Here is a 109,548-nt window from a genome sequence, read left to right as displayed (position 1 = left end):
AGCTGGCCTGACCGGCCGCAGCGGGCACCCCCACGCGCTCCGGGGGGCGCCTGCCTCAATCCACCGAGGCGCCTGATTGCCGCACGGCCTGGCCCCACTGCGTGATCTCGGAGGCCACAAAGGCATCCATCTCGCGGGGCGTGGTGGGCGCAGCCTCCGAGCCACGGTCACTGATGAACTTGCGCATCTCAGGGCTGCGCAGGATGGCCACGGCCTCGCGGTTGAGCCGGTCGATCACTTCCTGCGGCGTGCCCTTGGGGGCCATCAGCCCCAGCCAGCCCACGGCCTCGAAGCCCCGGAACTCGGGCAGGCCCGATTCGGCAATGGCCGGCACCTCGGGCAGCTGGCTGGAGCGGGCGCTGGAGGTCACACCCAGCGGCACGGCCTTGCCCGCCTGGATATTGGGCAGGGCGGCCGTCACCGAATCCACCATCAGCGGCACCTGGCCGCCCACGAAGTCCGCCTGCGCGGGGCCGCTGCCCTTGTAGGGGATGTGCTCTATCTGTATCTTGGCGCGCGCCTTGACCATCTCGGCGCTCAGGTGCTGGGTGCCGCCGATGCCGGCGCTGGCGTAGTTCCAGCGGCCCGGCTCGGCACGCGCCTTGTCCACCAAATCTTTCATGGACTTGATGCCAGCCCCCGGGTGCGCCAGGAACACCAGCGGCACCTTGGCGATCAGCGTGATGCCCACCAGGTCGGTGCGCGGGTCGAAATTCACCTTCTTGTACAGCGTCTGGTTCACGGCCATGGCACTGCCGGCCACGAGCAGCGTATAGCCGTCGGCCGGGCTGCGCACCACCTGCTCGCTGCCGATGTTGCTGCCGGCCCCGGCCTTGTTCTCCACCACCAGCGGCTGGCCCAGCTTCTGGGCGAGCTTTTCGGCCAGCGCGCGCGCAAAGATGTCCGTGGCCTGCCCGGGCGGGAAGGGCACGACCAGGCGGATGGGCTTGTCGGGATAGGCGGCGCTGGCCGGCATGGCAAAGGCGGCGGCTGCGCAGGCTGCGGCGGCCAGAATGATCTGCTTCATGGTGTCGTTGTCTCCTGCGGGCCAGTTTAGCGGCGGCATGCCCGCTGCACCCGCACGCCGCTGTCCCGCAGCCAACAGCGCACCAGGCCATCTGCCGGAACAATCGACGCACACCACAGGAGACTCCATGACCGCCAGCACCGACCGCCTGCACATCCCCGGCCTGCCCTGGGCCGACTCCCCTGAAACCGTGGGCCTGGGCAGCGCGCGCCTGGCGCGCCTGTCGGCCCGGCTGCAGCGCGGCGTGGACACCAGCGAGATCCCGGGCGCCGTGGCCCTGGTGGCGCGGCGCGGCAAGCTGGCCTACCTGGAGAGCTTCGGCCTGCTGGACCCCGAGGCCGGCACGGCCATGCGGCCCGATGCCATCTTCCGCATCGCCTCCATGAGCAAGCCCATCACCTCGCTGGCCATCATGATGCTGGCCGAGCAGGGGCGGCTGTCCATCATCGAGCCTGTGGAGCAGTACCTGCCCGAGCTGGCCGCGCTGCGCGTGGGCCTGGAGCGCGCGCCGCTGGCGCGGCCCATCACGCTGCAGGACCTGCTGCGCCACACCTCCGGCATTCCCTATGGATTCGCCGGCACCGAGCACCCCGTCAAGAAGATGTACCTGGATGCGGGCCTGTTCAGCGGCAAGTTCACCAATGCGCAGTTCATCACCAAGCTCGCGCAGTTGCCGCTGGTGGCCCAGCCCGGCGAGACCTGGGAATACGGCATGTCCACCGACGTGCTGGGCCGCGTGGTCGAGGTGGTCAGCGGCCAGACGCTGGCCGCCTTCGTGCGCGAGCACATCACCGGGCCGCTGGGCATGGCCGACACGGGCTTTCATGCGCCCGACAGCGAGATCGCACGCGCCGCGCGGCCCCAGCCCGAAGGGCCGCAGAAACAGATGCCGCCCATCCCCCCGGTCACGCGCGCCATGATGTTCGAGTCGGGCGGCGGCGGCATGGTCTCGACCATGGCCGACTATGCGCGGCTGTGCCTGTTCTGGTGCAACGGCGGCACGCTGGACGGCGTGCGCCTGGTCTCTCGCAAGACCGTGGAGCTGATGACCACCAACCACCTGCCCGCCAGCGTGCGCATGGGGCCGGACATGGCCTACTTCGGCGCCCAGCTGCCCTCGCCCGAGGTGGGCCAGGGCTTCGGCCTGGGCTTTGCGGTGCGCACGGCGCCCGGCCTCAACCCGCTGCCGGGCAGCGTGGGCGACTTTTCGTGGAGCGGCATCTACGGCACCTTCTTCTGGGTGGATCCGAAGGAGGACCTGTTCGCCATCCTCATGATGCAGTCCATGGCCCAGCGCATTCCTTACCGCTGGGTGATGCGCGAGGGCGTGTACCAGTCCGTGGTGGACTGAGCCGGCAGGCGCGCCGCACCGAAAGGGTGCAAAGCCCATGCTACCAGCAAGAGCGGCGTCCCTTCCTAAAATGACGCGCTTTTGCAGCCCTCCCCCGGGGCCGCGCAGGCAAAGACAAAAAGACAACAAGGCCATGGGCTGGAACAGAAAAGCATGGGGGCCGGTGGTGCCACGCCCCGCGCCTGCGGACATGTGGCGCGTGGCCATGGGCTCCATCGTGGGCATGGGGCTGGCGACGGCCCTGGTCTGGCTGGCGCATGCGGGCACCTGGGATCTTCCCCTGCGCCTGTTCGCGCCACTGGGCGCCACGGCCGTCCTGTTGTTCGCCGTGCCCACCAGCCCGCTGGCCCAGCCCTGGTCCTGCGTGGTGGGCAATACGGTGTCGGCGCTCTGGGCCCTGTTCGTGCTGCAGTGGTGCCCGCCCCAGCTGGCCCCTGCACTGGCCGTGGGCGGCGCCATAGGCTGCATGCTGCTGACGCGCTCGCTGCACCCGCCAGGTGGCGCCATGGCCCTGCTGACGGTGCTCAACGCCAAGGCCTCGCTGGCCGCCGGCTGGATGCTGCCCTTCCTGCCCGTGGGTGCGCTGACTCTGGGGCTGGTCCTGGCGGCCACGGCGCTCCACCGCGCCACGGGCCGGCGCTACCCCCACCATGCCGACACGGCGCCCAAGGCCGCGCCCGCCGATGCGGCCCACCGCCATGCCTCGCGCCTGGGCCTGTCCCATGCCGATCTGGAGGGGCTGCTGCTGCGCTTCGGCCAGGAAAACAACCTGGAAGCCGACGACCTGGCTGAGCTGCTGGCCGCCGCCGAGGAAACCGCCATCGAGCACCGGCTGGGCGGTGTGCGCTGCGCCCAGCTGATGACGCGCGATCCCGTGAGCTGCTCCATGGACGACGACGTGCACGCCGTGGCCGCACGCTTTCGCGCGCACCCGGCCAAGAGCCTGCCGGTGCTGGACGCCGATGGCGGCCTGGCCGGCACGGTCTCCCGTGCCGAGCTGTACGAGTGGCTATGGATGAGCCCCGTGCGCCCGGCCGAATCGGCGGCAAAACCTTCTTTGTTGAACTGGCTGGGCCAGCGCCTGCCCGGCAAGACCCGGGCCGCGCCCCGCCTGTCGGAGCTGCCCCAGCTGGTTCATGCGCCTGAACTCAGCGTGGACGAAGACACGCCCGTGGGCCAGTTGCTGGACGCCCTGGCCCGGCACAGCGTGCCCTGCATTCCCGTGATGAGCGAAGGCCGGCTGACCGGCCTGATCACTCGCACGGATCTGATGCGGCTGCTGCTGCAGCCGGGCAGATAGGGCGACCCGGCAATGCGCCAGTTTCAGGAAGTGCGCCCAAGCGCAGCATCCTGAAACCTGGCCATCAGAACAGCACGCGGCAGCGGATGGTGCCCGGAACCTGGGTCAGCTTTTCCACGGCCAGACCCGAGGACTGGGCCGCCAGGTCGATCACCACATAGCCCACCTTCTCGTCGGTGCGCAGGTACTGGCCGGCGATGTTGATGCCGTTCTCGGCAAACACCTGGTTGATGGCCGACAGCACGCCGGGCTGGTTGTGGTGCACGTGCAGGATGCGGTTCTGGCCGGGGTGGGCGGGCAGCGCCACTTCGGGGAAGTTCACGGCCGAGGTGGTGGTGCCGTTGTCGCTGTACTTGACCAGCTTCTCGGCCACTTCCAGGCCGATGTTGGCCTGGGCTTCCATGGTGGAGCCGCCCACGTGCGGGGTCAGGATGACGTTGTCCAGGCCGCGCAGGGGCGAGACGAATTCATCCTTGTTGCTGCGCGGTTCGGTGGGGAACACGTCGATGGCGGCGCCCAGCAGCTTGCCGGCCTTCAGGGCCTCGGCCAGCGGCTCGATTTCCACCACGGTGCCGCGCGAGGCATTGATCAGGATGGCCCCGGGCTTCATGGCCGCGATTTCCTTGGCGCCGATCATCCACTGGGTGGAGGGCAGCTCGGGCACGTGCAGGGTGACGATGTCGCTGCCGGCCAGCAGATCGGCCAGCGATGCGGCCTGGCGCGCATTGCCCAGCGGCAACTTGGTGGACACGTCATGGAACAGCACCTGCATGCCCACCGACTCGGCCATCACCGACAGCTGGGTGCCGATGGAGCCGTAGCCCACGATGCCCAGCGTCTTGCCACGGATTTCGTAGGAATTCTCGGCGCTCTTGAGCCAGCCGCCGCGGTGGGCGGAGGCGTTCTTGGCGGGCACGCCGCGCAGCAGCAAGATGGCCTCGGCCAGCACCAGCTCGGCCACCGAGCGCGTGTTGGAGTAAGGCGCGTTGAAGACCACCACGCCACGCTCGCGCGCCGCGTCCAGGTCCACCTGGTTGGTGCCGATGCAAAAGCAGCCCACGGCCACGAGCTTTTGCGCGGCGGCGAACACGTCGGCCGTCAGCTGCGTGCGCGAACGGATGCCGACGAAGTGCACGTCGGCGATCTTGCGCTTGAGCTCCTCGCCTTCCAGCGCGCCCGTCACGGTCTCCACATTGGTGTAGCCCGCGTTGCGCAGCACTTCGAGTGCGGAAGGATGGATGCCTTCGAGCAGAAGGAACTTGATCTTCGATTTATCCAGCGACGTTTTGGTCATGGGCGAGCCCTCTCTAGTCAGTCAGAAATCAGAGCGAGCATTACAGCGGATTCAGGAAGCCGCTACAGCCGGTAGGCCCAAAGCCTGCGCGCCCGCAAGCGGGAGAACCATGCGCTCTGCGGCCATGAACGCCCCGCCATCCGGAAGGCACTCATTGCAGGACGGTGCATGCCACGGGAGCACATGCACACTTCGAGATTGGCGCGAAATGTAAAACATTGAGAACCGGTGCGCCCGTGCACGGCAGCCTTCCTAGAATTCGCCCGTCTGTGTCCGGCGCTTTCAAATCAATAGCAACAGAACTGGCCTGCAGGCGGGCCGGACGCGCCCTTGTTTTACGAACCAACCGAGGATTCCGATGATTACAAACATGCTGCGCAGGATCGAGGACCTGCTGGTGCAGGTGGTGCGCGTGGTGCTGCTGGTGTTCTCCCTGCTCGTGCTGGTGGGCATGGCACTGTGGACCTGGGAGAGCTTCAGGCCCGGCAAGGCCGAGGCGCCCCAGGCCGTGGCCCAGGAATTGAACTGGAAGGACGCCAGGCCCGACCTGCAGTTCGTCGTGGACGAAACCAGCCGCGACCTGGGCGCGGGCGGCGGCGAACCCGCCATGGAAAAGCGCCTGGCCGATCCGGCGCTGCGCCCTGCCTTCCAGAAGGCCGACGCCCTGGTGCGCGCCTACGTGAACAAGGATCCTGCGCGGCGCGAGCGCACCGAGCGGGACAACCAGGCCCGGGGCCTGGCGCCGCTGCACCCGCTGCTGCAAGGCGACGCCCTGCCGTCCGAGGCCGATGTGCAGCGCCGCATCCAGGAACGCGGGCAGCGCGAAGGCGATGCCGGGGCCGTGGATGCGGCTGCCGATGCAGCGGCTGCCGCAGCAGCCTCCACCGGCGAGGAAGACGGCTGGATGGTCGAGCCCGTGGATACCGCCGCCGCCATCCATGAGCGTGCCCAGGCCGCCGAGCTGGAACACGGCAAGGGCACCTATGCGGCCTATGTGCAGGGCCTGCCCGCCGCGCTGGAGCAGGTCTTCGGCAATGCCGCCCTGGAGCCGCGGCTGCAGGCGCAGACGGCCCAGCAGATCCTGTCCACGGTGCTGCTGAACTACACGCTGTCCCTGGACAATGCGGCGCGCGCGCTGCGCGGCGAGGACAGCCTCGGCAGCAGCTCCTGGAAGGAGCGCTTCGGCGCCGTGGAGACGGCCTTCTGGAGCATGCTGATGTCATTCCTCGTGCTGGTGGTGATGGTGCTGGTCTTCATCCGCATGGAGCGCCACCTGCGCGTGATCAGCCAGCAGCATGGCCAGGCACCGCGCCAGCCCTGAGGCCTTGCGCTATCGTTGCCGCTTTCCTTTCTGCTTGCCGCCTATCCGCATGACACGCAACACCACCACTCCCATCCATCCGCAATTCCTGGGCCGCATGTCGCCGCGCGCCTTCAAGCCGGAGGCACTGAGCCAGGCCCAGATCGAGCAACTGGCCGACGCCGCGCGCTGGGCGCCTTCGGCCAGCAACAAGCAGCCCTGGCACTTTGCCTATGCGCTACGCGGCGATGCGAACTGGCAGGCCTTCAGCACCATTCCCAACGAGTTCAACCGCCGCTGGTGCCTGGAGGCGGGCGCGCTGATCGTGCTGATGTCCGACCGCCAGGCCTCGCCCGGCAAGCACAGCTTCGACGCGGGCTGCGCCTGGGGCTACCTGGCGCTGGAAGCCCACGCCATGGGCCTGGCCACGCACGCCATGGGCGGCTTCTCGGCCGACGCCGCACGCGAGGTGCTGCGCCTGCCCGAGCACCTGGAGCCCGAGGTGGTGATCGCCGTGGGCTGGCGCGGCGATGCGGCCACACTGCCCGACGATCTGCGCGAGCGCGAGGTGCCCTCGCCCCGCAAGCCGCTGGCCGAAGTGCTGAGCGCAGGCCCCGTAGCCACGGGCGGCTGACGGCGGGTTCCAAGTCCTACGCCGCTTTGCGGGGATGCCCCGGATGGCCGCTCCAGGCCCCGGGGCTACACTGGTCCACAGGCCTGCGGCGCAGCAGGCGTCCATGACCCCAAGGAGTTGCCATGACCCCATCCACCAGCCCCAATCTCGACAAGCTGCGCAACATCGTCCAGAAGTTCGGCGCCAGCTCCTTCACCACGGACCAGGTGGCCAGCGAATACGACGACGCCCCGGCCACGGCGGAAAGCACCGAGCAATTCGACGCCCTGCTGCAGCGCCACGCGGCCGTGCTGGGCATCCATGCCGTGCCCGGAAGCGGCGGCCAGGGCCACGGCGCCACCGTCTGGCAGCCGGCCTGAGCGCGCAGGCGGCGCAAAGCACGGCGCCGCTACACTCGCTGCGGCCGGCACGGTGCCGGCGCGCAGTTTCCTTTTGATGTCCTCACTCTCCCCCCATACCTGGCTGCAGCTGTCCGTGGCAGCCAGTGCCCTGCTGGTGCTCGCCTCCATCGGCTGGGTCTGGCACGGCACGCGCGCCCTGCCCGCGGATTCGCGCGATGGCCGCAGCGCCCGGCGCATGGCGGCCTTGTTCGCCCTGGGGGCGCTGGCCTGGCTGGCCTACGGCCTGTACACGGGCTATGCCGCGCTGTGGAAGGCCGACGCGCTGATGCTGTTTGCCCAGCAAGGCGCGCTGCTGCGCCTGCCGTTTCTGATCGGCGGACTGGCCTGGGTGGCCGCTCTGCTGGTCACGCGCGTGCTGCGCATGCTGGGCCGGACCGGATCGGCATGAGCCGGCGCAGACCCCCACGGCGCTGAGCGCTCAGGGCGCCGCCACCTCCTTGGGCAGCACATAGGCGCGCACGCTGTCCCCGGCCTTGGTTCCGGTCGAACCATGCCCACCCGCCACCACCACCAGGTACTGGCGCTGATCCGTGCCCAGATAGGTCATGGGCGTGGCCTGGCCGCCAGCAGGCAGGCGGTCCTGCCAGAGCTGGCGGCCGCTGTCCACGTCATAGGCGCGCACATAGTTGTCCAGTGCCCCCGAGTAGAAGGCCACGCCGCCAGCGGTCATCACCGGGCCGCCAATGCCGGGCACGCCCATGCGAAAGCCCAGCGGCAGCGGGCTCAGGTCACGCGGCGTGCCGTTGCGGCGCTGCCAGACGATCTGGCCCGTGCGCAGGTCGGCACCCGCCACAAAGCCCCAGGGCGGCGCCTGGCAGGGAATGCCCAGCGGCGAGACAAAAGGCTTGAGCCGCACCGCAAACGGTGCGCCAAAGTTTTCGTTGAGCGCGGGCAGGCCGTCCTTGGGCGGGCCGCCATCCTGCACCAGCAGCGAGGTATCGTCCGCACGCGGCACCAGGGTGGAGACGAAGGCCAGCCGCGTGGGCGTGGCAAACACCACCTGCCGGCGCGGGTCCACGGCCACGCCGCCCCAGTTGAAGACGCCGAAATTGCCCGGATAGATCAGCGAGCCCTGCTCCGAGGGCGGCGTGAAGCGCCCCTCGTAGCGCAGGCGGCGAAAGGCCAGCCGGCACCACAGTTGCTCGAAGGGGCTGGCGCCCCACATGTCGCGCTCGGTCAGGGCCGGGGGGTTGAAGCTCAGCTGCGAATGCGGCTGCGTGGGCGCCGTGCGGTCGCCGCGTGCCGCGCCCTGCGGCGCAGCCACCTCGGTGACGGGCAGCAGCGGCTGGCCCGTGCGCCGGTCCAGCACGAACAGCTCGCCCTGCTTGGTGGGCTGCACCAGGGCGGGCACGCTGTGGCCGCCGATCTCCAGGTCGATCAGGCTGGGCTGCGAGGGCACGTCGTAGTCCCAGAGATCGTGGTGCACGGTCTGGAACACCCAGCGCACGGCGCCCGTGGCAATGTCCAGCGCCACCACCGAGGAAGAATACTGCTCGGCCTCGGCGCTGCGCCGCCCGCCCCATTGGTCGGGCGGCGCATTGCCCATGGGCACGAAGACGAGGCCCAGCGTCTCGTCCACGCTGGAGATGGACCAGCTGTTGGGCGAGCTGGGCACATAGGTCTGCCCCTGGGGCAGCGGCGTGCTGTTGCCTGGCCGCCCCGGGTCCCAGGCCCACAGCAGCGCACCCGAGCGGATGTCGAACGCACGGATCACGCCCGAAGGCTCGCGCGTGGAATGGTTGTCCAGCACCGTGCCGCCCACGATGATGCGGTCGCGCGCCACCACCACCGGCGAGGTCGAGTAGTACGAGCCCGGCTTGCGCTCGGGCATGCCCTGCCAGAGGTCGATCTGGCCCTGGCCGCCCGCCACATTGCTGCAGGTCTGGCCATCTGCGGGATTGAGCGCGACCACCTTGCCGTCGGCCGTGGCCATGAACAGCTTGGCGGTGCAGCGGCCGTCATCGCCAGGGGCTGCAGAAGCAGAAGCCGAAGCCGTGGATGCGGCGGTGGGTGCAGGCACGACCTGCGCGCCGGACTTCCTTGCAGCCGGCGCCACCGCCGAATGCGTCTGCCCTGCCGCCGCATCGAACTGCGCGGCCGCCTGCGCCGACTGGTAGGACAGGCCCCGGCAGGTCAGGTGCTGCAGCGCCAGCCCCTTGGGCATGGGCAGGTCGCGCCGCCACAGCTGCTTGCCCGTGGTGGCATCGAGCGCAATCACCGACTGGTGGGGCGTGCACAGGAACAGGCGCTCGCCGATCTTCAGCGGCGTGACCTCGAACGTGGTTTCTTCGGGATCGCCGGGTTTGCCGCGCACATCGCCCGTGCGGAACTCCCAGGCCAATTGCAGCAGCCGCACGTTGTGCGGGCCGATCTGGCGCAGCGGCGAATAGCGCTGGCCCGCTCCGGTGCGGCCATAGGCATGCCATTCGCCATCGGGCACGGCATCGGTGGCATCGCCCTGCAGCACCGGCGGGCTGCGCAGGCCACCGGCATCGGAGGCCACCATGGACATGTTCTGCACGGCCGTGACCTGGCCGTCGGCGGGCAGGTCCGACGCGGCGGCGGCCGCGCCCGCAAACTGGCCCTGGGTTTCATGGGCATCGCGCTGGCGCCCGAATGACAGGCCCGCAAGAATGGCCGTGCCCAGCACCACCAGCGCAAGCGCCGCATGGGCTGGTGCCAGGCCCCGGTTCTGGCCCATGTCGGGCTCATGGCGCAGCGCACGCACCGACCAGGGCAGCACCAGCAGCAGGCCCATCAACCAGGGCACACCCAGGCGCCCCGCCAGCGGCCACCAGTCCAGCCCTATCTCCCAGACCGCCCACAGCGCGGTGCCCAGCAGCCACAGCGCAAACAGCCACAGCGCAGCCGCCGAACGGCGCGCCACGCCCAGGCCCACGGCCAACAGCAGCGCACCTGCCACCACGTAGTAGCCGCTGCCCCCGGCCCACAGCAGCTGGGCGCCTCCCCAGGCCAGCCAGGCACCGGCGGCCCACAGCCACAGCACCGTCAACCATCGCCATGCCGTCATGCATGCTCCCTTCTCGCGGCGGCCCGGCACCTGTGGCTGCAGCGCACACCAGCAGCCAGGCCTTGAGGGCCCGGGAAAATCCGTGGCCGGGAATGTAGTGACAGCCTAGACCGCCGCAATGGCAGCGCTTGCAGGACGAATCCGATTCACGCGCACCGGGCGTGCGGCAGGCCGTTCGCGCCAGAGGGGAAAGACAGGGGGCAAGGGCCGTTCAGCGGCCCGTGGGAGCCGCAGCGGCGGCAGCCGCGCTCCACAGCGCACGCAGCGGCACGAGCTCGGCATCGAAGCGCTGGTTGATGCGGCTTTTTTCCTGCTCCTGCTGCTGGATGAAGCGCTGCTGCTCTTCCTGGCTGCTGCGGTTTTCATCGAGCTGGCGGCGCAGGGAGGCGGGGGCCTTGGACGGGTCCTTGCGGTAGAACTCCATCTCGCCATCGATCTTGACGCGCTGGGCCTGCAGCTCCTGTATGCGCTGGCGCGCCAGGTTGGCGACCTGGTCGGTCTGCGACAGGGCCTCGGCGCGTTCGGCGTCGTGCGCGGCCTGGTTGGGATAGCGCGCAATCAGGGCGCGCTCGCGCGAGCGCTCCTCGCGCACACGGCGCTGTTCGGCCTGCTCGCGGCGGCGCTGGGCATCGAGTTCGGCGCGCTCGTTGTCAGTCAGCGTGGGGCCAACGCGGCGCAGCTCCACACCGGAGCTGCCCAGCACACGCTGGTCGCGGTCCACGCATTCGGCAATCGGGCGGTCTGCCGTCAGGCGCCGACCCTTGGCGTCGGTGCATGCATAGATGCCGGCCGGCACGCCGGCATCCAAGGCGCAGGCAGGGCCAGCCGCGGCACCAGCCAGGGCGCACCACAGGAACCGTGCATGCAACGCCTTGTTCATCAAACCCTTATTCCTTGTCGTTGACTCCGTAACGCTGGCGGTAGGCCAGCACGCGCTCATGGTGGCCGCTGCCTTCGCTGCCACCTTGAATCTCAAGATAAAGCAATAAGTCTGCCAGTTTTGCAATGGTGCAGACCTGCATGCCCAGCTGATTGCGCACGTACTGCACGGCGCTGTGGGGCACGTCCTGGCCATTCTCGGTGGCCATTTCCTGGCGGTCCAGCGCGATCGCCACGGCATGCGGCGTGGCGCCTGCGGCGCGGATGATGGCGATGGACTCGCGCGCGGCCGTGCCGGCGCTCATCACGTCGTCCACGATCAGCACGCGGCCCTTGAGGGGCGCGCCGACCAGGGTGCCGCCCTCGCCGTGGTCCTTGGCTTCCTTGCGGTTGTATGCAAAGGGCTTGTTCAGGCCCATGCGGGCCAGCTCCACGGCCACGGTGGCGGCCAGCGGGATGCCCTTGTAGGCGGGGCCGAAGATCATGTCGAACTCGATGCCGCTGGCTGCGATGGCTTTTGCATAGAATTCGGCGAGACGGCCCATCTTGCCGCCGTCATCGAACAGGCCGGCATTGAAGAAGTACGGGCTCATGCGCCCGGCCTTGGTCTTGAACTCGCCGAAACGCAGCACCCCTGCGTCAACGGCGAATTGCACAAATTCCTGCGCCAGACGGCCTGTGTCATCGGCCTGCAGATTACTCACCACCATGGATTCATCCTTGTTCAAATTGACCAGCCTCAACCTCAACGGCATCCGCTCGGCCTCGACCAAGGGCGTCGAAGCCTGGATCGAGGCCACTGCGCCGGATTGTATTTGCGTGCAGGAAATCAAGGCCCAGGCCGCCGACATGACCGGACGCTTCGAGCTGCTGGCCGGCCTGCGCGGCCACTTCCACTACGCCGAGAAGAAAGGCTACTCGGGCGTGGGCGTCTACAGCCGCCACGAGCCCAGCGACGTCGTGGTCGGCTTCGGCTCGCACGAGTTCGACGCCGAGGGCCGCTACGTGGAGGCGCGCTTCGACACGCCCGCGCGCAAGCTATCCATCATCAGCGCCTACTTTCCCAGCGGCAGCTCGGGCGAACTGCGCCAGACGGCCAAGTTCCGCTTCCTCGCCGAAATGCACGATCACCTGATGCGCATGAAGGGCGAGCGCGAGTTCATCCTGTGCGGCGACATCAACATCGCCCACCAGCAGATCGACCTCAAGAACTGGCGCAGCAACCAGAAAAACAGCGGTTTCACGCCCGAAGAGCGCGAGTGGATGACAAAGTTGTTACACAAAACTGATCCCACGGGCGGTCTTGTGGACGTTTATCGCCTGCTCCAGCCCGACACCACGGACACCTGCTACACATGGTGGAGCAACCGCGGCCAGGCCTATGCCAACAACGTGGGATGGCGCCTGGACTACCACCTGGCCACCCCGGCCACCGCCGCACTGGCGCGCACCGAGCACATTTACAAGGATGTGAAGTTCTCGGACCATGCGCCGGTCACCATCGGCTATGACATGAAGGTGTGAGCGCAAGGAGCGGCTCGCGCCGCCCCTTGTCCCTTGTGCTCCACGCAGCACCTCACTCCAGCGCCTTGCCCATGTCCTCCACCACCTTCTTGGCGTCGCCGAAGACCATCATGGTCTTGTCCATGTAGAACAGCTCGTTGTCCAGGCCCGCATAGCCGGCCGCCATGGAGCGCTTGTTGACGATCACCGTCTTGGCCTTGTAGGCCTCCAGGATGGGCATGCCGTAGATGGGGCTGCCCTTGACGTGTGCGGCGGGGTTCACCACGTCGTTGGCGCCCAGGATGATGGCCACGTCGGCCTGGCCGAACTCGCTGTTGATGTCCTCCATCTCGAAGACCTGGTCGTAGGGGACCTCGGCCTCGGCCAGCAGCACGTTCATGTGGCCGGGCATGCGGCCGGCCACCGGGTGGATGGCGTACTTCACCGTCACGCCGCGCTCGGTGAGCTTGTCGGCCAGCTCCTTGACCGCGTGCTGGGCACGCGCCACGGCCAGGCCGTAGCCGGGCACGATGACCACGGTCTCGGCATTGCCCAGGACGAAGGCCGCATCGTCGGCGCTGCCGCTTTTCACGTTGCGCTGCTGCTGGGAGCCTGCCGCCGCGCTAGTGGCCTCGCCGCCGAAGCCGCCCAGGATCACGCTGAAGAACGAGCGGTTCATGGCCTTGCACATGATGTAGCTCAGGATGGCGCCCGAGCTGCCCACCAGCGAACCCGCAATGATCAGCATGCTGTTGTTCAGCGAGAAGCCGATGCCCGCCGCCGCCCAGCCCGAGTAGCTGTTGAGCATGGACACGACCACCGGCATGTCCGCGCCGCCGATGGGAATGATCAGCAGCACGCCCAGCAGCAGGCCCAGGGCGATGACCAGCACGATGTCCATCCAGCTTTGGCTGTGCCAGAAGCCGAAGACGAAGAAGGCTGCTGCCAGCCCCAGCACGGCGTTGAGCGCATGCTGGCCCTTGAACTGCACGGGCGCGCCCTGGAACAGGCGGAACTTGTACTTGCCGCTGAGCTTGCCGAAGGCGATCACCGAGCCCGTGAAGGTCACGGCGCCGATGAAGGCGCCCAGCGCCAACTCCACGCGGTTGCCGCCCGGGATGGCGCCACCCTTGGCCGTGATGGCAAAGGCCCAGGGCTCGGCCACGGCGGCCACGGCGATGAACACCGCCGCCAGGCCGATCATGCTGTGCATGAAGGCCACCAGCTCGGGCATCTTGGTCATCTCCACGCGCTGGGCCATGACCGCACCGGCCGTGCCGCCGACCAGCAGGCCCAGCAGCACCCAGCCCAGCCCCAATGCATTGCCGCCGGCCAGCTGCACGATGAGCGCCGCCGTGGTCAGCACGGCGATCACCATGCCGGCCATGCCGAACAGGTTGCCGCGTATGGAGGTGGTGGGATGCGACAGCCCCTTGAGCGCCTGGATGAAGCAGACGCTGGCCACCAGGTAGAGCAATGTGACGAGGTTCATGCTCATGACTGGCCCTCCGCCTTGGCGTCCTTGCTGTCCTTGGCCGGAGCGCTCTTGCGCTCTTTCTTGCGAAACATCTCCAGCATGCGCCGCGTGACCAGGAAGCCGCCGAACACGTTGACCGCAGCCAGCGCCACGGCCAGCACGCCCATGGTCTTGCCCAGGCCCGTTTCCGTGAGCGCCGCCGCCAGCATGGCGCCGACGATGACGATGGCCGAGATGGCATTGGTCACCGCCATCAGCGGCGTGTGCAGCGCGGGCGTGACGGTCCAGACCACGTGGTAGCCCACGTAGATGGCCAGCACGAAGATGATGAGATGGATGATGGTGGGGGATACGGCTTCCATGTCATTTCCTCCGCAGCTGGCCTTCATGGGCCATCAGGCACGCGGCCACGATGTCGTCCTCCATGTCCACATGCAGGGCGCCATCCTTGTTGATGATGAGCTTGAGAAAATCGAGCACATTGCGTGCATACAGGGCCGAGGCATCGGCCGCCACCATGGCGGGCAGGTTGGTCAGTCCCACGATGGTCACGCCATGCGTGACCACGGTCATGCCGGTCTGGGTCAGCGGGCAGTTGCCACCGCGTTCGGCCGCCAGGTCCACGATGACGGCGCCGGGCTTCATGGCCTGCACCATCTCGGCCGTGACCAGCACGGGAGCGGGCCGGCCCGGGATCAGCGCCGTGGTGATGACCACGTCGGCCTGGGCCACGCGCTTGGCCACCTCGGCCTTCTGGCGGTCCAGCCAGCTTTGCGGCATGGGGCGCGCGTAGCCGCCCACGCCTTCGGCGGCCTCCTTCTCCTCGGCGGTCTCGTAGGGCACGTCGATGAACTTGCCGCCCAGGGATTCGACCTGCTCACGCACGCTGGGCCGCACATCGCTGGCCTCGATCACGGCGCCCAGGCGCTTGGCCGTGGCAATGGCCTGCAGGCCGGCCACACCCACGCCCAGCACCACGACGCGCGCGGCCTTCACCGTGCCGGCCGCCGTCATCAGCATGGGAAAGAAGCGCTGGTACTGGTTGGCCGCGATCATCACGGCCTTGTAGCCGGCGATATTGGCCTGGCTGGACAGCACGTCCATGCTCTGCGCACGCGTGGTGCGCGGAGCCGCCTCCAGCGCATAGGCCGTGATGCCCGCATCGGCCAGGCGCTGCAGGCCTGCGGGCTGGAACGGGTCCAGCATGCCGACCAGCGTTGCACCCTTGCGGATGCCGGGCAACTCGTCCTCCGAAGGGATACGGACCTTGAGCACCAGGTCGGCGCCCAGGGCGCCTGCCACATCGACGATCTCCGCGCCCGCCGCCTCGTACAAGGCATCGGGCACGCTGGCCGCCACTCCCGCCCCCGCCTGCACGCGCAGCACATGGCCTTGCGCACGCAGCTTCTTGACGGTCTCGGGGGTCGCAGCCACCCGGGTTTCTCCTGCCATGGTCTCGGCAGGCACGCCAATCAACATACCGGTTCTCCCTCGCGTGATGCCGGTACCCGCCCTACATTGCGCAGGTGGCGGCCCGGCCCATCCTCGAAAAAATCCTTGCGTGCCTGCATCGGGGGCAGGCTGGCTCGGCGGCACGGCTAGCTTGTAACACGGCGGCGTTGCCGCAGCCACGGGGTCTGCCCGCGAGGCTGTCTCCTGTCCGTCACAGGACCTGGATTGCCACGAGATGACAGCCACATTAAATGATCGCCATCCACGGCCCGGCGGACCGCTGCCGTGTCCCAATGCGCCTTTGAACGACTGCAGCGGCGCATCCGCGCAGTGCGAAGGAATACACCATGGGACTCTTGCAAAGACTGTTCGGAAATCATTCGCGCGGCGGCCACCACAGCGGCAGCGCATACCGTGCCGCAGCCGTGGCGGCGGTCTGCCCCGGCTGCCATGCATCGATCGCCGCCAGCTCGCGCTTTTGCCCGCAGTGTGGCGGCGCGGTGCTGCCGCAGGCCTGCAGGAACTGCAACGCCAGCCATCCGGCCGGCGCGCGGTTCTGCGGGCAATGCGGCCAGCCGACCACCTGACGGCGCAAGCGGGGCGGCCCTGCGCTGCCATCAGGGGAAGGAGCGGGAATAATGGGCGCTTTCGCCAGAAGCACCCACGCCGCCCATGCTCCAGTACCACACCATCCCCGTCACCGCCTTCCAGCAGAACTGCTCGCTGGTCTGGTGCGACCAGACCATGGAAGCCGCCGTCATCGACCCGGGCGGCGACCTGGAGCAGATCGGCTGGGAGATTGAGCGCCTGGGCCTGGCGCTCAAGGCCATCTGGCTCACGCACGCCCACATAGACCACGCGGGCGGCACGCGCGAGCTGGCCGATGCACAGCAGCTGCCCATCATCGGCCCCCATCCCGGAGACCAGTTCTGGATCGATGCGCTGCCCCAGCAGGGCGCCATGTTCGGCTTCCCGCATTCGGACCCCTTCACGCCCACGCGCTGGCTGCACGATGGCGACACGGTGAGCATCGGCCAGGAGACGCTGCAGGTGCGCCACTGCCCCGGCCACACGCCCGGCCACGTGGTGTTCCATGCGCCGCAGATCGACCGCGCCTTCGTGGGCGACGTGCTGTTCGCGGGCAGCATCGGCCGCACCGACTTCCCCCAGGGCAACCACCAGCAGCTGATCGACAGCATCGTCCAGCGCCTGTGGCCCATGGGCGACCAGACCGTGTTCATCCCGGGCCACGGCCCCGAAAGCAGCTTCGGCCGCGAGCGCAAGAGCAACCCCTACGTGGGCGGGACCTGAGCCGTACAGGAGTCCCCTACAGGACTCCGCGCGCCTGCGCCCATCGTGCATCATGCCCGGCACAGCCGGCGGCGCCCCCGGACCGCCTCCCATTCCAACTAACGGAGACAGCTTCATGAGCACGCAAGAGCACCTGCAGTTCTATATCGACGGCCAATGGGTTCCCCCGGTCGTGCCGCGCACGCTGGATGTGATCAATCCGTCCACCGAGGAGGTGGCGGCCCGCATCAGCATGGGCTCGGCCGCCGATGTCGATGCAGCCGTGGCCGCCGCACGCCGCGCGTTCGACGGCTTCTCGCAGACCACGCGCGACGAGCGGCTGGCCCTGCTGGACAAGGTGCTGGCGGTCTACATGCGCCGCATCGACGAGGTGGCGCAGACCATCTCGCTGGAGATGGGCGCGCCGCTGTGGCTGTCGCGCGCGGCCCAGGCCACGGTGGGCGCGGGGCACCTGAAGCAGACCCTGCAGGTGCTCAAGGAATTCGAGTTCGAGAGCGTGCGCGGCACCACCGGCATCGTGCATGAGCCCGTGGGCGTGGTGGGCATGATCACGCCCTGGAACTGGCCCATCAACCAGATCATGTGCAAGGTGGCACCGGCCCTGGCGGCGGGCTGCACCATGGTGCTCAAGCCCTCGGAGATCGCGCCGCTCAATGCCATCCTGGTGGCCGAGATCCTGCACGAAGCGGGCGTGCCCGCCGGCGTGTTCAACCTGGTCAACGGCGACGGCCCCTCGGTGGGCGAGGCCATGTCCGTGCACCCCGGCATCGACATGATGACCTTCACGGGCTCCACGCGCGCGGGCATTGCCGTGGCCAAGGCCTCGGCCGATACCGTCAAGCGCGTGACGCAGGAGCTGGGCGGCAAGTCGGCCAACATCGTGCTGGACGACGCCGACATCGAAAAGGCCGTGACCCAGGGCGTGAACGCCTGCTTCACCAATTCGGGCCAGAGCTGCAACGCACCCACGCGCATGTTTGTGCCGCGCGCCCTGCATGCGCGCGCCGTGGCCGCGGCCAAGGCCGCTGCCGAGGGCATGAAGGTGGGCGATGCACTGGCCGACACGGGCGCCATGCACATGGGCCCCGTGGTCAGCGAGGCGCAGTTCCGCAAGATCCAGGGCCTGATCGAGGCCGGCATCGCCGAAGGCGCCACCCTGGTGGCCGGTGGCACGGGCCGCCCCGAGGGCCTTGCGCGCGGCTACTTCGTGCGGCCCACGGTATTCGCCGACGTGCGCAACGACATGACCATTGCGCGCGAGGAGATCTTCGGCCCCGTGCTGGTCATCCTGCCCTACGACACGGAGGAGGAGGCCATCGCCCAGGCCAACGACACGCCCTACGGACTGTCGGGCTATGTGCAGTCAGGCAGCCTGGAGCGCGCACGCCGTGTGGCATCGCGCCTGCGCACCGGCATGGTCCATCTCAACGGTGCAGGACCGGACTTCGGCGCGCCGTTCGGCGGCTACAAGCAGTCAGGAACGGGCCGGGAATGGGGCGAGCACGGCTTCAAGGAGTACCTTGAAGTCAAGGCCGTCATGGGCTACCAACCAAAGCAAAAAGCCGCCGCCTGAAGGCGGCTGCCTACCCGCGCCGTGCGGCCTCGTAGAGGCCTTCCACGCGCGGGATGTTGCGCTCCAGCTCGCGGATGCGCTCGGGGCCTGCGGGGTGGGTGGACAGGAATTCCAGACCACCACGGTCGCCCGTGGCCTGGCCCATCTTGCGCCACAGCGAGACCGAGGCCTGGGGGTTGTAGCCGGCGCGCGCGGCCAGCTCCAGGCCCACGAGGTCGGCCTCGCTCTCATCGCCCCGGCTGAATTTCAGCGACAGCAACTGGCCGCCCAGGCGGGCCGCCGCATTGCCCAGGTCGCCCAGACCCAGCAATTGGGCGCCCAGCGAGATGCCGATGCTGGTGGCCTGGTTCTTGGCCAACTGCTCGCGCGAGTGCTCGCGCAGCGCATGGGCCATTTCGTGGCCCATGATCATGGCGATCTCGTCGTCGGTGAGCTGCAGCTGGTCGATGATGCCGGTGTAGAAGGCGATCTTGCCGCCCGGCATGCAAAAGGCGTTGATCTCCTTGCTGCCGATCAGATTCACCTCCCAGCGCCAGGCATTGGCGCGCGGGTTCCATTGGGCGGTGTACGGAATCAGCCGCCGGGCAATGGCGCGCAGCCGCTGAAGCTGCGGGTTGCTGTCGCCAGCCAGTGCGCCCTGGGCGCGGGCCTTGGCCAGCAGTTGCTGGTACTGGTCGGTGGCGGCGCCTTCCAGCGTCTCGGCCGGCACCAGCTTGCGCAGGCCCGAGGCACCGCCCACCTGCACCTGTGCCGCCACCGGCGCCGTGGCCAGCCCCATGGCCGCCGCGCTGCCGGCCAGCAGAAAACCGCGACGCGCGCGCCAGGGCGCGCAGGCACAGCCCCAGGCGGACGGGGCACAGGATTCGGAGAAGAGATGGGATGGCTGCTGCATGCCGCCAAGTCTAGCGGCCACGCATGCCTGAAACATGCGGAGAACAGCGCATCGTGAAGAGCGGCGCCGGCCTACAAAGAGTTACGCCATCTGCGCGGCCATCACGGCCCGCTGCGCCCGCATCTCGGCGCCGATCACCAGCATCAGCCCCGCCAGCACGGCCAGCAGCCCCAGCCACGATTGCAGCGGCTGCCGCTCGCCCACGACCCACACCGCCAGCACGAAGGCCGCCACGGGCTCGATCAGGCTCAGCGTCACGCCCGTGGGGCCCGAGATGCTGCGCAGCCCGATGGAAAACAGCATGTGCGCCAGGCCCGACACCACCACGCCCAGGTAGACCACCACCAGCACGGCCGCCAGGCTCCACTGCGGCAGGCCGCTTTGCACCAGCGCAATCGGCACCGCCATGCAGGCCGCCCCGGTGAAGACATAGAAATTCACCACGCGCGGCGACATGTGGGTGACCAGGCGCTTGTTGATCAGCGCATAGCCCGCGTACGACAGCCCCGCCAGCAGGCACAGGGCCAGGCCGCTCCAGGACAGCGTGGCACCGCCCCGGGCCATCACCATGGCCGCACCTCCCGCCACGCTCACCAGCGTGCCGGCCCACCACAGGACAGACAGGGGCGCGCGCAGCACCAGCGCCTGCATCAGCCCGGCCCAGATGGGGCCGCTGCCAATGGCCACGGCCGTGCCCACGGCCACGCCCGTGAGCGTCACGCCCTCGTAGAAGAAGATGCTGTAGCCGCCGATTCCCATGGATGCCAGCACGAACCAGGCCGGGCGCAGTCCCAGGTGCATCGGGTTGGGCAGCAGCGGCTGGACGGGTGCCCCGCCCTGCCCGGCCCGCCCGCGCAGCCTCCAATGGGAAACCGCCAGCAGCGCCCCCAGAAACAGGCTGGAAACCGCCAGCTGCGCGGCGCCCACCCAGAACGGCGAGAGCCCGCCCGCGCCCAGGCTTTGCGCCGTGCCCGTCGTGCCCCAGAGCACGGCGGCCACCGAAACGAAGGCGATGCCGACGGCGGAGGAAGAAGCGGAAGAATTGCGAACCATGGCGCCATGTTGCGCCGGGCGCGGCCGGGCATTTGTCGAGAAACGCTCGTAGTCCGGAGACTGTGAACGGGCTAGCCGCGCAGCTGCCGCGCCGTCACGCCCCGGTCGCGCCGCAGCGCATAGGCCAGGGCGCTGGCCGAGGCATAGCCGCAGCGCAGCGCCGTGGCCTCCAGGGGCAGGCCCCGCGCCAGCCCGCGCTCGGCCGCATCCAGGCGCAGGCCACGCAGCCAGGCCTGGGGCGGCTGGCCCGCCAGCTCCACAAAGCGCGCGTGAAAGCGCTGGGCGCTCATGTGGCACAGGGCGGCCAGCCGGGCCGTGGGCCAGTCCTCGTGCAGCGCGGCCTGCACCTGCGCGGCCAGCCCTTGCAAGTCCAGCCCCCGGCGCGCCAGCAGGCCGGGCGCCTGCAGCACCTGGGCCAGCTGCTCTGTGGCCGGGCCTTCCGACTCCCGGCCGCGCAGGGCCGGTGGCACGGAAAAGCGCCGCATCCGGTCCAGCCCCGGGCCGCTGGGCGCATCGATGACGAACACGCGCGAGCGCGGCGCCGCAAGGTAGCCGTGGTCCACGCCGGCGGGGATGAGCATGCCGCTGACGGCGTCCACAAAGGCGCTGCGCCCGCCCACTTCCAGCTCCATGCGGCCCTGCAGGGCATAGAGGATCTGCGCATGGCCGTGGGCATGGGCCTGGTGCTCGCCGCTGTAGCTGCGCACCGAGCTGTGCGGCGCGAAGGCGGTATCGGTGGCATCGGCCGCGCCGTCTTGCGCGGCGGCATCGCTGTGGAGGGAAGAGAGGGTGTAGGCCATGGCGGCATCCTGTGCCCGCGATGGTAGCGCGCGCCAGTCCGCGCCACCATGGGCCCGATAATGGCCGCAGCCTGCCGCAGCACAACATGACCGAGCCGTCCACCACCCCCTCCTCCGCCCCCTCCACCGCCGCCGAAACGCCCCGCCGCAGTTGGGGCCAGACCCTGCGCGTCTATGCCGAGCCGGCCAGTCTGCGCATGCTGGCCCTGGGTTTTTCGGCAGGCCTGCCGCTGCTGCTGGTGCTGGGCACGCTGTCGTTCTGGCTGCGCGAGGCCGGCGTGGACCGCACCACCATCGGCTACCTGAGCTGGGTGGGCCTGGCCTATGCCTTCAAGTGGGTCTGGTCGCCGCTGGTGGACCGCATGCCGCTGCCGCTGCTCACGCGCTGGCTGGGGCGGCGGCGCGGCTGGCTGCTGTTCGCGCAGATGCTCATCGTCGCCGGGCTGTGCGGCATGGCGTTCAATGATCCGCGCGTCTCGCTCACGCCGCTGGTGTGGTGCGCGCTGGCCGTGGCCTTCGGCTCGGCCACGCAGGACATTGCGCTGGACGCCTACCGCATCGAATCGGCCGACACCGAGCGCCAGGCCGCGCTGGCCGCCACCTACCAGACCGGCTACCGGCTGGCCATGATCTGGGCCGGCGCCGGCGTGCTGTGGCTGGCCGCCCGCGCCGAGGTGGCGGGCACGGCGGGCTACCAGAGCGGTGCCTGGCAGGTGGCCTACCTGGCCATGGCCGCCTCCATGGCCGTGGGCATGCTGACCGTGCTGCTCTCGCCGGAACCGGTGCCACGCCCGCTGGCGCCTGCCCGCAACGCGGCCGAGTGGCTGCACAGCGCGCTGGTCGAGCCCTTCGCCGACTTCCTGGGCCGCTACCGCTGGCAGGCGCTGCTGGTGCTGGGCCTGATCGCCATCTACCGCATCAGCGACGTGGTCATGGGCATCATGGCCAACCCCTTCTACGTGGACATGGGCTTCACCAAGGACGAGGTGGCCGCCGTGACCAAGGTGTACGGCGTGATCATGACGCTGGCGGGCGCCTTCCTGGGCGGGGCGCTGGCCATGCGCTGGGGCGTGATGCGCGTGCTGATGCTGGGCGCCGCGCTGTCGGCCGCCACCAACCTGCTGTTCGCCTGGCTGGCCACGCGCGGCCATGACGTGAATGCGCTGGTCTGGGTGGTGAGCGCGGACAACCTGGCCGGCGGCATCGCCTCGGCGGCCTTCATCGCCTACCTGTCGGGGCTGACCAATGTGCAGTACTCGGCCACGCAGTACGCGCTGTTCAGCTCCATGATGCTGCTGGCGCCCAAGTGGCTGGCCGGCTTCTCGGGCGCCTTTGTCGATGCGCATGGCTACGTGAGCTTCTTCCAGGCCACGGCCCTGCTGGGCCTGCCCGTGCTGGTGCTGATCGCGCTGGCCTCGCGCGTGCATGCGGTGCGGCCCGCGCAACGCGGCAGTTGAGCGGCTGGCCGCAGGCTGCGCTGTTTTACCGAACTTTACGCAAGCGACAAGCACGGCTGACGGGGCGCTGCGAGCATCGTCGCAATACGACGCCAGGCCCCAGCATGAATACACTGCCCTCCATGAGTACGCACCATCTTCTGATGATCGAAGACGACACCCGCCTCGCGCAGATGGTGGGTGACTACCTGGGCAACAACGGCCTGCAGGTCACGCACATGGGCGATGCCCGCAGCGGCCTGGAGCAGCTGCAGCCCGCCGACGGCGTGGCCGGCGCCGACCTGCCCGACCTTGTCATCCTCGACCTCATGCTGCCCGACATGGACGGCCTGGAGGTCTGCCGGCGCATCCGCGCCCTGCCCGGCCCCGCAGCCCAGGTGCCGGTGCTGATGCTCACGGCCAAGGGCGACCCCATGGACCGCATCATCGGCCTGGAGATCGGCGCCGACGACTACCTGCCCAAGCCCTTCGAGCCGCGCGAGCTGCTGGCGCGCATCCGCGCCATCCTGCGCCGGCGCGGCGGCGGCGAGGGCACGGCCGCCGGCCAGCCGACCACGGCACTGCGCTTCGGCAGCCTGGAGATCGACCGCGACGCGCGCAGCGTCACCGTGGCGGGCCAGCCCTGCGAGCTGACCTCCTACCAGTTCGATCTGCTGGTCACGCTGGCCGAGCGCGCGGGCCGCGTGCTCACGCGCGACCAGATCATGGAGGCCGTGCGCGGCCGCGAGCTGGAGGCCTTCGACCGCTCCATCGACGTGCACATGGGCCGCATCCGCGCCGCTATCGAGGCCGACCCCAAGGCGCCCAAGCGCATCCTCACGGTGCGCGGCGTGGGCTACGTCTTCGCCAAACAACAAGACTAGCCAAGCGAATGAAGCTGCTGTCCCTCTTCTCCCAGCGCCTGTACCTGCGCATCTGGCTGGCCGTGGTGGGCGGCGTGGCCGTGCTCACGCTGACGGTGGCATGGGCCTGGCAGATCGCGGCCGAGCAGAACGCGCAGAACGTGCAAAGCGCCAGCTCGCCGCCCTCGCGCGACGTGGCCATGCGCGACGGCCAGGGCAACGTGATCGCCCAGGGCCGTGCGCGGCGCGTGCCCGGCCCGCCTGAGGAGGGGCTGCGCTTCGAGATCGAAGGCACGGACGGCCAGACCTACATGCTGCACATGGCGCCGCGCCCGCCGCGCGGTGACCGCCCGCCGCACGACGGCGCAGCCGCCTTCTGGCTGCGCCCGCCCTTCGGCTTTCTGTGGCTGCTGGGCCTGGTGGGCGTGGCCGTGGCCGTGGGCGTGTTCCCCATCATCCGCCGCCTGCTCAAGCGGCTGGAGAATCTGCAGCGCGGCGTCAAGCGCTTTGGCGAGGGCGACCTGTCGGTGCGCGTGCCCGAGCACGGCAGCGACGAGGTGGCCGACCTGGCCCACCAGTTCAACGCCGCCGCCGCGCGCATCGAGACCCTGGTGACCTCGCACAAATCGCTGCTGGCCAATGCCTCGCACGAGCTGCGCTCGCCGCTGACGCGCATCCGCATGGGCCTGGAATTCATGGGCGACGACCCCGCCAGCGCCCGCGCGCGCGCCGAGATCCAGCGCAACATCAGCGAGCTGGACCAACTGGTGGACGAGATCCTGCTGGCCAGCCGGCTGGAGACCTATGAAGGCGACGTGGGCACGATCGAGCCCGTGGACCTGATCGGCCTGGCCGCCGAGGAATGCGCGCGCGTGGATGCCGACCTGGACCTGCAGTCCACCGACGCGCTGGAAGTGCCCGGCATCTCCAAGCTGCTGCGCCGCGCCGTGCGCAACCTGCTGGAGAACGCGCGCCGCTACAGCCAGGGCGCCATCACGCTGGAGCTGGCGCGCCAGGACGCCATGGCCGAGATCCGCGTCTGCGACCATGGTCCCGGCGTGGCCCCGGCCCACCGCGAGCGCATCTTCGAGAAGTTCTTTCGCCTGCCCGGCGCCAGCGAGCGCTCGGGCGGCGTGGGCCTGGGCCTGGCCCTGGTGCGCTCCATCGCCCAGCGCCACGGCGGCAGCGTGCACTGCGAGGGCCGCGCCGACGGCCAGCCGGGCGCCTGCTTCGTGCTGCGGCTGCCGCTGGCCTAAATTCGGCTGGACCGGCAAAACGGCTGAACCTATCCGCCGGCCATCGGCTGCGTGGATTCCGTTCCAAGAAGCCCGCGAGGACTCACATGGTCTCCATGCCTGCCTTCCTCTTGCAGGGCCCGGGGCATGCCGCGTTCCAGCATTCCCCCATAGGGAAGAGAAGACATTGATGCCTACAGCTCCATTGACGTGCCTTGCAACAGGAACTCCAGCAGGCAACTCACTTCTGGCATTTCCCATGCATTGGATGTTTTCATATTTGCAGCAGAAATAGACCGGCAAAAGTCAGGAACCCCATTGCACCCTCAATACAAGAAATTGCGTTGCACCATGAAATACCCATGAAAATCCCGGGCATTCCTTATTGCATTCCCTTGGGTTGATCAAAATCCTCAACTTCAATGGCCATGCAATGAGGGAGAGAGATCAATATGACGACGCACAAGACCATGATGGTTGATGAAAAGACTGACTACGTATTGCTTCCAGTACGTGGCATGCATTCAGAAGCCATGTCCACACTGGGATTGGCAAGCACAAGCTTTGGCCGCACACTGCGCTCCCGCCTGAAAGCCAGCAAGAATGCCACTATGGAAATCACCCCGAAAGGGGTCGATATCGTTCATTCGGTTTCTCCTACCGGGGCCAAGCTCGTTGCGGTGACGCCCCAGGAACTTGCGGCCCTGCGTGTGGAAGCGCCCGGGGTTCGCGCGGTTCCCGTGGTTGTCTACGACCTCATGCGCAGCCCACGGCTGAAAGCGGTAAAGCGAGCGAAGAGTACGAAAACGGGCCCCGGCATCTCTTTGCGTCTCAAGGTCGAAGACGGGGCAGGCAATCCCCTCCAGGGCGCTCTCGTAGTGGCATTCACTGATTTCGCCGCCGGGGTGGGCGGTGACAGCACCAGCAATGCCAAGGGCGAGGCCACGTTGAAGCTGCAAGACGGCCCCATGGTCGAAGTGCTGGCCGTCTATGCGGATATCACTGGCCATTGGGGATTGGTGCAGCGCCATATCACCCTGGTTGATGGCTATACCGTCAAACTGGATGCAGTGGATCTGAGCCAGGACGACTTCGTCACGCGCCTCTATGGCAAGCCCAAGGCCACTGACGGCCGCAATGTGGTTGTCGGCGTGGTGGACACTGGCGTCGACGGCACGCACCCGGATTTGACAGTGCAGCAATCACGTGCCTTCGTCTATCAGGAAAAGGATGCCGGCGACGGTTCGCCACGCGCCCGTGATGGGGAGCATGGCACGCATGTGGCAGGCCTTGTTTCCGGCCGGGGCCAAGGCTCGGCCAGGCACCATGCCGGCCGGGCTCCTGCCGCGACGCTCAACTCCTACCGTGTGTTCCCGCAGGCAGGCGGAGGTGCGCTGAACTACGACATTCTGCGGGCCATCGAAGCCGCCGTGGAAGACGGTTGCGATCTGATCAACCTGAGCCTGGGCACCCCATCACCCGATGAAGCCGTCAGGGACGCCATCAAGGAGGCTTTCGACCGCGGCACAGTCTGCATTGCCGCAGCCGGCAACAACGGACGCAAGCCGCTGCTGTTTCCGGCACGGTGGTCGGAAGTGATCTCGATCACCGCCATCGGCGAAAAAGGCACCTACCCCGACCACTCCACGGAGACCCTGGACGAACTGGACCCGTACACGGCACTGACGGCGGACTCGCTGCACAAGCGACGTTACGCAGCGAAGTTCACCAACATCGGGCCGGAAGTCATTGCAACAGCGCCAGGGGTTGGCATCGTTTCGACACTTCCAGGAACAGGCTACGGCGCAATGAGTGGAACCTCCATGGCAGCGCCGGTGGCATGTGGCTTGCTGGCTGCCGAGCTATCCCGCAATCCACAGATCCTCACCATGGCCCGAACACGCCAGCGCGCCATAGAGATCCAGCGCCTGTTCTTCTCCATGTGTGTGGTGGCCGGCTTTGCCAGGGATTTTGAAGGCCAAGGCTTGCCCAAATGAACGCTTGCGCTAGAGTCCCGTTCATGAGCCATGTGATCCTTCGCAAGACCAAGGACGCCGCCGTGTCTGCGGCCGACGTGGTCACGCTCGTCACAGATGCCACCACACGGGGCCGCATCTTGAGCCACAGCGGCAACAATGTGCTTGCCGACGTACCCAGCGGTCAGATCGATATGCTGGCGGCACGGCTGTCGGGCTGGATCGTCTCCGAGCAAGGACCGGCAACTCCTGTGCCCGACTCCCGGATGCGGGCACGCAAGCGTTAGGGCCTGCCCTCGTGCGGTTGCTGCGGGCCATTGGCCAGCCGCAGCAGCCACTGAGTCGGCCCACGCTGCGCCAGTCAGCCACCGCGCCGGTGCTGCCACTCCACACGTTCCACCAGGTCCCTGAGCAGGTCGAAATGCCAGCGGGTGCGCTTGAGCAGGCGGCCGTAGCGCGAGCGGGGGAAGCGGTAGGCGCCATCGGCCAGTTCGATGGCGCAGGACGCCAGGTGCCACTGCTGCTCGAACGCCTGGTGGCTGTCCGGCGGGTCGGCGCGCATGCGGCGTATGTGCGCCAGCGCCAGCTCCACCGCGCATTCCACGTCGAACTGGCGGGCCTTGCGGTCGGGCTTTTTGCCACAGACCTCGGCCAGGGTGACCAATCTCCCCTCGATGACGACCAGACAGACATGCATGGCCTGCCAGGCGCTGGGCCAGTCGGAAGGCCTTGCGGCTTGCGGCCGCTTGGGCAACGGCTGCGCCTGCACTGCCGCGTCGGCAGTGTTTTTGCGGGATGTCATGGGGTCAGCCCTCCTGATAGAGAAGAGGGCTGGAAGGGGCAAGCGCAGCGCTGGGGCTGGCAAGGATGGGGAAGGTCATGGTCTGTTTTCCTACGAGATCACAGAAAACCACCGGTTGAGTTTCTACGCACAACAGGTGGGCGTGGTGGTTAGAAACACGTCCGTAGCCGTGCGGGCGTCCTTGCGGATAGCCCCCACCACGCCCGAAACCATGCGGACAGGCGCAAGCAAATGCGCCAATCCGACGAGATAAGGCATGACAAAGCCCCGCTTTAAGGTGGGGGCTGCAACCTAACGGAAGGTGTTTCTACGCACCGGGCCTTTCGGCTTGCGGGCAGTTTAACGGGACCAGAGCGGGCCGGCCAGCCGCGCGCTCAATCCCGGCCCAGGTGCTCGCACAGGAAGTCGATGAACACACGGGTCTTGCGCGGCAGGTGGCTGCTGTCGGGAAAGACCACGCTGATGGGCTGGGGCGGCAGGGCGTGGTCGGGCAGCACGCGCTGCAGCACGCCGTCGGCCAGGTCGTCCTCCACAAACCACGCAGGCAGCACGGCCACGCCCAGCGAGGACCGGGCCAGGGCGCGGATGGCGGTGGAGGAGTTGGATTGGTGGGCCGCCCGGCCCACCACGTCCACGCCCTGGCCACCGGCAGTGCGCAGCGTCCAGGCCGTGGGGTGGGTGAGGTTGCTGTTGGCAATCCAGGGCAGGTCTGCCAGGTCTTCGGGCCGGCGCACGGGATGGCTGCGCAGGAAGGCGGCCGAGGCCACCAGCACGATGTCGTAGCCGGCCAGCCTGCGGCTTTTGAAGCTGGAGTCCGCCAGATGGCCCAGGCGCACGACCAGGTCCAGCTTTTCGGCCACCAGGTCGCTCAGCGAAGAGTTGACGTCATAGGCCACCGAGATGCCCGGGTAGCGCTCCAGGAAGGCCGGGATCAGCGGAAGAATGTACTTCTCCCCGTATTCGCTGGTGGTGCTGATGCGCAGCCGGCCCGCGATGCGGTTGCCGCTGTGCATGGCGTTGTCGAAGGCGCTGCCCACGTCGCGGACGATGCCCTTGAACTCGTCGTAGAACTCCCGCCCGGTTTCCGTCAGGGCGATGCTGCGGGTGTTGCGCACCAGCAGGGCCACCGACAGCGCCTCTTCCAGCGCCTTGACGTGCAGGCTGGCCATGGCCTTGCTGATGCCCAGAAAGTCCGCCGCCCTGGTGTAGGAGCCGAAATCCACAACGGCCAGAAACGTCTGCGCGCGGTGGAGCAGCGTGTGCATGGCCGGGCTTGTGGGGGTCATTGTTCAATCCAGTCAAACAAAGAGTCCAGCATAGCCCCATCGACGTGGCCGCCCGCGCTCTTTAGTCTTGCCCCTCCTGAAAGCGCAAGATGACATACCGATACCGCCTGGCCACCGTTTTCCTGATGGGTTTCTTCGTCGACTGCATCAACATCTTCATGCCCGCCGTCGCGCTGCCCACGATTGCGGCCGAGTTCCATGTGGGCATCTCGACCGGGGCCTGGGTGGCCAATGCCTACATGCTGGGATTGACGCTGGCCATTCCCCTCGCCCCCTGGCTGGCCGACCGCTGGGGCGCGCGCGGGCTGATGGCGGGCTCCATGCTGGCCTTCGCCCTGGCCGCCTGGGCCTGCGGCGAGGCGGGCAGCTTCGGCCAGCTGGTGGGCTGGCGCTTCATCCAGGGCATGGCGGGCGGGCTGGTGATTCCCGTGGGCCAGGCCCTGGCCTTCAATCGGTTCCAGGGGCCGGAGCGCGCGCGTGTCTCCACGCTGGTCATGGCCGTGGCGCTGATCGCACCGGCCCTCTCGCCCTGGCTGGGCGGGCTGATCGTGGACCACGGCTCCTGGCGCTGGGTGTTCCATTCCAATATTGCGCTGGCCCTGGCCGCCGCAGGCCTGGCCTGGCTGTGGGTGCGCGATGCACCGGCCACGGCCCGGCAGCGGCCGGACCTCAAAGGCCTGGTGCTGGTCAGCGCCGCGCTGGCCGCCTGGCTGCTGGGCATGTCGCTCTATGGCGCAGGCCAAGGTTCGGGCCAGGGCCTGGCGCTGGCCTGGCTGGGCATGGCGGCGGGCCTGGCCTTCACGGTGCTGTATGCCATCCATGCCCGCAAGACGGCCCACCCCATTGTGGAACTGCAACTGCTCAAAAGCCCGCGCCTGCGCATGTCGGTGGCCGTCTACCACGCCATTCCCGGCGTGTTCACGGGCGTGAACCTGCTCAACATCTTCTACCTGCAGGACATGCTGCACCTGAGCGCGCAGGCCACAGGCCGATTCATGATGGTCTACGCAGGCGGCGCCCTGGTGTCCATGCTGGTGGGCGGCCGGCTGTACAACCGCGCGGGCGCACGGCCCCTGTTCATCGCCAGCATGGTGCTGCACAGCCTGGGCATTGCGGCGCTGGCCGCCGTGGCGGCCCCTGCCGACCCCTGGCTGCTGGCGGCCGCCTACGGCCTGATGGGCCTGGGCGGCGGCCTGGGGGCCAATACCGCGCAGACGACGGCGCTGCTGGACTTCGACGGCCGGCAGACGCAGCAGGCCAGCGTGATCTGGAACATCAACCGGCAGATGGCCTTCAGCGTGGGCGCCGCGTTTTTCCTGATGATTTTCAACACGCTCGCCACCCGCCTGGACGCAGGCCGGGCCTATCACATGACGTTTCTGATCGCATCGCTGGCAGGGCTTGTACCCCTGCTGCAACTGCGATCGCTGCACACCCTCAAGGACCACCATGCAAGACAACAAGCCCATCGACCGTGACATTGACATCGGCATCGCCGAACGCAGCATCCACCGGGTGCACGAGCTGATCCACACCGTCTTCACCCAACCAGCGGGCGCACAGGAAGCGCTGCAGGCGCTGATGCCCCAGTTCAGCCCGGAGTTCAGCATGGTGACCACCACGGGCAGGCTCGTCGGCCTGGACGATGTGGAACAGATGTTCCGGCGCGCGGCCGGCCAGCGGCCAGGGCTGGAGATATCCGTCTCCGACATGCAGCCCGTATGGCGGGACGCGGCCGGCCTGGCCATGCGCTACCTGGAAACCCATCGCCTGGACGGCGTGGAGACTTCGCGCCGATCAGTCGTGATCCTCAAACGTGCGGGCCAAGGGGTGCTGTGGCATTACCTGCATGAGACGGCCCTGGGCTGATGGCCCAGTCCGCGCTCGCCGCTCAGCCCCGCAGATAGCGGTCGGCGATGCTGCCGGGCACGTAGAGGCCGCGCTCCAGGTACAGGTCCAGCTTCTTGCGGTCGGGCGCGCGCAGCTTGATCAGCGGCACGGGCGCCTGTTCGGTGCGCGAGAACATGAGGCGGATCTTGAGCGGGGTGCGGCCCCAGCGGCCCAGCACGTGCAGGAAGAAGGGGCCGTCCTCGGCCTTGGCCAGCCGCAGGCGGTAGCTGCCGCCTGCGCGCAGCACGCGCTGCATGGCCAGGTGCATGCTCAGGTAGGAGGGCATGTCGATGCCCTGGCGCAGTTGCTCGTATTCGCCGGCCTGCTGGAGCTGGGCGATATAGGCCTCGCCCGTCTGCGGCAGGACCTGCTCCACGTATTCCTTGTGCAGGGCCGCGATGAAGGCGCTGCCCGGGGGCGCGGCCATGAGCCAGTTCTCGACCACGGGCACCTGCGGGTCGCGGGTGTAGCGCTCCAGGTAGTAGGCGACGAGGTCGGCGCCGCTGCGCTGCTGCTGCTCCAGCAGCCAGTCCAGCGGCTCGGTGAGGATGGTGCTGGCGTCCAGCCAGATGCCGCCGTGGCGGTGCAGCAATTCCAGGCGCAGCCAGTCCGAGCGCTTGGCCACGGGCAGCTGCTGTAGGTTGGCGGGGAGTTGCGGCACGTATTGCGGCAGTTGCGCGTCGTTGAGGATGCGCAGGCTGTAGCCGGGGTTCAGGCGGGCCCAGTTGTCAAAGCAACGCTGTATGAGCAGCGGCACCGAGTCGCCGTTCCAGTAGGCCCAGATGATGCGGGGAATGGGCGTGGAGACGGGCACGGGCGCCGCAGGCCCGATGTCATGGCTGCGAAAGTCAGGCGCCGGGCCCTGCTCCAGGCGGCGTGCGAAGGTGGCGTAGAAGCGGCGCATGCCGGCCGCCAGCCACAGCTCGCCCCGGGTTTTCAGTTTCAGGCCGCTCATGCGTGGGCTCCCGGTGTTCCCAGTTGCTGCGCGCGGCGCTCCCAGCTGCGCAGCTTCCATGCGCGCAGCCACCAGCCGCGCCGCAGATAGGCCTGGCGCAGGGCGGGCAGGGACAGCGGGGAGATGCGGCCGAAGTCCGCCAGGAACTGCTGGGCCAGTTCCTGCCGCTGCGCTGGCGGCATGTCCCGCTGCCGGTCGAGAAAGCGCAGGGCGCCGATGAGGTTGCGCGCAGCCTGGTGCGCCCAGGCGAAGTGCAGGCGCCCGTCGTTGCGCAGCGCATCATCCTGCAGGGCTTGCACGGCCTGCGCCAGGGGCCACAGGGCGGCGGACTGGTCTGCCGCCTTGGCAGGCGTCATGGACGCGAGGATGGAGTTGGCACGCTGCCGGTAGGCCACCCAGGGCTGGGGGCAGTAGTAGAAGCTGCTGCAGCGCAGCGCCATCTGCGGCATGGTCATCATGTCTTCGAAGTAGCGGCCTGCAGGAAAGCGCAGGCCGGCATCCCACAGGCTGCGGCGCGAGATCTTGGACCAGGCATGCAGCTGGCCCGTGCGCAGCAGGCCGGCCAGCAGGGCGCCGCGGTCCTGCGAGCGCTGCAGCGTGGGGCCGTGGAAGCTGTGCCGGTGCGCCTCGCCGCGCAGGCGGTGCTTGAGGCGCGGGGCCTCGCGCCAGACGGAGAAGTCGCAGAGCACGGCATCGGGCGCGTGTTGTTGCACGATGGCCGACAGCCCGGCAATCGCGCCGGGCAGCAGCTTGTCGTCGGAGTCCAAAAACCACAGGTAGTCGCCCGTGGCCGCATCGATCATGGTGTTGCGCGCCGCGCTCAGGCCGGCGTTGCGCTCGTGCTGCATGAGCTGCAGGCGGCCGGGCCAGCGCTGGTCCAGTTGCTGCATCAGGGCCCAGGAGCCGTCGGTGGAGCAGTCGTCCAGCACCAGCACCTGCACGCCGGCATCGGCCTGGTCCATGACGGACTGCAGGCATTCCTCCAGGTAGGGCAGCACGTTGTAGACGGGCACCAGGATGCTGAGCCAGGTCACGGACGCTCCCCCTGCAGCAGGCGTGCGAACAGGTCTTCGTACTGGCCGGTCATGCGCTGCAGGCTGTAGTGCGACAGGGCTTCCTGCCGCGCGGTGGCGGCCATGCGCACGGCGGCCTCGTCATCCTGCAGCGCCTGCTGCAGGGCGTCGGCCAGCGATTCAGGGTCGGCGTGCCCGGCCAGCAGGCCGTTGTCGCCGGGCCGCACCACTTCCTGCACGCCCACCACGCGGCTGCCCACCACCACGCAGCCCGCCGCCATGCCTTCCAGCAGGGACAGGGGCATGCCCTCGTAGTGCGTGGACAGCACGCAGACGCGGTGCGCACGCAGCAGGCCGGGCACGTCGTTGCACATGCCGATGAATTGCACCTGGTCCTGCAGACCCAGCTCGGCGCTGAGCCGCTGCGCCGCCTGCTGGGCGCGCGCCTTGCCGCCGCCGGCCAGGGTCAGCGTGGGCTTGAGGCCGCGCTGGCGCAGCACGGCCAGCGCGCGCAGCAAGGTGGCATGGTCCTTTTGCCGCGCAAAGCGCGCGGCCATGACGATGTCCGGCCGGCGCTGCAGCAAGGGGGGTGGCTCCTGCAGATAAGGCTCGGGCCGGATGCCGTTGCTGATGGCCATCAGCTTGGCGGCAGGAAATCCACGGTCCTGCAGGCTCTGGCGCACGCCTTCGGAGCAGCCGACGATGGCGGCCGTGCGCTCGGTCAGCCACAGGGCCTGAGCCAGCCGCCAGCGCGTGTAGCGCTCGCGCGAGTTGTGTTCCACATGCACCAGGCAGGGCACGCCGGCCCACAGCGCGGCAAAGCGGCCCCAGAGGTGGTCGCTGAAACCATGGGCCACGACGATGTCCGGCCGAAAGTCCAGGCAGATGCGGCGCAGCTGCCAGACGGTGGCGGCATGGGACCAGCCGGCCACCACGTCGACATCGATGCCGCCGTCGCGCAGCTTTTGCACGCGTTCATCGGAGGTATTGCGCTTGCGCCGCAGCACCAGTCTGGCGTCGAAGCGGCCCGACGCGCGGTGCGCCGACACCAGATCCACCGCCACCTGGGTGGCACCCGAGAAGCCGCCCGTCACGAAGTGCAGCACCCGGGGCCGGGCCGTGGTGGCGCGTTCCGTCACCGCACGGCTCCGCTGGCCCTTTCCAGGCCATGCAGCGATGACCACAGGGCCACCACGAGGAAGACGAAGAAGACGATGCCGCTGTTGTGCACGAAAAATTGCTGTGACATGCCGAACGCCAGGTACATGGCTGGCATCAGGCTGCCCAGGATACGCAGCAGCAGGGCCTCGCGCCAGGGGGTGCTGTCCGCAGGCCACAGCGCCATGCGCCGCCGCGAGGGCCAGAACAGCCACAGCAGCGAGGCGAACAGCGCTGCCTGCAGCAGAACGCCCGGCACACCGAGCTTGACCCAGATGTCCAGGAAGTCGTTGTGGATGAAGTTGTATTCGCGGATGGACTGGCCATAGCTGCCGGCGTCCACGCGCCGGTGCATCTCGTCCACATAGCCCTGCATGCCCCAGCCCAGCAGTGGCTTCTCGCCGATCATCTGCACGGCCAGCCGGTACTGCTCCAGCCGGGTGCCCAGCGAGGTATTGGAGTTGCCGGCATGAAGGTAGGTGCTCACATCCAGGTAGACCTCATCCACGCGCTCGCTGACGCGCGGGATGAAGGCCATCACGGTGGCCAGCGCCACCAGCAATGCGGCGCAGCCCAGCAACAGGCGGCCGAAGTACTGCGGACGGTACATGCGCACCAGAATCGTCAGCATGAAGAACATCGGCAACAGCGCCAGCCACCCGCCGCGCGAGCCCGACAGCAGCGAAGCCAGCGCCCCCAGCGCGGCGGCCGCCAGCACCAGCAGGCGCCAAAGCAGGGAGCGCTGGTGCCAGAAGGACATGGCATAGATGCAGGAGAAGCAGCCCAGCAGCAAGGCCATGTTGCCCCACTGGATGGCATTGGTGTAGCCCGTGGCCCGCTCCATGCCCAGCACCCAGACCTGCCACAGGGCCATGAAGCCCGCGCCTGCGCTGCCCAGTGGAATGCCCCACAGGAAGATCCGCGCCGTGGGCGGGTAGCACATGGCAAACAGCAGGCTGACGGCGCCCAGGATGAACTTCACGGGGCGGTCGAACTGCCCGGTGCCCCCGTCCAGCACGGACAGGTGGTACCACATCACCGCCATGCCCATGAACAGTGCAACCAGCAGCCAGGTGCCAGGTGACTGCCTGTACCGGACCCAGCGGGGCAGAAAACACAGGGCGCCCAGGGCCATGAGGCCCGCGCCATAGGAATAGCCCGAGCGCAGCCACAAGGCCAGCCCGGGCACCAGAACAGCTGCCAGGGTCGTGAGGACTCCTGGCAGCTTCGACTTGTCAAATCTCATCAAGACCGCAACTTTCTGCCCCAAAATGCGGGCATTCCGCTTTCCATCCGCTCATGAAAAAAATTCCTGCGGTCTTATTCAGGCTGCTCCATCGCTGGGCGGCGCCTTCCAAAATCGGCGCAGATTACACCATGCCTGCGCCCTTGCAGCTGCCCCCATCGCCCCCGGCAGCCGATGGTCTTGCAGCGGAAATCCCGAAAACGATCTGGACGTACTGGAACCAGTCCGGCCTGGATCCCTTCGTCCAGCAGTGCGTGGACAGCTGGCGGCGGCAGTGCCCGGATCACCAGGTCATCGTCGTGACGCCAGAGAACCTGGGCCAGTACGTCGCCCCCGGCGACCTTCCTGCGGCGTTTGCCGAACTCCATCCCACCAAGCAATCGGACTGGCTTCGCCTGTACCTGGTGGCACACCATGGCGGCTACTGGTTCGACGCCACCACGCTGCTGACCGCGCCGCTGGACTGGATGGGCGCCTGCCCCGGCGCAGGCGCTGCCGAGCTGGCAGGCTTCTACCTTGAGGGCTTCACCAGGGACAGGCGCTACCCCGTGATCGAAAGCTGGTCATTCTGCGCTCCGGCCGGCTCGCGCTTTGTATCGGAATGGCAAAAGGAGTTCCACCAGGCGCTGATCGTGGACGGCCCCGAGGCCTATCTGCAGCGCCTGCAGTCGCGGCACGACGCCGCCGAGGTGCTGCAGGGCATTCCCGATCCAAATTACCTTCTGATCCATGTGACGGCCCAGCAGGTGATGCGGCGCCTGCCCGATGCCCGGCTCACGCTGTTCAAGGCCGAGGACACGGCCTTCTTCTATCACTCTGCCCTGCGCTGGAAGTGGTACCTGCTCTACCCCCAGCTGTGCCTGGCGAAGGCGCCGCAGGTGGCGGCGCCCATCGTCAAGCTGCGCGGCGGGGAGCGGCGCCACTTCACGGACATGCTGGCTTTGCACGGAGGTGCTGCGCCCGGCAGCATCTGGAGCCGCGCGCTTTCGGCGCGCTGAGACACACAAAGCGGGCCGAGGCCCGCTTTGTTCAATGCCCGCCTGCGAAGACTTCGCCGGCTTTCAGGCGGTACAGCGTGCCGCAGTAGGGGCACTTGGCTTCGCCGGTGTGGGCCACGTCCAGGTAGACCTTGGGATGGCTGTTCCACAGCTTCATGTCGGCCTTGGGGCTGGGGCAGAACACGCCGCCCTGGGCGTTGAGGTCCTTGGCCGCCAGTTCGACGGTGGCATTCGTTGTCATGCTTGCTTATCTCTTTCGTGGGTCTCTAGGGATGTTCAGACCCGAGTCAGCCAATGGGCGTACTTGGGGTTGCGGCCGTTGACGATGTCAAAGAAGGCCTGCTGGATCTTTTCGGTGAGGGGGCCGCGGCTGCCCGCGCCGATCTCGATGCGGTCCACCTCGCGGATGGGCGTGACTTCGGCGGCCGTGCCGGTGAAGAAGACTTCATCGGCGATGTACAGCTCGTCGCGCGTGATGCGCTTTTGCACCACTTCCAGGCCCAGGTCCTTGCAGATGTGCATCACGGTGTTGCGCGTGATGCCGTTGAGCGCGCCGGCCGACAGGTCGGGCGTGTAGACCACGCCGTCCTTGATGACGAAGATGTTCTCGCCCGAGCCTTCGGAGACGAAGCCCGAGGCGTCCAGCAGGATGGCCTCGTCGTAGCCGTCGTCCAGTGCCTCGGTGTTGGCCAGGATGGAGTTGGTGTAGTTGCTCACCGCCTTGGCCTGGCTCATGGTGATGTTCACATGGTGGCGCGTGAAGCTGGAGATCTTCACGCGGATGCCGCGCTGCATGCCTTCTTCGCCCAGGTAGGCGCCCCAGGCCCAGGCCGCAACCATCAGGTGGATGGTGTTGCCCTTGGGGGAGACGCCCAGCTTGCGGTCGCCGATCCAGGTCAGCGGGCGCAGGTAGCACGATTCCAGCTGGTTGGCGCGCACGACCTCGACCTGGGCCTGGTTCACCGCTTCCTGGGTGAACGGGATCTGCATGCGCAGGATCTTGGCGCTGTTGAACAGGCGCTTGGTGTGGTCTTCCAGGCGGAAGATGGCCGTGCCCTGCTCGGACTTGTAGGCCCGCACGCCCTCGAATGCGCCGCAGCCGTAGTGCAGCGTGTGGGTCAGCACATGGATCTTGGCATCGCGCCAGTCCACCAGCTGGCCATCCATCCAGATCTTGCCGTCACGGTCGGCCATCGAGGGAACAACGGGGCTCATAGGAACATCCTTGGGGGTATTGAACAGAACACCAACCCGGTATTTTAGGGCGCAGGGACTGCATCGGGGGCCGCAGGTGCCTCTTGCTCCGCCTCTGGCGTGGGGCGTACCAGGGTCCACTTCATGAGACGGCCACTCTTGAACTCGCAGGTCACATGCGACTGCGTGCCGTCGGTCCAGCGGTAGATCTCGGGCTGCTGGCCCTCCTCGGACAGGCGCTCGCCCAGGGAGCGCGTCATGGCCACCACGTGCATCAGCGAGACCTTGGGCTTGAGCTTGACGTTGAGCATGACGGCGCTGCCCACATAGCCCATGGGCCGGTCCGAGGCCTTCCTCATGATGGACATCAGCCGCGTGAAATGCAGCAGCAGCCACATCATGATGCCGCCGCCCACGGCGACCACACCCATCCAGCCATAGGACTGGTGCGCAGCCACCAGCAGTACGAGCAGGCCCAGAGGAATCAGGATATTGCGCAAATTCATGGCGCCGATTGTCTTATGGAGGCGCCGCAGGGCCGCTGCGGACAGTGCGTATGCCCCCGCAATGCGCTCGGCATGCGCGTCAGCCCATCCCTCGGACGATATTCATGGCCTCGTCCACGCGTTCGACGGCATGCACGGTCAGACCGGCAATAGCCTTCTTGGGCGCATTGGCCTTGGGTACCACGGCCATGGTGAAGCCCAGCTTGGCCGCTTCCTTCAGGCGCTCCTGGCCGCGCGGCGCGGGGCGGACTTCGCCGGCCAGGCCCACTTCGCCAAAGGCGAGGAATCCCTTGGGCAGGGCGCGGCCACGCAGGCTGGAGGTGATGGACAGCATGACGGCCAGATCGGCCGCAGGCTCGCTGATGCGCACGCCGCCCACGGCGTTGACGAACACATCCTGGTCCGCGCAGGCCACACCCGCGTGGCGGCTGAGCACGGCCAGCAGCATGGCCAGCCGGTCGCGGTCCAGGCCCACGGACAGGCGCCGGGGCGCGGGGCCGCCCTGATCGACCAGGGCCTGTATCTCCACCAGCATGGGGCGCGTGCCCTCCAGCGTGACCAGCACGCAGGAGCCGGGCACGGGCTCGCTGTGCTGGGACAGGAAGATGGCGCTGGGGTTGGTGACGCCCTTGAGGCCCTTCTCCGTCATGGCGAAGACGCCGATCTCGTTGACGGCACCAAAGCGGTTCTTGATGGCGCGCACCAGGCGAAAGTTGCTGTGCGTGTCGCCCTCGAAGTAGAGCACCGTGTCCACCATGTGCTCGAGCACGCGCGGGCCGGCCAGTGCGCCTTCCTTGGTCACATGGCCGACCAGGATCACGGTGATGCCCGTGGTCTTGGCCGCGCGCGTGAGGTGGGCCGCGCATTCGCGCACCTGGGCCACCGAGCCCGGCGCCGAGGACAGCTGGTCCGAGTACACGGTCTGTATGGAGTCGATGACGACCACGGCCGGCTGGGTGGCCTCCATGGTGGCGAGGATCTTCTCCAGCTGGATCTCGGCCAGCACATTGACCTGGCTGGCCTCCAGCCCCAGGCGGCGCGAGCGCAGCGCGACCTGGGCACCGCTTTCCTCGCCCGTGACATACAGCGTGGGCAGGCCGACGCGGTGCAGCGCGTCCATGGCCTGCAGCAGCAGGGTGGACTTGCCGATGCCGGGATCGCCACCAATCAGCACCACGCCGCCTTCGACAATGCCGCCGCCCAGCACGCGGTCCAGCTCCTCGATGCCGCTGGGCGTGCGCGCCACGTCCTGGGCCTCGATGGCCGACAGCGGCATCACGGCCTGGACATTGGCCAGGCCCGCATAGCCCTGGGGCTGGCTGAGCCGGTTCTTGCCCGCGCTCGCAGGCTCGGCAACGGCCTCGATCAGCGAGTTCCAGGCCCCGCAGGCCGGGCATTTGCCCAGCCAGCGCGGGCTGGTGCCTCCGCAGGCATTGCAGATGAACGTGGTTTTGTCTTTGGCCATGGGGTGAGCACTATACCGAGGGGTGGCAGCCGCCCTGGCACGCATGTTTCGCGCCTATCGCAGTTGCGTGACGGAAAGATATCGGTTATAGTTCACTTCTTCGCTGCAGAAAATGCAGTGAAAACGAAATTACTGCGGATTACCGCGCGATGGAGCAGTCTGGTAGCTCGTTGGGCTCATAACCCAAAGGTCGGAGGTTCAAATCCTTCTCGCGCAACCACCACGAAAAAAAGCCCACTTCGGTGGGCTTTTTTTCGTCTGTACTTCCGTTCTTTTCTCCAGGAAGGTCAGCTGGGATCGTTCAGGTCTTCATGGTGGTCGGCCGTGCCCTGCTTCCAGTAAGAGGCCACGCGCATGCGCTTGGGCGATGCGCCCTTGGCCAGCAGCAGGCGACGCAGCTCGGCCATGGCACTGTGCTCGCCCGCCGCCCAGATGTAGCCGTCGTCCTGGGGCAGCTCCAGCGCGTGCACGGCATCGGCCAGCGATTCGACCCAGTCGCAGTCCAGCCGGGCCGTGCTGCTCCACTGACGGCGGTCGGCCGGGTTGCGCAGCTGCACGCGCACCACGGCGCGGCTGCCGGCGGGCAGTTCGGCCAGGCGCCGCTCGATGGCGGGCATGGCGGTCTCGTCGCCGAACAGCCAGTGCCATGGCAGGTTGGCCGAGATCACCAGGCTGCCGCGCGGACCGGCCAGGCCCACCCACTGGCCCAGCGGGGCGGTCAGCGCCCATTCGGTGGCGGGGCCGGCATCGTGCAGCGCGAAATCCATGATGAGGTTCTGGCGCGCGGCGTCGTAGCGCAGCGGCGTGTAGTCGCGCAAGGTGGGGCGTTCGTCCTCCACGAAGGTCGGACGGCCATCGAGCAGCACGGGAAGCGCGGGCAGTTCGCGCCCGGCCTGCGGCAGGATGAGCTTGACGTGGTCGTCAAAACCGGCGCTCACGAAGTCCTCCAGATCGGGGCCGCCCAGGGTCAGGCGGACAAAGCCGGGGCTGGGCTGTTCGCGCGAGAGCAATTGCACATGGCGGGCGCGGAAGGAATGGCGGACACGCTGGACGACGGGGGCCGGTGTCACGGCAGAGGTGGCTGGATTGGGCAAGTTCATTGGCGAAGCGGCCTGCGACGGCCTAGAATGTTGATTTAGTCCACCAATTCTCTGTCATCCGTTGACTTTGTCAACGTATTTCTACAAGACCCTGCCATGAATGCCTCCCTGCCCGCCGATATCTTCGAGGCCATGCACGAGCTGCTGCACCTGTTCCGGTCGCGCATGCGCGAGGACATGGAGTCCATGGAGCCCGGGCTGACGCCCAACGAGGTGCGCGTGCTGATGTACGTGGGCCGGCACCCGGGCCGCACGCAAAGGGATCTGGTCGACCACAGCCACATGGACAAGGCCCAGCTCGCGCGCATGCTGGCGCAGCTGCAGGAGCAGGGATGGCTGGACCGCGAACCGGACGCCCGCGACCGCCGCGTGCGCTGCCTGAGCCTCAGCCCCCAGGGGCAGGCCCTGTTCGACCGGCTGCGCCAGTCACGCCAGGCGCTGGCGGCCCGGCTGCTCAAGGATTGGGAGCCCGCCGCGCAACAGCAGTTGATGGCGCTGCTGGAGCGGGCCAGGGACAGCGTGGAAGCCGCGCCCTGATCAATCGACGGTCTTGTTCACGCGCGGCGCGACGGCGCACATGAGTTCATAGCCCAGCGTGCCTGCGGCCTCGGCCACCTCGTCGATGGGCAGCACCGCGCCGTTGCTGGCGCGGCCCCACAGCGTGACCTCGCTGCCCATGCCGGCATCGGGCACGGGCGTCAGGTCCACGGCCAGCATGTCCATGCTCACGCGGCCCAGGGTGCGGGTGCGCACGCCGTTCACCAGCACGGGCGTGCCCGTGCCGCAGTGGCGCGGATAGCCGTCGGCATAGCCGCAGGCCACGGTGCCCAGGCGCAGGGGGCCGTCGGCCGTGAAGCGCGATCCATAGCCCACGCTCTGCCCCTCGGTCAGTTGCTGCACGCCGATGATGCGCGAGCTCAGCGTCTGCGTGGGCTGCAGGCCCCAGTGGGCCGCCGTGTGCTGCGGATAGTCGGGGGCGCTGCCGTAGAGCACGATGCCCGGCCGCACCCAGTCGCAGCGCACCAGCGCGTCGTCGCCCTGGCGCAGCGTGGCTGCGCTGTTGCCCACGCTGCGCTCGCCGGGCAGGTCGCGCGTGGCGTCATGAAAGCGCTGCAGCTGTGCCGAGATTCCGGGCTGTCCGGCCCCTGCGTCGGCATCGCTGAAATGGGTCATGAACGAGATTTCCTCCACCTGGGGCAAGGCGTTCAGCCGGGCCCAGGCCGCGCGGTATCGCTCGGGCGTGAAGCCCAGGCGGTTCATGCCGGAGTTCATCTTGAGGAAGACGCGGTGGCCGTTCTGCGTCTTGTGCGCGGCCAGCCAGTCGATCTGGGCGTCGCAGTGCACGGCATGCCAGATGGACAGGCGCGAGCACAGCTCCAGGTCGCGCGGCTCGAAGACCCCTTCCAGCAGCAGGATGGGGCCGCGCCAGCCCAGCTGGCGCACGCGTTCGGCCTCGGCCAGGTCCAGCATGGCGAAGCCGTCGGCGCCGCGCAGGGCCTCGAACACGTTCTCGATACCGTGGCCGTAGGCGTTGGCTTTGACCACGGCCCACAATTTGGCATCGGGGACCGCCTGCCGCACCCGCTCCAGGTTGTGGCGAAGCGCGGCGGAATGGATGGTGGCAAGAATGGGACGCGGCATGGTTTTCACTCAGTCAGAAGCTTGGGATTCTGGCACTGCCAGCCAAAGGCCGCGTGATATAACCGCCAGTCACTTGCCACGGGGTCCTTATTTAACTGGTCAGCAGCCCTGCAGCTGACCCCATCTGCCTATCCATGAAGCGCGGTTTCTACACCATCATGTCAGCGCAGTTCTTCAGCTCGCTGGCAGACAACGCCCTGTTCGTGACCGCCGTGGAACTGCTGCGCACCAATGGCGCCCCCGAGTGGCAGCGCGCCGCCCTGGTGCCCATGTTCGCGCTGTTCTACGTGATCCTGGCCCCCTTCGTCGGCGCCTTTGCCGACGCCCTGCCCAAGGGGCGGGTGATGTTCATCAGCAATGCGATCAAGATCGTGGGCTGCCTGATGATGCTGTTCGGCAACCACCCGCTGCTGGCCTACGCCGTGGTGGGCCTGGGCGCAGCGGCCTACTCGCCGGCCAAGTACGGCATCCTCACCGAATTGCTGCCCGCCTCCCAGCTGGTCAAGGCCAATGGCTGGATCGAGGGGCTGACCATCACTTCCATCATCCTGGGCGTGCTCGTGGGCGGACAGTTGCTGAGCCCGGGCATCTCGGCCCATCTGCTGGACTTCGATCTGCCCTGGATAGATACCGGCGTGGACACGGCCGCCGAAGCGGCGATTGCCGTGCTGGTCGGCGTCTATGCGCTGGCCGCCTGGTTCAACCTGCGCATTCCGCTGACCGACACCATCCTGCGCCCGCTGCGCCAGGACCCCAGCAAGAGCCTGCTGGCCAACACCCTGGCCCTGCTGCCCGACTTCTGGACCTGCAGCCAGCGGCTGTGGGGGGACAAGCTGGGCCAGATCTCGCTGTCCACGACCACGCTGTTCTGGGGCGTGTCGGGCAACCTGCGCTACATCGTGCTGGCCTGGGGCGCGGCGGCTCTGGGCTACGGCACCTCCCAGGCATCGGCCCTGGTGGGCGTGGTGGCCATCGGCACGGCCGCAGGCGCCATCCTCGCGTCCATGCGCATGCGGCTGGACAACGCCACGCGCGTGATTCCGCTGGGCATCACCATGGGCCTGCTGGTGATCGCCATGATCTTCATCAAGAGCGTGTGGGTGGCCATTCCCTTCCTGATCCTGCTGGGCGGCCTGGGCGGCTTCCTGGTCGTGCCCATGAATGCGCTGCTGCAGCACCGCGGCCACAACCTCATGGGCGCGGGCCGCTCGATTGCCGTGCAGAACTTCAACGAGCAGGCCTGCATCCTGGCGCTGGGCGCCTTCTATGCGCTGTCCACCAAGTTCGGACTGTCGGCTTTCGGCGCCATCACGGTGTTCGGCCTGGTGGTGGCCGGCATCATGTGGCTGATCGGCCGCTGGCACGTCAGCAACGTGCGCAACCATCCCGAGGAAGTCGAGCGCCTGCTGGTGATTGCCCGCAAGGATTGCCATTGAGACTACCCCCTGAAGCGCTTCGCGCCTTCCCCCAGGGGGGGGGACGACACCCTCGCGGCGGGGCGGCCCTGGCTCGGTGTCTCTCGCTTTGGGCCTCGCCAGTTCCATAGGGCGCTATCGATTGATAGGCCTGGTCTAAATGGTCTTCTCGTATTGTGTTCGGTGCGGGCTTTGCCTGACCGGGCACTTTTTCGTGGTTTTATGCATAGCCCGCTCCCCGTTCTCGCCCTGCTGTTCAACACCCTGGTCTGGGGTCTGGCCTGGTGGCCGTTTCGCGCCATGCACGAGGCTGGCCTGCATCCGCTGTGGGCCACGGCGCTGATGTATGCCCTGGTGCTGGCGGGGCTGGTGGCGCTGCGCCCGGCCAGCCTGCGCCAGGCGCTGCAGTACCCGGCGCTGATCCTGCTGGGCGCCTGCGCGGGCAGCAACAACATCGCCTTCAACTGGGCCGTGACCATTGGCGATGTGGTGCGCGTGGTGCTGCTGTTCTATCTGATGCCGGCGTGGTCAGTGCTGCTGGCCTGGAAGATCCTGGGCGAGCGGCCCACGCCGGCCGCGCTGACGCGGCTGCTGCTGGCCTTCGGCGGGGTGGCGCTGGTGCTGGTGCCCGAGGGCACATTCAGCGGCGGCTCGCCCGGGCTGCTGCGCGGTTTGTCGCTGGCCGACGGCCTGGCACTGTTCGGCGGCTTTACCTTTGCGCTGACCAACGTGCTGCTGCGCCGCCTGCAGGCCGTGCCGGCGCAGGCGCGCATGCTGGCCATGTTCAGCGGCTGCATGGCCATGGGGCTGGCCAGCGCCTTCGCGGGCAGCAGCGTGGGGCTGGTGCCGCCCATGCCTGCGCCGCAGGCTGGCTGGATGCTGATTGCCGCCGGCCTGGCCGTGCTGCTGATGCTGGGCAACTGGGCGCTGCAGTTCGGCGCCGCGCGCCTGCCGGCCGGCGTGACCGCCGTGGTCATGCTGGCCGAGGTGGTGTTCGCCAGCGTCTCCTCGGTGTTGATTGCAGGCGAGGTGCTGACGCCGCGCACGCTGCTGGGCGGCGCCTGCATCATCGCGGCCGCGCTGCTGTCTGCACTGGCGCATGCACGGCGGCGTGGGGCTTGACGCCCTGCCCGTACTCACGCTGCGCAATCAGCCCGTGAGCTGCCCCGCCAGCAGCAGGTAGCCCGGCAGCCAGCCCGTGAGCACGCCCTGCGCAATGCACAGGGCGCCCGTCACGCGGCCGATGTTGCGGCCCAGGGCCAGCAGCACGAAGAACATGGCCCACAGCACGGCCCAGGCCGCCCAGTTGGCCGCCATCCACCAGTCGATGGCGGTGCGCGCGCCCAGCAGGGTGTCGATGGCCACGGGCACGGCGGTGATGGCCACGAACAGGCTGAACCAGCCCAGGCCCCGGCCATCGGCGCCCGTGAAGCGGTTGATGGCCACCCACAGGTAGGTGAAGGCGAACAGCAGGGTCAGCGCGCCGGTCTTGACCGAAGCCGCATCAGGCTCGGGCCCGAAGGCGGAGGCCAGGCCGATGATCAGCGAGACCAGGCCCGCGAACACGTTGATGACCCAGATCTCCCGGTCGGCGATGCGCCCCAGCATCCACAGGCCGTTCAGGCACAGCACGGCGCCCACGTAGAACAACGACAAACCCAGCCACATCGCAAGTCTCCTTTTGCTTTTTTGCTTTGAAGTGCCTTGCGCGCCGTGTTCATTTCCCGGAACGAGCGCGCACGGCAAGGCGCCGCCGCCCCGTGGCCGGGTGCAGCGGCGTCCGTGAAACAGTTCATCCCCGGGCCCGCCCCTGGTGGGCATCTGCGTGCTGGCGGAAGGGTCCGCTGCAGAGATGCCGCCTGTGATCCAGGGCAGGTGCACCGGCGCGGCCCTTGCCGGGCACGCGGCGGTGGAGTGTGCCGGCAGGCGGTGCTGCCGGTCTTTGGCGCCGGTCCTTGGTGCCGGTCCTTGGTGCCGGTCCTTGTGCCTCAGGCCGCCTGCGTCTGCAGGCGGCGGCGGGCGCGTTCCAGCTGCTGCGCCACCTGGCGCGGGTTCATGCCGTACATGTCGGCAAAGCCGGCTTCGGAGGTCTGGCCGCTGGCCTCGAAGGCGCGCAGCAGCGCCTCGTCGCGTGCGGTGCGCGCATCGGCCTCGGCCAGTGCCTCGGCCACCAGGGTGTTGGTGGCCTCGTCACGGCCCTGCACACGCGCCGCGTAGTCGTCGCGCGACAGGCCCGATGCCTCGTAGGCCGCGATGATGCGGTTGCGCAGCTTGGGCGCCAGGTCTTCGGGCGAGCGGTGCTGACGGCGGCGGAAGACTTCGATCAGCGCATGGTGCACATGCTCGGGCGCCATGGCCTCGACCGACTGGCCCTGCAGGTCATGCCGGGCCTGGCCGCTGGCCACCACGGTGAGGTAGCGGCTCGAGCGCGTGTGCTGGGACAGGGCCAGCTTGAGCTGGTCGCGGTCAATGGCTTCAGGATGGGCGGCCAGCAGGTCTTCGAAGATGCCGCGCTTGAGCGGCAGCGGCTGCTCGCCAAACAGGTTCGGATGCCATTGGGCCAGTTGCGCCAGCAGCGGGTGCTGGGTGCGCACGGGCCTGGAAGCGTTGGCCTCGGCACTGGCGGCCGTGCCGGATGCGGCATCGGCGGCAGGCTCGGTGGCCTTGCCCTTGTTGCGGCCACGTCCGCCACGGCGCGAGCGCTTGCGGCCCTGGCCATCGGCGCTGGCTGCAGCCTGCGGCTCGGTGCCGGCAGCGGCGTCCGCCGGCAGCGCGGCGCTCTGTTCTTGCGGTTCAGACACGGATTCAGTCATGGCGGAGCACGTGGGCTTGGAGAAAACGAAACCCCGCATCATGCCAGCATTGCAAAGGCTTGCGCGGGCATAGGCCCCACGGCGTCGCGCTGGAGGCACAGATGCGCAGTCGGTACGCGGTGGGTCTCAGGCCAGCAGGGCCTCGTCCAGCACCTCTATCCAGTGGCGCACGGGCAGGTCCGTGCCGTTTTGCAGGTGGACGATGCAGCCCATGTTGGCCGAGAGGATGGCGGCGGGCCGCCGGGCATCGAAGCCTTCGGTCAGCGCACCGATCTTGCGGTCGCGCAACTGGTGCGAGAGTTCGGGCTGCAGCACCGAGTAGGTTCCCGCCGAGCCGCAGCACAGGTGCGATTCGGTGCGCGCCACGCGCAGCTCGAAGCCCAGCCTGGCCAGATGGGTTTCCACGCCGCCGCGCAGCTTTTGCCCATGCTGCAGCGTGCAGGGCGGGTGGTAGGCCATGGGCGCGGCCGGTGCGCGCACCCTGCCCTGCAGGCGCTCGGCAAGCTCGGGCAGGAGTTCGGGCAACAGCTCACTCAGGTCGCGCGTGAGGGCGCTGATGCGGGCTGCCTTGTCCGCGTACTGCGCATCGTCCTTGAGCAGATGGCCGTATTCCTTGACGGTGACGCCGCAGCCCGAGGCATTCATGACAATGGCCTCCACCGCGCCGCTGTCCACCTGCGGCCACCAGGCGTCGATATTGGCGCGCATCTGCGCCTTGCCGCCTTCCTGGTCGTTGAGGTGGAATTTCACGGCGCCGCAGCAACCGGCCTTGGGCGCGATCACGGTCTGTATGCCGGCCGCATCCAGCACGCGCGCGGTGGCGAAGTTGATGCGCGGCATCATGGCCGGCTGCACGCATCCGGCCAGCAGCAGCACCTTGCGCACATGCTCGCGCACGGGCCAGGCGCCGGCATCCTGGGGCTGGGGCACTTTCTCGGCCAGGACTTCGGGCAGCAGGCCGCGCACGGCCTGGCCCAGCTTCAGGGCCGGGGCGAACAGCGGCGAGTTCAGCCCCTCCTTGAGCGCCCAGCGCCTGGCGCGCTCGCCGAAGGGGCGCGGCACCTGTTCCTCGACGATCTTGCGGCCTATGTCCACCAGGTGGCCGTACTGCACGCCGCTGGGGCAGGTACTTTCGCAGTTGCGGCAGGTCAGGCAGCGGTCCAGATGCTGCTGGGTGGCGCGCGTGGGCGTCTCGCCCTCCAGCACCTGCTTGATCAGGTAGATGCGGCCACGCGGCCCGTCCAGCTCGTCGCCCAGCAATTGGTAGGTCGGGCAGGTGGCCGTGCAAAAGCCGCAGTGCACGCACTTGCGCAGAATGGCTTCGGCCTCCTGGCCCTCGGGCGTGGCGCGGTACTGGGGTGCGAGTTGGGTCTGCATGGTGGGGCTCTTGTTGTATGGGTATCGGGGAACGGTCAGGCACGGCAGCCGGACGCGGCGGTCACGCGCGAGGCGCGGCCCGCCGGCCCAGCAGCAGGGGCAGCCGCGCACGGTCGGCCCACAGCGGCGGCAGGGACAGCAGGCACAGCACCACGGCCAGCGGCACGACGAACACAAAGCCCAGGTGCCGGAAACCCAGCGCACCCGCAATGCCGCCCAGCAGGAACATGGACAGCAGCCCTGCGAACAGCCGCAGCCGCACATGGTTGGCGTGGACCCTGTGCTCGGGCGGGCTGCCGTGGCGATTCCAGTAGAGGGCTCGACCCAGCTCCATGCCCAGGTCCGTTATCACGCCCGTCATGTGTGTAGTGCGGATCTGCGAGGACGACATCTTGGTCACCGTGGCGTTCTGCAACCCCATGATGAAGGACAGCAGCAGCACGGCCAGCGGCACGGCGAACGGCGTGGGCCAGGCCAGCATGGCCGCGCCCAGCACGCCGAAGAGCAGCATCAGCGCGGCTTCCAGCAGCAGCGGCAGCGCATAGCTGCTGCGCAGCCGGTGGTGGCGCGCCCAGTTGACCAGCAGCGATGTCGCGGCCGCGCCGCACAGAAAGGCCAGCAGCGCGCCGCAGGCACTGAGCACCAGCGCCGTATTGCCCAGCACGAGGTTGTCGGCCAGCAGCGAGACAAAGCCCGTCATGTGCGAGGTATAGGAGTGCACCAGCAAAAAGCCGCCCGCATTCACCGCACCCGCGTTGAAGGCCAGCAGCAGGCCCAGCGTGCGGTTGCTGGCCACCGTGCGGTGCCGGTCCGTGAGCAGGTGCAGGTGGTGGCGCATGCGCATGGGCGGAGCCAGGCGTTGGCCCGGCCTACCAGGCGGCGGCCAGCCGGCCGCGGTTGAAGATGCCCGCAGGATCGAAGGCCTGCTTGAGCCGCGCATGCAGCGCGGCCGTGGCGTCGGCCGCCTGGGCGTCGAAATCGGGCTCGGCGCCGGGCTGGTCTGCGGCCTCGGAGCGGAACAAGGTGGCCGATCCGCCCGCTGCTTTTGCCAGCGCGCGCAGCGCATGGCCCAGCGCACGCGGCGCCTGTACCCAGCGCAGTGCGCCGTGCCATTCGATCAGCGGCCCCGTGCAGCCGTCCGGCAGCGCCAGTACCGGAGCCGTCTGCGGCACGGACAGGCGCCACAGCGCATGGCCCGGCGCGCGTGCGGTGAACCAGGGCAGCTGCTGCTCGCGGCAGGCCTGCCAGTCGGCAGCGACATGCACAGGGTCCATGCGCTGCACACGCTCGCCACCCAGGCGCTCGCAGGCCGCCTGCACGGCGGCACGTGCGCCGCGCAGGCGCAGGTACAGCACGCCCTGGGCTGCGCCCTCCTCCTGCAGCCAGCAACTGGCATTGAGCGGCAGCGGCTGCCCGCCCCAGGCATTGAGCCAGTCCAGCGCCTGCTGCTGAGTGCATTCGAAGCGCAGCGTGGCCTCGGCCGGCGCCACGGGCAGCACCTTGAGGCTGACCTCGGTGATCAGGCCCAGCGCGCCCCAGGAGCCCGCCATCAGCCGCGAGACGTCGTAGCCCGCCACGTTCTTCATGACCTGCCCGCCGTAGCGCAGCAGCTCGCCCTGGCCGTTGATCATCTCCAGCCCCAGCACGAAGTCACGCACGGCGCCCACGCTGGCACGCGAAGGCCCGGACAGGCCGCTGGCCACCATGCCGCCCACGGTGGCGTTGCGGCTGTCTCCATCGAAATGCGGAGGCTCGAAGGCCAGGCACTGGCCCTGTGCCGCGAGCAGGGCCTCGACCTCGGCCAGCGGCGTGCCGGCGCGCACGGTCACGACCAGCTCGCTGGGCTCATAGCTGACCACGCCGGCCAGCGCCCGCGTGTCCAGCAGCTCGCCCTGCAGGGCCAGGCCGTGAAAATCCTTGGTGCCGCCGCCGCGTATGCGCAGCGGCGTGGCGTCGGCCGCAGCAGCGCGCACGCGCTGGGCGATCTGGAGGAGGTGGCTTTGGGCTGAATCCATGGCCTGCATCGTAGCGGCTGGGCCCTTTTGCGCCTCGGTACGGACCCGTGAATTTTTTGAACGGTGTGCTTGAAGTTCTGCGGGCGGCGCAAAACAGCCGGGACGAAAAAGCAAAGACGCTATCTCTGCAGCGGCTCCAAAGCAAAAAAGGCCCCGGTGCAAGCACCGAGGCCAATCCGCAATGAACTCCCTGAAAACCGATCAGCGGTAGTACGCCACCTCGCCGTGCGTGGTGATGTCCAGGCCCTGGCGTTCGGACTCTTCGCTGACGCGCAGGCCGACGACCAGGTCGCAGATCTTGTAGGAGATGCCAGCCACCACGCCAGACCAGACGATGGTCAGCAGCACGCTCTTGACCTGCACCCACACTTGATGACCCATGTTGAAGTCTGCGGGCTCGATGCCGCCCAGGCTGGAGGCGCAGAACACGCCGGTCAGGATGGCACCCAGGATGCCGCCCACACCGTGCACGCCGAACACGTCGCAGACATCATCGACCTTGAGCAGCTTCTTGAGGCCCGACACACCCCACAGGCAGACGGGACCGGCGATCAGGCCCATGACGATGGCGCCCATGGGGCCCACGAGGCCGGCCGCCGGGGTGATGACCACCAGGCCGCCCACGGCGCCCGAGGCGGCGCCCAGCATCGAGGCCTTGCCCTTGTGCAGGGCTTCGGCGGCCAGCCAGGAGATGGTGGCAGCGCCCGTGGCGACGATGGTGTTGATGAAGGCCAGGCCGGCAATGCCGTTGGCAGCGCCTGCCGAGCCGGCGTTGAAGCCGAACCAGCCGACCCACAGCAGCGAGGCACCGACCATGGTCAGCGTCAGGCTGTGCGGAGGCAGTGCCTCGCGGCCGAAGCCGATGCGCTTGCCCAGCATGTAGGAGCCCACCAGACCGGCGATACCGGCGTTGATGTGCACCACGGTGCCGCCGGCGAAGTCCAGCGCGCCGTCCTTGCCCAGCAGGCCGCCGCCCCAGACCATGTGGGCCATGGGGATGTAGCTGAAGGTGAACCACAGCACCGAGAACAGGATCACGGCCGAGAACTTGATGCGCTCGGCGAAGGCGCCGACGATCAGGGCCACGGTGATGGCGGCGAACGTGGACTGGAAGGCCACGAACACGTACTCGGGAATGGTCGGCAGCGCGCCGGCCAGCGTGTCGGGCGCGATGCCCTTGAGGAAGATCTTGCTGAAGCCGCCGAAGAAGTTGCCTTCGCCCGCAAAGGTCAGCGAGTAGCCGTAGACGGCCCACAGCAGCGTGATCAGCGAGAAGATCACGAACACTTGGCAGAGCACGGACAGCATGTTCTTCGTGCGCACCAGGCCGCCGTAGAACAGTGCCAGGCCCGGGATCACCATCAGGATCACCAGCATGGTCGAGGTCAGCATCCAGGCCGTGTCACCGGCGCTGAGTGCGGGGGCCGGCGCCTCGGCTGCGGCCGCGGCGGCGGGGGCAGCTGCAGCGGCCGCATCGGCAACGGCTGCAGCGGCGGCGGGCTCCTGTGCCAGGGCAGCGGCGCCTGCGGCCAGCAGGCCCAGCCCCAGGCCCATGGAAAGAAGTCGTTTGGTCATGGCAGTCTTTCGGGAAACGAGGGGTTGAAACTCACAGTGCGCTGTCGCCGGTCTCGCCGGTACGGATGCGGACGGCCTGCTCGATGGGCAGCACGAAGATCTTGCCGTCACCGATCTTGCCGGTGCGCGCAGCGGCCTCGATGGCATCGATCACCTGGTCCACCAGCGCATCGGGCACGGCGGCCTCCAGGCGCAGCTTGGGCAGGAAATCGACCACGTATTCCGCGCCGCGATACAGCTCGGTATGGCCCTTTTGGCGGCCGAAGCCCTTGACTTCGGTCACGGTGATGCCCTGCACGCCGATGTCGGAGAGCGCCTCGCGCACCTCGTCGAGCTTGAAGGGCTTGATGATGGCGGTCACCAGTTTCATGATGCTTTGCTCCTCAGGTCCGGTTACAGGGTCTTGGTCAGCGTCACGATCAGGCGCGCCTTGTTGACGTCACCGAAGTACGACTTCTTGTTCGCACCCGTCACGGCCGCGCCCAGCGACACGCCGTCGCCGAAATCGTAGGCGCCGCCCACGCTGTAGTCCATATAGTTGGGCACGCCCAGGCCCTTGATGTCGCTGGCAAAGCGGGTGAAGCCCAGCGATGCCTTGACCGTCACCTTGGGCATCACTTCCTGGGTGAAGCCCAGCCACAGGTAGCCGGTGTTGCGACCCGACAGTCCCGAGCCGGCCTTCTCGCCAGCCCAGCCGAAGTAGTCCTTGGACACGGTGTGCGAGTACTTGGCCGTGAACGGTCCATAGGTGGCCGCGCCATACAGCTCGGTGGTGTTGCCACTGGAATTGCCCGAGTACAGGTACTGCAGCGCGCCGAAGTCCAGGTCCACCTCGCCGGCCTTGAACTTGTAGCCGCCGTAGAAATCGGTTTCCAGCGAATTGCGGGGGAGCCAGTCCACGCTGGAGTTCCAGTTGCCGATGTACCAGCCGCTGTCGCCGAAGGTGTAGTCGAAACCGCCTTGCAGGGCAGGCTTGACGGCCTTGTTGCGTCCCGTGTCCTGGTCCTGGCCACGGAACTTGTAGTTCGTGGTCAGCGACACATTGGCTGTGAGCTGGGCGTGGGCCCAGAGCGGAGCGATGGCGACACAGGCGATGGCGAGCGACTTGAGGCTGGCACGGGACATGGGATCCTCCGGTTTGAAAAATTTCGTGACAACCGGGTTAAGCACGGACCGTGCCAGTCTTTTTTGCTCGGTGGTGCGCCTTCCGACTCACCAATGCGGCACCGCAGCATCCTCGCATGCACCGGCTTTGTGCAGAAATTCTGCACCGTTACGGTGATAGCGGTCGCTCACATGGCTGCAATGGCGTATTGCACCAAAACAGTGCAGCCAGATCCGATGTGCTTGCCGGCAGCGCCAGATTGACGCGCATCAATGCCACCCCCCACAATTGCGGCTCCCTCCTGGCGTGGCACTCGATCCAGTTGGTGTGGGCGTTTCCCAGACGCACTGCCGGCTTCAGGTTTTCCAGTCCCGATCTCCGCGCCTTCGTGCGTCCGCACGTCTGTTTGCCAGCCCCCACCACGGCTGGCGTCATCCCCTGTCTACGGGTCGCCTCCATGCGTGCCGGTGCGCCGGCATGCAGGCCTGCGCGCGCCCGCCCATACGGAGTTCCTCATGTTTATTCGCCTGTCCAAATCCGCCATGGTGCTTGCCATGGCCTTTTCCGCGTCCCTGGTCGCCTTCGGCAACATCACCGACTACGCAACCAACTTCGCCTTCGTGCACCACGTCTTCCTGATGGACACGACCTTCCCCGGCAACGGGATCATGTACCGCGCCATCCAGACGCCCTGGGTGCACCATGCGGGCTATATCGGCATCATTGCACTGGAGACGACGACCGCCGTCCTGTGCTGGATCGGCGGCTGGCGGCTGCTGCAGGCGCGACAGGCCGGCACCCGGGCCTTCCGCGCCGCGAAGTCATGGGCGGTGGCGGGGCTGACCCTGGGCTTTCTGACCTGGCAGGTCGGCTTCATGTCCGTGGGCGGCGAGTGGTTCGGCATGTGGATGTCCAAGCAGTGGAATGGCGTGCCCGATGCCTTCCGCTTCTTCATCACGCTGCTGCTGGTGCTGGTCTATTTGACGATGGACAACGACGCCATCCAGGAAGAAGACAAGGCGGCGCAAGGCTGAGCACCACCTACTTGCTGCCTGCGCCGTCCGGGCCTCAGAAGGTGGCCGAAGGCAGATCCTGCCGACTGAACACCAGCGACACCTTGGCTTCTTCCGGAATGGGCGGCAGTGAAGCATCCCATTGCTGCCAGGCCTGGCGCAGTTCAGCCAGGCGCTGGGGCTCGCGGTCGCGCAGGTTGGCGCGTTCGCGCGGGTCCTGGGCCACGTTGAAGAGGTATTCCACGCCTTCGATCTGCAGGTATTTCCAGTCACCGCGCACCAGGGCGCGCTGGGCACGGTGCTTCATGCGCCAGCACAGGTCGCGCTCGGGGTTCCAGGTGCCGTCTTCCATCAGGGGCAGCAGGCTGATGCCGTCCAGCGGGTAGTCGGCGTGGCCGTGCACGCCGGCGGCGGCCAGGAAGGTGGCTGACCAGTCCATGGTGAGATTGGGCGTATCGCTGACGATGCCCGACGGCATGCGCTCGGGCCAGCGCGCCACCAGGGGCACACGGATGCCGCCTTCGAGCAGGTCCATCTTCTGGCCGATGAAGGGCCAGTTGTTGGAGAAGCGTTCGCCGCCGTTGTCGCTGGTGAAGACGATGAGCGTGTTCTCGGCCATGCCCTTTTTCTCGAGCGCGTCCAGCACCCAGCCAATGCCTTCGTCCATGTGGTGGATCATGCGCTGGTAGGTCTCGATGGTGCCTCCGTCGGTGTGCTTGCCGAAGCCGCCGATGCGCCGCGATTCCTCCAGGTCGTCGCGCGTGAGCCAGGGCCAGTGCGGGGCGCTGTAGTGCAGGGACAGGTAGAAGGGCTTGTCGGCGGTCTGGCGCTCGACGAAGTCCACGGCGCGGCGGCTCAGCAGGTCGGTGAGGTAGCCCTCTTCCTCGTGCGGCTCCTCGTTGATCCAGAAGTCGGGGCGGCCGCGCGGGTCGCAATGGGCGAAGTAGTCGGCGCCGCCTGCGTGAAAGCCGTAGAACTCCTCGTAGCCCGACATGCGCGGGCCGAAATGCGGCGGGTAGCCCAGGTGCCATTTGCCGACCAGGGCGGTGGCGTAGCCGGCGTCGCGCAGCAGCGAGGCCACGGTGGGATGGTCGGGCGGCAGGCCCAGCACCTTGTCGCCGTGGACGCTGGCGATCGGCTCCTCGGCCGCGCCGCGCAGGCGGTACTGCCAGCGGCCCGTGGCCAGGGCAAAGCGCGTGGGCGAGCACACGGCCGAGTTGGAATAGCCGCGCGTGAAGCGCATGCCCTGCGCGGCCATGGCGTCCAGGCGGGGCGAGACATCGGTGGCGCGGCTGTGCGCATCGCGCGCGCCCGTGCAGCCGAGGTCGGCATAGCCGAGGTCATCGGCCAGGATGAAGATCAGATTGGGGCGCTGGGTTGCCATGGGAGCCAGAAGACAGTGGATGCGTTGGGAAAGGGAGTATCGCCAAAACGGCGGTGCCTCAGGGCCACAGGCCCTAGTGGCGGCTTCAGTCGTTGGTCAGGTGGATGCGCTTGACCAGGGCGGCCCACTGCGCGGACTGGCCCTTGGCGCGCGCTTGGGCCTCGGCCACGGTGGAGCCGACCATCTCGATGTCCAGGGCCTTGGCGCGTTCCTTTTGCTCGGGCGCGCGGATGGCCTCGTTCATGGCATCGACAAAGCGCTTTTGCACAGCGGGCGGCACGCCCTTGGGTGCGGCCAGCAGGATCCAGAAGGTGCCGTCGAACTCGGGAAAGCCCGATTCGGCGATGGTCGGCAGCTCGGGCGCCAGCGCCGAGCGCGTCTTGCCCGAGGTGGCCAGGGCGATCAGCTTGCCGCTCTGGACCTGGGGGAAGACCGTGGGGCCAGCCAGGAAGCCGCAGTCCACCTGGCCGCCCAGCAGGTCCTGCATGGCCGGCGCCGGTCCCTTGTAGGGTACGTGGACCATCTTGGCGCCCGAGGTGGCCAGCAGCGATTCCATGACCAGGTGGCCCGGCGAGCCCGCGCCGCCCGAGGCATAGGTCAGCTCGCGCGTCTTGCTGGCGGCCACCATGTCCTTGACGGACTTGAAGCCCGTGCCCGGGCCGCAGACCAGGGTCTGCGAGAAGCGCGCGGCCACGACCAGGGTTTCCAGCGCGTCGGCCTTGTAGCCCATGTTCTTGTAGACATGGGGGTTGACGGTGAGCACTGGGTCCATGGCCCACAGCCAGGTGTAGCCATCGGGCGCGGAGCGCGCGACCTCGGCCGCGCCGATGTTGCCGTTGGCGCCGGGCTTGTTGTCCACGACCACGGCCTGGCCCAGCGCCGCCTGCATGGCGGCGGCCACGGGGCGCAGCGAGATGTCGGACGGGCCGGCCGGCGGATTGGGCACGACGATGCGGATGGGCTTGGCCTTGGGCCATTCCTGGGCCAGGGCGGGCGCCGCGCACAGGCCGGCGGCGACCAAAGCCAGGGCGGCACGCGCCAGGGCTGCGAGGGGGCTGGGCATACTTGTCTCCTTGTCGTTGTCTTGCGGCCAATGTACGCAGGCCGCCGACAATGCATCTAATCCATCATCCCTAGCGTAAACCCGAAACCGGCCCGCGAGTCCATGACCGACCTCCACCGCTGGCGCCACCCCGCCGTGCTCGACGACATGTTCCTCTACCACCTGGCGCGGCTGCAGGCGGCCGCTGGCAGCCGCGTGGTGCGCCTGTGCGAGGGCCGCTACGGCATTACGCGGCGCGAGTGGCGCATGCTCTGCCTGCTGGCCGAGGCCGGGCAGCTGCAGCCCTCGCAGCTGGCCGAGCAGGCGCAACTGGACCGCACGCGCACCTCGCGCGCGGTCACGGCGCTGCTGGCCAAGGGGCTGTTGTGGAAAGAGAGCCAGGTGGGCGATGCGCGCCGCGCGCTGCTGCGCCTGAGCGACACGGGCCGCGCCCTGCATGCCGAGCTGTTCCCGCAGGTGCAGGCCATCAACCGCGAGCTCATGGACGCCGTGCCCGAGCCCGAGCTGCAGGCCATGGCCAGCGCCTTTGCGCGCATCCGCACGCGGGCGCGGGAGCTGGAGGCCAGCAGCCCGCCGCCCAAGGCGCCGCGCAACCGCAAGCGCACGGCTTCGACCTGACAGGGCCGACAGACAAGCATGCTCCAATGGCACGCAGATCAACTCTGCGGCCTTTCCCATGAAAGCTCTACTCCTCGGCCTGGCGGCTGCCATCTGCGCAAGTACCACCATGGCCGCACCGGCCACGGCCGTCCTTGGCGAAAAGCCGCTGCAGGCAACGGGGCCACTTGACCCACTGCGGGGAGTTCTGCTGACGCCGAGCCAAAGCGCGCCGCCGGTCGTACTGATCGTCCCCGGCTCAGGCCCCACTGACCGCAACGGCAACAGCCCGTTCGGCCTCAAAGCCTCGACCTACCAACTGCTCGCACAGGAACTGGCCACCCAGGGCATTGCCACCGTACGCATCGACAAACGTGGCATGTTCGAAAGCTACAAGGCCGTGGAGGACCCCAATGCCGTGACCATCCAGGCCTATGCCGAAGATGTGCACCACTGGGTGGACGCCATCCGCAGCGAGACCGGTGCCCAATGCGTCTGGGTGCTGGGACACAGTGAAGGTGGACTGGTCGCTCTGGAGGCTGGCCAGGGCCGCTCCGATATCTGCGGACTGATATTGGTAGCAGCTCCTGGTCGCCCAATGGGGCAGACGCTTCGGGAACAGCTCAAGGAAGACCCCGCCAATGCACCGATCCTGGACCAGGCGTTACCGGTCATCGATGCTCTGGAAGCAGGCAGGCGCGTGGATACCCGCCAGATGGACAGGCCGCTCAACACCATGTTCCATGCCAGCGTACAAGGCTTTCTCATCAACACCTTCGCGCTGGACCCCGCTCGCCTGATAGCGGGCTATTCCAAACCCGTGCTCATCATTCAAGGTGAGCGCGACCTGCAGATCAAGCCAAAGGATGCTCAGCGTCTGGCCAAGGCTGCACCGAACGCCAAGCTTGTGCTGTTGCCCGCCACCAACCATGTGCTCAAGAAGGTGGAGACCAACGATCGCGCTGCCAATCTTGCAACCTATGACAAGGAGGGGCTGCCGCTAGTGCCCGGGGTTTCCAGCACCATTGCCCGGTTCATAACGTCAGCCACCGTGAAGCGATAGGCGAACCGTTGGCTCACCCCTGCAGGTACACCACATGCGTGTGCGTGTACTCGTACAGGCCGTGCTTGCCGTCGGCCCCGCCCACGCCGGACTTGCGCACGCCCGCATGGAAGCCCTGCATGGCCTCGAAGTTCTCGCGGTTGATGTAGGTCTCGCCGAAGTCGATCTCGCGCATGGCCTGCATGGCCTTGGACAGGTCGCGCGTGTACAGCGACGAGGTCAGGCCGTACTCGCAATCATTGGCCAGGGCGATGGCCTCGTCCAGGTCCTCCACCACCTGGATGGGCAGCACGGGGCCGAAGATTTCCTTGCGCATGATCTCCATGCCGGCATGGCAGCCGGCCAGCACCGTGGGCTGGAAGTGAAAGCCCGCGCCCAGGTCTGCGGCCTGCCCGCCCGTGACCAGTTGCGCGCCGTCGGCGATGGCCTGGCGCACCTTGGCCTGCACGCTGTCCAGGCCCTTTTGGTTGATCAGCGGGCCCATTTCCACGTCGGGCCGCGCAATCGGGTCGCCGTAGCGCGTGGCGGCCATGGCCTGGGCGATGCGGGCCGTGAACTCGTCGGCCACCTGGCGCTGCACGTAGACGCGTTCGGCGCAGTTGCAGACCTGGCCGGTGTTGATGATGCGCGAGTCGCGGATGGCGCGCACGGCCAGGTCCAGGTCGGCATCGGCCAGCACGATGGCCGGGGCCTTGCCGCCCAGCTCCAGGTTGAGCTTGGTGATGTGGGGCGCGGCGGCTGCCGCGATGCGCTCGCCCGTGCCCACGCTGCCCGTGAAGCTGACCATGTCCACGCCCGCATGGCCGGCCAGCGCAGCGCCCGTGCCGCCCTGGCCATAGACCACGTTGAACACGCCGGCCGGCAGCTCGCACTGGGCCAGCAGCTCGGTGAAGGCGTGGCAGTTGATGGGCGTTTCCTCGCTGGGCTTGATGACGATGGTGTTGCCCGTGAGCAGGGCCGGCGCCATCTTGCGGGCGATCAGGAAGAAGGGAAAGTTCCAGGGCAGGATGCCCGCGACCACGCCCAGCGGCTTGCGCAGCAAAAAGATCTGCTCGTTGGCCCGGTCGCTGGTGATGACCTCGCCCTCGATGCGGCGCGCCCATTCGGCCATGTAGTCCAGATAGTCGGCGGTGAAGTTCACCTCCACCTCGGCCAGGCCCAGGACCTTGCCCTGCTCCTCGGTGATGGTGCGGGCAATGCGCGCGGCGTTGTCGCGGATGCGGGCCGCCACGCGGCGCAGGTACTGTGCGCGCTCCACGGCCGGGCGGCGCGCCCAGGCCTTGTGGGCGCCACGCGCGGCGGCAATGGCACGGTCCACATCGGTCTGGCTGGACAGGGGCGAGCGCGCCAGCACCGCGCCCGTGGCGGGGTTGGTCACCTCATGCAGTTCGGCGCTGTCGGTGAAGCTGCCGGCGATGAAATTACGCAGCACAGGAAGGGATGCCATGGAGTTCTCCTTGGTGTCAGTAGGTGCGGGATGCCGAGGTCGGCTGTTCGGTGCCGCGATAGCGGCCCAGGTTGGCCAGCGCAGCCTGGCGCAGCAGGCTGATATCGATGCCCACGGCGATGAAGCGGCAGCCCCAGTCCGCATAGCGGCGCGCATCCTCCTCGCGCGGCGCGAGGATGCCGCAGGCCTTGCCGGCGGCCAGCGTGGCCTCGACGGTACGGCGTATGGCGTCCTGCACCTCGCCCTGGCTGGCGTCGCCCGCATGGCCCATGCCCGTGGACAGGTCGGCCGGGCCGATGAAGACGGCGTCCACGCCATCGACGGCCGCAATCTCGGCCGCATGGGCCACGCCCCGGGGCGATTCGATCTGCACGATCAGGCACAGCTGTTCATGCGCCGTGCGGATGTAGTCGGGCACGGCATCCCAGCGCGTGGCCCGCGTCAGGCCGCCGCCCACGCCGCGCACGCCGTGGGGCGGGTAGCGCATGGCGCGCACCAGTTCGCGCGCCTGTTCGGCCGTCTCCACCATGGGCACCATCAGCGTCTGCACGCCCACGTCCAGCAATTGCTTAATGAGCACGGTGTCGCCCTGCACGGCGCGCACCACCGGGTGCGTGGCGTAGGGCGCCACGGCCTGCAGCTGGCCCAGCAGCGTGGGCACGGTGTTGGGGGCATGCTCGCCGTCGACCAGCATCCAGTCGTAGCCCGTGGTGGCGATGATCTCGGCCGCATAGGGCGTGGCAAAGCCGGCCCAGATGCCGTACAGCGGCTCGGCGCGCCGCAGCGCGGCCTTGAAGGGGTTGGCAGGCAGTTGCATGGCGGGCTCCTTCAGTGCGTGTACGGGCGGTGCAGGGCGCACTCGGGATTGAGCTCCACGCCGAAGCCAGGCCTGTCCAGCGCCGACAGGCGCATGCGGCCGTTGACGGGCACGGGCTCGCCCAGCAGCTGCGGATGGAACATGGGCACGACCTCGTCGGCCTTGGGGGCCATCATCAGGAACTCGGCAAACGGGCTGTTGTGGCGCGTGGCCACGAAGTGGTAGCTGTAGACGCTGGAGCCATGCGGGATGACCAGAGCCTGGTGGGCATCGGCCAGGGCCGAGATCTTGAGCAGCTCGGTGATGCCGCCGCACCAGCCCACGTCGGGCTGGATGATGTCGCAGCAGCCCATCTCCAGCAGCTGGCGAAAGCCCCAGCGCGTGGCCTCGTGCTCGCCCGTGGTCACCAGCATGCCAGTGGGCACGTTCCTGCGCAGGGCCGCGTAGCCCCAGTAGTCGTCGGGCGGCAGGGCTTCCTCGATCCACTTGAGGCCATGGGCCTGCGCACCATGGGCCAGGCGCGTGGCGTAGTTCACGTCCAGGCTCATCCAGCAGTCCAGCATGAGCCAGAAGTCCGGGCCCACGCGCTCGCGCATGGTGGCCAGTTCCTGCAGATTGCGGCGCAGGCCCTCCTCCCCTTCGGCCGGGCCGTGGTGCAGCGGCATCTTGCCGCCGATGAAGCCCATCTTCTGTGCCAGGTCGGGCCGCGCGCCCGTGGCGTAGAACTGCAGCTCGTCGCGCACGGCGCCGCCCAGCAGCTGGTGCACGGGCTCGCCGCGCACCTTGCCCAGCAGGTCCCACAGCGCCAGGTCCACGCCCGAGATGGTGTTGATGACGATGCCCTTGCGGCCGTAGTACAGCGTGGACAGGTACATCTGGTCCCAGATGCGCTCGATGTCGGTCACCCGGGCGCCTTCGAGAAAGCGGGCCAGGTGCTTTTCGACGATGTAGGCCGCAGGCTCGCCGCCCGTGGTCACGGCAAAGCCCACGCGTCCGGCGCTGTCCTCGATCTCCACCACCAGCGTGCCCAGCACGTTGATGCCGAAGCTGCGGCGGCTTTGCCGGTACTCGGGGTACTTGGCCATGGGCGTGGCGATGTGGTCGTCGATCCAGTGGCCGTCGGACTGGTCGTGGTAGTCGGCACCGCCGCCCTTGAGCGTGAAGGCGCGCACCTGCTTGATGGTGGGGATCTGTGTCATGGGATGGCTTTTCTCCGTGTGCAAGTGGTTCAGGCGGCCGACGGTGCGGCCAGGGCCGGCGCCAGGCGTGCGCGCACGCCCAGCACCAGGGCCGCAGCCAGCAGCGTGGTGCCGGCCAGCAGGTACAGGCCGGCCGCCGGGGAGTGAAAAAAGCCCTCGGCCCAGTTCTTGACGATGGGGGCGATGAAGCCGCCCACGGCGCCGAGGGAGTTGATGAAGGCGATGCCGCCAGCGGCCGCAGCGCCGGCCAGCGTGTTGGCGGGAAAGGTCCAGAACACGGGCTGCACGGCGATGAAACCGGCCGCCGCCAGGCACAGCGCGGCCACACCCAGCAGGGGGCTGGAGAAACTCACCGATGCAGCCATGCCCACGGCAGCCATCACCAGCGTCAAGCTGGCGATGCCGCGCGGCTGGCCTGTTCGCTCGGCATGGCCCGGAATCCACCAGGCGGCCAGCAGCGCGCACAGCCAGGGAATGGCCGAGACCACGCCCACCAGCAGGCCCACCTTGGTGCCCAGCAGGCCCGCCACCTGGCTGGGCAGGTAGAACACCACGCCATAGACGCTGGCCTGGATCAGCAGGTAGATCAGCGCCAGGTAGAGCACGCGCGGCTGGCACAGCGCGGCCAGCAGGCTGTGGCCGTGGCCGCCCTTGGCGCGCTCTTCGCTGTCGAGAATGTCCTGCAGCAGCGCCTTGTCCTCGCGGCTGAGCCAGGTGGCGTCGGCGGGGCGGTTGTCCAGGTGGAAATACGCCCAGATGCCCACGGCCACGGCCATCAGCCCCTCCACTGCGAACAGCCACTGCCAGCCGTGCCAGCCACCCATGCCGTCCAGCTCCAGCAGCAGGCCCGACAGCGGGCTGCCGAAGATGAATGCCAGCGGCGCGCCGAAGTAGAAAAAGCCCATGGCCTGCGCGCGGTGCGCTGCCGGGAACCAGTAGGTCAGGTACAGGATGACGCCGGGGAAGAACCCCGCCTCGGCCACGCCCAGCAAAAAGCGCAGCACGTAGAACGTGGTCTGGTCGTGGGCGAACATCATGGCCGCCGACACCAGGCCCCAGGTGACCATGATCCGGCACATCCACATGCGTGCGCCTACGCGGTGCATGATCAGGTTGCTGGGCACTTCCAGCAGCGCATAGCCCGCGAAGAACACGCCCGCGCCAAAGGCGAAGGCCGCATCGCTGATGCCGGTGTCGGCCTGGAAGGCCACCTTGGCAAAGCCCACGTTGGCCCGGTCCAGGAAGGCCATGATGTACATGAGCAGCAAAAAGGGCAGCAGGCGCCAGGAGATCCTGGCCAGCAGGGGAGCGGGGAGTTTTTTCATGACTTTCCTTGCAGGCAATGAGAGGCCACCACGCCCGGTCGTCCGGAGCGCTGAAGGCGTGCTTTGTGAAGGTGCGAGCGCGGCCGCGGCGTTGGTGCCGGCCGCATCAGCGCGTCATGAAACAGGCGATGGGCTGTGCATGTCTTGTCTCCTGGATTGGGTCTGTTTTTTCTTGTCGCAGGGCCAATGTACGGCGCATGATCGATGCTCAACAAATCGAATTTCGGTCACATCCGATACCTTGTGCTTATGCCTGCGAACACGCCCGAATCCGACCCGCCCGTGCTGCACCGCAGCCTGCTCAACCGTCTGCGCTACAAGCACCTGCACATGCTGGTGGCGCTGGGATCGAGCCTGAACCTGCACCGCGCATCGCTGAGCCTGGCCATGTCCCAGCCTGCGGCCACGCGCATGCTGCGCGAGATCGAGGACATGTTCGGCTGCCAGCTGTTCGAGCGCCTGCCGCGCGGCATGCGGCCCACGGCGCTGGGCGCGCAGCTGGTGCGGTTTGCCGAGGCTTCGCTCAACAGCCTGGACCGCTGCGCCGAAGACCTGGCCGCGCGCCGCCAGGGCGGCTACGGCTACCTGTCCATCGGCACCATCATGGGCGCCGCACCCGACCTGGTGATGACGGCCGTGGCCCGCATGAAGGCGCAAAGCCCGCAGCTGCGGTTACGCATCATGGGCGACACCAGCGACCAGGTGCTGCGTCTGCTGGACCAGCGCCGCATCGACATGGCCATTGCGCGGCGCAGCCCTGCGGCCCACAGCAGCAGCTACAGCTTCGAGGAACTGGGCAACGAGCGGCTGCTGGTCGTCGTGCGCAGCGGCCATCCGCTGACACGCCGGCGCAAGCTGGGCTGGCAAGAGCTTGTCGGCGACTGGCCCTGGATACTGCAGCCGGCCACCAGCCCCGCGCGCATCGCGCTCGACCAGCTGCTGCAGCGCCTGGAGCTGCCCGCGCCCGCCGACATCATCGAATGCAGCTCGGTGTACTCCATGCAGCAACTGGTGCAACTGACCGACGCCGTGATGCTGCTGTCCGAATCCGCGCTCAAGGACTATCTGCGCATGGGCCTGGTCAGGGCGCTGCCGGTCTGCATCGACGTGCCCATGGCGCCCTTCGGCATCCTCACCCGCACCGATGACGCGCCCACGCAGGAGCAGCAGCGCTTCATCGCGCTGCTGCGCGCGCAGGCCAGCGGACACTGAGTTGGCGAGCCGGTTGCAATGACAAACCCGCCTCAGGGAAAGGGCACCCAGGTATCCCAGTCAACGCGCGCAATTCGAGGATCCGGATGTGCATGCATGCGCAAGAAAGACTCTCGCTTGAGACGTACTTCTGCGACCGGAAGAAGGCCAGACATCTGAGGTTTCAGGTCAAGTGCTTCGGTGGACCCGGGCTCAAGATCTTCCATGATCTCGATGAACACTCGGCGTACGCTCGCCTCCTGTTCCCTGAGCTCCGTTCCCGTGAGCATGGAAATCCTTGGTGCATAACCAGGATAGGACCTCAAGCCGATACGGACGACGGCGCCCGCACCATGCGGAAAGGAGTCCAGAGCGGCGGTATGCCAGGCAACACGGGGAATATGGACGTCGGCATCCAGACGCTTCAAATCCCTGTTGACCAGATTGAGGCTCAGGACATCCTTTCTGCTTTTCAGTTCGTACAGCCCCTCGATTCGTGCATCCAGGTCGACGGACGGATTTCCCTGCGGATAGGCCTTGCCCCACATCTGGCCCATGGCCATGGTTCCCTCCATCCAAAAGCCCTTGAAGTGCCCAGGATGCAAAGAGCCAATGAATGCGCGCTTCCTCACTTCGATATCTCCGCAGGGGTCAGGCCCAGCGGCGCCCCCCGCGGACTCCTTGCCCTGTACGCATGCGGGCACCACGCTGATCAGGGCAGATCCCTTTTTCCTGATTTCCCGCTCGATCTTCTTGAGCTCCTCATCGGGATCGAAGATATCCAAGTTGCCCACCACCGGCTTTATCGCACTGACCAAGCCACTTTCAGACAGCTTCTTGAGTCCGGAATCCGTGACATAGAGAGCCATGTGGCCCGCAGCACCACGCCAAACCGCCGCAGGGATGTACTCGCCCTCGATCCCAGCAAGAATCTCTTCTTGCTGGCTCCTGAAAGCCGGCTCGGGACCCTTCTTGAGAGCCTGGCTCGAACCTGCCACCTCCATGGTGACCAGTACATGCATGTAGCTGCCCACCAATGGCTCTTGCTGGCGCGCCAGGGGCTGCAATATTGAAGATGAGTCCGTTTGGCCCGCCTGGACTGGAGCCATTGCACAGGCTGCGAGGAGCCAGGCCAGCAGCAAGAAATATGGGTTTCCGCGCATCTTTCCGTCCAGTCATCCGCCTGATCAATACGAATACCCTGATCCAGGCGCAGCTTGGCCTGTTCCTCGGGCAACGCGTTACTGTACTCGGCCGTCTGCTGCCAGCACCTGCCCCATCGCGGCCTGGAACCTCGGATCGAGCATGGCGCTGACGTTGCACCGCGACCAGCGCGAGACGGCCGAGGGATCGACGTGGAAGACACGGCCCGGCGCCATGCTGAGCTTGCGCGGCACCAGTTGCTCGGCCAGCCGCAGCGAGTCCTGCACACCGGGGAAGGCCACCCACAGGTACAGGCTTTGCGGGCTGCGCGCAAAGACCTCGCAGCCGTGGGCATCGAGCCAGCCCAGCGCCTGGGCCGTGGCCTGGCCCAGCTTGTGGCGCAGGCGCACCAGGTGGCGCTCGTAGTGGCCCTCGCGCAGCATCACGTCCACCATGCGCTCGCAGTACTCGGAGCCGCTGACGTGGATCAGTGCCTTGAGGTCGGCCAGGTCGCTGGCCAGCGCATCGTTGCAGGCGATGAAGCCTACGCGCAGCGCGGCCGAGAAGGACTTGGAGAAGCTGCCGATGTAGATGGTGCGCTCCAGCTGGTCCAGCGTGGACAGGCGCACGGCCGAGGTGGGCTTGAAGTCGGCCAGCGGGTCGTCCTCGACGATGAGCAGGTTGTGGCGCTCGGCCAGCTGCAGCACCTTGTAGGCCTTGGCGGCCGAGATGTCCGAGCCCGTGGGATTGTGGGCCAGCGACTGCGTGAAGAACAGGCGCGGCCGGTGCTGGGCCAGCAGTGATTCGAGCGCGGCCACGTCGGGCCCGTCGGCCAGGCGCGGCACGCCGACCACATGGGCGCCGGCCAGCCTGAGCTTGCCGAACAGCGGGTAGTAGCCGGGCTCGTCCACGAGCACGGTGGCCCCCGGCGGCACGAAGTAGCGGATGACCAGGTCCATGGCCTCGTTGGCGCCGTGGGTCAGCACCAGCTGGCCCGGCGTGGCCTGCAGGCCGAAGTCACCCGGCTTGCGCACCAGGCTGTCGCGCAGCGGCGCATAGCCGTAGCGGCTGCCGTAGCGGAACAGCGATCCCAGCCCCGTGCGCACCACCTTCTGGTGGTAGCGGTCCAGCCGCATGTCGGCCAGCCATTCCACGGGCGGAAAGCCGTCGCCCACGCCCACGCAGTCGGGCTGGGTCTTGAGCTGCTCGCGCATCAGCCAGACGATGTCCATGGCGCGGCCCAGCTGGCCCGCGTCCTCATCGGTGCGCTGGGCACCGCGGCCCGAGCCCAGCACGTAAAAGCCCGAGCCCCGGCGCGGCTCCACGATGCCGCGCGAGACCAGCAGATCGAAGGCCGAGACCACGGTGTTCTTGGCATAGCGGTGCAGCTGCGCCAGCTCGCGCAGCGAGGGCAGCTTGTCGCCAGGGCGGTACACGCCGTCGGCGATCTGCTGGCCGATCAGGTCGGCCAGCTTCTCGGCAATGGGGGCCGAGCGCCCTCTGGTGTCTGCCATGCGCCCTCCGTTCATGTTGCAGTGCGATGGTACTGTTCCCCGAAACTGTACCTTTTGAAAGCGGTACAGTTTTCCTACAGTCCGGCGACCAGAGTTTTGATCCGAGGAGATGTCTTCCATGGTTGCCGATTCGCGCCTGCCCAATTTCCGTGCCCTCACCCCGGCCCAGCGCCTGGATTTCCTGACCGATGCCTGCGGCCTGTCCGATGCCGAGCGCGCCCTGCTCGCCGCCCCCGGCGCCCTGCCCCTGGCGCTGGCCGACGGCATGATCGAGAACGTGTTCGGCAGCTTCGAGCTGCCGCTGGGCGTGGCGGGCAACTTCCGCGTCAACGGCCGCGACGTGCTGGTGCCCATGGCGGTGGAGGAGCCCTCGGTGGTGGCCGCCGCCTCGTACATGGCCAAGCTGGCGCGCGAGGATGGGGGCTTTCAGACCTCCAGCACGCTGCCGCTGATGCGCGCCCAGGTCCAGGTGCTGGGCGTGACCGATCCGCACGGCGCGCGCCTGGCCGTGCTGCAGGCGCGTGCGCAGATCATCGAGCGCGCCAACAGCCGCGACAAGGTGCTGATCGGCCTGGGCGGCGGCTGCAAGGACATCGAGGTCCACGTCTTCCCCGACACGCCGCGCGGCCCCATGCTGGTGGTCCACCTGATCGTGGACGTGCGCGACGCCATGGGCGCCAACACCGTCAACACCATGGCCGAATCGGTGGCGCCCCTGGTCGAGCAGATCACGGGCGGCAGCGTGCGGCTGCGCATCCTGTCCAACCTGGCCGACCTGCGGCTGGCCCGCGCCCGCGTGCGGCTCACGCCGCAGACCCTGGCCACGCAGGAGCGCAGCGGCGAGGAGATCATCGAAGGCGTGCTGGACGCCTATACCTTCGCGGCCATCGACCCCTACCGCGCGGCCACGCACAACAAGGGAATCATGAACGGCATCGACCCCGTCATCGTGGCCACGGGCAACGACTGGCGCGCGGTCGAGGCCGGCGCCCATGCCTATGCCAGCCGCAGCGGCAGCTACACCTCGCTGACGCGCTGGGAAAAGGATGCCGGCGGCGCCCTGGTCGGCAGCATCGAGCTGCCCATGCCGGTCGGCCTGGTCGGCGGCGCCACCAAGACCCATCCGCTGGCACGCCTGGCGCTGAAGATCATGGACCTGCAGTCCGCCCAGCAGCTGGGCGAGATCGCCGCCGCCGTGGGCCTGGCGCAGAACCTGGGCGCCCTGCGCGCCCTGGCCACCGAAGGCATTCAGCGCGGCCACATGGCCCTGCACGCCCGCAACATCGCCCTGGTGGCCGGCGCCACGGGCGACGAGGTGGATGCCGTGGCGCGCCAGCTGGCCGCCGAGCACGACGTGCGCACCGACCGCGCGCTGGAAGTGCTGGCCGCGCTGCGCGCCAGGGCCTGACCAGCGCGCGGCCCCACAAACAAAAACCCAAGGAGACACACATGACAAGCAAGGATCCCGCCGACTGGCGGCTGGCCGAGGTCTGGGGCGACACCGTGGACCTGCGCCACCTGGCCTGGGCGATTGCCATCGGCACCGGCATCAGCGTGCTGGGCTTCTACCTGGCCAGCCGCTGGCTGGCCACGGTGGTCGAGTCGCGCCAGCTGGCCCACGCCTACGCCATGCTCGCGGGCCTTGCCGGCTGCGTGATCGCCGGCGTGATCTGCGCACGCGCCTTTCCGCCCAAGCGGGAAGTGACCGAGCTGGACACCTCGAACGACCCCGAATGGCGCCGCGAAGTGCTGGAGGAACTGGCCCGCCAGCCCGGCGGTCTGGGCACGGTGCAGGACCTGCCGCCCGCCGTGGTGCAGGAACTCAAGGAGCTCAAGCTCTACGAGCTGTTCGCCGACAAGGCCGGGAGGGCATGAGATGGAAACCCTGCTGACCAATGACATCGCCGTCGCAGCCGCCATGGGACTGATAGGCGCCGTGGTGTTCGCCGCCATCGGCCTGGTCTCCGGCACGGACGAGACCACCACGCTGGCCCCGCTCACCCTGCTGGTGGTGCTGCTGGGCGTGCCGCCCGCCGGCGTGTTCACCTTCTTCCTGGCCGGTGCCGTGGCCAAGCACATGACGCATGCCGTGCCCACGGCGCTGCTGGGCATTCCCGGCGACACGCTGGCCACGCCGCTGCTGCAGGACGCCAACATGCTGCGCAAGCTGGGCGTGCCCCACATCGCGCTGCGCAAGATGGTCTCGGGCGGCATCGTCGCGGCCTTTGTCGCCGTGCCGCTGGCCGTGCTGTTCGCCGTGATGCTGGCGCCCTTCGGCAGCATGATCACCAAGACGGCGCCCTGGATCTTCCTGGCCGCCGCCCTCCTCATCGCCTACTTCTCGGCGGGGCGCTGGGCCTCGGTGATGCTGCTGATTCCGTTCGTGGTCGTCATCATTGCGCTGCAAAGCCTCACCGCCAAGTACGAGGTCAAGCTCAGCATCAGCTACTTCCTGGGCATTGCCATCGGGCCGCTGATCGCCGACCTGTTCACCGTGATCTCGCCGGCCGGCCGCCAGCGCATGCTGCGCGACAAGGTGCGCCAGTTCAACCTGGCGCCCGACGTGAAGGGCTGGTCGGGCTACTTCCCCAACCCGCTCAAGGTGCTTGACCGCGTGCAGACGCGCTGGACCCTGGCCACGGCCACCATCTCCAGCGCCACCTTCGTCTTCAGCCCCGTGGCCATGACCGTGGTACTGGGCGAGCTGGTGGGCTCGCGCATCAAGCATGCCTACCACCGCCTGACCACGGTGCTGAGCGCGCGCAACGGCGTGACCGAGGCCACCTACATCGCCGAGGCGCTGATCCCGCTGATCGCCTTCGGCCTGCCGCTGAGCCCGGTGGCCGCCGGCCCCGCCGCGCCGCTGTTCAACGCGCCGCCGCGCTTCACCGTCGATGCCGCCACGGGCCAGGTGAACAACCTGCACAACCTGCTCAGCCACTGGGAGTTCCTGGGATACGGCATGCTGGCCGTGCTGCTGGCGGCCCTCGTGTCCTACCCCTTCGCCATGAACTTCGCGCGCAGCGCGGCGCTGTTCGTCTCGCGCCGGGTCAGCCACGAGGCCATCATCGCCACCTTCGTGGGCCTGATCATCGTCATCAGCGTCTGGGAAGGCCAGTTGCTGGGCCTGCTCGTGATCCTGACCATGGGCCTGCTCGGCGGCCTGCTGTCACGCGGCTTCGGCTTCAACACCGGCGTGCAGTTCATGGGCTACTACACGGCCGTGCTGAGCGTTCCGGCGCTGGTGAAGCTGTTCTGATTTTTGCGCCGCAAGGGTCAGAACATTCTGAGATTTGGGGGCAGCGCCGCACCCGCCGCCCACAAGGTCCAAGGCCGTTGCCATACTGGGTCACCGAGGCCGCCGCACCGCTGGCGGCCTCTTCCTTTGTGTCTGGCTTTGTGTCTGTCGTTTCTGCGAGGTGCCCATGGGTCTGGCCCTGGTTCAAAGTCGTGCGCTGCTGGGGCTGGCCGCCCCGCGTGTCACTGTGGAAGTGCATCTGGCCAACGGCCTGCCGTCGTTCACGCTGGTGGGTCTGGCCGATGTCGAGGTCAAGGAAGCGCGTGAACGCGTGCGCTCGGCGCTGCTGAACTCCGGGCTGGAGTTCCCGAGCAACAAACGCATCATCGTCAACCTGGCGCCCGCCGACCTGCCCAAGGATTCGGGGCGCTTCGACCTGCCCATTGCTCTGGGCATTCTCGCGGCCAGCGGCCAGATCAATGGCGATGCGCTGGCCGACTACGAATTCGCGGGCGAGCTGTCGCTGTCGGGTGCGCTGCGGCCCGTGCGCGGCGCGCTGGCCACAGCCCTGGCCCTGCACCGCCAGCAGGACGGCGCCCGCCTGGTGCTGCCGCCGGGCAGCGCGCAGGAGGCGGCCTTCGTGCCGTCGGCCCAGGTTTTCTGCGCGCACCACCTGCTGGACGTGGTGCGCCGCTTCATCACTCGCTCGGCCAATGCCCTGGTGCAGACGGAGCAGGACACGGACGGTGCCGACGACACGGACAACGGCGAGGATGCCGATGGAGTCGATGGCGCCCATGACATCGACAGCACCGACGATCTGTCGGCAGCCAGCGATGTCCGGTCCTGCCCCGGCCCGGGCTGGCATGCGGTGCAGCCTCAGCCCGCTGCCCCAGTGCGCAGCAGCCTGGACCTGGCCGAGGTGCGCGGCCAGGCGCAGGCGCGGCGCGCGCTGGAAATCGCTGCGGCCGGAGGCCACGGCCTGCTGCTGGTGGGGCCGCCGGGCTCGGGCAAGTCCATGCTGGCCCAGCGCTTTGCCGACCTGCTTCCGCCCATGAGCGATGACGAGGCGCTGGAGGCCGCCGCCATCGCCAGCCTGGCCGGCCGCTTCACGCCGGAGCGCTGGCGCCAGCGCCCCACGGCCAGCCCGCATCACACGGCCAGTGCCGTGGCCCTGGTCGGAGGAGGCTCGCCACCGCGTCCCGGCGAGATTTCGCAGTCCCACCACGGAGTACTGTTTCTGGACGAATTCCCCGAGTTCGCGCGCAGTGCGCTGGAGGCGCTGCGCGAGCCGCTGGAGACCGGCCAGATCACCATCGCCAGAGCCGCCCAGCGCTGCGAATTCCCCGCGCGCTTTCAGCTCGTCGCGGCCATGAACCCCTGCCCCTGCGGCCATTGGGGGTCGACGGTGCAGCGCTGCCGCTGCACGCCCGACAAGGTGGCGCGCTACCAGGCGCGTATCAGCGGCCCGCTGCTGGATCGCATCGACCTGCATGTGGAAGTCGGCGCCCTGCCCCCGCAGGAGCTGCTGGCCGCGCGCTCGGGCGAAACCAGCGAGGCCGTGCGCGGGCGCGTGGTCCAGGCCCGCGCGCTGGCCGTGCAGCGCCAGGGCAGTGCCAACCACCAGCTCCAGGGCCAGGCCCTGGACGACCACCTGGGCCTGTCGCCCGAGGCCCTGGCCTTCGCCCACAAGGCCGCCGCACGCCTGGGCTGGTCGGCCCGCAGCACCCACCGCGCGCTCAAGGTGGCGCGCACCATTGCGGATCTGGCGGGCAGCGCGGCAGTGGAGACCGGGCATGTGGCCGAGGCCATGCAGTATCGGAGGGTGTTGCGGTTGCCGTCATGAGCCGGCAGGCACCAGGCCTTGCGCATCGACAGCCGCAACCCCCTGGTCGATCCCCAGCACCTCCACGCACGCATGCAGCGCAGGCGACCAGCCCTGGCGCGCGGGCACGACGAACCAGGTTTCCACGCGGGCGACTTCCTGGGCGAGTGCGCCGGGCAGGGCCGTGATGTGCACGCCGAAGCGGTGCTGCTGTGCCTGGACCACGCTGCGCGGCAGCAGGCCGTAGCCCATGCCGGCGGCCACGCAGCCGAGGATGGCGTCCAGCGATCCCATTTCCATGATGCGTGCCGCTACGCCGCGCGCGGCCAGCAGCAGTTCGATGCGCTGGCGGTAGCTGCAGCCCTGGCGGAAGGCCAGGAAGGGCACGGCGCTGAGCTGGGCGGCATCGGGAAAGCGCGGCAGCGCGAAGGCGGTGACCAGGACCAGTTCCTCCTCGAAGACGCGCCAGCCCTGCAGGCGGGACTGGGGCGGCATGCCGGAGACGAAGGCGCAGTCCAGCCGCCCGGCAAGCAGATCGGCCAGCAGCTCGGCCGTGGTGGCCGTGCGCAGCTCCAGGTCCAGGCCGGGCTGGGCCTGGTGCAGGCGCGCCAGCAGCGGCGGCAGGCGCAGCGCGGCCGTGGTTTCCATGGAGCCTATGCGCAGCGCGCCTGCGGCCCGGGCGCTGCCTTGCAGCAGGGCCAGCGCCTCGTCATGGTCGGCCAGCATGCGCCGCGCGTATTGCTCCAGCAGGCGGCCGGCAGGCGTGGCGTGCACGGGCGCGCTGCGTTCCAGCAGTTGCACGCCGGCCTCGTCCTCGAGCTTTTTCACATGGGCCGTCACGTTGGACTGCACGGTGTGCAGTTGCTGCGCGGCGGCGCCGAAGCTGCCGCTGTCGCAGACGGCCAGGAACATGCGCAGGGACTTCAGTTGCATCGCGGCTCCAGTGACATCCATCTTCAATCGAGATCGACGCCATCATTTTGAATCATTGGACATGATGGGCGGCAGCGCCTAATGTATGCCCATCCTCCCCGCATGGCGCCCACTCCCGTGATCCAACGCAACGAAACTTCCCTGCTGCTGACCGGCTTCATGGCCACGCTCAGCGGCGTCGGCCTGGCGCGCTTTGCCTACACGGCGCTGATGCCGCAGATGGTGCATGCCGGCTGGTTCAGCGGCGAGCAGGTGGCCTACCTGGGTGCGGCCAACCTGCTGGGCTATCTGATCGGCGCGCTGGCCGCCGCGCCGCTGGCCGAACGCCTGGGCGCGCTGCGCGTGCTGCTGTGGTGCTGGGTGGCCCTGGCGCTGAGCTTTGCGGCCTGCGCCTGGCCGCTGCCCATGCCCTGGTTCTTTGCCTGGCGCTGCATCTCGGGCATTGGCGGCGCCATCCTGATGGTGCTGGGCCCCTCCGTGGCCCTGGCGGCCACGCCCGTGCAGCGGCGCGCGGCCCTGGGGCCGCTGATGTTCTGCGGCATAGGTGCCGGCGCCCTGCTGTCGGCCACGCTGATACCGCTGCTGGCGCGCCAGAGCCTGGGAGCCGTCTGGTGGGCGCTGGCGGCGGTCTGCGCCTGGGCCGGCTGGCTGGGCTGGCGCCATGTGCGGCGGCTGCCGGTGCCTGCGCCCATCGCCATCACGCCCCATGCCCGGCCCTCGCCCGCCGCCCCCCTGTGGACGCTGCCCGTGGTGCTGGTGATGCTGGCCTATATGACGGACGCCTTCGGCTTTGTGCCGCACACGGTGTTCTGGGTGGACTACCTGGCGCGCGAGCTGCAGTTGGGCGATGCCTATGCCTCCACGCAGTGGGCCGTGTTCGGCCTGGGCGCCATTGCCGGGCCGCTGGTGGCCTCGCTGTGCGCCACGCGCTTTGGCTGGTGGGGCACGACCACGGGCGCCTATGCGGTCAAGACCCTGGCCATTGCCATGCCGCTGTTCTGGGTGGGATTTGCGGGGCATGCGACCTCGTCCTTTCTGGTGGGCGCCTTGTCGCCGGGCATGGCGGCCATCACCTCGGGCTACCTGATGCAGCTGATCGGCCCCGCGCAGCACAAGCGCATGTGGGGCTATGCGACGGCGGCCTTTGCTCTGATGCAGGCCGTGTCGGGGTATTTCATGGCCTGGAGCTATGCGGGCCTGGGCTCGTACCAGCGTCTGTTCGTCATCGGCAGCGTGTCGCTGCTGCTGGGCACGCTCATGATCGCCGCCAGCCGCGCCAGCGCGCGCCGACAGGCCGCCGCATGAGTGCGCGGATTCGAGACAGGAAACAAGGAGTCGTATGAGCACCGCAAAGACCGCATGGATGGCCCGACTGGGCATGCGCCATCCCATCATCCAGGCCCCCATGGCCGGCACGTCCACGCCCGCGCTGGCGGCAGCCGTCACCGATGCGGGCGGCCTGGGCTCGCTGGGCATTGGTGCCAGCGGCACGGAGCAGGCACGCCAGCAGATCGTGCAGACGCGCGCGCTGACCTCAGGCGCCTTCAACGTCAACCTGTTCTGCCACCGGCCGGCCCGGGCCGATGCGCAGCGCGAGGCCGCCTGGCTGGCCCATCTGGCGCCCGAGTTCGCACGCTTCGGCGCCGCGCCGCCTGCCACGCTGAACGAGATCTACGCCACCGCCGTCGGCAACGCGGCGCTGCAGGCCATGCTGCTGCAGGAGCGGCCCGCCGTGGTGAGCTTTCATTTCGGGCTGCCTGAGCAGGGCTTCATCGACGCGCTGCGCGCGGCCGGCGTCGTGACCCTGGCCAGCGCCACGTCGCTGGACGAGGCGCGCCAGGTGGAGCAGGCCGGTGTCGATGCCATCGTGGCCCAGGGCGTGGAGGCCGGGGGGCACCGCGGCACGTTCGATCCCGCGCAGGACCGCATGATGGGCACCTTCGCCCTGGTGCGTGTGCTGGCCCGCAACACGGCCCTGCCGGTGATCGCAGCGGGCGGCATCATGGACGGCGAGGGCATTGCGGCCGCGTTGGGCCTGGGCGCCTGCGCGGCCCAACTGGGCACGGCCTTCATCCTCTGCCCTGAATCGTCCGCCAGCCCGGCCTACCGTGCCGAGCTGCGCAGCGAACGCTCCCACCACACAGGCATCACCGCCGCCATCTCGGGCCGGCCGGCGCGCGGCATGGTCAACCGACTGCATGCGCTGGGCGCCAGCCATGGCCAGCCCCTGCCCGACTACCCGCGCGTCTACGACGCAGGCAAGGCGCTGCACCAGGCGGCGTCCGCCCAGGGCAGCTCCGACTACGCAGCCCACTGGGCCGGCCAGGGTGCGCCGCTGGCGCGCGAGATGCCGGCCGCCGCGCTGGTGCAGACGCTGGCCGGCGAGCTGGCGAGCGCTCAGGCAGGCCGCTAGAGCGTGTTATCCACTAAAGTGCCGCCAGCCCCTGCTCCAGGTCGGCGATGAGGTCGCGCGGCGACTCCAGGCCGATGTGCAGGCGCACCACGGGCCCGCGCGCACTCCAGTCGGTGACGCTGCGCGCCTGCGCCATGTGCGCGGCCGTCGCCAGGCTTTCGTAGCCGCCCCAGGAGGCGCCGATGCCGAAGAGCCGCAGGCCGTCGATGAAGCGGTCTACGGCGGCCTCGGCGGTGCCGGGCTGCAGCTCCAGCGACACCAGGCCGTTGGTGCCCTGGCAGTCGCGCAGCCACAGCGCATGGCCGGGATGCGTGGGCAGCGCGGGGCAGAACACGGTGGCCACGGCCGGGTGCTGCTGCAGCCAGTGCGCCACCTCCAGCGCATGCGCCTCATGCATCTGCAGCCGTGCGGCCAGCGAGCGCATGCCGCGCAGCACCAGCCAGGCATCGTCGGGGCTGACCGCCATGCCGAAGGCATCGCAGCGCGCGGCCAGCGGCTCCCAGGCGGCCTCGGTGGTGGCCACCGTGCCCATCATCACGTCGGAGTGGCCCGACAGGTACTTGGTGGCTGCCATCACCGAGACATCGGCCCCCAGCGCCAGCGGCCGGTACTGGCAGCCCGACCCCCAGGTGTTGTCGGCCACGACCAGGGCGCCGCGCGCATGGGCCATGGCGGCCAGCGCGGGCAGGTCGCACATCTCGTAGACCAGCGATCCCGGGCATTCGGCATAGACCATGCGGGTGTTGGGGCGCATGCGCGCCTGGGCGTCGCTGCCATCGGCCGCGAAGAAGTCGTACTCGATGCCATAGGGCCGCAGCCATTGCCCGGCCAGGTGGCGCACAGGCTGGTAGGCGCTGTCGGTCAGCAGCACATGGTCGCCGGGGCGCAGGTAGCTGAGCAGGGCCATGCCGATGGCCGCCAGGCCGGTGGGCAGCAGCCGCGTGCGGTGGGCGCCTTCCAGCTCGCTGACGGCATCTTCCAGCGCAAAGCCGGTGGGCGTGCCGCGCGCGCCGTAGCTGAAGATGCGCTCGCCGGCGCGGCGCTCGCGCATCTCGCGCTGCTGTGCCGTGCTCTCAAACAGCACGGTGCTGGCGCGCACCAGGGGCGGGTTGACGGCCGTGCCGCCCGCATAGGCCGGGCGCTTGCCCGCATGCAGCAGCCGGGTCTGCAGGTCCAGCGCGGGGGCGCCAGGCACGGGGGCGTGTTCGGCAGCCATCAGTCGATCTTCGCGCCCGAGAGCTTGACCACGCGCGACCAGCGCTCCATGTCCTGGCGCAGCTGGGCGGCAAAGGCCTCGGGCGTATTGGCCACGACTTCGCTGCCGCCATCGACGACGAGTTTGGTCACTTCAGGCAGTTGCAGGGTGCGCACGATGGCGTCGTGCAAGAAGGCAACGCGCTCGGGCGGCGTGCCGGCGGGAGCGAAGAAGCCGTACCAGTCCTCGAAGCGCGCATTGCGCAGGCCCAGTTCCTCCAGCGTGGGCACCTTGCCGAACACGCCGATGCGGCGCGGGCTGGTGACGGCCAGCGCACGCACCTGGCCCGCCTGGATCATGCCGGCCACGGACGAGGTGGAGGTGATCAGCACATCGACCTGCTGGCCCAGCAGATCGTTGATGGCCGGCCCCGCGCCCTTGTAGGGCACATGGGTCATGGGCACGCCGTTTTCCTTGGACAGCACCACGCCCACCAGGTGCGACAGCGTGCCGTTGCCGGGCGTGGCATAGGTGACGCGGCCCGGCTCGCCCTTGCTGCGCGCCACCAGGTCGGCAAAGCTCTTGAGGGGCGAGGCCGAGGCGACCACGATGGCCAGCGGAGCCGCGTTGATCTGCGTGATGGGCACGAAGTTCTTGAGCGGATCGAAGCCCGGCGCGCTGTAGAGCGCGGGGTTCACCGCCATCAGCGAGACCTGGCCCGTGAGCACGGTGTAGCCATCGGGCTTGGCCTCGGCCACGGCCTTTGCGCCGATGTTGCCGCCTGCGCCGCCCCGGTTTTCCACCACGGAGGGCTGGCCCGTGGCCTCGGTCAGCCGCGTGGTGACCCAGCGCGTGCTGGCGTCGTTGCCGCCGCCCGGCGGGAAGGGCGAGATGAAGCGGATCGGCTGGCCCGGATAGCCGTTGCGCGCAGCCAGCGGCTCGGCCGTGGCCTGCGAGAGCATGGCCAGGGCCGCGAGGCTGGCGGCCAGCATCCTGGCAAGGTTGAGAGTTGCGAACATGTCTTGTCTCCTGTCGTTATGTGGTGTTGGGCTGTTCGGATGCTCTTTGCGTGGATCAGGACATTGCCGGCTCCGGCAGGCGGAAGGCGGCCAGTTCCTGCGCGTCCAGTTGGGGCACCAGGCCCGTCTCCCAGGCCAGGTAGCGGCGTGCCGCTTCCTTGTTGCCGTCGTGGCGGTCGTGCACGAAGAACAGGTAGTCGATGCACTCGGCGTCGGTGGGGCTGTCGGGCGTGGCCTCGACGGGCAGGCCGGCCTGCTGCCATGCGGCCAGGCCGCCTTCGAGCAGCAGCGGCGCGGCGCCCTGCAGCTCCAGCGCGGCCCATTGCGCCATGCCGGGCTCGTCGGCCACCAGCACGATCTGGCGCGTCTCGCCGGCCAGATCGCTGGCAAGGCACGGGCGGATGGACCAGCGGGCCCCGGCGATGTGGCCTGCGCGGTACTTCATGCCCGCGCGCAGATCGACCACGGCCACCTCGCCCTGGCGCATGCGCTCATGCAGGGCCTGCGCCGTGATGCCTGCCAGTGCGGGGACCTGGAGCGGCTGGGCCGGTGCCAGGTCCAGGCCGCTTTGCAGGCCGCCCCGCAGCACGCAGGCGTCATGGCCGAGCTGGCGCAGCCAGCTGGCCACCACGGGGGCGCGCACGCCATCGCTGTCGAACAGCACCAGGCGCGCACCGCGCACGCCCACGTACTGGTCGCCGGCCTGCATGAGCTGGCCGCCGGGCGTGTGCTGGGCGCCGGGCAGCGAACCGGCCTTGAATTCCTCGGGCGTGCGCACATCGCACAGGAACAGCGTGCGCGCAGCATCCTGGCTCCAGGCGCGCACGGTGTCGGCATCGACCTCGGGCACGTCGAAGCGTTCGGCCAGGGCGCGGGCCTGGGCTTGCAGCGCGCTGCTGGCCGAGTCGTCGCCATAGCGGTGCGTGCCGCCGTGCTCCAGCGGCAGGTCGGCCAGGTACCAGCCCTGGGTGCCGTTCTCCAGCGCGTAGACGGGGTTGGGAATGCCCAGGTTGATCAAGGTCTGCGCGCCGATGATGGAGCGCGTGCGGCCCGCGCAATTGACCACGATGGGCGTGGCCGCATCGGGCACCAGGCGGCTCACGCGCAGCGCCAGCTCGCCATTGGGGCAGCAGATGGCGCCGGGGATGTTCATCTTGTGGAACTCGGAGACGGGCCGGCCGTCCAGCACCACCAGGGGCAGGCCCGCCGCCTGGCGCGCCGCCAGCTGCTGTGCCGTGATGCGCGGCGTGCCATAGGCGTGTTCGGCCAGTTCGCCAAAGGTCTTGGAAGGCAGGTTCACGCCGGCGAACAGCGTGTAGCCCGCAGCGCTCCAGGCCTTGGCACCGCCTTCGAGCACGGCGACATGGGTATAGCCCAGGGCTTCGAGGCGGCGCGCGGCACGCTCGGCCACGCCCGCGCTGGCATCGCCCTCGCCACCGTCGTAGGTGACGACGCGTACCTGCCTGCGCGGCACCAGGCGGGGCACATCCAGCTCCAGCCGGCTGTAGGGCAGGGGCGTGGCGTAGAACAGGTGCGACTCGCCGTACTGGCCGTGCTCGCGCACGTCGAGCAGCGCGATCTCCTGGCCGTCGTGCAGCCAGGATTTGAGGGTGTGGGCGTCAATGGATGCGGTCATTGCATGCGGTCCGGGAAAAAGATCGGCAAGGAATTTCGGGCAAAGCCGTGCCACGCGCGCCCCGTGGGGCGCGCTGCGGCATGGACAGTGAAAAGGCAGGAAGCGGAAGGTAGCGGCCGGAAGGCCTGGGCTCAGCGGCGCGTCTGCACGCCGATGGCCATGGTCTGGCAGGTGCCGGTGGCCAGGTCGTAGCTGGTGCGCTCGTTGAGCGTCTCCAGCGCGCGGCCGTACATGTGCAGGTGGCGGATGACCTGCTCGCCCTGGATCTCCACGGAGTGGATGTCCTCGGGCATGAGGGCGATGCCCTGGCCTGGTGCGACCACCACAAGTTCCGTCTCGCGCAGCGTGCCCTTGCCGGGGACGGAGCCGTCGTCGGTGCGCTCGTAGACGCGGTTGTGCTCCGTGCCTTCCACGGCGGCAATGCAGGCCCAGGTCGTGTGGTTGTGCGGCACGATGCGCTTGCCCGGGCGCATGACGTTGAGGTACAGCGCATAGCTCTGGTCGGCGTCCTCGGCGATCAGGTAGCGCGCCTGGTGCTCGCCCTCTTCGGGCGCAGCGTAGTCGGCCTGCTGCCAGAAGTCGCGGCGCGCGGCCAGGCCCAGCAGTTGCTGGAGCACGGCGTCCAGGCTGGCGCGCGTGGCCGCGTCCTCGCCAATGGCCTGCTTCATGCTGTCGATGGCTGCTGTCACGGCGGCGCTGCGCTGTTCGGTGATGGTGTTGGTGATGGTGTTCAAAGGGGGCTCCTTGTCGTCGTTGAAGTCCACTGTAGTGAGGCGCCCGGCCCGCAACAATCCACGCATGCCCAATAAATACTTCAATAAAATTGAAGTATGGAGACGCTTGACCTGGACCTGCTGCGCACCCTGGCCGCCATTGCCAGCCACGACAGCTTTGCCGCCGCCGCCGTGCAGATGGGGCGCACGCAATCGGCCATCACCCAGCAGATGCAGCGGCTGGAGGAGAAGATCGGCCACGCGCTGTTCGAAAAGCAGGGCCGGCAAAAACGCCTCACCGATCATGGCCAGCGCCTGCTGGGCTATGCGCGCCACATGCTGGCCATCCACGACGAGGCGCTGCGCAACCTGCAGCTCCGCCAGGTGCAGGGCCTGGTGCGCATTGGCGCACCCCACGACGCGGCCGACAACATGCTGCCGCCCGTGCTGCAGGAGATTGCGCTGAACTTTCCGGGCATGCAGATCGACATCCATGTGGGGCGCAGCCCGTTCCTGATGGAGTCGCTCAAGCAGGGCGAGCTGGACCTGGCCATCTCCAACCGGGAGGATGAAGGCTTCGAGGGCTTTGCCCTGCGCTCCACACCCACGGTGTGGCTGTGCGGCGCGGGCTATGCCCATGACCCGGGCAAGCCCGTTCCCCTGGTCATGGCCGACGGGCCCAGCATCTTCCGCCGCCTGGGCTGCGATGCGCTGGATGCGGCCGGAATCGCCTGGACGCCGCGCCACACCTGCACCAGCCTCGTGGGCATACGCGCGGCGCTGCGCGCCGGCCTGGGCGTGACGGCGCGCGGCGTGGAGCAGCTCGACCCGGGCCTGCGCGTGCTGGGCGCGGGCGACGGCATGCCGCCGCTGCCGGACCTGGCCTACCGCCTGTACATCCGCAGCCATGTGATCAGCCCCGTGACACGCCAGATCTTCGAGAACCTGCAGGCCCGCATGCGCCAGCCCGCGGGCTGAGCGCCGGGGCGCTTGGCGCGCGGCAGCGCTGGATGTGGCGGCGCACTTGACTGCACCGCTTGTAATGGGACTTATTCTCAAATAACATCCGCGCCACCGCCGCCCCCTCCGGCCAGCGTTTTTCGAGCCTTTTCAGGCCCCGTGCCATGCCATCTCCCACTCTTGCCCGCACCCATGACTGGTTCCGTGACTACGGGCCGCTGATCTCCCGCATCCTCGCCGCGCTGTTTGGCGGCTACGCCGTGGCGGCGCTGGCCAGCGTGGCCGTGCTGGCCCTGCCCGCAGACCGCACGCAGGCGGCGATCTCGGGCACCTTGCTGAGCTTTGCCGTCTATGCGGGCGCGGTGATCTGGGTGTTTGCCGTGCGCAGCGCCCGGCGCGCCTGGGCCGGGCTGCTGGTCGCCGCCCTGGTGCTGGCGCCTGCCGCGTGGTGGACCTGGGGCAAGGGGCTGGGCGCATGAGCACGAACACCACGAACACCACGAACACGGCAGGCAAGCCCGCCAAGCCCGCGAAAGCCGCCAAGGCGCCCGGCATCCGCCAGACCATGTCCGACCTGCACACCTGGGTCGGCCTGCTGCTGGGCTGGTTCCTCTACGCCATGTTCCTCACGGGCACGGTGAGCTATTTCAGGAACGAGATCACGCAGTGGATGCAGCCCGAGCAGCCGCACCAGAGCCAGGCGAGCGAGCCCGCGCTCGTGGCCCAGCGGATCGGCGACGCCATGGCGCATGTGGCGCCGCAAAGCCCGCAATGGCTGATCAACCTGCCCGATGCGCGCAGCACGGTGGCCACGGTGTTCTGGAGCCCGCCGCAGACCGAAAAGGGCGCCAGGCGCCGCTTCGAGAACGGCCGCTTCGACCCGGCCACCGGCACGCGCCTCGAAGGCCCGGTGCGCGAGACGCGCGGCGGCGAGTTCTTCTACCGCTTCCACTTCCAGTTCCACTACATGCCCGTGCTCTGGGGCCGCTATCTGGCGGGGCTGTGTGCCATGTTCATGCTGGTGGCCATCGTCAGCGGGGTGATCACGCACAAGAAGATCTTTGCCGACTTCTTCACCTTCCGCTGGGGCAAGGGCCAGCGCTCCTGGCTGGACGCGCACAACGCGCTGTCCGTGCTGGGCCTGCCCTTTCACCTGATGATCACGTACACCGGCCTGGTGACCCTGGCCCTGATGTACATGCCCTGGGCCAATCTGGCCACCACCATGACGCCCGAGCAGCGCGTGGTGGCCGGCCAGCAGCTCAGTGCCTTTGTTCCCGCTGGCAAGCCCTCGGGCCAGGCCGCGCCCCTGGCACCGCTGGCCGACATGGTCCGCCAGGCCGAGCAGCGCTGGGGCGCGGGCCAGGTGGAACGCCTGAACGTCAACCTGCCCGGCGATGCCAATGCGCGCGTGACCGCCATCCGCGGCGAGAACGGCCGCGTCTCCATCAGCCCGCAGTTCATGATGTTCGACGGCGTCAGCGGCCAGCTGCTGCAGGCACAGGACAGCGTGGGCGCCGCCGCCGAGACGCGCGGCGTGCTCTATGCGCTGCACATGGGCCGCTTCGGCGACCTGCCCACGCGCTGGCTGTACTTCATCGTCAGCCTTGCGGGCACGGCCATGGTGGGAACGGGACTGGTGCTGTGGAACGTGAAGCGGCGCAGCAAGCTGCCCGACCCGGACAGGCCGCATTTCGGCTTCCGGCTCGTGGAACGGCTGAACATCGCCACCATCGCCGGCCTGTCCATCGGCATGGCCGGCATGCTCTGGGCCAATCGCCTGCTGCCGGTGGAGATGGCGCAGCGCGCCGAGTGGGAGGTGCACGCCATGTTCATCGCCTGGGGCGCCACCCTGTTCTGGGCGATGGGCCGGCCCGCCAAGCGGGCCTGGATCGAGTTGCTGTGGGCCGGCGCCGCCGCCCTGGCCCTGCTGCCCGTGGTCAACGCGCTGACCACGGAGCGCGGCCTGATCACCAGCCTGCGCGCGGGCGACTGGGTGTTCGCCGGCATGGACCTCATGCTGCTGGCCCTGGCCGCACTGCATGCCCATCTGGCCCTGCGCACCCAGCGCCACCAGCCCAAGGCCAAACCGCTGCGCGCCGCCCGGCCCGCGCCTACGGCAGCCGCCACTGCAGCAGCCGTCACGGCAGTGGCCGCCACAGCAGCGGCCGCCGCAGCGGAGACCAGCGCATGAGCATGGCCCATCTGTTCTGTCAGCTGCTGGCCCTGGGCGCCTTCGCCTGCCTGGCCCTGGCGATGGACCGCCACCAGAGCGACCTGTTCGGCAAGGAACTGCCACCCGCCCGCACCCGGCGCCTGCGCGCGGCCGGCTGGGTGCTGCTGGCGCTGTCGCTGTGGGCGGCGCTGCAGGTGGAGCCCTGGTCGCTGGGGCTGGTGGCCTGGTTTGGCCACATCGCCGCAGCAGCGGCCATCGTGCTGCTGTCCATGGTGGCGCGCGAGCGCCTGCGCTGACGGCCCTCCCGGCGCCTTCAGAGAAACATGCCGCCCGACGCCTCGATGCGCTGGCCCTGCACCCAGCCCATGCCGGGCTGCAGCAGGGCGGCCATCACGGGGCCGATGTCGTCGGGCTGGCCCACGCGGCCCAGTGCCGTCTGGCTGGCCAGGGCCGCGCCGACCTGTGCATCGTCGCGCACACGGCCACCGCCAAAATCCGTGGCAATCGCGCCCGGCGCCACCGTGTTGACGCGAATGCCGCGCGCCCCCAGCTCGCGCGCCAGGTAGCGCGTCAGCACCTCCACCCCGCCCTTCATGGATGCATAGGCCGCATAGCCCGGCTGGGTGAAGCGCGTGAGGCCGCTGGACAGATGGATGATGCTGCCGCCGTCGCGCAGCAGGGGCAGCAGGTGCTGGCTCAGGAAGAACGGCGCCTTCAGGTGGATGGCGACCAATTCATCGAACTGCGCCTCGGTGGTGGTGGCGAATGGCGCGTTGATGCCGATGCCGGCGTTGTGCACCAGCGCATCAAGGCGGTCGGCCTGCCAGGTATCGGCCAGCGCCTGGCGCACGCGGGCCGCAAAGTCCGCAAAGCCCGCGCTGCGCGCCACGTCCAGCTGCAGGGCGGCGGCCCGCCCGCCCAGCGCCTCGATGGCGGCCACGGCGGCCTGGGCCTCGTCGGCACGCTCACGGTAGGTCAGCACCACGTCCAGGCCCTGGCGCGCCAGGTGCTCGGCCGTATTGCGGCCCAGGCCGCGGCTGCCGCCCGTGACGAGGACGATGCGGCGGGCGGCAGGGGAAGAAGCGGTCGAAGGAGAAGCTGTCATGGCGGACCTCGTTAGGTGGTTTGCAATGACAGCGACTGTATTGAAGGTCTATTTTTGGATAAATTGGCTGTTTCTGATTTATTTGTTCACCCCATGCAAACAATCAAGCTTCTGGAGCAGATGCAGATCTTCAGCCGCGTGGCCGAGATGGCCAGCTTCACGCGTGCGGCCGACAGCATGGGTTTGCCCAAGGCCAGCGTCTCCCAGGCCGTGCAGCAACTGGAGGCGCGGCTGGGCACGCGGCTGCTGCACCGGACCACGCGGCGCGTGCAGCTCACCCAAGACGGCCAGGCCTGCTACGAACGCTGCCAGGACCTGCTGGCCGACGTGGACGAGTTCCAGGGCCAGTTCCAACAGGCCGGCGACGCGCCGCTGCAGGGCAAGGTCCGGCTGGACATGACCACCGGCCTGGCGCGCCACGTCGTCATGCCCTTGCTGCCGCAACTGCTGCAAAGCCATCCCACACTGGAGCTGGAACTGAGCTGCACCGAGCGCCGCGTGGACCTGGTGCGCGAAGGCTTTGATTGCGTGCTGCGCCTGGGCCCCGTGGACGAGCCCCGCCTGGTGGCACGCCCGCTGGGCCTGGTGGCGCTGGCCACCTGCGCCAGCCCCGGCTATGTCCAGGCCCACGGGCTGCCCGCCACGCTGCAGGATCTGGGCGGTCACCGGCTGGTGCACTACCAGCGCACGCTGGGCGCGCGGCCGCTGGGCTTCGAGTACGAGGAGGATGGCCAGCCCCGGTACCTGCCGATGACGGGCGCGCTCACCGTGAACAACGCCGAGGCCTATCTCGCGGCCTGCCAGGCCGGCCTGGGGCTGATCCAGGTTCCGCGCCTGGCCGTGCAGCCGCTGCTGGACGCAGGGGACCTGGTCGAGGTGCTGCCCCGCCACCCGCCGCCGCCCATGCCGCTGCACCTGATCTACGCCCAGCGCCGCCAATTGCCGCGCCGCGTGCGCGTGCTCATGGATTGGCTGGCCGAAGCGGTCCTGCCCTGGACGCTTGGCGCTGGCCCGGCCGAAAAGCCCTAGCGAGCGCTGCAGCGATTCAGCCAGCGTCATTTTGCTTATCACTAATCCGTATCAAGACAAAGGTTCGCGCCTGCCCCTTTTGACGCCATTTACCGGACAATAGCGACCTTGCCCCGGTCACCGGCCGCCACGAAGCAGCGGCAACGCGCACACCGCGCCTGCCCCCTGTGCTTCCCGCCACCGCGTGCCTGAATGGCACTGACCTCTCATTGCAACGTCCCGGCGGGCACTGCCTGCCCCGAATTCACCGTATTGCCAACATGAGTGCTTTTCTTGAAGAACGCGTGCTGTCCGTCCACCACTGGACCGACCGCCTTTTCTCCTTCACCACCACCCGTGACACCGCGCTGCGCTTTTCCAACGGCCATTTCACGATGATCGGGCTGAAGGTCGACGGCAAGAACCTGCTGCGTGCCTACTCCATCGCCAGCCCCAACTACGAGGAGCACCTCGAGTTCCTGTCGATCAAGGTGCCCGACGGTCCGCTGACCTCGCGCCTGCAGAACATCCAGGTCGGCGACACCATCCTCGTCGGCAAGAAGCCCACGGGCACGCTGCTGATCGACTACCTGCTGCCCGGCAAGAACCTGTATCTGATCGGCACCGGCACGGGCCTGGCCCCCTGGCTGGCCGTGGCCCGCGACCCCGAGACCTACGAGCGCTACGAGAAGGTCGTCGTCGTGCACGGCGTGCGCCACGCCAGCGAGCTGGCCTACCAGGAGCTGTTCGAGAAGGAACTGCCCGAGCATGAGTTCCTCGGCGAAATCGTCAAGGACAAGCTGGTCTACTACCCCACGGTGACGCGCGAGCCCTTCCGCAACCAGGGCCGCATCTCCAACCAGATCACGGCCGGCACCTTCCCGCAGAACATCGGCCTGCCCGAGCTCAATCCCGAGACCGACCGCGTCATGCTGTGCGGCAGCCCCGCCATGCTGAACGAACTCAAGGAGCTGCTGGAGCACCGCGGCTTCAAGGAAGGCAACACCACCACGCCCGGCGACTTCGTGGTCGAGCGCGCCTTCGTCGAGAAGTAAAGCCCACGACACCCCGTGGCGGGGCGGCTGCCGATAATCGGCGCATGCCGCCCTCCCGCACCCCGCCGCCCCAGCCCGGCGACGATGACCGCAACTTCATCGTCGCCCTGGCGCGCGGCCTTGATGTCCTGTCCTGCTTTCGCTCCGGCGAAAAGCTGCTGGGCAACCAGGACATCGCCAGGCGCTGCGGACTGCCCAGGTCCACGGTTTCGCGCCTCACGCACACGCTTACCACGCTGGGCTACCTCATCCACGTGCCCGAAGAGGGCAAATACCGCCTGGGCACAGCCACGCTGGCCCTGGGCAGCGCCATGCTCTCGCGCCTGGACGTGCGCCAGATCGCGCGCCCGCTGATGCAAAAGCTGGCCGCCACCACCGATGCCGAGGTGGCCCTGGCCGCACGCGACCGGCACAACATGGTCTACATCGAGCACTGCCCCAGCGCGCGCTTCACGCACCGCGACCTGGACATGGGCTCGCGCATCCCCCTGGCCACCACGGCCGTGGGCCGCGCCTGGCTGGCCGCCAGCCCCGCATCCGAGCGCCAGCGCGCGCTGGACTACCTGCAATCGCATGCCCCCGAGCAATGGGCCGCCGCCCAGGCCCAGCTGCCGCTGTGGCCCGGTGCCAGCACCCATCCGCAACCCTGGCTGTCGTGCTCGTTCGGCGACTGGCAGCCCGAGGTCAACGCCATCGCCCTGGCCTTCTCGCCGGGGCGTGGCCTGCCGCTGATGGCCGTCAGCCTGGGCGGGCCCTCGCGCTTCGTCACGGCCGATGCGCTGCGCCAGGACGGCGTGCCTGCGCTGCAGCGCATGGTGCGGCGGCTGCAGCAGGACATAGACCGCGCCTGACCGCAGACCGGGCCTGGCCGGCTGTCCCGCAGGCGCCCGCACAGTAGCCAAGACGACAGCGCGCGCCGCACTGCCGCCCTAGCATGGAGGGCGTTGCTCAACCATCAGGAAACCAAGGCAGGAGACACCCAGCATGAGCGTGAAAGCACTGTTCAACCTCACCGGCAAGACCGCCCTCATCACCGGAGGCTCGCGCGGCCTGGGCCTGCAGATGGCCGAGGCGCTGGGCGAGATGGGCGCCCGCCTCGCCATCACGGCGCGCAAGTCCGATGAACTGGCCGAGGCCAAGGCCCACCTGCAGGGCCTGGGCTACCAGGTCGAGACCTTCACCAACGACCTGCAGAAGTTCGACACCATCCCCGCCCTGGTCGACGACGTGCTGGCGCGCTGCGGCGACATCGACATCCTCGTCAACAACGCCGGCGCCACCTGGGGCGCCAAGGCCGAGGAATACCCGGACGAGGCCTGGAACAAGGTCATGAACCTCAACGTCTCCGCGCCCTTCTTCCTCACCCGCGAAGTGGCCAGGCGCGTGATGATCCCCAAGGGCCAGGGCAACGTGATCATCACGGCCTCGGTCGCGGCCTTCAAGGGCACGCCGCCCGGCATGAACACCGTGGCCTACAACACCTCCAAGGCGGCCGCCGTGCACCTGGCGCGCACCCTGGCCTCGGAATGGGGCCACTACGGCATCCGCGTCAACTCCATCTGCCCGGGCTTTTTTCCCAGCAAGCTGGCCAACGGCCTCATCGACAAGCTCGGCGACCAGCTCATCGCCCGCGCCCCGCTGCGCCGCATCGGCGGCGAGGAGGACCTCAAGGGCGCCGTGGTCTACCTGGCGTCCGATGCATCGCGGCACATGACGGGGCAGGCGTTGGTGCTGGATGGTGGAGCGAGCTTGTTGTAAGGCGCATCGCGCTGACCACAGAGGAGCGCCGAGGCGCTCCTTTTTGTTTCAATAAAAGCCTTTGTATGCCAAGGCCGAGCAAACAAACTCCTGCCCAAGGACATCCGAAGGAGTTGACCATGGTGAAGTCCCTGAAGGCCCTGCAGGCAATGGACACGGAAAAGCTGGCCCAGGCCATCGAGGCCGACGCGGGCGAGGCGGTTCCCGGCCTGCGTCAGGCGCTGCAAGAGGCCAAGACAGGCCAGTTTGCCGCCGTGCACACGCCCGAGCAGATTGCCTCGCGCAAACGGGGCCGCCCGCAAGGCTCGGTCAAGGCAGATGCCAAGATCGCCACCAACATCCGCTTCGACCCCGACGTACTGCAAGCGCTCAAGGCCACCGGCCAGGGCTGGCAAACACGCGTCAACGAATTGCTGCGCGCGGATATCGAATCCGGGCGCCTCAAGCGCAGCCTCTGAGGCCAAGAGGCCGTACGGCGTAATTTCAAGCCTGCAGGGCAAACGGTTCGATGGACTCCAGATCGTCGCCGATGGACTTGCGTGCCATGTCGGCGTCGTACTGGCTTTGCAGATTCATCCAGAACTCCACGGACGTGCCAAAGAAGCGCGCAAGGCGCAGCGCCGTATCCGCGGTGATGGAGCGGCCGTTCTTGACGATGGCCGCGATGCGTGTCTGCGGGACATGGATGGCCTGGGCCAGGCGGTATTGCGTCAGGCCCATGGGCTCCAGGAATTCAGTGGCCAGGATTTCGCCTGGCGTGGGGAGGTTCAAAGGTTTGTTCATGGTCAGCACTCCTGCGCCAGATCCAGGATCAACGCTTTCGCTTCAGTGGTAATCGACGATCTCCAGCTCACTCGGGCCTTCATGGGTCCACACAAAGCACACGCGCCACTGATCATTGATGCGGATGCTGTGCTGCCCCTTGCGATCCCCCTGTAGCGCCTCCAGCCGGTTTCCGGGCGGGACCCTCAGGTCCTGAAGCACATGAGCGGCATGCAGCATCCGAAGCTTGCGCAGCGCAACCACTTCAATGCCGCTCCACCGACGAACCCGCCTCTGCTGGAACAGTTGCTCGGTGTCGGGGCACTTGAATGACTGGATCGTCATGGAAGCAAATAATAACGCACCGCGTCAGTAACGTCAAACGTAAGTAGCGGACAACTGAGTCCACAAGAAAGCGCCTGGGCCAGATCAAGCTGGCACCAGGCGCTTTCGGTCGAAAAACTGAGCGGCGCTCTACTTGTTCGCAACCGTCATCACCGCCTCAATCTTGCCGTCGCGCACAGCGGCGCCGCGTTCCGTGGTCAGGGTGCCGCCGCGCTCATCCACGCCCTTGACGCCGCCGGGGTTCACGTCGGGGCGCAGGGATTTGTAGGCTTCGTCGAGCTTGGCGTGGATGGCCTTGGTGTCCGAGGCCGAGCCGGCCAGTTGCATGGCCTTGACGGTGGCGTGCACGGCCGTGTAGTTCCACTGCGCCTCCGAGCCGGGGATGCGGCCCGGGTAGACCTTGCCGAAGCGTTCGACGAAGGCCTTGTTCTCGGGCTTGGTGTCCTCGGACACGGGCATGACGCCGATGGCGCCTTCCAGCGGCGCATAGCCGCCGACCACGCGGGCCATTTCGTCGAGCTTGGCCTGGTCCATGACCACGAAGCCGCCCTTGAAGCCCAGCTCGCGCGCCTGCTTGACGACCAGGGCCGTGGGCTCGGAGGCACCGCCCACGAAGAGCACGTCGGGCTTCTCGGCCAGGGCCTTGCTCACGCCGCTGTAGAAGTCGGTGGCGCGGTTGTAGCTCATGGCGTTCTCGGCCACCACGGTGCCGCCCAGCTTTTCCCAGCCGGGCTTGAAGGCGGCGACCCAGGCCTTGGCGTAGTCGTGGTCGGCGCCCACCAGGGCCACCTTCTTGCCGAAGCGGCCCATCACGTACTTGGAGAACGGGTCGATGTACGAGGTGAACTCGGGCGGGATGCGCAGGGTCAGCTTGTTGCCCCGGTTGGTGATCTGCGGCACCGAGCTGTAGGCCAGCACGATGAAGTTGCTGCGCTCGTTGGTGGTCTGCAGCGCGAAGATGCCGCCCGAATGCGGCACCAGGATGGCCGCCGTCTTGTGCTGCTGCACCAGGCGCTGGGCGTTGATCGCGGTCTCGGACGGGTTGTACTTGTCGTCCAGCGGCACGATCTCGATCTTGACCTTCTTGCCACCGATCTCGGGAGCTGCGGCATTGATCTCGGAGACGGCCATCTGCATGCCGTCGAGCACGTTCTTGCCGTACTGGGCAGCGCCGCCCGACAGCGGGCCGGAGTAGCCGATCTTGACGACTTCCTGGGCCAGCGCAGGGCCGGCAGCGGCCACGGCGGCGCAGGCCAGGGCCAGCGTGCCCACCCTGCGGCGGGTCAATGGTGCGAATGCTGTCATGTCTGTCTCCTTGGATAGTGAAGAACGAATCGCTGCTGACGCAACGCATAAATCCGGCGCAGCCCAGACCAGGGACGCCGAGCAAGGGCCGCCCCGCAGCGAGGGCGTCGTCCCCCTCCCTCGCGAAGCGAGAGAGAGGGGGAAGCCGCGCAGCGGCTCAGGGGGTGCAGTGTCATGTCATGCACCGATGTAGGCTTTTCGGATGGAGTCGTCAGCCAGCAGCTCGGCCGGCTTGCCCTCGCGCACGATGCGGCCGCTTTCCATCACATAGGCGCGGTGCGCGATCTTCAGCGCCGCATAGGCGTTCTGCTCGGCCAGCAGCACGGTGGTGCCGGCCGCGTTGATGCGCTGTATGGCCTCGAACATCTGCTTGATGACCAGGGGCGCCAGGCCCAGCGAGGGCTCGTCCAGCAGCAGAGCCTGGGGCCGGCCCATCATGGCGCGGCCGATGGCCACCATCTGCTGCTGGCCGCCCGACAGCGAGCCGGCCGGGTCATGCTGCTTCTCGCGCAGGATGGGAAACAGCTCCATCACCTCCTGCAGCGTCTTCTGGCTGGGGCCGGGGTCGCGGCGGTGCACGTAGGCGCCCAGTTGCAGGTTGCGCAGCACCGACATCTGGGGAAACAGCTTGCGCCCTTCGGGGCACTGCACCAAGCCGGACTGCACGATAGCCGAGGGCTTGCTGCCGGCCAGCTCCCTGCCATTCCAGACGATGGAGCCGCCTGCGGCCTTGTGGATGCCGCTGGCCGTGAGGAACAGCGAACTCTTGCCCGCGCCGTTGGCGCCCAGCAGCACCACCAGCTCGCCGCGGTCGGCATGCAGGCTGACCCCGTCCAGCGCCAGGAAGCTGCCGTAGCGCAGCGACACGTTCTCAAACTTCAGCATGCTCGCTCCCCAGGTAGGCATCGATGACGGCGGGGTTGCGGCGGATTTCCTCGGGCGTGCCCTCGGCGATCTTCTCGCCGTAGCTGAGCACCAGGATCTTGTCGGCCAGGCTCATGATCATGCCCATCTTGTGCTCGATCAGCGCCACCGTGATGCCATGGCGCACCAGCTTGCGGATCAGCTCGGCCAGGCCCTCGGTCTCCTCGGGGTTGACGCCGCCGGCAGGCTCGTCGAGCAGCATCAGCTTCGGGTCGGTGGCCAGGGCCAGCGCGAAGGCCACGCGCTTGCGCTCCTCCTGCGTGATGTCGCCCGCAATGCGGCCGGCCACATGCGACAGGCCCACGAAGTCCAGCGCGTCGCGCGCCTTCTCGCGGCACACGCGCTCTTCCTCGCGCAGGCGGCTGGAGCCGCGCAGCACGTCCCACAGGCCTGACCGCGTGCGCAGCCGGTGGCCCACGATGAGGTTGTCCAGCACCGTGGCGCGGTCGAACAGCGCCGTGGTCTGGAAGGTGCGCGCCACGCCCAGTTTCGCCACCTGGTCGGTGCGCAGCGAGGTCACGTCCTGGCCGTTGAAGGTGATGGTGCCCGAGGTGGGCTTGTGCACGCAGCTGATCAGGTTGAAGAACGTGGTCTTGCCCGCGCCGTTGGGGCCGATGATGGCGTTGATGCGGCCTTCCTCGATCACGGTGCTGACATCGCTCACGGCGGCCAGCCCGCCGAAGGTCTTGGTCAGGCGGTCAATCTTGAGCATGCGGCTTGCCCTCCTTGGCATTGCGGCGCGCGCGCCATGCGGTGAAGCTGCCCACCACGCCGTAGGGCATGAAGATCACCAGCATCACGAGAATCGGGCCGAAGACGATGAAGCGGTACTCCTGCAGGAACTGCAGGTACTGCGTGATCCAGGGCATGCCGATGGCGCCCAGCAGCGGCCCCAGCACCGTGCCCATGCCGCCGACCATGGCGAAGATCATCATGTCGAAGGTGTGGTGCACGCCGGCCATGTCGGGACCGATGAAGCGCACGAAGCCGGCGTACAGGCCGCCGGCCACGCCCGCGTAGACCACGCTCAGCATGAAGGCCAGCACCTTGTTGCGCATGAGGTTGATGCCCAGCGCCTCGGCCAGCTCGTCGCTGTTGCGGATGGCCATGAAGGTGCGGCCCAGCAGCGACCGGACGATGCGCCGCATCACCCAGACCGAGGCCACGAGGAAGGCCAGCACCAGGTAGTACAGCGCCAGCGGCGACTCGAAGCTCAGCGCGCCCAGGGCCTCGGGCGCGGGGATGCCCATGATGCCCACCGTGCCGTGGGTCAGGCCCTCCCACTTCTCGATCACGAGGAACATGATGTAGCCCACGCACAGCGTGAAGATCGAGAAGTAGTGCCCCTTCAGGCGCAGCGAGACGATGCCGATCAGGTAGCCCAGCACCGCGCACACCACGCCCGACATCACCAGCCCGCCCCAGAACGGCCAGCCATGGTCCACCGTGAGGATACCCACGGTATAGGCGCCCGCGGCCATGAAGCCCGCATGCGCCAGATTGAGCTGGCCCGTGTAGCCCGTGATCAGGTTCAGGCCCAGCGTGGCGATGGCGAAGATGTAGGCCGTGCTCATCACCGTGAGGTGGTAGTCATTGCCCGCCAGCCAGGGAAAGGCGATGCCGGCGGCCAGCAGCAGGCCCCAGGCGATGCGGGAGTCGATGAATCCGTTCATTCAATGACTCCTCTTGGCGAACAGGCCCTGCGGGCGCAGCGACAGGATCACCACCAGCAGCACGAAGGCGATGATGTCCTTGTAGTCGGTGGAGATGTAGTAGGCGCCGAAGCTCTCGGCAAAGCCGATGATCAGTCCGCCCAGCACGGCGCCCGGGATGCTGCCCATGCCGCCCAGGATGATGATCACGAAAGCCTTGGTGATGACCAGGTGGCCCATGGCCGGATAGACCAGGTTGATGGGCGCATACAGCGTGGCCGCCACGGCCGCGAGCACGCCCGAGATGGCAAAGGTCAGCATGGACACGCGGTTGGCGTCGATGCCCACCATCGATGCGCCCTCTCGGTTCTGCGCCATGGCGATGATGGTCGCGCCCGTGATGGTGCGCGTCAGGAACAGGTGCAGGGCCACCATCAGCGCAAAGGCCGCACCGATGATCAGCAGGCGCTGCGCGGGCGCCGTGATGCCGCCCATCTCCACGATGGAGGTGTAGGGCGTGGGCATGCGCTGGAAGTCCGCGCCCCACAGCGCCTGGGCACCCGCCTCCAGGAACAGCAGCAGCCCGATGGAGGCGATCTTGGGATGCAGGGGCGAGGCCTTGCGCAGCGGATGGAAGATCAGCCGCTCGCTGACGATGCCCAGCACCGCCACCGCGACGGCTGCGGTCAGCATGGCCGCCCAGTAGCCCCAGCTCCAGGCCACCATGGCCTGGAAGGCCACGAAGGCGCCGATCATGTAGAAGCCGCCGTGCGCGAAATTGGGCACGTGCAGGATGCCGTAGACCAGGGTCAGGCCCAGGGCCACCAGGCCGTAGATGCCGCCCAGGGTCAGGCCGTTGAGCACTTGCTGCAGAAAAACGTCCATTCAACGCCTCCTGCGGAAAGGCGCGGCTCGGCGCCCGGCCAGGGTCTGTGCTTGCATTGTCTTGTCTCCTTTGCATGGCCGGCCGGCGCGGCGCGACAACGCATGCGGCAGACAGGCAAGGCCAGCTTAGGAGGGGGGTGGCGCCACGATCAACCCGAAGATTCCGCACAGCGGAATTCACCTGGGAAACCCCGAGACCCTCAGGCCCCCGCCAGTAACCTAGATGACAGCCGCGCTCAGATGGACAGGGCCGGCAAGTTGGCGGGCAGGCCCTGCATGGAGCGCTGCGTGTGCTCGGCCACGAAGTCCAGGAAGCTGCGCACGCGCGCCGGCATGAACTTGCGCGTGGGCAAGGTGGCGTAGAGCGTGAAATGGCCCGTGGTCCACTCGGGCAGCACATGGCGCAGGCGGCCCGAACGCAGGTGGCGCGCGATCAGGTCCAGCGGCTGGGTGCTGATGCCCGCGCCGTCCAGCGTGGCACGCAGCAGCGTGCCGGTGTGGTTGGCCACCAGCACGGGCTGTACGGCCACCTCGGCCTCGCCCGCATTGCCATCGAGCCGGCGCAGGCGCAGCACGTCGGAGCGGCCCTGGGCGCGGCGGCGCAGCAGGCACTGGTGGTCCGCCAGATCCTCGGGCACGGCGGGCACGCCATGGGCATCCAGGTACTCGGGCGAGGCGCAGGCCAGGCCGCAGGTGGTGACGATGGGCCGCGCCACCACGTTGCCGTCATAGCCCTCCTCGGCGTTGAGGAAGGTGATGTCGTACTCGCCCACGGCGGCCTCGCTGGCCGACTCCACGAAGACCTCGATGCAGATGCGCGGGTGCAGGCGGTGGAAGTCCGCCACCAGCGGCGCCAGCACATGCTCGGCAAACACGGGCGGCGTGAGCACGCGCACGGCGCCCGACAGCTCCAGCGTGTGCGCCTGCGCCAGGCTGAAGGCATCCTCCACATCGGCCAGGATGCCGCGCACGCGCTCCAGATAGGCCTCGCCGGCCTCGGTCAGCGACACGCTGCGCGTGGTGCGCTGCAGCAGCCGCGTGCCCAGGTGCTGCTCCAGGTCGGCCACCAGGCGCGTGACCGTGGGCACGGACATGTCCAGGCGACGCGCCGCCGCCGAAAACCCGGCCTCGTCGGCCACGGTCTGAAACACCCGCATGGTCTGCAATCGGTCCATGTTGTCCTTGGCCCCGGGCCTCGGTGCCCGGGGACTTTCGCTGCATTGTTCCACTCCCAAACGCCCTGCGCCGCGGCTTTGCGGGCCGCGGCGCAGGCGTTCATCTTCGTCGAAATGCAGCCGCTCAGCCCTTGCCGTCCGAAGTGTCCCTGGCCTGCGCTGGACCGGCGGGCGGCGCCCAGCGGATGGGGTGGGTGAAGCGCACCTCGGCGTCGCTGAAAGCCTTGGCCGTGGCGGCCGACAGCAGCAGGATGGCCGACGAGAAATAGATCCACATCAACAGCACCACCAGCGAACCCGCCGCGCCATAGGCCGAGACCACGGCCGCCGTGGACAGATACCAGGCCAGGGCCTGCTTGCCCAGCGTGAACAGCAGGGCGCCGACGATGGCGCCGAAGATGAGATAGCGCAGCCGGGGCTTGGGGCCGCTGCCGATGCGCATCAGCCCCACGAAGAGCAGCACGGCAATGCCGAAGGACACGCATTCGTTGATCAGGCTGATCAGCGGCCCCAGCGGCTGCATCTGCAGCTTGGTGCCGGCCCAGTTGGTGATCAGCTGGATGGCCGTGGACAGGGCCATGGACACCAGCAGCAAGAAGCCCAGCGCCAGCACATAGGTCAGGCCGCGCAGCCGCAGCGCAGCCATGCGCCACCACACGGCCTTGGGCGGCGGTGGCTCGCCGTTCGAGGTCCAGAGCTTTTCCAGCGCGGACTGCAGCTCCACGAAGACACCCGTGGCGCCCGACATCAGCAGGATGAAGCCGAACAGCGAGGCCAGCCGCCCCTCGTCGGGCCGCTGGGCGCTTTCCAGCGCGCCGCGCACCACCTGGGCACCGCGCTCGCCGATCACGTCCTGCACCTGGTCGATCAACTGGTGCTCCACATAGCTGCGGTCCACCCACCAGCCCAGCAGGCCTACCAGCAGCAGCAGCAGCGGCGCCAGGCTCAGGATGCCGTAGAAGGACATGGCCGCGCTCATGCGCAGGCCATCGGCGTCCAGCCACAGCTGCACGGCATTCCACATGGCGCGCAGCGGGTTCAGCTCCATCAGGCGCTGCAGGCGTGCGGACCAGGACGAGGCGGGGGGAGTTTCCGGGGTATCTGAGGGCATGGCCCCCATTGTGCTCAGCGGCGCACCAGCGCCCTGTCAGCCTGTGCCGACAGGGGCCTGTGCGCGCGGCTCAGGTCACGGGCGCTGGATTGAACAGCACCAGGGCGTTGTGCAGCTTCCACTGCTCCGCCCAGGTCTTCTTGCGGCCGCTGGCCACGTCCAGCATCAGGCGGAACATCTCCCAGCCCACGTCCTCGATGCTGGCCTGGCCTTCGGCGATGCGGCCCGCGTTCACGTCCATCAGGTCATGCCAGCGCCGCGCCAGGTCGCTGCGCGTGGCCACCTTGATCACGGGCACCTGGGCCAGGCCGTAGGGCGTACCCCGGCCCGTGGTGAACACATGCAGGTTCATGCCGGCGGCCAGCTGCAGCGTGCCGCAGATGAAGTCGCTGGCCGGCGTGGCCGCATAGACCAGGCCGCTTTGGATGCCCCGGTCGGCCAGCCGCTGGCCCGGCGACAGCACGCCGGTGATGGGCGCCGTGCCGCTCTTGATGATGGAGCCCATGGCCTTCTCGACGATGTTGGACAGGCCGCCCTTCTTGTTGCCCGGCGTGGTGTTGGCGCTGCGGTCCACGCGGCCCTTGTCCAGGTAGGCGTCGTACCAGGCCATCTCCTCGATCATGGCCTGGGCCACCTCGGGGCTGGAGGCGCGCGAGGTGAGCTGGTCGATGCCGTCGCGCACCTCGGTCACCTCGCTGAACATCACGGTGGCGCCTGCGCGCACCAGCAAATCGGTGCAAAAGCCCACGGCCGGATTGGCCGTGACGCCGCTGAACGCATCGCTGCCGCCGCACTGCACGCCCACCACCAGGGCGCTGGCCGGCACGGTCTCGCGCCGGCGCGCGTTCAGCCGCTCCAGATGCACCCTGGCGCTGCCCATGATGGAGTCCACCATGGACATGAAGCCCACATGCGCCTCGTCCTGCAGGCAGACCACGTCCAGCGCGGGCTCGCGCTCATCGACGATGGGGAAGGACCCCGGCGGCAGCAGCCGCTCGGGCTGCAGCTTCTCGCAGCCCAGGCTCACCACCATCACCTCGCCGCCAAAATTCGGGTTGTGGCTGATGTTGCGCAGCGTGCGCTGCGGAATCTCGGCGCCCACGGCATCGATGGCCACGCCGCAGCCATAGCTGTGCTCCAGGCCCACCACATCGTCCACATTCGGATAGCGCGGCAGCAGCTCGGCCTTGATGCGGCCCACCGCGAAATCCAGCACCCCGGCCACGCACTGCACCGTTGTGGTGATGGCCAGGATGTTGCGCGTGCCCACCGTGCCATCGGCATTGCGGTAGCCCTCGAAGGTGTAGCCCGTCAGCGGCGGCAGCTCGGGCGGCTGCACCGTGGCGATGGGCAACCCCTCAAGAGACAGCGCCCCCGGCATGCGCAGCAGCCGCTCATGCACCCAGCTGCCCGCGGCAATGGCCTGCAACGCATAGCCGATCACCACGTTGTAGCGGCGCACCTCGCCGCCCTCGGCAATGTCCACCAGCGCCACCTTGTGCGCCTGCGGCACCTTGTCGACCAGCACCAGGCCCCCGGGCATCACCGTGCCCGCAGGCAACCCCCCGTCATTGGCCACGATGGCCACGTTGTCGGCCGGATGCATGCGGATGGAAAGAGGAAGTGGGGTACTCATGGCAATGTCTCAATTTTCTAGGGGCCTGTCGCAATCGGAGTGCAGCCCTCGCAACCGTCACGTCCCCACTCAGGAACGCCGAGCAAGAGCCGCCTCGCGGCGAAGGCGTTGTCCCCCTCCGCGAAGCGAGAAGGGGGAAGGCGCGAAGCGCCTCAGGGGGTCATTCCACCTTTATTCCAGCAGCCTTGATCACCTTCCCCCACTTGACCACTTCGGCCTTCTGGAACTCGCCCAGCTCGGCCGGCGTCATCTGCGAAGGCAGCATGCCGAAGTTCTTCAGGCGCGCCTGCACCTCGGGCGTGGCGACGATCTTCATGATCTCCGCATGCAGCCGCTCCACGATGGGCCCCGGCGTGCCTGCGGGCGCGAACACGGCCTGCCAGGAGCCCATGTCGAAGCCCTTCTCGCCCGCCTCGGCGATGGTGGGCACATCGGGCAGGGACTCCAGGCGCCGCGAGCTGGTCACGGCAATGGGGCGCAGCTTGCCGGCCTGCACATGGGGGCCGACGACCAGGGCGGTGTCGAACATCATGTCCACCTGGCCGCCGATCACGTCCTGCACGGCCGGGCCGCTGCCCTTGTAGGGCACGTGGGTGAACTTCACGCCCGTCTGGTAGCCCAGCAGCTCCAGCGCCATGTGGTTGGAGGTGCCGCTGCCCGGCGAAGCCGAGGTCAGGCCGCCCGCCGCCGCCTTGGCCTTGCTGGCGGCCAGCACGTCGGCCAGCGTCTTGTAGGGGCTGGAGGCCGGCACCACCAGCACCAGCGGGCCCGAGCCCAGCATGGCGACCGGCGTGAAGGACTTGACCGGGTCGTAGTCCAGCTTGGCGTACAGGCTCACATTGATGGCGTGCGAGCTGATGGTGCCGCCCAGGATGGTGTAGCCATCGGCCGGTGCGCGCGCCGCAATGGCCGAGCCCACGCTGCCGCCCGCGCCGCCCTTGTTCTCGATCACCACGGGCGTGCCCAGGGCCTTACTCAGCGGCTGGGCGATCACGCGCGCCAGCGTATCGGTATTGCCGCCAGGCGGGAACGGCACCAGGTAGGTGATGGGCTTGCCCGTGGGCCAGTTGCCCTGCGCGGCGGCGGGCATGGCGGTCAGGGCCGTGCCCAGCAGCAGGGCGCTGGCGAGGGAATGTTGGATGAGTGTGCGGCGTTGCATGGTGCTTGTCTCCGGGAAGGGCTTGTCGTTGGAATGGTGTGAAAGCGGGTTCAGAAGCGCGGCTGGTGGCCGGTGAACGCGGGGTCGTACTTGCGCATCTGCCCCAGGTCGTCGCGGTTGCGAATGCCGCAGTGCAGGTAGTTGTCATGCAGGCGTGCCAGGGCCTCGCGGTCCAGCCGCACACCCAGGCCGGGCGCCGTGGGCACGCGCAGGCTGCCCTGCTCGAACTGCAGCCGGCCGCCCTCGACGACTTCCTCGTCCTGCCAGGGGTAGTGCGTGTCGCAGGCATAGGTCAGCAGGGGCACGCTGGCGCACAGGTGCGTCATGGCCACCAGGCTCACGCCCAGGTGCGAGTTGCTGTGCATGGACAGGCCCAGGTCGAAGGTGCGGCACAGCGTGGACAGGCGCTGCGTGGCGCGCAGCCCGCCCCAGTAGTGGTGGTCGCTGAGCACGATCTTCACGGGGCAGCCCATGTCGGCGTTGCGGCGGAACTCGGCAAAGTCCGTCACCACCATGTTGGTGGCCAGCGGCACATCGCACTCGCGTGCCACGGCGGCCATGCCGTCCAGGCCGGGCGCCGGGTCCTCGTAGTACTCGAGCACGCCCTGCAGCTGCTGCACGATCTTCAGGCTGGTCTCCACCGTCCAGTTGCCATTGGGATCGATACGCAGCGGCGTGCCCGGAAAGGCATCGGCCAGCGCCAGGATGCCGGCCGCCTCCTGCTCGGGCGGCAGCGCGCCGGCCTTGAGCTTGATGCTCTGGAAACCGTACTGCGCAATCATGCGCCGCGCCTGCTCCACCAGCTGCTGCGGCGCCAGGGCCTCGCCCCAGGCGTCGGGCGAAGAATCTGGTCCATAGGGCCTGTCGATGTGCTCGGCGTACTTGTAGAACAGGTAGGCCGAGAACGGCACGCTGTCGCGCGCGGCGGCGCCCAGCAGGTCCACGATGGGGGCACCCGCCATCTGGCCCTGCAGGTCCAGCATGGCGACCTCGAAGGCGCTGACCACCTTGGCCACCGTCTTGGACACATGCGTGCCCGGCGCCAGCGACACCTGCTGGCCCAGGAATTCGGACGCCGTCAGCGCAGGCGGCGCCACCAGGGCCGCGACGCGGACCTCCATCTCGTTGAGCGCCCAGGGCGACAGCCCCACCAGAGCGGGCGCGGCCTTGGCCAGCGCATCGAGCATGGGCTGGTCGCCATAGCTTTCGTTGATGCCGACCAGGCCCGAGGCCGTCTCGATCTCGATGATGGAACGCAGCGCCCAGGGTTCGTGGATGCCGGCCGCATTGAGCAGCGGCGGATCGCGGAAGGCAATGGGCGTGATGCGTATGTGGCGGATCGCGTGGGTCGCGTGGGTGGTGCTCATCTGGAATGCGGGTTCAGGAGGATCAGAAAAACTCGATGGCGCGGACGTCTTGTGATACGTTGTCGTACAACTTGGAGCGATTATGATCAGCACCATGGAAAGTTCGGCAAAGGGATTTCCCGCATCACCCCCAACGATCGAGCTTCCCCTGCGAGGAAAGTCCGGTCGCAGCGGCCGCAATCTGGCCGCCCTGCTGTTCGACGAGTTCGCGAGCAAGATCCGCAACGGCCTGCTGGCCGAAGGCGAGAAGCTGCCCACGGAGTCGTCGCTGGTGCAGACCTACGAAGTCAGCCGCACCGTGGTGCGCGAGGCGCTGTCGCGCCTGCAGGCCTCGGGCCTGGTGGAGACGCGCCACGGCATAGGCACCTTCGTGCGCGCCGCCCAGCCCGCATCCACGCTGATGCTCAATGCCGACGAGCTGACGGCCGCCGTGGACGTGATGGCCGTGCTGGAGCTGCGCATCAGCCTGGAGACCGAAAGCGCCGGCCTGGCCGCGCTGCGCCGCAGCCCCGAGCAGCTGCAGGGCATACGCATGGCGCTGCAGGCCTTCGAGATCGCCTTTGCGCGCGGCGAGGACACGGTGGCCCATGACCTGGCCTTCCACACCCAGATCGCCGAGGCCACGGGCAACCGCTACTTCGGCGACATCCTGCGCCACTTCGGCGCGCAGCTGATTCCACGCACGCGCATCGCCTCCATCCACCAGCCCCAGCGCGACCCCGACTACCTGCGCCGCGTCAACCGCGAGCATGAGGAAATCCTCGCCGCCATCGAGCGCCAGGACGCCGACTCGGCCCGCGCGGCCATGCGCATCCACCTGACCAACAGCCGCGAGCGCCTGCGCCTGGCGCAAAAGACCAGCGCCACCTGAGTGCTCCCATGGGCCTTTCGGGGCCAATGGCTTTGCCACGGGAATTCAGACAACCAAGGGAAAACCCTTTATCACTGCTTGCAGATCTCGGTTAAAAATCGACTTCAGTTGTACGACAACTGACAACATAAAACCTGGAGACAAGAGCATGACCCTGAGCCGAAAGCAGTTCCTGCGCGCCGCTGGCGCCACCGCCCTCGTGGCCACCGGCGCCGGTGCGCTGGCCCAGAGCAACTGGCCCACGCGCCCGCTGCGCCTGGTGGTGCCCTACCCGCCCGGTGGCAGCTCGGACATCATTGCGCGCGCCATCGGCCCGCTGCTGTCGGCAGAACTCAAGCAGCCCGTGGTCATCGAGAACAAGCCCGGCGCCAACGGCAACCTGGGCGCCGACATGGTGGCCAAGGCCCAGCCCGACGGCCACACGCTGATGCTGTGCGACCTGGGTGCGCTGGCCATCTCGCCCTCGCTCTACACCAAGCTGTCCTTCGACCTGTCCCGGGACCTGCGCGGCACGGCCATGCTGGCCTACTCGCCCCATCTGCTGGTGGTCCACCCCTCGGTGCCGGCCAACAACCTGCAGGAGCTGGTGGCCCTGTCCAAGAAGGAAGACCTGAGCTTTGCCGTCACCGCCACGGGCAGCGCCCCGCACCTGGCCGGCGTGGAACTGGCGCGCGCCACGGGCGCCCGCTGGGAATACGTGCCCTACAAGGGCGGCGTGCAGTCCATCCAGGACACGGTGGCAGGCCAGACCCAGGTGCTGATGAACGGCATGCTGGCCACCTACCCCCATGTGCAAAGCGGCAAGCTCAAGCTGCTGGGCCTGTCCAAGGGCACACGCATGCCGCTGGCCGCCAACGTGCCCACCATCGCCGAGCAGGGCGTGCCCGGCTTCGAGACCGGCACCTGGCAAGGCGTGGTCGTTCCGGCCAAGACGCCCGAGGCCGTGGTCCAACGCCTGCATGAGGCCCTGATCACCGCCATCCGCTCGCCCGAGGTGCGCGCCCGCCTCACGGGCCAGGGCGCCGAGGTCGTGACCATGAACCCTGCCGAGACCGCGCGCTTCCTGACCACCGAGCGCCAGCGCTGGCAAAAAGTGGTTCAAACAGCCGGTTTGAAGCTCGACTGATTCCACCCCTTTTTCTTTCTTCCCCACCCTTATTCCCGAGAGCACCATGACCCCCCAAGACCTCAAAGACGTGATGAGTTCCGGCCTGCTGTCCTTCCCCGTGACGGACTTCGACAGCAACGGCAACTTCAATGCCAAGGGCTATGCGGCCCGCCTCGAATGGCTGGCCCCCTACGGCGCCAGCGCGCTGTTCGCGGCCGGCGGCACGGGCGAGTACTTCTCGCTGTACGGCGAGGAATACGGCCAGATCATCAAGACCGCGGTGGACACCTGCCGCGGCAAGGTGCCCATCATCGCGGGCGCCGGCGGCCCCACGCGCACGGCCATTGCCCATGCCCAGGAAGCGGAGCGCCTGGGCGCCCACGGCGTCCTGCTGCTGCCCCACTACCTGACCGAAGCCGGCCAGGAAGGCCTGATCGCCCATGTGGAGCAGGTCTGCAAGAGCGTGAAGTTCGGCGTCATCGTCTACAACCGCGACCGCACCCGCTTCACGCCCGAATCGCTGGCCATCCTGGCCGAGCGCTGCCCCAACCTGGTGGGCTTCAAGGACGGCATGGGCAACATCGAGACCATGTCCGCCATCTTCATGAAGATGGGCGACCGCTTCGCCTACCTGGGCGGCCTGCCCACGGCCGAGGTCTATGCGGCCGCCTACAAGGCCCTGGGCACGCCGGTGTACTCCTCAGCCGTCTTCAACTTCATCCCCAAGACGGCGATGGCGTTCTACGAAGCCGTGCGCACCGACGACACGGCCACGCAGCACAAGCTGCTCAAGGAATTCTTCATGCCCTACCTGAAGATCCGCAACCGCGTCGAAGGCTACGGCGTGAGCATCATCAAGGCCGGCGCCAAGCTGGTCGGCCACGACGCAGGCCCCGTGCGCGCCCCGCTGACGGACCTCAAGCCCTCCGAGCTGGAAGAGCTCAAGGCCCTGATCGACAAGCTCGGCCCGCAATAAGCCACAAGACCGGACGCAGGGGCCAGTCCGGCCCTTGCGCCCCCCAGGAGACAAGAACATGAAGAAGATTCTGATCACGCTGGGTGCCGCACTGGCCCTCACGGCGCAGGCGGCCGGCAGCTTTCCGGACAAGGCCGTCAACATCATCGTGCCCTTCCCGGCCGGAGGCTCCACCGACACCGTGGCGCGCGCCATGGCCCTGAGCATGGGCGAGCAGCTGGGCAAGCCCTTCGTGGTGGAAAACCGCCCGGGCGCCACCGGCACCATCGGCGCGGGCGCCGTCAAGCGCGCACCGGCCGATGGCTACACGCTGCTGGTGGCCTCGCTGGGCCCCTTCGTGGTCACGCCGCACCTGGTCAAGAACGTGCCCTATGACGCAGGCAAGGACTTCGACTACATCACCATCCCCGTGCAGGCGCCCAACGTGCTCGTGGCCAGCCCCGCGCAGAAGGCCCGCACCGTGGCCGAGGTCATCGCCGCGCTCAAAGCCAACCCCGGCAAGATCAGCTTCGCGAGTTCGGGCAACGGCTCCTCGGACCATCTGTCGGCCGAGCTGTTCTGGCAGCAAAGCGGCACCGAAGGCATGCACGTGCCCTACAAGGGCGGCGCCCCGGCCATCACCGACCTGATCGGTGGCCAGGTGGACTTCTCGTTCCAGAACGTCAACGCCGTGCTGCCCCATCTGCGCAGCGGCAAGCTGCATGCGATCGCCGTGACCGGCAGCCAGCGCTCGCCCGTGCTGCCCGATGTGCCCACGCTGGCCGAGGCCGGCGTCAAGGGTGCCGAGGTCTACTCCTGGCAAGGCCTGGCCGCGCCCAAGGGACTGCCCGCCGATGTGAAGGCCAAGCTGGCCAAGGCCGCCATCGCCTCCGTGCAGCAGCCCGACATCCGCAAGCGCTTCGTGGAGCAGGGCCTGGAGATCGTGGGCAACACGCCCGAGGAATTCACGCGCTACCAGGCCCAGGAATCGGAGCGCTGGAAGCAGCTGATTCAGACCCGAAAAATCACCGCTGATTGAAATGAGGCACCCCCTGAGTCGCTTCGCGCCTTCCCCCTCTCTACTTGCTTCGCAAGGGAGGGGGACGACGCCCTCGCCGCGAGGCGGCTCTTGCTCGGCGTCCCTGATGTTGGAGTGCGCCAGTTTTGAACAGATTTTTCTACATTGAGCACAGGGGATAGCTGAGATAAATCCGGGTTGGCCTCTGGTCATCTCCGCAGGCCTGCCACCACGCAGGCCCTTTTCACCGGGGCTTCCAGCCCCTGCAAGTTCCAAGGATTCCAAGGCATGGCGACCTCCCGTCCACGCGTTCTACAGTTCGGCAAGATGCCGCTGCCCCAGCTCGATGCCGAACTGGCCCAGGCCTATGAGGTGACGCTGCTGTCCGAGCAGCCCGACCGCGAGCGCTTCCTCGCCGAGCACGGCGCGCAGTTCGAATACCTGGTCACCTCGGCCGCCATGGGCGTGCCCGCGAGCGTGGTGCAGGCCCTGCCCAGGCTGCGCTTCGTGAGCAGCTTCGGCGTGGGCTTTGACGCGCTGGACCGCGAGTCCCTGCTGCGCCAGGGCGCCCGCGTGGGCTACACGCCCGGCGTGCTGGACGACTGCGTGGCCGACATGGCCTTTGCCCTGCTGCTGGATGCGGCGCGTGGCCTGAGCGAGTCCGACCGCTTCGTGCGCCGGGGCGACTGGAGCCGAGGCCGCTTCGGCATCCGCACGCGCGCCAGCGGCAAGCGCCTGGGCATCTTCGGCATGGGCCGCATCGGCTCCACCGTGGCGCGCCGCGCGGCCGGCTTCGACATGGAGGTGGCCTATCACAACCGCCGCCCGGTCGTGGGATCGCCCCACCTCTACCAGCCCTCGCTGCTCGAACTCGCACGCTGGAGCGACTTCCTCGTCATCACGGCCGCAGGCGGCGACGGCACGCAGCACCTGGTCAACGCCGAGGTGCTGGACGCGCTGGGCCCGCAGGGCTTTCTGATCAACGTGGCGCGCGGCAGCGTGGTCGACGAGGCCGCACTGGTCCAGGCCCTGCAGCAGGGCCGCATCGCAGGCGCGGGCCTGGATGTGTTCGAGGACGAGCCACGCCCCCATGCCGAGCTGCTGTCGCAGGACAACGTGGTGCTTGCGCCCCACATCGCCAGCGGCACGCATGAAACCCGCCGCGCCATGGCCGACCTCGTGCTGCGCAACCTGGCGCAGTTCATCGCCACGGGCCGGCCCGAGGCCGAGGTGCCGTGGTCCGCCGCGCAGCAGGCGGCCACTGCCGCCGCATAGCCTTTTTTCCCAGAGACCGATCCAAACGATCCAAGAGCACGCCATGTCCTCCACCCCGACCATCACCGAGATCGAAGTCATTCCCGTCGCCGGCCGCGACGGCATGCTCATGAACCTCAGCGGCGCGCATGCGCCCTACTTCACGCGCAACATCGTGCTCGTGCACGACAGCGCGGGCCACACCGGTGTGGGCGAGGTGCCTGGCGGCGAAGGCATACGCCAGGCGCTGGAGGACAGCAAGGCGCTGCTCATCGGCCAGTCCGTGGGCAACCACCTGAAGCTGCTGCAGAACCTGCAGCAGGCCCTGGCCGGCCGCGACACGGGCGGGCGCGGCCTGCAGACCTTCGATCTGCGCATTGCCGTGCATGCCGTCACCGCCGTGGAATCGGCGCTGCTGGACCTGCTGGGCCAGCACCTGGGCGTGCCCGTGGCGGCCCTGCTGGGCGAAGGCCAGCAGCGCGACCGCGTGGAGATGCTGGGCTACCTGTTCTTCACCGGCCCCACCGACAGGACCGACCTGCCCTACGTCCAGCCCGGCGAAGACCAAAGCGGCAGCGACGACTGGACGCAGGTGCGCCACATGACCGCCATGGACCCGGCCGCCATCGTGCGCCAGGCCGAGGCGGCGCACGCGCGCTACGGCTTCAACGACTTCAAGCTCAAGGGCGGCGTGCTGGCCGGCGAGCAGGAGGTGGAGGCCGTCACCGCGCTGGCCAGGCGCTTTCCGCAGGCGCGCGTCACGCTGGACCCCAACGGCGGCTGGCTGCTCAAGGACGCCATCCGCCTCATGCGCGACATGCACGGCGTGCTCGCCTATGCCGAAGATCCCTGCGGCGCCGAGAACGGCTTCTCGGGCCGCGAAGTCATGGCCGAATTCCGCCGCGCCACCGGCCTGCCCACGGCCACCAACATGATCGCCACCGACTGGCGCCAGATGGTGCATGCGCTGTCGCTGCAGTCCGTGGACATCCCCCTGGCCGACCCGCATTTCTGGACCATGGCCGGCTCCGTGCGCGTGGGCCAGACCTGCCGCGACTGGGGCCTGACCTGGGGATCGCACTCCAACAACCACTTCGACATCTCGCTGGCCATGTTCACCCACGTGGCCGCCGCCGTGCCCGGCAAGGTCACGGCCATCGACACGCACTGGATCTGGCAGGACGGCCAGTACCTCACCCAGAACCCGCTGCAGATCAAGGGCGGCTTCGTCGAGGTGCCCAAGACCCCGGGCCTGGGCGTCACCGTGGACCGCGCCGCGCTGCAGCGCGCCAACGCCCTGTACCTGGAGCACGGCCTGGGCGCGCGCAATGACGCCATGGCCATGCAGTACCTGATTCCCGGCTGGACCTTCGACAACAAGCGCCCCTGCATGGTCCGCTGACCCCTTCCTTCCGTTACCCCTTTCCCGGAGCACCTCATGTCCCGCTACGACAACCTCATCAACGGCCAATGGAAGGCCGCCGACGGCTACAGCGCCAACACCAACCCCAGCGACCTGTCCGATGTGATCGGCGAGTACGCCCAGGGCAATGCCGCCGATGTGGAAGCCGCCATCGCCGCGGCAGCCGCGGCCTTCCCCGCCTGGAGCACCTCGGGCATCCAGGCCCGCCACGACGCCCTGGACAAGATAGGCAACGAAATCCTGGCCCGCAAGGAAGAGCTGGGCGACCTGCTGGCGCGCGAGGAAGGCAAGACCCGCCCCGAAGCCATTGGCGAAGTCGGCCGCGCAGGCCAGATCTTCAAGTTCTTCGCGGGTGAATGCCTGCGCCTGGCCGGCGAAACCCTGCCCTCCGTGCGCCCCGGCATCGGCGTGGAAATCACGCGCGAGCCCGTCGGCGTGGTGGGCCTGATCACGCCGTGGAACTTCCCCATCGCCATTCCCGCCTGGAAGATCGCCCCGGCCCTGGCCTTCGGCAACTGCGTGGTCCTGAAGCCTGCTGACCTCGTGCCCGGCAGCGCCTGGGCGCTGGCCGACATCATTCACCGCTCGGGCATTCCGGCCGGTGTCTTCAACCTCGTCATGGGCCCGGGCCGCGTCATCGGTGATGCCCTGGTGCGCCACAGCGACGTGGCCGCCATCAGCTTCACCGGCTCCGTGGGCGTGGGCCGCGGCATTGCCCGCGCCTGCGTGGAAAGCGGCAAGAAGGTGCAGCTGGAGATGGGCGGCAAGAACCCGCAGATCGTGCTGGACGACGCCGACCTCACCCAGGCCGTGGAGCTGTCCGCGCAAAGCGGCTTCTACTCCACGGGCCAGCGCTGCACGGCATCGAGCCGCCTCATCGTCACCGACAGGATCTACCCCGCCTTCATCGAGGCCCTGCAGGCCCGCATGGCCAGGATCAAGGTGGGCGACGCCCGCGCCGCAGGCACCGACATGGGCCCCGTGGTCAGCCAGGCCCAGCTGGAGCAGGACCTGAGCTACGTGGAAATCGCCAAGGCCGAAGGTGCCGTGCTGGCTGCGGGCGGCGCAGCCGCCGCCTGCCACACCGGCAGCGGCAACCAGGGCTACTACATGGCGCCCACCCTGTTCGTGGACACCCAGGCCGCCATGCGCATCAACCGCGAGGAAGTCTTCGGCCCCGTGGCCAGCGTCATCCGCGTGAAGGACTACGAGGAAGCCCTGGCCGTGGCCAACGACACGCCCTTCGGCCTGGCCGCAGGCATTGCCACCACCAGCCTCAAGCACGCCACCCACTTCAAGCGCCACAGCCAGGCCGGCATGGTCATGGTCAACCTTCCCACGGCCGGCGTGGACTACCACGTGCCCTTCGGCGGCCGCAAAGGCAGCAGCTACGGCCCGCGCGAACAGGGCCGCTATGCGCAGGAGTTCTATACGACGGTGAAGACGGCGTATACGCTGGCCTGAGGCTGGACCCAAAGCAGCCGCCAGGTGCTGGCGACTGCTTTCATCACTGACGCCATCCGCAACAAAACGATGCGGATGGCGTTTTTTCATTCGTCATTGCGCCCACAGTCAATTCTCGTGCGCGAAAGTGCAGACCGCACCGTCCATTGCACCAGGGCCTTGCATAGCATCTTCCCCAACGTGAGAGCCGGCTTCAGCCGGCCGGCGTCCATACCGGAGGGAGACCATGGCAACAACTGCAAGAATTTCCGGTCCCGTGGGGCGGGCGGCAATGAATCATCCCAAAGACGTGTTCACTGTCCAGCAATTGCTCAACGGACATATGCAGCGCGATCCCTGCCGCAAACTGCTGCGCGAGGACGGCAGATGGTCCCGGGCGCTGGAGCGCTCGATCGCCACCTTTCAGCAACTGTCCGGCTCGCCCGTCATGACCCAGGGCCGGATTGCACCAGCGACCCGCATGTTCGAACTGCTGGCCCAGCCTCCGGCAATCTTTGGCTATGAACGGCGTATGGCGCAATTCATGGGGTCGGAGCCGATGATCGAGGAGCCTACGATCGAGGTGTTCATTTACGACGCACTTCTCACCAGGCCGGGATCACAGTGGGGACATGCTGCAATCGATATTGATGGAAAGACCTACAGTCAGGCTCCAACAAGATATGCTGTACTGGAGCGCGAGCAATATCTTTCATCGAATTTGGCAACCGTCAAAAGAGATGTCACTGGCTTGGTGCTGAGAGTGTCTCGCGAGGAAAAGACGAAAATCAAAGCAGAACTTGAAAAGCGGGTTGCTGCTCAAAAACCGTACAGCCTTACCGAAAATAGTTGCTCAACCAATGTTGCAGAGGTATTGGAGTCAGTTGGGATTCTGGCACACGACCCGCGGTTTCAAATGTCGCCATCTACTTCCCGCCTGGTTTCACCAAAGGAGTTATTGATCATAATCTCAAGATCCAATAGAATTTTGAGAAGAATAAATTACCAGAAGAATCCATGAAATCAAGAGCTTTCGCAGCATATGCAACAGCCTGCATTGCCACCATACTGAGCGCATGCAGCAACCCCGACGAATACATGCCGGCAGGGCAATGGGAAGCAACAGAAGATTTGTATGTCTACACTACAAATGACCATCCGTTGAAAATTGCATTCGTTATAGAAAAAGGTGAGATTTGCGCTGTAAGTAAAAAACCCGTTATCAGAAAAGACTTGGGCTATTTACAGGTCTCATGCGCAAAGGGGAGTGGATGGGAGATAACAGGAAAATTCAAGAAATTGAGTGAATAGGATGCTATACCTGGGCAGCCATCAAAAAAATATAGCGGTCACTCAAAAATCAGACAAAAGTGCATGAAGTCAGTTCGAAATTGAATAGTCAAAACAATAGAACCAACCTTAGGGAGATTATTTAATGAGAATAATCACCAACACTACCAGAATCATCTCCGCAATAGCATTGACCGCCTGCAGTTATGAGCCAACGGGCCAATGGGAGGCAATGGATACCGTGGATATTTATAAAAACAACAATCATCCATTGATTGTCGCCTTCGTGTTGGAAAAAGGAGAAATATGTGCCATCAGCGAAGACATCATCCTAAGAAAGGATCTTGGATATGCACAGGTCTCCTGCGAGAAGGGCCGGGGATGGGATAAATCAGGAAGGTTCAAGAAACTAACTGACCTGGATTGATTTGCAGAAACCCGGGGCGCAATGCCCCGGCAGGCCTGTCACAAGAAAGCCTGAATCAGCGCTGGAACGCCACCGCAGCAGCCGCCATTCGCCGCAGATACGCCGGGTCTTCCTGCAGGCAATGCACGTAGCTCACCTCGTCCTCCACCAGCTCCTCCATCCGCTGCGCAGCCCCGCAAATGGCCTGCAGCGCATTGGCCACCACCTCCAGATTGCGATGGCCCTCGGGCCGCTCCAGCCAGGCCAGCGCCAGCTGGCCCAGCGAGTACACCTCGCTGCTGCCCTGCAGCGTCAGCCGGCCGATTT

Annotated in this window: 110 protein-coding genes and 1 tRNA gene (1 of these 111 only partly in view); 53 read left to right on the top strand and 58 right to left on the bottom strand. The window is 68.0% G+C overall.

Annotated features, from left to right (window positions below; translation table 11 throughout):
- Window positions 1–11, top strand: the 3' portion of a protein-coding gene (gene gatB / locus DA1_RS19280; protein WP_034397862.1) for an Asp-tRNA(Asn)/Glu-tRNA(Gln) amidotransferase subunit GatB. It extends 1,435 nt beyond the left edge of the window; the window shows 11 of its 1,446 coding nt (coding positions 1,436–1,446); its start codon lies beyond the left edge, outside the window; the stop codon is at window positions 9–11.
- A gap of 44 nt (window positions 12–55) precedes the next feature.
- Here the strand turns inward: gatB and DA1_RS19275 are convergent, their stop codons facing one another.
- Window positions 56–1,027, bottom strand: coding sequence for a tripartite tricarboxylate transporter substrate binding protein (locus tag DA1_RS19275; RefSeq protein ID WP_034399093.1), 972 nt, complete (start codon window positions 1,025–1,027; stop codon window positions 56–58).
- A gap of 127 nt (window positions 1,028–1,154) precedes the next feature.
- Here DA1_RS19275 and DA1_RS19270 point away from each other — a divergent pair, with 127 nt between their 5' ends.
- Both DA1_RS19270 and DA1_RS19265 read left to right on the top strand, forming a co-directional pair.
- Entirely contained in the window at window positions 1,155–2,378 is a 1,224-nt protein-coding gene (locus DA1_RS19270; protein WP_034397861.1) for a serine hydrolase domain-containing protein, read from the top strand.
- A gap of 133 nt (window positions 2,379–2,511) precedes the next feature.
- Window positions 2,512–3,678, top strand: a complete 1,167-nt coding sequence (locus DA1_RS19265) for an HPP family protein (RefSeq protein WP_034397860.1) — start codon at window positions 2,512–2,514, stop codon at window positions 3,676–3,678.
- Window positions 3,679–3,742: 64 nt separating this feature from the next.
- On the opposite strand, the gene serA is transcribed toward DA1_RS19265, so the two are convergent.
- Entirely contained in the window at window positions 3,743–4,972 is a 1,230-nt protein-coding gene (gene serA, locus DA1_RS19260) for a phosphoglycerate dehydrogenase (protein WP_012202286.1), read from the bottom strand.
- Between the two features lie 358 nt (window positions 4,973–5,330).
- On the opposite strand from serA, the gene DA1_RS19255 reads away from it, so the two are divergent.
- From DA1_RS19255 to DA1_RS19240, 4 genes are all read left to right on the top strand, one after another.
- A complete protein-coding gene (locus DA1_RS19255) occupies window positions 5,331–6,293 on the top strand; it encodes a hypothetical protein (protein WP_034397859.1) in 963 nt (320 codons plus the stop codon).
- Between the two features lie 49 nt (window positions 6,294–6,342).
- Complete coding sequence (locus DA1_RS19250; protein WP_034397858.1) at window positions 6,343–6,906, top strand: nitroreductase family protein; 564 nt, start codon at window positions 6,343–6,345, stop codon at window positions 6,904–6,906.
- Between the two features lie 122 nt (window positions 6,907–7,028).
- The gene (locus DA1_RS19245) at window positions 7,029–7,265 is read left to right on the top strand and encodes a hypothetical protein (protein ID WP_013800215.1); all 237 of its coding nucleotides are present in this window, start codon (window positions 7,029–7,031) and stop codon (window positions 7,263–7,265) included.
- Window positions 7,266–7,341: 76 nt separating this feature from the next.
- Window positions 7,342–7,695 (top strand): hypothetical protein, encoded by a 354-nt coding sequence (locus tag DA1_RS19240; protein WP_034397856.1) that lies wholly within the window; start codon window positions 7,342–7,344, stop codon window positions 7,693–7,695.
- 30 nt (window positions 7,696–7,725) lie between these two features.
- Here the strand turns inward: DA1_RS19240 and DA1_RS19235 are convergent, their stop codons facing one another.
- The 3 genes from DA1_RS19235 to pyrE all read right to left on the bottom strand — a co-directional run bounded on the left by DA1_RS19235 (window position 7,726) and on the right by pyrE (window position 11,927).
- Window positions 7,726–10,338, bottom strand: a complete 2,613-nt coding sequence (locus DA1_RS19235) for a membrane-bound PQQ-dependent dehydrogenase, glucose/quinate/shikimate family (RefSeq protein ID WP_034397855.1) — start codon at window positions 10,336–10,338, stop codon at window positions 7,726–7,728.
- A gap of 211 nt (window positions 10,339–10,549) precedes the next feature.
- Window positions 10,550–11,218: a hypothetical protein gene (locus tag DA1_RS19230; RefSeq protein ID WP_013800212.1), complete on the bottom strand. Its 669-nt coding sequence runs from the start codon at window positions 11,216–11,218 to the stop codon at window positions 10,550–10,552.
- A gap of 7 nt (window positions 11,219–11,225) precedes the next feature.
- Window positions 11,226–11,927 (bottom strand): orotate phosphoribosyltransferase, encoded by a 702-nt coding sequence (pyrE, locus tag DA1_RS19225; RefSeq protein ID WP_013800211.1) that lies wholly within the window; start codon window positions 11,925–11,927, stop codon window positions 11,226–11,228.
- Window positions 11,928–11,937: 10 nt separating this feature from the next.
- Here pyrE and DA1_RS19220 point away from each other — a divergent pair, with 10 nt between their 5' ends.
- Window positions 11,938–12,741: an exodeoxyribonuclease III gene (locus DA1_RS19220; RefSeq protein WP_034399090.1), complete on the top strand. Its 804-nt coding sequence runs from the start codon at window positions 11,938–11,940 to the stop codon at window positions 12,739–12,741.
- A 52-nt stretch (window positions 12,742–12,793) separates the two neighbouring features.
- On the opposite strand, the gene DA1_RS19215 is transcribed toward DA1_RS19220, so the two are convergent.
- From DA1_RS19215 to DA1_RS19205, 3 genes are read right to left on the bottom strand one after another with little or no spacing between them, the layout of a single operon-like run.
- Complete coding sequence (locus tag DA1_RS19215; protein ID WP_012202277.1) at window positions 12,794–14,218, bottom strand: NAD(P)(+) transhydrogenase (Re/Si-specific) subunit beta; 1,425 nt, start codon at window positions 14,216–14,218, stop codon at window positions 12,794–12,796.
- The gene (locus DA1_RS19210; protein WP_034397850.1) at window positions 14,215–14,559 is read right to left on the bottom strand and encodes an NAD(P) transhydrogenase subunit alpha part 2; all 345 of its coding nucleotides are present in this window, start codon (window positions 14,557–14,559) and stop codon (window positions 14,215–14,217) included. Before DA1_RS19210 ends, DA1_RS19215 begins: the two co-directional genes overlap by 4 nt.
- Before the next feature lies 1 nt (window position 14,560).
- The gene (locus DA1_RS19205; RefSeq protein WP_034397849.1) at window positions 14,561–15,676 is read right to left on the bottom strand and encodes a Re/Si-specific NAD(P)(+) transhydrogenase subunit alpha; all 1,116 of its coding nucleotides are present in this window, start codon (window positions 15,674–15,676) and stop codon (window positions 14,561–14,563) included.
- A gap of 320 nt (window positions 15,677–15,996) precedes the next feature.
- Here DA1_RS19205 and DA1_RS29845 point away from each other — a divergent pair, with 320 nt between their 5' ends.
- The 3 genes from DA1_RS29845 to DA1_RS19190 all read left to right on the top strand — a co-directional run bounded on the left by DA1_RS29845 (window position 15,997) and on the right by DA1_RS19190 (window position 18,533).
- On the top strand, window positions 15,997–16,236 hold the full coding sequence (locus DA1_RS29845) for a zinc ribbon domain-containing protein (RefSeq protein ID WP_080737021.1): 240 nt from the start codon (window positions 15,997–15,999) through the stop codon (window positions 16,234–16,236).
- Window positions 16,237–16,321: 85 nt separating this feature from the next.
- Entirely contained in the window at window positions 16,322–16,960 is a 639-nt protein-coding gene (locus tag DA1_RS19195; RefSeq protein WP_012202273.1) for an MBL fold metallo-hydrolase, read from the top strand.
- 115 nt (window positions 16,961–17,075) lie between these two features.
- Window positions 17,076–18,533: an aldehyde dehydrogenase family protein gene (locus DA1_RS19190; protein WP_034397846.1), complete on the top strand. Its 1,458-nt coding sequence runs from the start codon at window positions 17,076–17,078 to the stop codon at window positions 18,531–18,533.
- 10 nt (window positions 18,534–18,543) lie between these two features.
- Here the strand turns inward: DA1_RS19190 and DA1_RS19185 are convergent, their stop codons facing one another.
- The 3 genes from DA1_RS19185 to DA1_RS19175 all read right to left on the bottom strand — a co-directional run bounded on the left by DA1_RS19185 (window position 18,544) and on the right by DA1_RS19175 (window position 21,278).
- On the bottom strand, window positions 18,544–19,446 hold the full coding sequence (locus tag DA1_RS19185; protein ID WP_034399089.1) for a M48 family metallopeptidase: 903 nt from the start codon (window positions 19,444–19,446) through the stop codon (window positions 18,544–18,546).
- Window positions 19,447–19,506: 60 nt separating this feature from the next.
- Window positions 19,507–20,478, bottom strand: a complete 972-nt coding sequence (locus DA1_RS19180; RefSeq protein WP_034397845.1) for a DMT family transporter — start codon at window positions 20,476–20,478, stop codon at window positions 19,507–19,509.
- Window positions 20,479–20,549: 71 nt separating this feature from the next.
- Window positions 20,550–21,278, bottom strand: a complete 729-nt coding sequence (locus DA1_RS19175; protein ID WP_012202269.1) for a helix-turn-helix domain-containing protein — start codon at window positions 21,276–21,278, stop codon at window positions 20,550–20,552.
- A gap of 86 nt (window positions 21,279–21,364) precedes the next feature.
- Here DA1_RS19175 and DA1_RS19170 point away from each other — a divergent pair, with 86 nt between their 5' ends.
- The 5 genes from DA1_RS19170 (at window position 21,365) to DA1_RS19150 (ending at window position 27,075) form a co-directional block, all read left to right on the top strand.
- Window positions 21,365–22,735, top strand: a complete 1,371-nt coding sequence (locus DA1_RS19170; protein ID WP_404825647.1) for an AmpG family muropeptide MFS transporter — start codon at window positions 21,365–21,367, stop codon at window positions 22,733–22,735.
- A gap of 104 nt (window positions 22,736–22,839) precedes the next feature.
- Window positions 22,840–23,598 carry a response regulator transcription factor gene (locus tag DA1_RS19165; protein ID WP_034397841.1) on the top strand — a complete coding sequence of 253 codons (759 nt, stop codon included), beginning with the start codon at window positions 22,840–22,842 and terminating at the stop codon, window positions 23,596–23,598.
- An 8-nt stretch (window positions 23,599–23,606) separates the two neighbouring features.
- Window positions 23,607–24,833 (top strand): ATP-binding protein, encoded by a 1,227-nt coding sequence (locus DA1_RS19160; protein WP_034397840.1) that lies wholly within the window; start codon window positions 23,607–23,609, stop codon window positions 24,831–24,833.
- A 431-nt stretch (window positions 24,834–25,264) separates the two neighbouring features.
- Window positions 25,265–26,809, top strand: coding sequence for a S8 family serine peptidase (locus DA1_RS19155; protein WP_080736986.1), 1,545 nt, complete (start codon window positions 25,265–25,267; stop codon window positions 26,807–26,809).
- Window positions 26,810–26,832: 23 nt separating this feature from the next.
- Window positions 26,833–27,075, top strand: coding sequence for a hypothetical protein (locus DA1_RS19150; protein ID WP_034397838.1), 243 nt, complete (start codon window positions 26,833–26,835; stop codon window positions 27,073–27,075).
- Between the two features lie 74 nt (window positions 27,076–27,149).
- On the opposite strand, the gene DA1_RS19145 is transcribed toward DA1_RS19150, so the two are convergent.
- Together DA1_RS19145 and DA1_RS19140 are read right to left on the bottom strand one after the other, a co-directional pair.
- Complete coding sequence (locus DA1_RS19145) at window positions 27,150–27,590, bottom strand: hypothetical protein (protein WP_034397837.1); 441 nt, start codon at window positions 27,588–27,590, stop codon at window positions 27,150–27,152.
- A 374-nt stretch (window positions 27,591–27,964) separates the two neighbouring features.
- Complete coding sequence (locus tag DA1_RS19140) at window positions 27,965–28,876, bottom strand: LysR family transcriptional regulator (protein ID WP_034397834.1); 912 nt, start codon at window positions 28,874–28,876, stop codon at window positions 27,965–27,967.
- Between the two features lie 89 nt (window positions 28,877–28,965).
- Between DA1_RS19140 and DA1_RS19135 the strand changes: the two genes are divergently transcribed.
- A complete protein-coding gene (locus tag DA1_RS19135; RefSeq protein WP_034397832.1) occupies window positions 28,966–30,354 on the top strand; it encodes an MFS transporter in 1,389 nt (462 codons plus the stop codon).
- Window positions 30,326–30,745 (top strand): DUF4440 domain-containing protein, encoded by a 420-nt coding sequence (locus DA1_RS19130; RefSeq protein WP_034397829.1) that lies wholly within the window; start codon window positions 30,326–30,328, stop codon window positions 30,743–30,745. Before DA1_RS19135 ends, DA1_RS19130 begins: the two co-directional genes overlap by 29 nt.
- A gap of 22 nt (window positions 30,746–30,767) precedes the next feature.
- Here the strand turns inward: DA1_RS19130 and DA1_RS19125 are convergent, their stop codons facing one another.
- Genes DA1_RS19125 through DA1_RS19110 form a run of 4 tightly spaced genes read right to left on the bottom strand, consistent with a single transcriptional unit; the run spans window position 30,768 to window position 35,138 of the window.
- Window positions 30,768–31,721, bottom strand: coding sequence for a glycosyltransferase family 32 protein (locus DA1_RS19125; RefSeq protein ID WP_034397827.1), 954 nt, complete (start codon window positions 31,719–31,721; stop codon window positions 30,768–30,770).
- Window positions 31,718–32,755, bottom strand: a complete 1,038-nt coding sequence (locus DA1_RS19120; protein ID WP_034397825.1) for a glycosyltransferase family 2 protein — start codon at window positions 32,753–32,755, stop codon at window positions 31,718–31,720. The genes DA1_RS19125 and DA1_RS19120 overlap by 4 nt, the downstream gene beginning before the upstream one ends.
- Window positions 32,752–33,873 (bottom strand): glycosyltransferase, encoded by a 1,122-nt coding sequence (locus tag DA1_RS19115; protein ID WP_034397824.1) that lies wholly within the window; start codon window positions 33,871–33,873, stop codon window positions 32,752–32,754. The genes DA1_RS19120 and DA1_RS19115 overlap by 4 nt, the downstream gene beginning before the upstream one ends.
- Window positions 33,870–35,138 carry an O-antigen ligase family protein gene (locus DA1_RS19110; RefSeq protein ID WP_034397822.1) on the bottom strand — a complete coding sequence of 423 codons (1,269 nt, stop codon included), beginning with the start codon at window positions 35,136–35,138 and terminating at the stop codon, window positions 33,870–33,872. The genes DA1_RS19115 and DA1_RS19110 overlap by 4 nt, the downstream gene beginning before the upstream one ends.
- A gap of 131 nt (window positions 35,139–35,269) precedes the next feature.
- On the opposite strand from DA1_RS19110, the gene DA1_RS19105 reads away from it, so the two are divergent.
- Window positions 35,270–36,136, top strand: a complete 867-nt coding sequence (locus DA1_RS19105) for a capsular polysaccharide synthesis protein (RefSeq protein ID WP_034397820.1) — start codon at window positions 35,270–35,272, stop codon at window positions 36,134–36,136.
- A gap of 31 nt (window positions 36,137–36,167) precedes the next feature.
- On the opposite strand, the gene DA1_RS19100 is transcribed toward DA1_RS19105, so the two are convergent.
- From DA1_RS19100 to radA, 4 genes are all read right to left on the bottom strand, one after another.
- Window positions 36,168–36,377, bottom strand: a complete 210-nt coding sequence (locus DA1_RS19100) for a zinc-finger domain-containing protein (RefSeq protein WP_012202256.1) — start codon at window positions 36,375–36,377, stop codon at window positions 36,168–36,170.
- A 35-nt stretch (window positions 36,378–36,412) separates the two neighbouring features.
- On the bottom strand, window positions 36,413–37,351 hold the full coding sequence (locus tag DA1_RS19095) for a branched-chain amino acid transaminase (RefSeq protein ID WP_034397818.1): 939 nt from the start codon (window positions 37,349–37,351) through the stop codon (window positions 36,413–36,415).
- A 44-nt stretch (window positions 37,352–37,395) separates the two neighbouring features.
- Entirely contained in the window at window positions 37,396–37,836 is a 441-nt protein-coding gene (locus DA1_RS19090; RefSeq protein ID WP_034397816.1) for a hypothetical protein, read from the bottom strand.
- 79 nt (window positions 37,837–37,915) lie between these two features.
- A complete protein-coding gene (radA, locus tag DA1_RS19085) occupies window positions 37,916–39,301 on the bottom strand; it encodes a DNA repair protein RadA (RefSeq protein WP_034397813.1) in 1,386 nt (461 codons plus the stop codon).
- Between the two features lie 143 nt (window positions 39,302–39,444).
- Here radA and DA1_RS19080 point away from each other — a divergent pair.
- Window positions 39,445–39,521: transfer RNA gene (locus tag DA1_RS19080), tRNA-Met, on the top strand.
- A 67-nt stretch (window positions 39,522–39,588) separates the two neighbouring features.
- On the opposite strand, the gene DA1_RS19075 is transcribed toward DA1_RS19080, so the two are convergent.
- Window positions 39,589–40,401, bottom strand: coding sequence for a siderophore-interacting protein (locus tag DA1_RS19075; protein ID WP_034397812.1), 813 nt, complete (start codon window positions 40,399–40,401; stop codon window positions 39,589–39,591).
- A 96-nt stretch (window positions 40,402–40,497) separates the two neighbouring features.
- On the opposite strand from DA1_RS19075, the gene DA1_RS19070 reads away from it, so the two are divergent.
- Entirely contained in the window at window positions 40,498–40,938 is a 441-nt protein-coding gene (locus tag DA1_RS19070) for a MarR family winged helix-turn-helix transcriptional regulator (RefSeq protein WP_012202251.1), read from the top strand.
- Here the strand turns inward: DA1_RS19070 and alr are convergent, their stop codons facing one another.
- Window positions 40,939–42,042, bottom strand: coding sequence for an alanine racemase (gene alr, locus DA1_RS19065; protein WP_034397810.1), 1,104 nt, complete (start codon window positions 42,040–42,042; stop codon window positions 40,939–40,941).
- Window positions 42,043–42,176: 134 nt separating this feature from the next.
- Between alr and lplT the strand changes: the two genes are divergently transcribed.
- On the top strand, window positions 42,177–43,478 hold the full coding sequence (lplT, locus tag DA1_RS19060) for a lysophospholipid transporter LplT (RefSeq protein ID WP_034397807.1): 1,302 nt from the start codon (window positions 42,177–42,179) through the stop codon (window positions 43,476–43,478).
- A 201-nt stretch (window positions 43,479–43,679) separates the two neighbouring features.
- Window positions 43,680–44,579, top strand: coding sequence for a DMT family transporter (locus tag DA1_RS19055; protein WP_034397804.1), 900 nt, complete (start codon window positions 43,680–43,682; stop codon window positions 44,577–44,579).
- A gap of 27 nt (window positions 44,580–44,606) precedes the next feature.
- Here DA1_RS19055 and DA1_RS19050 read toward each other — a convergent pair whose 3' ends face one another.
- The 5 genes from DA1_RS19050 to glcE all read right to left on the bottom strand — a co-directional run bounded on the left by DA1_RS19050 (window position 44,607) and on the right by glcE (window position 49,671).
- Complete coding sequence (locus DA1_RS19050) at window positions 44,607–45,125, bottom strand: AmiS/UreI family transporter (protein WP_013800183.1); 519 nt, start codon at window positions 45,123–45,125, stop codon at window positions 44,607–44,609.
- Window positions 45,126–45,445: 320 nt separating this feature from the next.
- A complete protein-coding gene (locus tag DA1_RS19045; RefSeq protein ID WP_034397802.1) occupies window positions 45,446–46,312 on the bottom strand; it encodes a ProQ/FinO family protein in 867 nt (288 codons plus the stop codon).
- An 84-nt stretch (window positions 46,313–46,396) separates the two neighbouring features.
- The gene (gene glcF / locus DA1_RS19040; protein WP_034399085.1) at window positions 46,397–47,647 is read right to left on the bottom strand and encodes a glycolate oxidase subunit GlcF; all 1,251 of its coding nucleotides are present in this window, start codon (window positions 47,645–47,647) and stop codon (window positions 46,397–46,399) included.
- A 61-nt stretch (window positions 47,648–47,708) separates the two neighbouring features.
- The gene (locus DA1_RS19035) at window positions 47,709–48,491 is read right to left on the bottom strand and encodes a YoaK family protein (RefSeq protein ID WP_012202244.1); all 783 of its coding nucleotides are present in this window, start codon (window positions 48,489–48,491) and stop codon (window positions 47,709–47,711) included.
- Between the two features lie 25 nt (window positions 48,492–48,516).
- Window positions 48,517–49,671 carry a glycolate oxidase subunit GlcE gene (gene glcE / locus DA1_RS19030; RefSeq protein WP_034397799.1) on the bottom strand — a complete coding sequence of 385 codons (1,155 nt, stop codon included), beginning with the start codon at window positions 49,669–49,671 and terminating at the stop codon, window positions 48,517–48,519.
- 38 nt (window positions 49,672–49,709) lie between these two features.
- Here glcE and DA1_RS30555 point away from each other — a divergent pair, with 38 nt between their 5' ends.
- Complete coding sequence (locus DA1_RS30555; RefSeq protein WP_155294336.1) at window positions 49,710–49,847, top strand: hypothetical protein; 138 nt, start codon at window positions 49,710–49,712, stop codon at window positions 49,845–49,847.
- 16 nt (window positions 49,848–49,863) lie between these two features.
- On the opposite strand, the gene amt is transcribed toward DA1_RS30555, so the two are convergent.
- Genes amt through DA1_RS19015 form a run of 3 tightly spaced genes read right to left on the bottom strand, consistent with a single transcriptional unit; the run spans window position 49,864 to window position 52,362 of the window.
- The gene (gene amt / locus DA1_RS19025) at window positions 49,864–51,237 is read right to left on the bottom strand and encodes an ammonium transporter (RefSeq protein ID WP_170962109.1); all 1,374 of its coding nucleotides are present in this window, start codon (window positions 51,235–51,237) and stop codon (window positions 49,864–49,866) included.
- A 31-nt stretch (window positions 51,238–51,268) separates the two neighbouring features.
- Window positions 51,269–51,607, bottom strand: coding sequence for a P-II family nitrogen regulator (locus DA1_RS19020; protein ID WP_012202241.1), 339 nt, complete (start codon window positions 51,605–51,607; stop codon window positions 51,269–51,271).
- Window positions 51,608–51,630: 23 nt separating this feature from the next.
- The gene (locus DA1_RS19015; RefSeq protein ID WP_013800176.1) at window positions 51,631–52,362 is read right to left on the bottom strand and encodes a TorF family putative porin; all 732 of its coding nucleotides are present in this window, start codon (window positions 52,360–52,362) and stop codon (window positions 51,631–51,633) included.
- 495 nt (window positions 52,363–52,857) lie between these two features.
- Between DA1_RS19015 and DA1_RS19010 the strand changes: the two genes are divergently transcribed.
- Entirely contained in the window at window positions 52,858–53,376 is a 519-nt protein-coding gene (locus DA1_RS19010; RefSeq protein ID WP_034399082.1) for a DUF2165 family protein, read from the top strand.
- Between the two features lie 34 nt (window positions 53,377–53,410).
- Here DA1_RS19010 and DA1_RS19005 read toward each other — a convergent pair whose 3' ends face one another.
- Both DA1_RS19005 and DA1_RS19000 read right to left on the bottom strand, forming a co-directional pair.
- Window positions 53,411–54,739, bottom strand: a complete 1,329-nt coding sequence (locus tag DA1_RS19005) for a sulfatase family protein (RefSeq protein ID WP_034397797.1) — start codon at window positions 54,737–54,739, stop codon at window positions 53,411–53,413.
- A gap of 85 nt (window positions 54,740–54,824) precedes the next feature.
- Window positions 54,825–55,802 carry a tripartite tricarboxylate transporter substrate binding protein gene (locus tag DA1_RS19000; RefSeq protein WP_034397794.1) on the bottom strand — a complete coding sequence of 326 codons (978 nt, stop codon included), beginning with the start codon at window positions 55,800–55,802 and terminating at the stop codon, window positions 54,825–54,827.
- A gap of 102 nt (window positions 55,803–55,904) precedes the next feature.
- Here DA1_RS19000 and DA1_RS18995 point away from each other — a divergent pair, with 102 nt between their 5' ends.
- On the top strand, window positions 55,905–56,420 hold the full coding sequence (locus tag DA1_RS18995; protein ID WP_034397793.1) for a MarR family winged helix-turn-helix transcriptional regulator: 516 nt from the start codon (window positions 55,905–55,907) through the stop codon (window positions 56,418–56,420).
- A gap of 58 nt (window positions 56,421–56,478) precedes the next feature.
- Entirely contained in the window at window positions 56,479–57,462 is a 984-nt protein-coding gene (locus tag DA1_RS18990; protein WP_034397791.1) for an alpha/beta hydrolase, read from the top strand.
- 13 nt (window positions 57,463–57,475) lie between these two features.
- Here DA1_RS18990 and aldA read toward each other — a convergent pair whose 3' ends face one another.
- From aldA to DA1_RS18970, 4 genes are read right to left on the bottom strand one after another with little or no spacing between them, the layout of a single operon-like run.
- On the bottom strand, window positions 57,476–58,909 hold the full coding sequence (gene aldA, locus DA1_RS18985) for an aldehyde dehydrogenase (protein WP_034397789.1): 1,434 nt from the start codon (window positions 58,907–58,909) through the stop codon (window positions 57,476–57,478).
- Between the two features lie 16 nt (window positions 58,910–58,925).
- Window positions 58,926–59,726, bottom strand: coding sequence for an HpcH/HpaI aldolase family protein (locus DA1_RS18980; RefSeq protein ID WP_034399079.1), 801 nt, complete (start codon window positions 59,724–59,726; stop codon window positions 58,926–58,928).
- Between the two features lie 11 nt (window positions 59,727–59,737).
- The gene (gene rhmD / locus DA1_RS18975) at window positions 59,738–60,925 is read right to left on the bottom strand and encodes an L-rhamnonate dehydratase (RefSeq protein ID WP_034397787.1); all 1,188 of its coding nucleotides are present in this window, start codon (window positions 60,923–60,925) and stop codon (window positions 59,738–59,740) included.
- Window positions 60,926–60,954: 29 nt separating this feature from the next.
- Window positions 60,955–62,250 carry an MFS transporter gene (locus DA1_RS18970; protein WP_034397784.1) on the bottom strand — a complete coding sequence of 432 codons (1,296 nt, stop codon included), beginning with the start codon at window positions 62,248–62,250 and terminating at the stop codon, window positions 60,955–60,957.
- A 204-nt stretch (window positions 62,251–62,454) separates the two neighbouring features.
- Here DA1_RS18970 and DA1_RS18965 point away from each other — a divergent pair, with 204 nt between their 5' ends.
- Complete coding sequence (locus tag DA1_RS18965; RefSeq protein WP_034397782.1) at window positions 62,455–63,462, top strand: LysR family transcriptional regulator; 1,008 nt, start codon at window positions 62,455–62,457, stop codon at window positions 63,460–63,462.
- A gap of 32 nt (window positions 63,463–63,494) precedes the next feature.
- Here the strand turns inward: DA1_RS18965 and DA1_RS18960 are convergent, their stop codons facing one another.
- Both DA1_RS18960 and DA1_RS18955 read right to left on the bottom strand, forming a co-directional pair.
- Window positions 63,495–64,475: a hypothetical protein gene (locus DA1_RS18960; protein WP_230590954.1), complete on the bottom strand. Its 981-nt coding sequence runs from the start codon at window positions 64,473–64,475 to the stop codon at window positions 63,495–63,497.
- Window positions 64,476–64,682: 207 nt separating this feature from the next.
- Window positions 64,683–66,098, bottom strand: coding sequence for an aminotransferase-like domain-containing protein (locus DA1_RS18955; protein ID WP_034397780.1), 1,416 nt, complete (start codon window positions 66,096–66,098; stop codon window positions 64,683–64,685).
- A gap of 118 nt (window positions 66,099–66,216) precedes the next feature.
- Between DA1_RS18955 and DA1_RS18950 the strand changes: the two genes are divergently transcribed.
- From DA1_RS18950 to DA1_RS18935, 4 genes are all read left to right on the top strand, one after another.
- Window positions 66,217–67,506, top strand: coding sequence for a hydroxymethylglutaryl-CoA reductase, degradative (locus DA1_RS18950; RefSeq protein WP_034397778.1), 1,290 nt, complete (start codon window positions 66,217–66,219; stop codon window positions 67,504–67,506).
- 41 nt (window positions 67,507–67,547) lie between these two features.
- Window positions 67,548–67,973 (top strand): hypothetical protein, encoded by a 426-nt coding sequence (locus tag DA1_RS18945; protein WP_016448616.1) that lies wholly within the window; start codon window positions 67,548–67,550, stop codon window positions 67,971–67,973.
- Between the two features lies 1 nt (window position 67,974).
- The gene (locus DA1_RS18940) at window positions 67,975–69,357 is read left to right on the top strand and encodes a tripartite tricarboxylate transporter permease (RefSeq protein ID WP_013800161.1); all 1,383 of its coding nucleotides are present in this window, start codon (window positions 67,975–67,977) and stop codon (window positions 69,355–69,357) included.
- A gap of 166 nt (window positions 69,358–69,523) precedes the next feature.
- Complete coding sequence (locus DA1_RS18935; protein ID WP_034397775.1) at window positions 69,524–71,182, top strand: YifB family Mg chelatase-like AAA ATPase; 1,659 nt, start codon at window positions 69,524–69,526, stop codon at window positions 71,180–71,182.
- Here the strand turns inward: DA1_RS18935 and DA1_RS18930 are convergent.
- Window positions 71,177–72,094: a LysR family transcriptional regulator gene (locus DA1_RS18930; RefSeq protein ID WP_034397773.1), complete on the bottom strand. Its 918-nt coding sequence runs from the start codon at window positions 72,092–72,094 to the stop codon at window positions 71,177–71,179. The genes DA1_RS18935 and DA1_RS18930 overlap by 6 nt on opposite strands.
- A gap of 102 nt (window positions 72,095–72,196) precedes the next feature.
- Between DA1_RS18930 and DA1_RS18925 the strand changes: the two genes are divergently transcribed.
- Complete coding sequence (locus DA1_RS18925) at window positions 72,197–73,399, top strand: YbfB/YjiJ family MFS transporter (protein ID WP_034399073.1); 1,203 nt, start codon at window positions 72,197–72,199, stop codon at window positions 73,397–73,399.
- 34 nt (window positions 73,400–73,433) lie between these two features.
- A complete protein-coding gene (locus tag DA1_RS18920; protein ID WP_034397770.1) occupies window positions 73,434–74,507 on the top strand; it encodes an NAD(P)H-dependent flavin oxidoreductase in 1,074 nt (357 codons plus the stop codon).
- Between the two features lie 13 nt (window positions 74,508–74,520).
- Here the strand turns inward: DA1_RS18920 and metC are convergent, their stop codons facing one another.
- The 4 genes from metC to DA1_RS18900 all read right to left on the bottom strand — a co-directional run bounded on the left by metC (window position 74,521) and on the right by DA1_RS18900 (window position 79,025).
- A complete protein-coding gene (gene metC, locus DA1_RS18915; protein ID WP_034397767.1) occupies window positions 74,521–75,723 on the bottom strand; it encodes a cystathionine beta-lyase in 1,203 nt (400 codons plus the stop codon).
- Window positions 75,723–76,721, bottom strand: coding sequence for a Bug family tripartite tricarboxylate transporter substrate binding protein (locus DA1_RS18910; protein WP_034397765.1), 999 nt, complete (start codon window positions 76,719–76,721; stop codon window positions 75,723–75,725). The genes metC and DA1_RS18910 overlap by 1 nt, the downstream gene beginning before the upstream one ends.
- A gap of 55 nt (window positions 76,722–76,776) precedes the next feature.
- The gene (locus DA1_RS18905) at window positions 76,777–78,357 is read right to left on the bottom strand and encodes a rhodanese-like domain-containing protein (protein ID WP_034397763.1); all 1,581 of its coding nucleotides are present in this window, start codon (window positions 78,355–78,357) and stop codon (window positions 76,777–76,779) included.
- 131 nt (window positions 78,358–78,488) lie between these two features.
- Window positions 78,489–79,025, bottom strand: a complete 537-nt coding sequence (locus tag DA1_RS18900) for a cysteine dioxygenase family protein (protein WP_051941125.1) — start codon at window positions 79,023–79,025, stop codon at window positions 78,489–78,491.
- A gap of 162 nt (window positions 79,026–79,187) precedes the next feature.
- Here DA1_RS18900 and DA1_RS18895 point away from each other — a divergent pair, with 162 nt between their 5' ends.
- From DA1_RS18895 to DA1_RS18880, 4 genes are all read left to right on the top strand, one after another.
- Entirely contained in the window at window positions 79,188–80,048 is an 861-nt protein-coding gene (locus tag DA1_RS18895) for a LysR substrate-binding domain-containing protein (RefSeq protein WP_034397761.1), read from the top strand.
- Window positions 80,049–80,194: 146 nt separating this feature from the next.
- The gene (locus tag DA1_RS18890) at window positions 80,195–80,509 is read left to right on the top strand and encodes a DUF3649 domain-containing protein (protein WP_034397759.1); all 315 of its coding nucleotides are present in this window, start codon (window positions 80,195–80,197) and stop codon (window positions 80,507–80,509) included.
- Complete coding sequence (locus tag DA1_RS18885; RefSeq protein ID WP_034397756.1) at window positions 80,506–82,224, top strand: PepSY-associated TM helix domain-containing protein; 1,719 nt, start codon at window positions 80,506–80,508, stop codon at window positions 82,222–82,224. The genes DA1_RS18890 and DA1_RS18885 overlap by 4 nt, the downstream gene beginning before the upstream one ends.
- Entirely contained in the window at window positions 82,221–82,502 is a 282-nt protein-coding gene (locus tag DA1_RS18880; protein WP_012202210.1) for a DUF3325 domain-containing protein, read from the top strand. The genes DA1_RS18885 and DA1_RS18880 overlap by 4 nt, the downstream gene beginning before the upstream one ends.
- A 17-nt stretch (window positions 82,503–82,519) precedes the next feature.
- Here DA1_RS18880 and DA1_RS18875 read toward each other — a convergent pair whose 3' ends face one another.
- Window positions 82,520–83,311, bottom strand: a complete 792-nt coding sequence (locus DA1_RS18875; protein ID WP_034397753.1) for an SDR family NAD(P)-dependent oxidoreductase — start codon at window positions 83,309–83,311, stop codon at window positions 82,520–82,522.
- Between the two features lie 93 nt (window positions 83,312–83,404).
- Here DA1_RS18875 and DA1_RS18870 point away from each other — a divergent pair, with 93 nt between their 5' ends.
- The 5 genes from DA1_RS18870 to DA1_RS18850 all read left to right on the top strand — a co-directional run bounded on the left by DA1_RS18870 (window position 83,405) and on the right by DA1_RS18850 (window position 87,590).
- Entirely contained in the window at window positions 83,405–84,340 is a 936-nt protein-coding gene (locus DA1_RS18870; protein ID WP_034397750.1) for a LysR family transcriptional regulator, read from the top strand.
- Between the two features lie 260 nt (window positions 84,341–84,600).
- Window positions 84,601–85,374: a ferredoxin--NADP reductase gene (locus DA1_RS18865; RefSeq protein WP_012202207.1), complete on the top strand. Its 774-nt coding sequence runs from the start codon at window positions 84,601–84,603 to the stop codon at window positions 85,372–85,374.
- 44 nt (window positions 85,375–85,418) lie between these two features.
- Window positions 85,419–86,225 (top strand): IclR family transcriptional regulator, encoded by an 807-nt coding sequence (locus DA1_RS18860; RefSeq protein ID WP_012202206.1) that lies wholly within the window; start codon window positions 85,419–85,421, stop codon window positions 86,223–86,225.
- A gap of 133 nt (window positions 86,226–86,358) precedes the next feature.
- Window positions 86,359–87,132 (top strand): SDR family oxidoreductase, encoded by a 774-nt coding sequence (locus DA1_RS18855; protein ID WP_034397748.1) that lies wholly within the window; start codon window positions 86,359–86,361, stop codon window positions 87,130–87,132.
- A gap of 119 nt (window positions 87,133–87,251) precedes the next feature.
- A complete protein-coding gene (locus DA1_RS18850) occupies window positions 87,252–87,590 on the top strand; it encodes a BrnA antitoxin family protein (RefSeq protein WP_051941035.1) in 339 nt (112 codons plus the stop codon).
- Between the two features lie 25 nt (window positions 87,591–87,615).
- On the opposite strand, the gene DA1_RS18845 is transcribed toward DA1_RS18850, so the two are convergent.
- The 12 genes from DA1_RS18845 to DA1_RS18790 form a co-directional block, all read right to left on the bottom strand.
- Entirely contained in the window at window positions 87,616–87,915 is a 300-nt protein-coding gene (locus DA1_RS18845; protein WP_034399070.1) for a HigA family addiction module antitoxin, read from the bottom strand.
- A 42-nt stretch (window positions 87,916–87,957) separates the two neighbouring features.
- A complete protein-coding gene (locus tag DA1_RS18840; RefSeq protein WP_034397745.1) occupies window positions 87,958–88,239 on the bottom strand; it encodes a type II toxin-antitoxin system RelE/ParE family toxin in 282 nt (93 codons plus the stop codon).
- 129 nt (window positions 88,240–88,368) lie between these two features.
- Window positions 88,369–89,544, bottom strand: a complete 1,176-nt coding sequence (locus tag DA1_RS18835) for an ABC transporter substrate-binding protein (RefSeq protein WP_013800139.1) — start codon at window positions 89,542–89,544, stop codon at window positions 88,369–88,371.
- Between the two features lie 177 nt (window positions 89,545–89,721).
- A complete protein-coding gene (locus DA1_RS18830; RefSeq protein WP_034399068.1) occupies window positions 89,722–90,429 on the bottom strand; it encodes an ABC transporter ATP-binding protein in 708 nt (235 codons plus the stop codon).
- Window positions 90,416–91,180 carry an ABC transporter ATP-binding protein gene (locus DA1_RS18825; protein ID WP_034397744.1) on the bottom strand — a complete coding sequence of 255 codons (765 nt, stop codon included), beginning with the start codon at window positions 91,178–91,180 and terminating at the stop codon, window positions 90,416–90,418. Before DA1_RS18825 ends, DA1_RS18830 begins: the two co-directional genes overlap by 14 nt.
- A complete protein-coding gene (locus tag DA1_RS18820) occupies window positions 91,167–92,141 on the bottom strand; it encodes a branched-chain amino acid ABC transporter permease (RefSeq protein WP_016448673.1) in 975 nt (324 codons plus the stop codon). The genes DA1_RS18825 and DA1_RS18820 overlap by 14 nt, the downstream gene beginning before the upstream one ends.
- Window positions 92,142–93,005, bottom strand: a complete 864-nt coding sequence (locus tag DA1_RS18815; RefSeq protein ID WP_012202199.1) for a branched-chain amino acid ABC transporter permease — start codon at window positions 93,003–93,005, stop codon at window positions 92,142–92,144.
- Between the two features lie 236 nt (window positions 93,006–93,241).
- Window positions 93,242–94,180: a LysR family transcriptional regulator gene (locus DA1_RS18810; RefSeq protein ID WP_034397741.1), complete on the bottom strand. Its 939-nt coding sequence runs from the start codon at window positions 94,178–94,180 to the stop codon at window positions 93,242–93,244.
- A 124-nt stretch (window positions 94,181–94,304) separates the two neighbouring features.
- Window positions 94,305–95,291, bottom strand: a complete 987-nt coding sequence (locus DA1_RS18805) for a YihY/virulence factor BrkB family protein (RefSeq protein ID WP_034397739.1) — start codon at window positions 95,289–95,291, stop codon at window positions 94,305–94,307.
- 70 nt (window positions 95,292–95,361) lie between these two features.
- A complete protein-coding gene (gene garD / locus DA1_RS18800) occupies window positions 95,362–96,927 on the bottom strand; it encodes a galactarate dehydratase (protein WP_034397737.1) in 1,566 nt (521 codons plus the stop codon).
- Between the two features lie 160 nt (window positions 96,928–97,087).
- Complete coding sequence (locus DA1_RS18795; protein WP_034397734.1) at window positions 97,088–98,086, bottom strand: Bug family tripartite tricarboxylate transporter substrate binding protein; 999 nt, start codon at window positions 98,084–98,086, stop codon at window positions 97,088–97,090.
- Window positions 98,087–98,136: 50 nt separating this feature from the next.
- Complete coding sequence (locus tag DA1_RS18790) at window positions 98,137–99,453, bottom strand: glucarate dehydratase family protein (protein WP_034397732.1); 1,317 nt, start codon at window positions 99,451–99,453, stop codon at window positions 98,137–98,139.
- An 82-nt stretch (window positions 99,454–99,535) separates the two neighbouring features.
- On the opposite strand from DA1_RS18790, the gene DA1_RS18785 reads away from it, so the two are divergent.
- From DA1_RS18785 to DA1_RS30540, 10 genes are all read left to right on the top strand, one after another.
- Window positions 99,536–100,324, top strand: coding sequence for a FadR/GntR family transcriptional regulator (locus tag DA1_RS18785; RefSeq protein WP_034397730.1), 789 nt, complete (start codon window positions 99,536–99,538; stop codon window positions 100,322–100,324).
- Window positions 100,325–100,472: 148 nt separating this feature from the next.
- Window positions 100,473–101,450: a Bug family tripartite tricarboxylate transporter substrate binding protein gene (locus DA1_RS18780; RefSeq protein ID WP_013800130.1), complete on the top strand. Its 978-nt coding sequence runs from the start codon at window positions 100,473–100,475 to the stop codon at window positions 101,448–101,450.
- 46 nt (window positions 101,451–101,496) lie between these two features.
- Window positions 101,497–102,408: a 5-dehydro-4-deoxyglucarate dehydratase gene (kdgD, locus tag DA1_RS18775; protein ID WP_034397728.1), complete on the top strand. Its 912-nt coding sequence runs from the start codon at window positions 101,497–101,499 to the stop codon at window positions 102,406–102,408.
- 58 nt (window positions 102,409–102,466) lie between these two features.
- Entirely contained in the window at window positions 102,467–103,426 is a 960-nt protein-coding gene (locus tag DA1_RS18770) for a Bug family tripartite tricarboxylate transporter substrate binding protein (RefSeq protein ID WP_012202189.1), read from the top strand.
- Window positions 103,427–103,693: 267 nt separating this feature from the next.
- Window positions 103,694–104,680 (top strand): 2-hydroxyacid dehydrogenase, encoded by a 987-nt coding sequence (locus tag DA1_RS18765; protein ID WP_034397727.1) that lies wholly within the window; start codon window positions 103,694–103,696, stop codon window positions 104,678–104,680.
- A 43-nt stretch (window positions 104,681–104,723) separates the two neighbouring features.
- The gene (locus DA1_RS18760) at window positions 104,724–106,061 is read left to right on the top strand and encodes an enolase C-terminal domain-like protein (RefSeq protein WP_034397726.1); all 1,338 of its coding nucleotides are present in this window, start codon (window positions 104,724–104,726) and stop codon (window positions 106,059–106,061) included.
- 36 nt (window positions 106,062–106,097) lie between these two features.
- A complete protein-coding gene (locus DA1_RS18755; protein WP_034397725.1) occupies window positions 106,098–107,546 on the top strand; it encodes an aldehyde dehydrogenase family protein in 1,449 nt (482 codons plus the stop codon).
- Between the two features lie 226 nt (window positions 107,547–107,772).
- On the top strand, window positions 107,773–108,546 hold the full coding sequence (locus tag DA1_RS30550) for a hypothetical protein (protein WP_155294335.1): 774 nt from the start codon (window positions 107,773–107,775) through the stop codon (window positions 108,544–108,546).
- On the top strand, window positions 108,543–108,836 hold the full coding sequence (locus tag DA1_RS30545) for a hypothetical protein (protein ID WP_141832854.1): 294 nt from the start codon (window positions 108,543–108,545) through the stop codon (window positions 108,834–108,836). The genes DA1_RS30550 and DA1_RS30545 overlap by 4 nt, the downstream gene beginning before the upstream one ends.
- Before the next feature lie 124 nt (window positions 108,837–108,960).
- The gene (locus tag DA1_RS30540; protein WP_133073283.1) at window positions 108,961–109,242 is read left to right on the top strand and encodes a hypothetical protein; all 282 of its coding nucleotides are present in this window, start codon (window positions 108,961–108,963) and stop codon (window positions 109,240–109,242) included.
- Between the two features lie 55 nt (window positions 109,243–109,297).
- Here DA1_RS30540 and DA1_RS18750 read toward each other — a convergent pair.
- Window positions 109,298–109,548 (bottom strand): hypothetical protein (locus DA1_RS18750; RefSeq protein WP_062794142.1); only part of this gene is annotated, 251 nt, incomplete at its 5' end.

The organism is Delftia acidovorans NBRC 14950 (genome assembly GCF_001598795.1).
GTDB classification, from domain to species: domain Bacteria; phylum Pseudomonadota; class Gammaproteobacteria; order Burkholderiales; family Burkholderiaceae_C; genus Comamonas; species Comamonas acidovorans.
The sequence above is the reverse complement of the archived record's forward strand: the minus strand, read 5'-3'. Positions and strand labels throughout refer to the sequence as shown.

What these genes read in the sequence shown, in the direction of transcription:
- DA1_RS18965 (WP_034397782.1), top strand. Translation starts at nt 62,455, where the DNA reads ATGCTCAACAAATCGAATTTCGGTCACATCCGATACCTTGTGCTTATG.
- DA1_RS19250 (WP_034397858.1), top strand. Translation starts at nt 6,343, where the DNA reads ATGACACGCAACACCACCACTCCCATCCATCCGCAATTCCTGGGCCGC.
- radA (WP_034397813.1), bottom strand. Translation starts at nt 39,301, where the DNA reads ATGGCCAAAGACAAAACCACGTTCATCTGCAATGCCTGCGGAGGCACC.
- metC (WP_034397767.1), bottom strand. Translation starts at nt 75,723, where the DNA reads ATGGCTGCCGAACACGCCCCCGTGCCTGGCGCCCCCGCGCTGGACCTG.
- DA1_RS18980 (WP_034399079.1), bottom strand. Translation starts at nt 59,726, where the DNA reads ATGCAACTGCCTGCCAACCCCTTCAAGGCCGCGCTGCGGCGCGCCGAG.
- DA1_RS19245 (WP_013800215.1), top strand. Translation starts at nt 7,029, where the DNA reads ATGACCCCATCCACCAGCCCCAATCTCGACAAGCTGCGCAACATCGTC.
- DA1_RS19270 (WP_034397861.1), top strand. Translation starts at nt 1,155, where the DNA reads ATGACCGCCAGCACCGACCGCCTGCACATCCCCGGCCTGCCCTGGGCC.
- glcE (WP_034397799.1), bottom strand. Translation starts at nt 49,671, where the DNA reads ATGCAGGCCATGGATTCAGCCCAAAGCCACCTCCTCCAGATCGCCCAG.
- DA1_RS19145 (WP_034397837.1), bottom strand. Translation starts at nt 27,590, where the DNA reads ATGACATCCCGCAAAAACACTGCCGACGCGGCAGTGCAGGCGCAGCCG.
- DA1_RS18925 (WP_034399073.1), top strand. Translation starts at nt 72,197, where the DNA reads ATGGCGCCCACTCCCGTGATCCAACGCAACGAAACTTCCCTGCTGCTG.
- kdgD (WP_034397728.1), top strand. Translation starts at nt 101,497, where the DNA reads ATGACCCCCCAAGACCTCAAAGACGTGATGAGTTCCGGCCTGCTGTCC.
- DA1_RS18910 (WP_034397765.1), bottom strand. Translation starts at nt 76,721, where the DNA reads ATGTTCGCAACTCTCAACCTTGCCAGGATGCTGGCCGCCAGCCTCGCG.
- DA1_RS19215 (WP_012202277.1), bottom strand. Translation starts at nt 14,218, where the DNA reads ATGAGCATGAACCTCGTCACATTGCTCTACCTGGTGGCCAGCGTCTGC.
- DA1_RS18805 (WP_034397739.1), bottom strand. Translation starts at nt 95,291, where the DNA reads ATGCCCTCAGATACCCCGGAAACTCCCCCCGCCTCGTCCTGGTCCGCA.
- DA1_RS19035 (WP_012202244.1), bottom strand. Translation starts at nt 48,491, where the DNA reads ATGCGCATGCGCCACCACCTGCACCTGCTCACGGACCGGCACCGCACG.
- garD (WP_034397737.1), bottom strand. Translation starts at nt 96,927, where the DNA reads ATGAGTACCCCACTTCCTCTTTCCATCCGCATGCATCCGGCCGACAAC.
- DA1_RS18785 (WP_034397730.1), top strand. Translation starts at nt 99,536, where the DNA reads ATGATCAGCACCATGGAAAGTTCGGCAAAGGGATTTCCCGCATCACCC.
- DA1_RS19020 (WP_012202241.1), bottom strand. Translation starts at nt 51,607, where the DNA reads ATGAAACTGGTGACCGCCATCATCAAGCCCTTCAAGCTCGACGAGGTG.
- DA1_RS19255 (WP_034397859.1), top strand. Translation starts at nt 5,331, where the DNA reads ATGATTACAAACATGCTGCGCAGGATCGAGGACCTGCTGGTGCAGGTG.
- DA1_RS19015 (WP_013800176.1), bottom strand. Translation starts at nt 52,362, where the DNA reads ATGTCCCGTGCCAGCCTCAAGTCGCTCGCCATCGCCTGTGTCGCCATC.
- amt (WP_170962109.1), bottom strand. Translation starts at nt 51,237, where the DNA reads ATGACCAAACGACTTCTTTCCATGGGCCTGGGGCTGGGCCTGCTGGCC.
- DA1_RS18990 (WP_034397791.1), top strand. Translation starts at nt 56,479, where the DNA reads ATGAAAGCTCTACTCCTCGGCCTGGCGGCTGCCATCTGCGCAAGTACC.
- DA1_RS19235 (WP_034397855.1), bottom strand. Translation starts at nt 10,338, where the DNA reads ATGACGGCATGGCGATGGTTGACGGTGCTGTGGCTGTGGGCCGCCGGT.
- DA1_RS19205 (WP_034397849.1), bottom strand. Translation starts at nt 15,676, where the DNA reads ATGTTGATTGGCGTGCCTGCCGAGACCATGGCAGGAGAAACCCGGGTG.
- DA1_RS18955 (WP_034397780.1), bottom strand. Translation starts at nt 66,098, where the DNA reads ATGGCAGACACCAGAGGGCGCTCGGCCCCCATTGCCGAGAAGCTGGCC.
- DA1_RS19180 (WP_034397845.1), bottom strand. Translation starts at nt 20,478, where the DNA reads ATGGTTCGCAATTCTTCCGCTTCTTCCTCCGCCGTCGGCATCGCCTTC.
- DA1_RS19190 (WP_034397846.1), top strand. Translation starts at nt 17,076, where the DNA reads ATGAGCACGCAAGAGCACCTGCAGTTCTATATCGACGGCCAATGGGTT.
- DA1_RS19140 (WP_034397834.1), bottom strand. Translation starts at nt 28,876, where the DNA reads ATGACCCCCACAAGCCCGGCCATGCACACGCTGCTCCACCGCGCGCAG.
- DA1_RS19110 (WP_034397822.1), bottom strand. Translation starts at nt 35,138, where the DNA reads ATGAGATTTGACAAGTCGAAGCTGCCAGGAGTCCTCACGACCCTGGCA.
- DA1_RS19150 (WP_034397838.1), top strand. Translation starts at nt 26,833, where the DNA reads ATGAGCCATGTGATCCTTCGCAAGACCAAGGACGCCGCCGTGTCTGCG.
- DA1_RS18810 (WP_034397741.1), bottom strand. Translation starts at nt 94,180, where the DNA reads ATGGACCGATTGCAGACCATGCGGGTGTTTCAGACCGTGGCCGACGAG.
- DA1_RS19130 (WP_034397829.1), top strand. Translation starts at nt 30,326, where the DNA reads ATGCAAGACAACAAGCCCATCGACCGTGACATTGACATCGGCATCGCC.
- DA1_RS19105 (WP_034397820.1), top strand. Translation starts at nt 35,270, where the DNA reads ATGCCTGCGCCCTTGCAGCTGCCCCCATCGCCCCCGGCAGCCGATGGT.
- lplT (WP_034397807.1), top strand. Translation starts at nt 42,177, where the DNA reads ATGAAGCGCGGTTTCTACACCATCATGTCAGCGCAGTTCTTCAGCTCG.
- DA1_RS19055 (WP_034397804.1), top strand. Translation starts at nt 43,680, where the DNA reads ATGCATAGCCCGCTCCCCGTTCTCGCCCTGCTGTTCAACACCCTGGTC.
- DA1_RS19155 (WP_080736986.1), top strand. Translation starts at nt 25,265, where the DNA reads ATGACGACGCACAAGACCATGATGGTTGATGAAAAGACTGACTACGTA.
- DA1_RS19275 (WP_034399093.1), bottom strand. Translation starts at nt 1,027, where the DNA reads ATGAAGCAGATCATTCTGGCCGCCGCAGCCTGCGCAGCCGCCGCCTTT.
- alr (WP_034397810.1), bottom strand. Translation starts at nt 42,042, where the DNA reads ATGCCGCGTCCCATTCTTGCCACCATCCATTCCGCCGCGCTTCGCCAC.
- DA1_RS19050 (WP_013800183.1), bottom strand. Translation starts at nt 45,125, where the DNA reads ATGTGGCTGGGTTTGTCGTTGTTCTACGTGGGCGCCGTGCTGTGCCTG.
- DA1_RS18830 (WP_034399068.1), bottom strand. Translation starts at nt 90,429, where the DNA reads ATGCTGAAGTTTGAGAACGTGTCGCTGCGCTACGGCAGCTTCCTGGCG.
- DA1_RS18880 (WP_012202210.1), top strand. Translation starts at nt 82,221, where the DNA reads ATGAGCATGGCCCATCTGTTCTGTCAGCTGCTGGCCCTGGGCGCCTTC.
- DA1_RS19010 (WP_034399082.1), top strand. Translation starts at nt 52,858, where the DNA reads ATGTTTATTCGCCTGTCCAAATCCGCCATGGTGCTTGCCATGGCCTTT.
- rhmD (WP_034397787.1), bottom strand. Translation starts at nt 60,925, where the DNA reads ATGACACAGATCCCCACCATCAAGCAGGTGCGCGCCTTCACGCTCAAG.
- DA1_RS18770 (WP_012202189.1), top strand. Translation starts at nt 102,467, where the DNA reads ATGAAGAAGATTCTGATCACGCTGGGTGCCGCACTGGCCCTCACGGCG.
- DA1_RS19265 (WP_034397860.1), top strand. Translation starts at nt 2,512, where the DNA reads ATGGGCTGGAACAGAAAAGCATGGGGGCCGGTGGTGCCACGCCCCGCG.
- DA1_RS18865 (WP_012202207.1), top strand. Translation starts at nt 84,601, where the DNA reads ATGAGTGCTTTTCTTGAAGAACGCGTGCTGTCCGTCCACCACTGGACC.
- pyrE (WP_013800211.1), bottom strand. Translation starts at nt 11,927, where the DNA reads ATGGTGGTGAGTAATCTGCAGGCCGATGACACAGGCCGTCTGGCGCAG.
- DA1_RS19170 (WP_404825647.1), top strand. Translation starts at nt 21,365, where the DNA reads ATGACCGAGCCGTCCACCACCCCCTCCTCCGCCCCCTCCACCGCCGCC.
- DA1_RS19100 (WP_012202256.1), bottom strand. Translation starts at nt 36,377, where the DNA reads ATGACAACGAATGCCACCGTCGAACTGGCGGCCAAGGACCTCAACGCC.
- aldA (WP_034397789.1), bottom strand. Translation starts at nt 58,909, where the DNA reads ATGGCATCCCTTCCTGTGCTGCGTAATTTCATCGCCGGCAGCTTCACC.
- DA1_RS18920 (WP_034397770.1), top strand. Translation starts at nt 73,434, where the DNA reads ATGAGCACCGCAAAGACCGCATGGATGGCCCGACTGGGCATGCGCCAT.
- DA1_RS18995 (WP_034397793.1), top strand. Translation starts at nt 55,905, where the DNA reads ATGACCGACCTCCACCGCTGGCGCCACCCCGCCGTGCTCGACGACATG.
- DA1_RS30550 (WP_155294335.1), top strand. Translation starts at nt 107,773, where the DNA reads ATGGCAACAACTGCAAGAATTTCCGGTCCCGTGGGGCGGGCGGCAATG.
- DA1_RS19210 (WP_034397850.1), bottom strand. Translation starts at nt 14,559, where the DNA reads ATGGAAGCCGTATCCCCCACCATCATCCATCTCATCATCTTCGTGCTG.
- DA1_RS18950 (WP_034397778.1), top strand. Translation starts at nt 66,217, where the DNA reads ATGGTTGCCGATTCGCGCCTGCCCAATTTCCGTGCCCTCACCCCGGCC.
- DA1_RS19075 (WP_034397812.1), bottom strand. Translation starts at nt 40,401, where the DNA reads ATGAACTTGCCCAATCCAGCCACCTCTGCCGTGACACCGGCCCCCGTC.
- DA1_RS18760 (WP_034397726.1), top strand. Translation starts at nt 104,724, where the DNA reads ATGTCCTCCACCCCGACCATCACCGAGATCGAAGTCATTCCCGTCGCC.
- DA1_RS18905 (WP_034397763.1), bottom strand. Translation starts at nt 78,357, where the DNA reads ATGACCGCATCCATTGACGCCCACACCCTCAAATCCTGGCTGCACGAC.
- DA1_RS19135 (WP_034397832.1), top strand. Translation starts at nt 28,966, where the DNA reads ATGACATACCGATACCGCCTGGCCACCGTTTTCCTGATGGGTTTCTTC.
- DA1_RS18885 (WP_034397756.1), top strand. Translation starts at nt 80,506, where the DNA reads ATGAGCACGAACACCACGAACACCACGAACACGGCAGGCAAGCCCGCC.
- DA1_RS18860 (WP_012202206.1), top strand. Translation starts at nt 85,419, where the DNA reads ATGCCGCCCTCCCGCACCCCGCCGCCCCAGCCCGGCGACGATGACCGC.
- DA1_RS18790 (WP_034397732.1), bottom strand. Translation starts at nt 99,453, where the DNA reads ATGAGCACCACCCACGCGACCCACGCGATCCGCCACATACGCATCACG.
- glcF (WP_034399085.1), bottom strand. Translation starts at nt 47,647, where the DNA reads ATGCAGACCCAACTCGCACCCCAGTACCGCGCCACGCCCGAGGGCCAG.
- DA1_RS18820 (WP_016448673.1), bottom strand. Translation starts at nt 92,141, where the DNA reads ATGAACGGATTCATCGACTCCCGCATCGCCTGGGGCCTGCTGCTGGCC.
- DA1_RS19230 (WP_013800212.1), bottom strand. Translation starts at nt 11,218, where the DNA reads ATGAACAAGGCGTTGCATGCACGGTTCCTGTGGTGCGCCCTGGCTGGT.
- DA1_RS18890 (WP_034397759.1), top strand. Translation starts at nt 80,195, where the DNA reads ATGCCATCTCCCACTCTTGCCCGCACCCATGACTGGTTCCGTGACTAC.
- DA1_RS18815 (WP_012202199.1), bottom strand. Translation starts at nt 93,005, where the DNA reads ATGGACGTTTTTCTGCAGCAAGTGCTCAACGGCCTGACCCTGGGCGGC.
- DA1_RS18765 (WP_034397727.1), top strand. Translation starts at nt 103,694, where the DNA reads ATGGCGACCTCCCGTCCACGCGTTCTACAGTTCGGCAAGATGCCGCTG.
- DA1_RS18970 (WP_034397784.1), bottom strand. Translation starts at nt 62,250, where the DNA reads ATGAAAAAACTCCCCGCTCCCCTGCTGGCCAGGATCTCCTGGCGCCTG.
- DA1_RS18945 (WP_016448616.1), top strand. Translation starts at nt 67,548, where the DNA reads ATGACAAGCAAGGATCCCGCCGACTGGCGGCTGGCCGAGGTCTGGGGC.
- DA1_RS18845 (WP_034399070.1), bottom strand. Translation starts at nt 87,915, where the DNA reads ATGAACAAACCTTTGAACCTCCCCACGCCAGGCGAAATCCTGGCCACT.
- DA1_RS19070 (WP_012202251.1), top strand. Translation starts at nt 40,498, where the DNA reads ATGAATGCCTCCCTGCCCGCCGATATCTTCGAGGCCATGCACGAGCTG.
- DA1_RS19000 (WP_034397794.1), bottom strand. Translation starts at nt 55,802, where the DNA reads ATGCCCAGCCCCCTCGCAGCCCTGGCGCGTGCCGCCCTGGCTTTGGTC.
- DA1_RS18835 (WP_013800139.1), bottom strand. Translation starts at nt 89,544, where the DNA reads ATGACAGCATTCGCACCATTGACCCGCCGCAGGGTGGGCACGCTGGCC.
- DA1_RS19175 (WP_012202269.1), bottom strand. Translation starts at nt 21,278, where the DNA reads ATGGCCTACACCCTCTCTTCCCTCCACAGCGATGCCGCCGCGCAAGAC.
- DA1_RS29845 (WP_080737021.1), top strand. Translation starts at nt 15,997, where the DNA reads ATGGGACTCTTGCAAAGACTGTTCGGAAATCATTCGCGCGGCGGCCAC.
- DA1_RS18870 (WP_034397750.1), top strand. Translation starts at nt 83,405, where the DNA reads ATGCAAACAATCAAGCTTCTGGAGCAGATGCAGATCTTCAGCCGCGTG.
- DA1_RS18840 (WP_034397745.1), bottom strand. Translation starts at nt 88,239, where the DNA reads ATGACGATCCAGTCATTCAAGTGCCCCGACACCGAGCAACTGTTCCAG.
- DA1_RS19165 (WP_034397841.1), top strand. Translation starts at nt 22,840, where the DNA reads ATGAATACACTGCCCTCCATGAGTACGCACCATCTTCTGATGATCGAA.
- DA1_RS18935 (WP_034397775.1), top strand. Translation starts at nt 69,524, where the DNA reads ATGGGTCTGGCCCTGGTTCAAAGTCGTGCGCTGCTGGGGCTGGCCGCC.
- DA1_RS18930 (WP_034397773.1), bottom strand. Translation starts at nt 72,094, where the DNA reads ATGCAACTGAAGTCCCTGCGCATGTTCCTGGCCGTCTGCGACAGCGGC.
- DA1_RS19005 (WP_034397797.1), bottom strand. Translation starts at nt 54,739, where the DNA reads ATGGCAACCCAGCGCCCCAATCTGATCTTCATCCTGGCCGATGACCTC.
- DA1_RS18780 (WP_013800130.1), top strand. Translation starts at nt 100,473, where the DNA reads ATGACCCTGAGCCGAAAGCAGTTCCTGCGCGCCGCTGGCGCCACCGCC.
- DA1_RS19045 (WP_034397802.1), bottom strand. Translation starts at nt 46,312, where the DNA reads ATGATGCGGGGTTTCGTTTTCTCCAAGCCCACGTGCTCCGCCATGACT.
- DA1_RS19095 (WP_034397818.1), bottom strand. Translation starts at nt 37,351, where the DNA reads ATGAGCCCCGTTGTTCCCTCGATGGCCGACCGTGACGGCAAGATCTGG.
- DA1_RS18850 (WP_051941035.1), top strand. Translation starts at nt 87,252, where the DNA reads ATGGTGAAGTCCCTGAAGGCCCTGCAGGCAATGGACACGGAAAAGCTG.
- DA1_RS18940 (WP_013800161.1), top strand. Translation starts at nt 67,975, where the DNA reads ATGGAAACCCTGCTGACCAATGACATCGCCGTCGCAGCCGCCATGGGA.
- DA1_RS18755 (WP_034397725.1), top strand. Translation starts at nt 106,098, where the DNA reads ATGTCCCGCTACGACAACCTCATCAACGGCCAATGGAAGGCCGCCGAC.
- DA1_RS18795 (WP_034397734.1), bottom strand. Translation starts at nt 98,086, where the DNA reads ATGCAACGCCGCACACTCATCCAACATTCCCTCGCCAGCGCCCTGCTG.
- DA1_RS19195 (WP_012202273.1), top strand. Translation starts at nt 16,322, where the DNA reads ATGCTCCAGTACCACACCATCCCCGTCACCGCCTTCCAGCAGAACTGC.
- DA1_RS30545 (WP_141832854.1), top strand. Translation starts at nt 108,543, where the DNA reads ATGAAATCAAGAGCTTTCGCAGCATATGCAACAGCCTGCATTGCCACC.
- DA1_RS18875 (WP_034397753.1), bottom strand. Translation starts at nt 83,311, where the DNA reads ATGACAGCTTCTCCTTCGACCGCTTCTTCCCCTGCCGCCCGCCGCATC.
- DA1_RS19160 (WP_034397840.1), top strand. Translation starts at nt 23,607, where the DNA reads ATGAAGCTGCTGTCCCTCTTCTCCCAGCGCCTGTACCTGCGCATCTGG.
- DA1_RS18895 (WP_034397761.1), top strand. Translation starts at nt 79,188, where the DNA reads ATGGAGACGCTTGACCTGGACCTGCTGCGCACCCTGGCCGCCATTGCC.
- DA1_RS30540 (WP_133073283.1), top strand. Translation starts at nt 108,961, where the DNA reads ATGAGAATAATCACCAACACTACCAGAATCATCTCCGCAATAGCATTG.
- DA1_RS19125 (WP_034397827.1), bottom strand. Translation starts at nt 31,721, where the DNA reads ATGAGCGGCCTGAAACTGAAAACCCGGGGCGAGCTGTGGCTGGCGGCC.
- DA1_RS18900 (WP_051941125.1), bottom strand. Translation starts at nt 79,025, where the DNA reads ATGAAGCAGGCCATTGGCGAGGACGCGGCCACGCGCGCCAGCCTGGAC.
- serA (WP_012202286.1), bottom strand. Translation starts at nt 4,972, where the DNA reads ATGACCAAAACGTCGCTGGATAAATCGAAGATCAAGTTCCTTCTGCTC.
- DA1_RS19240 (WP_034397856.1), top strand. Translation starts at nt 7,342, where the DNA reads ATGTCCTCACTCTCCCCCCATACCTGGCTGCAGCTGTCCGTGGCAGCC.
- DA1_RS18825 (WP_034397744.1), bottom strand. Translation starts at nt 91,180, where the DNA reads ATGCTCAAGATTGACCGCCTGACCAAGACCTTCGGCGGGCTGGCCGCC.
- DA1_RS19090 (WP_034397816.1), bottom strand. Translation starts at nt 37,836, where the DNA reads ATGAATTTGCGCAATATCCTGATTCCTCTGGGCCTGCTCGTACTGCTG.
- DA1_RS18855 (WP_034397748.1), top strand. Translation starts at nt 86,359, where the DNA reads ATGAGCGTGAAAGCACTGTTCAACCTCACCGGCAAGACCGCCCTCATC.